This window comes from Lachnoclostridium sp. An181, assembly GCF_002160325.1.
Lineage (GTDB): Bacteria > Bacillota > Clostridia > Lachnospirales > Lachnospiraceae > An181.
Genome location: NZ_NFKJ01000013.1, coordinates 1 through 91,679 on the forward strand (window position 1 = coordinate 1; position 91,679 = coordinate 91,679).

The 91,679-nt window shown below is 43.0% G+C and carries 63 protein-coding genes, 11 tRNA genes, 2 rRNA genes and 1 other annotated feature; of the genes, 4 read left to right on the plus strand and 72 right to left on the minus strand.

Going from position 1 to position 91,679, the window contains the following annotated elements; translation table 11 throughout:
- Window positions 1–272: 272 nt before the first annotated feature.
- The 13 genes from B5F18_RS08765 to B5F18_RS08825 form a co-directional block, all read right to left on the minus strand.
- Window positions 273–1,100, minus strand: a complete 828-nt coding sequence (locus B5F18_RS08765; RefSeq protein ID WP_087157301.1) for a CvpA family protein — start codon at window positions 1,098–1,100, stop codon at window positions 273–275.
- A gap of 10 nt (window positions 1,101–1,110) precedes the next feature.
- Window positions 1,111–2,346 (minus strand): DUF5711 family protein, encoded by a 1,236-nt coding sequence (locus B5F18_RS08770; protein ID WP_087157302.1) that lies wholly within the window; start codon window positions 2,344–2,346, stop codon window positions 1,111–1,113.
- 65 nt (window positions 2,347–2,411) lie between these two features.
- On the minus strand, window positions 2,412–3,446 hold the full coding sequence (locus tag B5F18_RS08775) for a LysM peptidoglycan-binding domain-containing protein (protein ID WP_087157303.1): 1,035 nt from the start codon (window positions 3,444–3,446) through the stop codon (window positions 2,412–2,414).
- 207 nt (window positions 3,447–3,653) lie between these two features.
- Window positions 3,654–6,956 (minus strand): LamG-like jellyroll fold domain-containing protein, encoded by a 3,303-nt coding sequence (locus B5F18_RS08780; RefSeq protein ID WP_162607574.1) that lies wholly within the window; start codon window positions 6,954–6,956, stop codon window positions 3,654–3,656.
- Between the two features lie 137 nt (window positions 6,957–7,093).
- A complete protein-coding gene (locus B5F18_RS08785; protein WP_087157305.1) occupies window positions 7,094–8,329 on the minus strand; it encodes a YibE/F family protein in 1,236 nt (411 codons plus the stop codon).
- A 4-nt stretch (window positions 8,330–8,333) separates the two neighbouring features.
- Window positions 8,334–9,929 (minus strand): alkaline phosphatase, encoded by a 1,596-nt coding sequence (locus tag B5F18_RS08790; RefSeq protein WP_087157306.1) that lies wholly within the window; start codon window positions 9,927–9,929, stop codon window positions 8,334–8,336.
- Between the two features lie 196 nt (window positions 9,930–10,125).
- Window positions 10,126–10,629: a phosphohydrolase gene (locus B5F18_RS08795; RefSeq protein WP_143468400.1), complete on the minus strand. Its 504-nt coding sequence runs from the start codon at window positions 10,627–10,629 to the stop codon at window positions 10,126–10,128.
- An 18-nt stretch (window positions 10,630–10,647) separates the two neighbouring features.
- On the minus strand, window positions 10,648–11,589 hold the full coding sequence (locus B5F18_RS08800; protein WP_087157307.1) for a transketolase family protein: 942 nt from the start codon (window positions 11,587–11,589) through the stop codon (window positions 10,648–10,650).
- Window positions 11,577–12,413 (minus strand): transketolase, encoded by an 837-nt coding sequence (locus B5F18_RS08805; protein ID WP_087157308.1) that lies wholly within the window; start codon window positions 12,411–12,413, stop codon window positions 11,577–11,579. The genes B5F18_RS08800 and B5F18_RS08805 overlap by 13 nt, the downstream gene beginning before the upstream one ends.
- Before the next feature lie 194 nt (window positions 12,414–12,607).
- Window positions 12,608–13,204: a recombination mediator RecR gene (gene recR, locus B5F18_RS08810; RefSeq protein WP_087157309.1), complete on the minus strand. Its 597-nt coding sequence runs from the start codon at window positions 13,202–13,204 to the stop codon at window positions 12,608–12,610.
- A 29-nt stretch (window positions 13,205–13,233) separates the two neighbouring features.
- Entirely contained in the window at window positions 13,234–13,587 is a 354-nt protein-coding gene (locus B5F18_RS08815) for a YbaB/EbfC family nucleoid-associated protein (protein WP_087157310.1), read from the minus strand.
- Between the two features lie 11 nt (window positions 13,588–13,598).
- Window positions 13,599–15,164: a DNA polymerase III subunit gamma/tau gene (dnaX, locus tag B5F18_RS08820; protein ID WP_087157311.1), complete on the minus strand. Its 1,566-nt coding sequence runs from the start codon at window positions 15,162–15,164 to the stop codon at window positions 13,599–13,601.
- Between the two features lie 27 nt (window positions 15,165–15,191).
- Window positions 15,192–16,268, minus strand: a complete 1,077-nt coding sequence (locus tag B5F18_RS08825; protein ID WP_087157312.1) for a 6-phosphofructokinase — start codon at window positions 16,266–16,268, stop codon at window positions 15,192–15,194.
- Between the two features lie 250 nt (window positions 16,269–16,518).
- Here B5F18_RS08825 and B5F18_RS08830 point away from each other — a divergent pair, with 250 nt between their 5' ends.
- A complete protein-coding gene (locus tag B5F18_RS08830; protein ID WP_087157313.1) occupies window positions 16,519–17,382 on the plus strand; it encodes a methionyl aminopeptidase in 864 nt (287 codons plus the stop codon).
- Window positions 17,383–17,439: 57 nt separating this feature from the next.
- On the opposite strand, the gene B5F18_RS08835 is transcribed toward B5F18_RS08830, so the two are convergent.
- The 31 genes from B5F18_RS08835 to B5F18_RS08980 all read right to left on the minus strand — a co-directional run bounded on the left by B5F18_RS08835 (window position 17,440) and on the right by B5F18_RS08980 (window position 53,714).
- Entirely contained in the window at window positions 17,440–19,266 is a 1,827-nt protein-coding gene (locus B5F18_RS08835; protein WP_087157314.1) for an ABC transporter ATP-binding protein, read from the minus strand.
- Entirely contained in the window at window positions 19,256–20,983 is a 1,728-nt protein-coding gene (locus B5F18_RS08840) for an ABC transporter ATP-binding protein (RefSeq protein WP_087157315.1), read from the minus strand. The genes B5F18_RS08835 and B5F18_RS08840 overlap by 11 nt, the downstream gene beginning before the upstream one ends.
- Before the next feature lie 19 nt (window positions 20,984–21,002).
- Window positions 21,003–21,449, minus strand: a complete 447-nt coding sequence (locus B5F18_RS08845; protein WP_087157316.1) for a hypothetical protein — start codon at window positions 21,447–21,449, stop codon at window positions 21,003–21,005.
- Window positions 21,450–21,543: 94 nt separating this feature from the next.
- Entirely contained in the window at window positions 21,544–23,967 is a 2,424-nt protein-coding gene (locus tag B5F18_RS08850) for an ABC transporter permease (RefSeq protein ID WP_087157317.1), read from the minus strand.
- A complete protein-coding gene (locus B5F18_RS08855) occupies window positions 23,964–24,638 on the minus strand; it encodes an ABC transporter ATP-binding protein (protein ID WP_087157318.1) in 675 nt (224 codons plus the stop codon). The genes B5F18_RS08850 and B5F18_RS08855 overlap by 4 nt, the downstream gene beginning before the upstream one ends.
- Window positions 24,639–24,734: 96 nt before the next feature.
- Complete coding sequence (locus B5F18_RS08860) at window positions 24,735–25,997, minus strand: sensor histidine kinase (RefSeq protein WP_242955830.1); 1,263 nt, start codon at window positions 25,995–25,997, stop codon at window positions 24,735–24,737.
- Window positions 25,994–26,698 (minus strand): response regulator transcription factor, encoded by a 705-nt coding sequence (locus tag B5F18_RS08865; protein ID WP_087157320.1) that lies wholly within the window; start codon window positions 26,696–26,698, stop codon window positions 25,994–25,996. The genes B5F18_RS08860 and B5F18_RS08865 overlap by 4 nt, the downstream gene beginning before the upstream one ends.
- A gap of 130 nt (window positions 26,699–26,828) precedes the next feature.
- Window positions 26,829–26,899: transfer RNA gene (locus B5F18_RS08870), tRNA-Gly, on the minus strand.
- A 4-nt stretch (window positions 26,900–26,903) separates the two neighbouring features.
- Window positions 26,904–26,976, minus strand: a tRNA-Phe gene (locus B5F18_RS08875).
- Between the two features lie 149 nt (window positions 26,977–27,125).
- A tRNA-Leu gene (locus B5F18_RS08880) sits at window positions 27,126–27,212 on the minus strand.
- Between the two features lie 23 nt (window positions 27,213–27,235).
- Window positions 27,236–27,317 (minus strand) — tRNA-Tyr (locus tag B5F18_RS08885).
- A 161-nt stretch (window positions 27,318–27,478) separates the two neighbouring features.
- A complete protein-coding gene (locus B5F18_RS08890) occupies window positions 27,479–28,993 on the minus strand; it encodes an LCP family protein (protein WP_242955831.1) in 1,515 nt (504 codons plus the stop codon).
- A gap of 56 nt (window positions 28,994–29,049) precedes the next feature.
- Entirely contained in the window at window positions 29,050–29,244 is a 195-nt protein-coding gene (locus B5F18_RS12735; RefSeq protein ID WP_242955832.1) for a hypothetical protein, read from the minus strand.
- A 47-nt stretch (window positions 29,245–29,291) separates the two neighbouring features.
- Window positions 29,292–31,352 carry a glycoside hydrolase family 13 protein gene (locus B5F18_RS08895; RefSeq protein WP_087157322.1) on the minus strand — a complete coding sequence of 687 codons (2,061 nt, stop codon included), beginning with the start codon at window positions 31,350–31,352 and terminating at the stop codon, window positions 29,292–29,294.
- Between the two features lie 13 nt (window positions 31,353–31,365).
- The gene (gene ftsH, locus B5F18_RS08900) at window positions 31,366–33,207 is read right to left on the minus strand and encodes an ATP-dependent zinc metalloprotease FtsH (RefSeq protein ID WP_087157323.1); all 1,842 of its coding nucleotides are present in this window, start codon (window positions 33,205–33,207) and stop codon (window positions 31,366–31,368) included.
- A gap of 16 nt (window positions 33,208–33,223) precedes the next feature.
- The gene (hpt, locus tag B5F18_RS08905; RefSeq protein ID WP_087157324.1) at window positions 33,224–33,751 is read right to left on the minus strand and encodes a hypoxanthine phosphoribosyltransferase; all 528 of its coding nucleotides are present in this window, start codon (window positions 33,749–33,751) and stop codon (window positions 33,224–33,226) included.
- Entirely contained in the window at window positions 33,705–35,099 is a 1,395-nt protein-coding gene (gene tilS / locus B5F18_RS08910) for a tRNA lysidine(34) synthetase TilS (RefSeq protein WP_087157325.1), read from the minus strand. Before tilS ends, hpt begins: the two co-directional genes overlap by 47 nt.
- Window positions 35,100–35,146: 47 nt before the next feature.
- Window positions 35,147–36,553, minus strand: a complete 1,407-nt coding sequence (locus B5F18_RS08915; protein WP_087157326.1) for a SpoIIE family protein phosphatase — start codon at window positions 36,551–36,553, stop codon at window positions 35,147–35,149.
- A 95-nt stretch (window positions 36,554–36,648) separates the two neighbouring features.
- Window positions 36,649–36,975 (minus strand): septum formation initiator family protein, encoded by a 327-nt coding sequence (locus tag B5F18_RS08920; RefSeq protein WP_162607575.1) that lies wholly within the window; start codon window positions 36,973–36,975, stop codon window positions 36,649–36,651.
- A gap of 72 nt (window positions 36,976–37,047) precedes the next feature.
- Window positions 37,048–37,392, minus strand: coding sequence for a spore cortex biosynthesis protein YabQ (gene yabQ / locus B5F18_RS08925; RefSeq protein ID WP_087157360.1), 345 nt, complete (start codon window positions 37,390–37,392; stop codon window positions 37,048–37,050).
- Window positions 37,393–37,397: 5 nt separating this feature from the next.
- Window positions 37,398–37,682 carry a sporulation protein YabP gene (yabP, locus tag B5F18_RS08930; RefSeq protein ID WP_087157361.1) on the minus strand — a complete coding sequence of 95 codons (285 nt, stop codon included), beginning with the start codon at window positions 37,680–37,682 and terminating at the stop codon, window positions 37,398–37,400.
- 77 nt (window positions 37,683–37,759) lie between these two features.
- Window positions 37,760–37,999 (minus strand): RNA-binding S4 domain-containing protein, encoded by a 240-nt coding sequence (locus tag B5F18_RS08935; RefSeq protein ID WP_087157328.1) that lies wholly within the window; start codon window positions 37,997–37,999, stop codon window positions 37,760–37,762.
- 73 nt (window positions 38,000–38,072) lie between these two features.
- Window positions 38,073–38,345, minus strand: a complete 273-nt coding sequence (locus B5F18_RS08940; RefSeq protein ID WP_087157329.1) for an HU family DNA-binding protein — start codon at window positions 38,343–38,345, stop codon at window positions 38,073–38,075.
- Between the two features lie 182 nt (window positions 38,346–38,527).
- Window positions 38,528–40,261, minus strand: coding sequence for a phospho-sugar mutase (locus B5F18_RS08945; RefSeq protein WP_087157330.1), 1,734 nt, complete (start codon window positions 40,259–40,261; stop codon window positions 38,528–38,530).
- A 46-nt stretch (window positions 40,262–40,307) separates the two neighbouring features.
- Window positions 40,308–41,285, minus strand: a complete 978-nt coding sequence (locus B5F18_RS08950) for a phosphotransferase (protein WP_087157331.1) — start codon at window positions 41,283–41,285, stop codon at window positions 40,308–40,310.
- Between the two features lie 82 nt (window positions 41,286–41,367).
- Window positions 41,368–42,717, minus strand: a complete 1,350-nt coding sequence (locus B5F18_RS08955) for a CCA tRNA nucleotidyltransferase (RefSeq protein ID WP_087157332.1) — start codon at window positions 42,715–42,717, stop codon at window positions 41,368–41,370.
- 109 nt (window positions 42,718–42,826) lie between these two features.
- Window positions 42,827–45,388, minus strand: a complete 2,562-nt coding sequence (locus B5F18_RS08960; RefSeq protein WP_087157333.1) for a sensor histidine kinase — start codon at window positions 45,386–45,388, stop codon at window positions 42,827–42,829.
- A gap of 14 nt (window positions 45,389–45,402) precedes the next feature.
- Entirely contained in the window at window positions 45,403–46,098 is a 696-nt protein-coding gene (locus B5F18_RS08965) for a response regulator transcription factor (protein WP_087157334.1), read from the minus strand.
- 336 nt (window positions 46,099–46,434) lie between these two features.
- Window positions 46,435–47,004: a DUF3793 family protein gene (locus B5F18_RS08970; RefSeq protein ID WP_162607576.1), complete on the minus strand. Its 570-nt coding sequence runs from the start codon at window positions 47,002–47,004 to the stop codon at window positions 46,435–46,437.
- A gap of 411 nt (window positions 47,005–47,415) precedes the next feature.
- Window positions 47,416–47,958 carry a hypothetical protein gene (locus B5F18_RS08975; protein WP_087157336.1) on the minus strand — a complete coding sequence of 181 codons (543 nt, stop codon included), beginning with the start codon at window positions 47,956–47,958 and terminating at the stop codon, window positions 47,416–47,418.
- 194 nt (window positions 47,959–48,152) lie between these two features.
- A complete protein-coding gene (locus B5F18_RS08980; RefSeq protein ID WP_087157337.1) occupies window positions 48,153–53,714 on the minus strand; it encodes an alpha-N-acetylglucosaminidase TIM-barrel domain-containing protein in 5,562 nt (1,853 codons plus the stop codon).
- Window positions 53,715–53,909: 195 nt separating this feature from the next.
- Between B5F18_RS08980 and B5F18_RS08985 the strand changes: the two genes are divergently transcribed.
- Both B5F18_RS08985 and B5F18_RS08990 read left to right on the plus strand, forming a co-directional pair.
- Window positions 53,910–54,587, plus strand: coding sequence for an AraC family ligand binding domain-containing protein (locus tag B5F18_RS08985; protein ID WP_087157338.1), 678 nt, complete (start codon window positions 53,910–53,912; stop codon window positions 54,585–54,587).
- 5 nt (window positions 54,588–54,592) lie between these two features.
- Complete coding sequence (locus B5F18_RS08990) at window positions 54,593–54,802, plus strand: helix-turn-helix domain-containing protein (protein WP_242955834.1); 210 nt, start codon at window positions 54,593–54,595, stop codon at window positions 54,800–54,802.
- Here the strand turns inward: B5F18_RS08990 and B5F18_RS08995 are convergent.
- From B5F18_RS08995 to B5F18_RS09025, 7 genes are all read right to left on the minus strand, one after another.
- Entirely contained in the window at window positions 54,776–55,711 is a 936-nt protein-coding gene (locus B5F18_RS08995; RefSeq protein ID WP_087157340.1) for an alpha/beta fold hydrolase, read from the minus strand. The genes B5F18_RS08990 and B5F18_RS08995 overlap by 27 nt on opposite strands.
- A gap of 80 nt (window positions 55,712–55,791) precedes the next feature.
- On the minus strand, window positions 55,792–57,162 hold the full coding sequence (locus B5F18_RS09000) for a citrate/2-methylcitrate synthase (RefSeq protein WP_087157341.1): 1,371 nt from the start codon (window positions 57,160–57,162) through the stop codon (window positions 55,792–55,794).
- 191 nt (window positions 57,163–57,353) lie between these two features.
- Window positions 57,354–58,229 carry a 16S rRNA (adenine(1518)-N(6)/adenine(1519)-N(6))-dimethyltransferase RsmA gene (rsmA, locus tag B5F18_RS09005; RefSeq protein ID WP_087157342.1) on the minus strand — a complete coding sequence of 292 codons (876 nt, stop codon included), beginning with the start codon at window positions 58,227–58,229 and terminating at the stop codon, window positions 57,354–57,356.
- Entirely contained in the window at window positions 58,229–59,020 is a 792-nt protein-coding gene (locus B5F18_RS09010) for a TatD family hydrolase (protein ID WP_087157343.1), read from the minus strand. The genes rsmA and B5F18_RS09010 overlap by 1 nt, the downstream gene beginning before the upstream one ends.
- A 39-nt stretch (window positions 59,021–59,059) precedes the next feature.
- A complete protein-coding gene (gene metG / locus B5F18_RS09015; protein WP_330394147.1) occupies window positions 59,060–60,967 on the minus strand; it encodes a methionine--tRNA ligase in 1,908 nt (635 codons plus the stop codon).
- A gap of 56 nt (window positions 60,968–61,023) precedes the next feature.
- Window positions 61,024–61,262: a binding site (T-box leader), on the minus strand.
- Window positions 61,263–61,358: 96 nt separating this feature from the next.
- A complete protein-coding gene (locus B5F18_RS09020) occupies window positions 61,359–62,411 on the minus strand; it encodes an endonuclease/exonuclease/phosphatase family protein (protein WP_087157345.1) in 1,053 nt (350 codons plus the stop codon).
- A gap of 67 nt (window positions 62,412–62,478) precedes the next feature.
- Entirely contained in the window at window positions 62,479–67,272 is a 4,794-nt protein-coding gene (locus B5F18_RS09025; protein ID WP_087157346.1) for a beta-N-acetylglucosaminidase domain-containing protein, read from the minus strand.
- Window positions 67,273–67,454: 182 nt separating this feature from the next.
- Here B5F18_RS09025 and B5F18_RS09030 point away from each other — a divergent pair, with 182 nt between their 5' ends.
- The gene (locus B5F18_RS09030) at window positions 67,455–69,215 is read left to right on the plus strand and encodes a DUF885 domain-containing protein (protein WP_087157347.1); all 1,761 of its coding nucleotides are present in this window, start codon (window positions 67,455–67,457) and stop codon (window positions 69,213–69,215) included.
- Window positions 69,216–69,274: 59 nt separating this feature from the next.
- On the opposite strand, the gene B5F18_RS09035 is transcribed toward B5F18_RS09030, so the two are convergent.
- The 21 genes from B5F18_RS09035 to rrf all read right to left on the minus strand — a co-directional run.
- The gene (locus B5F18_RS09035) at window positions 69,275–69,805 is read right to left on the minus strand and encodes a spore maturation protein (RefSeq protein ID WP_087157348.1); all 531 of its coding nucleotides are present in this window, start codon (window positions 69,803–69,805) and stop codon (window positions 69,275–69,277) included.
- Between the two features lie 66 nt (window positions 69,806–69,871).
- Window positions 69,872–71,074: an FprA family A-type flavoprotein gene (locus tag B5F18_RS09040; protein WP_087157349.1), complete on the minus strand. Its 1,203-nt coding sequence runs from the start codon at window positions 71,072–71,074 to the stop codon at window positions 69,872–69,874.
- Window positions 71,075–71,239: 165 nt separating this feature from the next.
- A complete protein-coding gene (locus B5F18_RS09045) occupies window positions 71,240–77,245 on the minus strand; it encodes an NPCBM/NEW2 domain-containing protein (RefSeq protein ID WP_087157350.1) in 6,006 nt (2,001 codons plus the stop codon).
- A 205-nt stretch (window positions 77,246–77,450) separates the two neighbouring features.
- Window positions 77,451–78,032, minus strand: a complete 582-nt coding sequence (locus tag B5F18_RS09050; RefSeq protein WP_087157351.1) for a nucleoside recognition protein — start codon at window positions 78,030–78,032, stop codon at window positions 77,451–77,453.
- A 63-nt stretch (window positions 78,033–78,095) separates the two neighbouring features.
- Complete coding sequence (locus B5F18_RS09055) at window positions 78,096–80,411, minus strand: leucine-rich repeat domain-containing protein (RefSeq protein ID WP_087157352.1); 2,316 nt, start codon at window positions 80,409–80,411, stop codon at window positions 78,096–78,098.
- 187 nt (window positions 80,412–80,598) lie between these two features.
- Window positions 80,599–81,711: an ABC transporter ATP-binding protein gene (locus B5F18_RS09060; protein ID WP_087157353.1), complete on the minus strand. Its 1,113-nt coding sequence runs from the start codon at window positions 81,709–81,711 to the stop codon at window positions 80,599–80,601.
- Between the two features lie 124 nt (window positions 81,712–81,835).
- Window positions 81,836–82,678, minus strand: coding sequence for a 16S rRNA (cytidine(1402)-2'-O)-methyltransferase (rsmI, locus tag B5F18_RS09065; RefSeq protein ID WP_087157354.1), 843 nt, complete (start codon window positions 82,676–82,678; stop codon window positions 81,836–81,838).
- The gene (locus B5F18_RS09070) at window positions 82,678–83,439 is read right to left on the minus strand and encodes a tRNA1(Val) (adenine(37)-N6)-methyltransferase (RefSeq protein WP_087157355.1); all 762 of its coding nucleotides are present in this window, start codon (window positions 83,437–83,439) and stop codon (window positions 82,678–82,680) included. The genes rsmI and B5F18_RS09070 overlap by 1 nt, the downstream gene beginning before the upstream one ends.
- The gene (locus B5F18_RS09075; protein ID WP_087157356.1) at window positions 83,429–84,340 is read right to left on the minus strand and encodes a PSP1 domain-containing protein; all 912 of its coding nucleotides are present in this window, start codon (window positions 84,338–84,340) and stop codon (window positions 83,429–83,431) included. Before B5F18_RS09075 ends, B5F18_RS09070 begins: the two co-directional genes overlap by 11 nt.
- Window positions 84,341–84,343: 3 nt before the next feature.
- Entirely contained in the window at window positions 84,344–85,336 is a 993-nt protein-coding gene (locus B5F18_RS09080; RefSeq protein ID WP_087157357.1) for a DNA polymerase III subunit, read from the minus strand.
- Window positions 85,337–85,411: 75 nt separating this feature from the next.
- On the minus strand, window positions 85,412–86,002 hold the full coding sequence (locus B5F18_RS09085; protein ID WP_087157362.1) for a guanylate kinase: 591 nt from the start codon (window positions 86,000–86,002) through the stop codon (window positions 85,412–85,414).
- A gap of 9 nt (window positions 86,003–86,011) precedes the next feature.
- Entirely contained in the window at window positions 86,012–87,409 is a 1,398-nt protein-coding gene (locus tag B5F18_RS09090) for an aminotransferase class I/II-fold pyridoxal phosphate-dependent enzyme (protein WP_087157358.1), read from the minus strand.
- Window positions 87,410–87,551: 142 nt separating this feature from the next.
- Window positions 87,552–87,624, minus strand: a tRNA-Lys gene (locus B5F18_RS09095).
- Window positions 87,625–87,627: 3 nt separating this feature from the next.
- Window positions 87,628–87,700 (minus strand) — tRNA-Phe (locus B5F18_RS09100).
- A gap of 26 nt (window positions 87,701–87,726) precedes the next feature.
- Window positions 87,727–87,800, minus strand: a tRNA-Met gene (locus B5F18_RS09105).
- Window positions 87,801–87,861: 61 nt separating this feature from the next.
- Window positions 87,862–87,943, minus strand: a tRNA-Tyr gene (locus tag B5F18_RS09110).
- Between the two features lie 34 nt (window positions 87,944–87,977).
- Window positions 87,978–88,050: transfer RNA gene (locus B5F18_RS09115), tRNA-Thr, on the minus strand.
- A 23-nt stretch (window positions 88,051–88,073) separates the two neighbouring features.
- Window positions 88,074–88,146: transfer RNA gene (locus B5F18_RS09120), tRNA-Val, on the minus strand.
- Between the two features lie 7 nt (window positions 88,147–88,153).
- A tRNA-Asp gene (locus tag B5F18_RS09125) sits at window positions 88,154–88,227 on the minus strand.
- A gap of 92 nt (window positions 88,228–88,319) precedes the next feature.
- Window positions 88,320–91,207: ribosomal RNA gene (locus tag B5F18_RS09130) — 23S ribosomal RNA — on the minus strand.
- 375 nt (window positions 91,208–91,582) lie between these two features.
- Window positions 91,583–91,679: ribosomal RNA gene (gene rrf / locus B5F18_RS09135) — 5S ribosomal RNA — on the minus strand; the annotation flags it as partial.

The following is a 91,679-nucleotide window of genomic DNA, read 5'->3' on the forward strand; positions in this document are numbered from 1 at the left end:
TTTATTATATCTCATTCATTTTTGTTTGTCAAGAACTTTTTTATTTATTTTTTCAAGTCCTTTCCAAACTCCTCCGCCGCTCTTTGCGACAGCCATATTAGATTATCATATATAAGCACCTTTGTCAACCAATTTTTTGATTTTATTTTGAATGCTTTTTTGATAACCAAAAAGCCCACTGCTCTCACAGTGGACTTTAATTTTATCATGCCATTTTTATTTTTGTCAAGTCTTATTCTCATCTTTATTAAACTTTTTTTCATAACACCGCATTATCTGAATTTCATCAGCATATCCATAATATAGTTGTGTTCATATAAAAACTGTAGTATGGAATTGTCTTGTATCATTGTCATGCAGTCTTTTCCCCACTGGAAATTATATCCGAGTGTGATGACAAGGAAAGCTGTCCACACGATCACCAGCCAGATGGCAATCCCCAGTGCCCCTCCGGCCACACGATTGAGGCCGTGAATCACCGGCAGATCCGAAATGATCCCTGCAATGAAGAGAATCATACGGATAATAATGGAAATTAAGATAAAAGTAATGACAAACGCAATAATATCGAGAACAACCTTTGCCAGGTACGCACTCACATAGTCTACAAAATTATCCACTCCCAGCTCTTTGTAGACTTCCTCATTATTGTTTGCCCTCAAACCATCCTTAAAAACCTCCGGCAAGTCAGCGCTCTGAATGGCCTTCACCTGTTCCTCCCGCGGGATCTCAACTGTTTTTGCGAGCTCTTTCAATTTCTCATCCGTAAGACCGTATTTTGACAAATCTATTTTCGACAAATCCACGTCTCCCGGAAGATCTGTCCCGGTGAGTTCTTTAAACTTCTGTCTGAGCATTTCATTGCCTGTCTGCTTTGCCTCAGACACAAAGATACTCTCACACTTTTCCTGTATCATATCATCTATTGGAGTGAGTGTGTGCAGCGCTTTGCTGACATACGGCGTGGCAAGCACCACAAGCACGATTGTTGCAGCCGTGGCAGCCACAGACACAATAATTTTAATAAATCCTCTGATGTACCCTACTATCACGCAGATGAGAAACAGTATCCCAACTGCTATCAATAACCAATTATTCATCTTCGCTCTCCTATTTCGTCAGCCTCATTTCCTTCAGGCCGCTCATTGTTATCGCACAGTACTTGTTCATACCCTCGGATGGAAATATGTTCACAATATCCTCTTCCAGTTCGCCTTCAAAACGGTGTACCCCCTTTGCAGTAAAAATGCTGCACTTCTTTCCATCGTAGAGGATAACTTCATCTCCTTCTATCTTCATATTCCCGTACTCGCTGTCCAGCTCCTTCAAAAAAAGCTCTTTTCCATTTGCTGTGTAGACCCCCAGCACGTCACTGCCGCTTTTGCCCTTGAAAATAATTCCGATATAATCTTTATTGTAAAATAGACTTTTTACTTCTTTGTCAAACTTGACCGTTTCATTTACCTTTGGCCGCCTGGTCCCCTGACAGAGGATCATCTGTTTTGAGCCTACCATCACAGACTCGTCGCCTCCCATAAAAAATACGGATGGAATCACCTCGTCTTTGTATGTAAACTCCTCTGATTTATAATCACCCTCCCCTTTTGGATCACCTCCGAAATCATAGTACACGACTTTTGATGTCAGAACATTTTCCTCCACCAGCAGATAAGAGACCGCAAGAATATAACCGTCCCTTGAAATCGCAATATCCACCGGGTATCCGGCTGTCCGGAATGATGATCTGTTTTCCACCAAAATATTTCCGGCCGCATCATAACAGACAACCTCCGCCGTGCTCTCCTCTTTCAGAAGAACGCTCACGATCCCCTGTCCGGAGACAACCACTTTCTGAATAGGCTTTGTTGTCTGTATCTTTCCTTTGAGCCCCTTTTTGTCAAATACCAGGATCTCATTTCCTCCAATATCTGCAACCGCTGCGGACTCTTCGCTTACTTTTGCCTCTGGATCGTGCAGCTGACACGCATGACTCCACTTTTCCTTTCCGCGCGTATCCATAAGACTTACTTTGTCGAGCCCATATCTTAAAATTCCATCTGCAAAAGTAATATACTTATCCTGCGCGAACTCACTGCCATCCGCCGTGTAGACAACATCCATATCAGTATATTTGTGAAATGTGATAAACAGGTAGACTCCTGTTATCAAAAACATAATGGCTGCAAATGCAATCAACATGTGTTTTTGAAATTGCTTTTTCCTGAATCCATCCCGCCTTCTCACTGTTTCCCTCGCTTTTGCTCTCTTTGGAACTCTTCGCTCAAGCATTGCCACCTCTTCTTCTTTCACAACCCTTAAGTTTGGATTTCTCTTTTGTTTTGCCATTTCATGTCCACCTTTGATTCTTTTTATCTATACTCCGTGTTTCTTAAGTATAGCACAGTTTTTCTTTAAGGTAGTAATAATTTTTGTCCGATATAGATTAAGTCATCATCGGAAAGTCCGTTCATTTTGCAGATTGCTTCCACATGACTGGAATCTCCATATATTTTTCTGCTTATCTTTGCAAGCGTGTCACCTTTTTGCACAATATAAAAGTCATCCTCGTCCACTCCATTTGAAGGATCTGTTTGTTCTGTTCCTTTGTTTTTTTCTTTTTCAGTCTCTGTCTCATTTTTTTCGCCTGTATCTACATTTTTCTTTTGCTCTTTTGCGCTGCTCCCGACATTTTCGGAGAGAACCTCCAGTGAACTTTGCACGGACTTCATTCGGTCATAATTATTGATCATGGTTACGCCGATCACAAGAACAACCAGTACAAGAAATGCACTTGCCATGTACATAAATCGGTTCGATTTTTTCTGTTCCTGGAACTGTGTCTTTTCCTGGACTATGTCACGAAAACTCTTCGCAGCCTTATCTTCAATAACTTCACTGGGTGTCATCCCTATGCGGTCCCTTCTTGCAACCATATAGTTCTGCATGTCCGGATTCTTTTCATAAAAAATGTAATATCCCCCAAGCTGCATAAGATCATGGTATTTATATGTATAGATCTGCTCTTCCTGTTCCCCTTGTTTTCGTATAATAAAAAGAGTGCTGCCCTGCGGAAAATATGTCTCCTGAAGGTTCAGGATGCTCTCATCCATTTTCACGGACAATTCTCCCGGGAATAAAAACCAGCCTATCAGTTTCCCCTGTGGAAAAAACTCTCCGCATTCTTCCTTTGTCTTATCAAAACTTTCTCTGGTGAATCCTATATTTCCATCTTTTGTATCCAGCTCATTTATCTTTACGGCACCTGTTATGTACACATATTCCTGTTCTTCATCCTGAACACTCTCTCCGATCAGGACCGCGCCCATTGGTTCCACGGAACCATTGCACTGATTCAAGAATGTATCCACATAATCCTCCATATAAACCTTCGGACTGTCGCTGACATTTCCGATTTGCCTTACATTTTTTGGCAGCTGTCTTTTCATTCCATTCACCTCATCTTACATATTTTTTTCAAGGATAACACATCCTCTTTGCCGAATTTATCAGTTACTGTCAGCGTGTCCGAAAAGTTTTCGACAGCACCTCCCTCCCTTATTGAAAATCATACAGTATCATTCAAAGAAAACTCGGATTATGACAGAAAAAAGGCGTTGACCCCAAACGGAATCAACGCACTCTTTTCATTAAATTTATCCTCTTTTTCTTCTGAATGCCGCAAATGCCGCAAGTGCTATGGCAGCCCCTGCTGCAAAGGGGAGTGCTGTTGTCTCATCTCCTGTTTTTACGGATTTCTGTGTGTTGGATGTTGTATTGTTTGCAGATGTTGAAGTTATTGTCGCTTTTTCTTCATTTCCTGCTGCCGGCTGTGCCCCTGCGTTTGCTACTGTCTCCCCTTTTACCGGTGTCAGTTTTGCAATCGCGCCTTCCAGCTCTGCCATGGATGCATCCACTGTTTCTTGTGTTGCATTTTCATCTGCAAGCACTTCCCTGGCAGATGCCAAAGCAGTGCGCATTACTGCAAAGCTTTCCGCCTCATAATCATGCTCTGCAAATCCTTCTGCCTGTGCTACAAGATTTTCCAGGGCATTTTTGTCTGGTTTAAGCTGCATATCTGCCATTGCTGTCATAAGGTTTTTCCATGCTGCAGTTACTTCTTCCTGCATTGCGTCCCCATCGTCAAGTACCTTTCTTGCTTCATCTAAAGCTTTGGTAAACTCCTCTTTTCCTTCATCAAGATATGCATCTATATTTTCTTCCATTGTCTTGGCAAGCACAATTACTTTTTCAAGGTCTGCCTTATCTGCTTTTTTGAAGGACAGATACTGCATGGATTTGATCAGTTCTTTCCATGCGTCGTCAATCATAGTCTGTGTAACTGTTGTATCACCATTTTGGACTTTTGTATAAATATCATTTGCATTTTTGTATGCTTCTTCAAATCTTGCTTTTACGGAGTCGATCACATCTTCTGTTTCAACGTCTTTTGCAAGTTCCAGTGCGTATTCCAAAACTGCTGTGGAAAGTTCTCTGTGAACCGGCTGATTTTCTACTTTCTCCACACATTCCTTCAATTCGAGATATGCCTGCAGCATATTGTCAACAGTTGACTGTTTTGCATTTTCTACTGCATCTTTTAAGTTTTGTGTTAAAACTTCATCGTAAATCTGCTCGTCTTCATTGTCTTCTATTTTCTGTAACAGATACTCCGCATAGAAAATAGCCTCCTGTACAAGCGCACTGGAATCTCCCGTCACATTGTAGTATGTCTGGATGTCTTCTTCACTTAAAGGACGGTTCCACATTTCCAGCTCATCCATATCAAAGCCAATGTTTCCGTATGCTCCTCCGCCGTCTACACCAAGCAGCATATTTAAATTACTTGTCATATCCCCTATTTCTGCAATAGATGTTTCTTTGTACAGCACACCGTCCATATATGTTCTTGCAACCTGATTGGTCCGGTCGATCGTAAATGTCATCATATGCCAGCTGCCCTTGTACTGAGGTACTTGTCCTGTCGCGTAAACACCATTTGCGTCATCTCCAAGTGTAAACTCGATTTTTTCTGTGTTTGAACCTTCCGGGGCAATATTGATTCCTTTTCTGTACCAGTTTGTCCAGTTTTTATTGCTGAGAATAGAACCATATCCATTACAGGAATTTACTTTTGTCCAGAAATTGATCGTCAAGTCTTTGTCCACGCCCAGATTCCACTCTTCACGATTTCCAAGGTCCACATAATCGTTTCCGCTGCCTCCGATCGTCACAGCTTTTCCAAAATCTGAACGGTAACTTTCTGTATAATCCACATTTCCATGTGCAGCCGCATCTTTCTGTCCGATTTCATCTGTGAGACTGCCTTCAAAATTCATCTCAAAGAATTTTCCGTTTTCAATATCATCCGGCAGCACGGTTCCACCGTCTATTTCCGGAAAACTTAATTCTCCCGCGGTCCGGAAAGTTCCTGTCAGCGGTTTTTCACTTCTATTCCCAAAATCATCCACAGCATAAATTTCTACTGAATAAATCCGCCCTGGTTCAAGCCCTTCAAATTCAAACAGCATGGTGTTTGGTCTGTAGTAATATCTTGACAGAGAACGGAAAGTTCCGTTCACTGATTTTTGGGCAGGTTCTCCTTTGACCGGAATCTGTTTTACTTTCATGGCAGCGAATTGATTTGTAAAAGAATCTTTGACACTTACTTCATAATGATTGACCAGCTGATCATCCTGCGCATGATCGAATCCAAACGTCAGACCTGTTTCTGTTACATTGGATGTGTGGATTTGCGCAGTCTCTTCAAACCATGGCGCAATTTTACTTCTCTGGTCATCTGTATAACGGAATCCTTCTTTCCCATTTGTTGTATCTATGATCCAAGGCATTCCGATCCATCTTTCATTCGATACATCAAATCGGCGGATAACTGTTGTTCCATCCTCCAAAACAGAGATAAAGTTACATGTTTTCTCCGGTATCTCTAAGTTTCCGGTATCCAGATATCCCCCTTCTATAAAATCTCCCGGCACGTCTTTGTAGATATAATTCATGGAGCCATTCTCAACGACCGTAAAGTTTTTCTGATAAATTGCAGATTCTTCTTCTACCGGAAAATGTGTATGTGCTGAAAACAGCATTGCCTGTGGATAATCGGCAAGGATATTTTGCACATCCATTCCCATCGTGTCGTATACTCCGGCCCACTGACCTCCAAGCGTTGTTCCCTGATATCCGCTGTGAGCCTGCACAAAAATCGGCTTTGTCGGATCATAATCACTGGCTGATGTAATCTCCTCCAGCGTTTTTTTCAGGAAATCCTGATAACCGCTCTGCTGTCCGCCGTATCCAAATGTACTTTCACCATTATAATCCAAAGTAATAAAATCATATCCATTTACTTTGGTGTGCAGATTTCCCACGTAGTTTGTCTCACTGTTTCCATAAAACCACTGTCCATCCTCTCTATGGTTTATATCAAACACATCTCCCATGACATCGGCAAAATCATGATTTCCACTGGCCAACATGACAACCGGTTCATAATCCCCGAAATTTTCCGTAAATACCTGATCCACTGCCGCATACCAGCCTTTTGCATAATCCTTTTCACTGCCAGGATCATTTCCTCCCACAACATCTCCATTATCCATGATCGCATCTATTTGAAAATTCTTCTCATCCGCCCATTTTCGGATTCTCTGATACAGATAATTTTGCGCCTCATAACTTACTTTTTGTGTGTCAGAAATATCTTCCGGTTTTCCTCCAAATTCAGTATCTGACATTGTTAAAAATTCAATCTTTGTTTCTGCATCATTATACGCATTATTAGCCGCATCGATTTTTTTCTGTGTGATTCCTTCACTTGTCTGTTTCGTTTCCTTTGCCTGCACCTTCATGGATGAAACCGCCGGAACTGAGTTTAGCAGGACTCCTCCTGCCACTGCAAGCACTGCGATCCTTTCGCATTTCTTTTTCCAAGATGTTTTCATGTCTTCACGCCTCCTCATACTTCATTTTCTTTTCATCATCTTGCACTTCAAATATAGGCGAAACAGTTTATAGGCAAATCAAGACCTTGAAAAACCTGTGTAAATTTTTTTCTCTTTTGTAAATAAAAATGTTTTCTCTATTCCATTGGATTTTTTGCCGGAATGCCGGAAATCTCCTCTGTTTTTTTGTTCTTTCTCCAAAACTCTGTTTTTAACAGACGCAAAAGTTTGATCGAATGTTCTTTTTTGGTCAGCAAAATTCCTGCCGTCAAGGCAGTAAACGGCGCTACAGTTACAAGGCCGAAACTTCCCACAACCGTATCCAACACTTCTGATGCAACATATTTATAGTTCAAAATATGGTCGATCGGCGTTCCTTGCGCCATAAATACCATGAGCAGCGTCACATATCCTCCGGAATACGCAAGCAAAAGTGTGGTAGTCATTGTCCCCATGGCTGCACGGCCAACATTCATACCGGATCTGGCTGCTTCCTTCCACGAAATATCAGGCTTTTTTTCCACAACTTCATGGATGGCTGAAGTAATATCCACTGACAGATCCATCATTGCCCCGGATGCTCCGATAAATATACTGCTCATAAAAATAGCAGTCAGGTTCAAGTCCTGGAACCCACTGTACAAAAGAGACTCTGAATCCGGCATGACAGCTCCATGAATTTTAAACATGTCGGTAAATACAATACCCAAAATGCAGGTTGCCATAATCCCGAGCAAAGAGCCAAGGGAGGCGGTTACTGTCCTCCTGTCAAATCCATACACGAAGAAGATGATCATCACTGTCAAAAACGTAGTGATGAGAATTCCCACCCAGACAGGGGAATACCCTTTCAGATACGTTGGCACAAGAACTTTCCATATAGTCAATACTGTTATGGCAAAAGAAAAGATTGCCTGAAATCCATTTTTTCCGGCCACGATCACCAAAAATACCGCAAAAACAGCGAGCAACAGAATCTCCTTGTCAAGTCTGAAATGGTCCGACATGACCGCAGAAGTGATCTCCTGATCATCATTATAACTGATCGTAACAAACGCTTTATCGTTCACCTTGTAAATTTTATCTTTTTCCAGAGAACCGCTCAAAAAATTTACACCGGTTATTTCTTTTCCTTTAAACATTCCGTTTTGAATGCGCATTTTGCATGATTGTTCTCCCGACTGGATCAGTCCGGAAGTTTTTACTGTTGAATTATCAACTTCCGTTACCAGGCCAACCGCACGTTCCGTTCCCTGATAAATCAAGGCATCCTCATAGCCTGTTGGTATGGCTATGAGGATTAAAATTACAACGAGACCGATCACAATATTTAGGAGCAAAGAATTTTTCTTTGTGAAAAAAATCTGTTTCATAATTCTATTTTACTCCTGTCAGTGCAGCTAATTTTTTGTAGATATCTGTGTTGTCATAGTATCCGTCAAACTCGTCTTGTCCAATTCCTTTTGCAAACACTTCAACCGGGAGACCTGTATGCGCATAAGAGCCGAAATTGATACCGCTTTTATTGTTCAGGATATGTGTGATGGTAACTGTAAGCGGTTCATAACTTCCGTATTTCACATATTCATCCTGCCCGAATTCTTCCTCTTCTCCGGTTCTTGACATGGTTGTATCGTACGCTTCTTTTAATTTATCGTACTCATACTGAGTCATCACAAGACTGCCGTCATTTTGAGATTCCGGATGCTGGTTTGCATTGTCTTTTTGCTGTAACTGTGTTTCATTTGTCACCGGCGCCCGAAGACCGAACAGCTCTGTAACGTCTTTCATGACTGTATCAAAATCTGTCTTGTTTTCTTTGTAGCCCGCTACATAATCCGAGTCAAATTTGGCATAGGAAATTTTCTGATTATTAAAGTTTGTAAGGAAGGTATCATAATCTGTTCCTGCATATCCGATTGTCAGACCACCGGTTTCATGGTCTCCTGTCACAAGGATCAATGTTTCGTCCGGGTGTTCTTCATAAAATTCTACAACCTCGGACACCGCCTCATCCAATGCAATCGTATCTGTGATCGTAGATGCGGCATCATTTGCATGGCAGGCCCAGTCAATCTTTCCACCCTCTACCATCATAAAAAATCCGTTTTCATTGTCGAGCATTTCAATTCCTTTGTCCACATAATCAGCCAGCGCCCATTCTCCTTCTTTTAAGTCCATATCGTAAGACATTGCATCATCATCAGCCAAATGTTCGTCGATCACAATTGTCTTGCCGTCTTTTTCTGTAAGGGCCTCTGCCTCTTTCTGGGTTTTCACTACTTTATATCCGGCCTCCTCGGCACATTTATATAAGTCTTTTTGTTTTTCATCTGCACCTGTTGGTTCCAAAAGCGCACCACCTGCAAAATAATCAAATCCGCTTTCGATCATTTCCTGTCCAATCTCATAGTAATTACTTCTGGACTCCTGGTGTGCATAAAATGCAGCCGGTGTAGCATGGTTGATATTGACAGTGGAAATCACGCCGACTTTATAATCCTTTTGTTTTTTTAACTTTTCCGCGATCGTTTCATATTCTTTACTGAAATCTTCGCTGACATTGATGCTGCCGCTCCATGTTTTTTCTCCGGTTGCGATTGAAGTTGCTGTCGATGCGGAATCCGGCGCAAAGGATGTGCTGTCATATGTCTGTGCGGATCCGGAAACAGGGAATTTCATCATCTCCAGATTTGTCTGGCTCTCCAAAATTTCTTTTTCTTCTCCGTCCACAGTCAATTTCTGCCCATTCTCTTCCAATGCATTTGCACTTTTAAAATAATTAGTCAACTGTATCTGCGGATAGCTCATTCCATCCCCAATAAATAAAAATACATATTTTGGAATTTTGCCGTTTGTCCCACTTTCTGCGGATGCCGTTTTGTTTCCTGTTGTTGTTCCTGTACATCCTGTAAGCATACCTGAAATTAAGAGTGCTGACATCATCATCAGACATACCATTTTTTTCTTCATATTGTTCCTCCTGATACTTTATCCATACTATTGTCAGGATTATATTACTAAACTCATGGACATTGTATCTATCCAGAAACTGTAAAACATATATCAATTGTATGTAAAATCAGCCCCCTCTCACCTTCTCTTCGAAAAAGAAAAATCGGAGATACCAAATTTGATATCTCCGAAATAAACACGGTTTTCTTACCATCTATCTTCGTTTACTCGTCTCACAGGCCCCACAAAATTTATCTGTTAATACAGTGATCCATCCTTCCTTTGTTTTTGGAAAACGAAAGAAATTCAGCGGCCACATGTGAGTCAATATAATGTCTTTTTCGACACGATTTAATTTCCAAAACTTACTCGCGTTTTTATATGCAGTTTTTGGATGCGTCAATCCATGAAAATGGTCTCCTGTTTTCTTTGCATGCGTATGCCAGTCATACAGGAATAAATCGTGCAGCATCCCCGCCCTGGCAGCCGAGACAGCGTCCAGATGCATAAATCTACACAGCTTATAATTATAATAGGCCACATTCATGCAGTGTTGATAACAATTTGTATTTCCGTGATGCGCGTACAGTTTCATTCTAAGCACAACCGGATGTCTGGCCAGGTCTTCTATGCACTTCCAGAAATCTTGGTGCCATTGTACCTCTCGAAATTGCTGTTCTTTTTTTATTCTGCTTTCTATATTTCGAAATCCAAACATCCGTTTCCTTCACTTCTCTTATTCTACAAATGTTTTTACTTTCTTATAAATGCTCTTTGCATCCAATCCGTATTTTGCGATCAATTCCAAAGCCGGACCTGATTCTCCAAACACGTCATTGATTCCAATCTTCATGACTTTGCATGGCATTTTCTCGCACAGTACATCGCAGACAGCGCTTCCAAGTCCTCCGATCACGGAATGTTCCTCAATCGTCACCACTTTTTTGCACTGTTCTGCGGCTGATACAACAAGTTCTTCGTCAAGCGGTTTGATCGTGTGGATATTAATAACCTTTGCCTGGATTCCGTCTTTCTCCAGCATCTTGGCAGCCTCCAAAGTTTCATAGACTTCCAGACCCGTAGCAATAAGCGCAACATCGTTTCCTTCTCTTAATACTATTCCTTTTCCGATCTCAAAATGATAATTTGACTCATCATTTACAACCGGAACCGCAAGTCTTCCGAAACGCAAGTATACTGGTCCTACATATTCAAACGCTGCTTTCACTGCAGCTCTTGCTTCAACATCGTCCGCAGGATTGATGACAACCATACCAGGTAGCATCCGCATAAGCGCAATATCCTCATTACACTGATGTGTCGCTCCGTCTTCACCAACAGAAATTCCCGCATGTGTTGCGCCGATCTTGACGTTCAATTTTGGATATGCAACAGAGTTGCGAATCTGCTCGAATGCCCTTCCAGCCGCGAACATAGCAAAAGAACTCGCAAACGGAACTTTTCCCGTAGCAGCAAGGCCCGCAGCTACACCGATCATATTTGCCTCCGCAATCCCACAGTCAATGTGACGCTCCGGGAAAACTTTCTGGAACATTGCTGTTTTTGTGGCACCTGCCAAATCTGCATCAAGGACTACCAGTTCCTCGTGCTCTTTTCCAAGCTCAATCAATGCATTGCCAAAGCTTTCTCTGGTTGCAATTCTCTTTACTTCTGACATAATGCCTCTCCTTTCTTCTCCAATTCTTCCATTGCGGTTTTGTATTCTTCTGCATTCGGCGCTACTCCGTGCCAGGACGCCTTATTTTCCATAAAGGAGACATCTTTTCCTTTTATTGTCTTTGCAATGATCACAGTAGGCATTCCCTTTACTTCTTTTGCTTCTTTGAAAGCTTTATCGATTTCATCGTAGTTATGTCCGTCGATATTGATGACATGGCAGTTGAATGCCTCAAACTTTTTGTCAATTGGATATGGAGAGTTTACTTCCGCCACATCGCCGTCAATCTGAAGTCCATTGTTGTCCACGATCATCACAAGATTGTCAAGTTTTCTGTGTCCTGCAAGCATGGCAGCTTCCCATACCTGGCCTTCCTGAAGCTCACCGTCTCCAAGCAGTGTATATACACGGTAATCTTTGCCTGACAGTTTTGCGGAAATCGCCATACCAACTGCCGCGGACACGCCTTGTCCGAGAGACCCGCTTGACATGTCAACTCCCGGAGTCTGTTTCATATCCGGATGTCCCTGAAGATAAGACCCTACATGGCGCAGTGTCCTTAAATCCTCCACTGGGAAAAATCCCCGAAGAGCCAGCGCTGCATAATATCCGGGTGCTCCATGTCCTTTTGACAGGACAAAACGATCGCGATCCTCCATACGCGGATTTTCAGGGTCTATGTTCATCTCCTCAAAGAATAAATACGTATATAAATCCGCAGCAGACAACGATCCTCCTGGATGACCGGATTTCGCATGAAAGACTGCCGTCACAGCACCTTTTCGTACTTCATTTGCAGTTTTCATCAGTTGTAATTTGTTCATGAAAATGCCTCCTGTGCTTTACTTCTACTTTCGTTCACCTTGTTTGCTTTCCTATTCTACCATATTCTTATATCTTCTTAGCAAATTTTTTATCTCTTCTATCATTTTTTCTGTTTTGGCGCAAGAAACCAGGCCGCCCATCCATAGTTTTGGGCATATTCTACATTTATCGACCTTTAGGACCTCCTGTTTTCCTAAATTTGCGTCCTGCCTTCCAACGCCCGCAAAAGCGTAACCTCGTCAATGTACTCCAGATCCCCTCCAACCGGTACGCCACTTGCGATTCTGCTGACTTTGATCCCTGTAGGCTTGATCAACTTGCTGATATACATTGCAGTCGTCTCTCCTTCCAGACTTGAGTTTGTCGCAATAATAACCTCCTCGACATCTCCTCTAAGACGCTCCATCAGCTCTTTTAATTTAATATCAGAAGGACCGATTCCAAGCATCGGAGAAATCGCACCTTGAAGCACATGGTACACTCCATTGTACTTTCCTGTCTTTTCATATGCCGCCAGATCCCTGGAAGTTTCCACCACCATGATGGTCCCATGGTCCCTCTCGGAGGACGCGCAAACCGGACAAAGCTCATCATCTGTCAAAGTATAGCATTCCTTACAATAGCGCACATTATTCCTTGCATCCAACATGGCTTTTGCAAGTTCCTCCACCTGCTCTTTCGGCATGTTTATCATATGAAAAGCCAGCCTCCCGGCTGACTTTGGTCCAATGCCCGGAAGTCTTGATAATTCTTCGATCAGTTTCCCTATCTGACTTCCATAATATTCCATATCTATATCTGCTCCTGTTTTATAAAGCTTTAAAATAATCCCGGCATTCCACCGCCAAAGCCGCCTGTCAATTTTGACATTGCGGACGCTGATTCTTCATCTACTTTTCTGAGCGCCTCATTGACTGCTGCCACGATCAGATCTTCCAGCATTTCGATGTCATCCGGATCCACAACTTCCTCATCCAGTTTCACTTTCATGACTTCCTTCACTCCGGAAACAGTCACCTCAACAGCTCCGCCGCCTGCAGTTGCCGTGAATTCCTTTGTCTCCATCTCTTTTGCCTGTTCTTCCATCTGGCGCTGCATTTTCTGCGCCTGTTTCATCAAATTCGCCATGTTGCCCGGCATTCCGCCTCCCGGGAATCCTCCACGTTTTGCCATGGTAAACCTCCTTATTCTTCTACAATAATCTCTGTTCTTACGATCTGTTCCAAATCCACATAGTCTTCTTCAAATCTTCGCCCATCTTCCATCTGACGCACTTCGATTTCAACTTCTCTGCCCGTTTTCTCTGCGATAAGACGCTTTATCTCTCCCGTATGCTCTGGTTTTCCCACGACCGCTGCCCCAAGTGCATCGGGCATGACAATCAATAACTGTCCTTGGTTGCCCACGCTCAGCTTTGCCATCTTTAAGTAATTTTTCAGCATCGGGGATGCATCTTGTATAAGCCTTCGGAAATCTTTGACCACTGCTGTGACATCTTCAGGCACTGCTTTTGGCAATTCCTTTTTTTTGCGCGGTTCCTCTTCTTCTAGTTTTTGATACGGCACCGCTGCAGTCTCTTGCGCCGGCATAAACGCTCCTTGTTCTATCTTTTTTTCAAGGGCACGAATCCGTTCTGTCAAAGACTCGGTATCTGTCTCCATCTGCGGTCTGCAAAGTTTGATAAACGCGACCTCCAAAAGCACTCTTTTTTGCGTCGCATATTTTAACTGTCCGGAGAGCTCCGAAAAAATGCGGATATAACGCATCAATGTATCTGTCTCCACCAATTTGGCCTCTTCTTTTAAGACTTTTAAATTTTCTTCGGATACATCGAGCACGTCCTCCATATTATCAGAACTTTTTGCTAATAGCAAGTTCCTTAAATACCACGTAAAATCTGAAGTCACCAAAGATAGCTCCCTGCCCTGCATTACCAGTTCCTCCACACATCTTAGGACTCCGCTCACATCATAAGCCGCCAGTTTTCTCAAAAGGTTCCCAAACACTTCAGTATCCACTGTTCCGAGCACTTCCAGGACATGTTCATATGTGAGTTTCTGGCCAAGATAAAAGGCAATACACTGGTCCAGAAGACTAAGAGCATCCCTCATGGAACCGTCGCCTGCCTTTGCTACATATCGCACAGCCCTGTCCTCAGCCTCCACATGCTCTTTTTGAAGCAGCTCGCTCAAACGGTTCGCGATCACGTCGATCCCGATCCGCTTAAAATCATACCTTTGACATCTGGAGAGAATGGTCACTGGTATTTTATGCGACTCTGTGGTCGCCAGAATAAAAATCACATATTCCGGCGGCTCCTCCAAAGTCTTTAAGAGTGCGTTGAATGCTCCTATGGAAAGCATATGCACCTCGTCGATGATATACACCTTATATTTCCCTGCTGTGGGACGGTAATCCACTTCTTCCCTGATCTCACGGATGTTGTCCACACCATTGTTGGATGCCGCGTCAATTTCAATTACGTTCATGGATGCCCCGTTTGCGATCGAACGGCACATGGCACATTCCCCGCAAGGGCTTCCATCCACAGGGTGTTCACAGTTGACCGCTTTGGCAAAAATTTTGGCCACCGTTGTCTTTCCTGTCCCCCTTGTGCCACAGAATAAATATGCATGTCCGATCCTATTTGCCTTGATCTGGTTTTTCAATGTTGTGACAATATGGTCCTGTCCCTTCACATCACTGAATTCGTCTGGCCTGAATTTTCTGTATAAGGCAGTATATGACATCGTTTCCACTCCTTTATTGTATTGTCTCTATTCATCTCCAAAACTGATTCCTGTCCATCTTGCCTCCTGGATGATGCTGGATGCAGGATCTACACATTTCAGCTTTCCCGCAACCTCTCCAAGCGGCACTTTCGTGATCTCCCCGCTTTTGATCGCAACCATATATCCGTACTCTTTATTCCAGATTAACTGCGCTGCCGCTGCTCCGAGCCTTGTCGCAAGCACACGGTCATACGGGCAAGGAGAGCCGCCCCTTTGCGTATGCCCAGGGACCGTAATGCGCACTTCCTGCCCGCAGCGCGCCTGTATCTGCTCTGCAATTTCATATGCAATGGACGGATATTTTCTTTTTTCCAGTTTCTTTTTGTACTCCTTCTTTGTCAGCGCTGCGTCTTCTTTTGAGATAGCACCTTCTGCGACCGCAAGAATGGTGAATTTCTTTCCGGAAACTTTTCTTCTTGTAATTGCCTGTACGACTTTATCGAGGTCATATGGAATTTCCGGCAGCAAAATAATATCTGCTCCTCCTGCGATACCTGCATGGAGCGTTACCCATCCAACCTTATGGCCCATGACTTCCACAATAAATACACGGCTGTGGGAAGTAGCTGTTGTATGGATACAGTCTATGGTCGTCGTGGCAACATCCACAGCACTCTGGAATCCAAATGTCATGTCTGTTCCCCACAAGTCATTGTCAATGGTTTTTGGCAAAGTCACGACATTTAATCCTTCTTCCCTTAAAAGGTTTGCCGTCTTGTGTGTGCCATTTCCTCCAAGAACCACAAGGCAGTCTAAATTTAATTTGTGATACGTGTGTTTCATTGCCTCCACCTTGTCAATGCCATTGGAGTCCGGCACACGCATCAGTTTGAACGGCTGCCTGGATGTCCCAAGAATGGTCCCTCCAATTGTAAGGATTCCGGAAAAATCTTTCGCTGTAAGCATATCAAACTCCGAATAGATGAGGCCCTTGTACCCATCCTTGAATCCATAAATTTCTATGTCATTCGTCTTTGAGTATAATCCCTTCACTACACCTCTCATCGCCGCATTCAGCGCCTGACAGTCACCGCCGCTTGTCAGCATACCAATACGTAACATCTTTTACACATCCTTTCCATTGCTTTTCATAATTTTTATTATATCCCATTTTATCCTTCTCAACAAGAAAAAGAGCCGCCAATTTTGGCGTGCTCTTTTTCTCCTGCGCAGATTATTTTCCTACTTTTTGATAAAATTCATCTGAAAATTTTTCTCTTCCTCCACGCCTTTCCAACAGAAAAATTCGTGTTATAATAAATAAGGGGCAACACTGCCCGCAATTTTATAAATAATCGAGGTAACATCGCATATGGAAAGAAATGATTTATGCTGGTGTGGCAGCGGCAAAAAGTATAAAAAATGCCACATGCAGATAGACGACAAATTATTATTGCTGGCCGCAAAAGGAGAAATTGTACCTGACAGATCCATGCTCAAGACTCCCGCCCAAATAGAAGAGATCAAAAAAAGTGCTGAACTGAACACCGCTGTTTTGGATTATGTGGCGGCCAACATCAAGGCTGGCATGAGCACAGCCCAAATCGACAATCTTGTATACACTTACACAACCGAACACGGAGGGATTCCGGCTCCTCTTGGATACGAGGGATTTCCAAAAAGTGTCTGCACTTCTATCAACAATGAAGTGTGCCACGGAATTCCGGATGAAAACATTATTCTTCAGGAAGGAGATATCATCAATGTAGATGTTTCCACCATTTTAAACGGATATTTTTCCGATGCCTCCAGAATGTTCTGCATCGGCCAAGTATCGGAACGTGCCAAAAAACTGGTGCAGGTAACAAAAGAATGCGTGGAGCTCGGATTAAAAGAGGCTAAACCTTGGAACCATCTTGGGGATATTGCATATGCCATCAATTCCCATGCCCAGGCAAACGGCTACTCTGTTGTGGAGGATATCGGGGGCCATGGAATCGGACTTGAATTTCACGAAGATCCGTTTGTAAGCTATGTGACTCCAAAGGGAAGCGAGATGGTCCTGGTGCCTGGCATGATGTTCACCATTGAGCCAATGATCAACGAAGGATCCCCTGACTTTTTCGTGGATGAGGACAATGGCTGGACTGTATACACCGAAGACAACGGTCTGTCCGCTCAGATTGAATACATGGTTCTGATCACTGAGAACGGGGCAGAAGTGCTGACAAAATAAAATACCGGATATTGCAAAAGGCCTGAAAACAAGTTTTCTTGTTTCCAGGTCTTTTCATCAATCACCCGCAAATTGACTGTTGTAAAGATTTGCATACACGCTGCCTCTCCTTATCAGCTCCTCGTGGGTTCCCTTTTCCACAATGTCTCCATTCTGCATCACCAGGATCAAATCTGCATCCATAATGGTGGACAGTCTGTGGGCAATAACAAAGCTGGTTCTGTCTTTCATCAGTACTTTCATTGCCTTTCCTATTTCAAGCTCTGTCCTCGTATCCACACTGGAGGTTGCCTCATCCAGTATAAGTACAGAAGGGTTGGCAAGCAATGCCCTGGCAATCGTCAAAAGCTGTCTTTGTCCGGCAGAAATTGTCTCTATGTCATTTCCAAGAATCGTATCATACCCTTTTGGCAATGTGCGCACAAAAAAATCGACTCTGGCCGCTTTTGCGGCTGCAATGATCTCTTCCCTTGATGCATCTTGTTTTCCATAGGCAATATTTTCGGCAATGGTTCCTCCAAACAGCCATGCATCCTGAAGCACCATCCCAAAATTCTCACGGAGATTCTTTCTGCTCAAGTTTCTTGTATTTTTCCCATCCAGAAAAATCTGTCCCGCATCCACTTCGTAAAATCTCATAAGAAGATTTACAAGCGTAGTCTTTCCTGCACCTGTACTTCCCACGATCGCCACCTTTTCTCCGGGCTTTACCACAAAACTGATGTCGTGCATAAGAGTGCGCTCTTTCGTATAGCCAAACCGCACGTTCCGAAATTCCACGTATCCTTTTGCATCCTTTACCTTTTCTGACATTTTCCTGTCAGGCTCAAGCTCTTGCTCATCCAAAAATTCATAGATCCTCTCCACTGATGCCAACGCTGACTGCATTGCATTCACCATATACGAAGCTTCAGTCAATGGTTCGGCTGACTGGTTTACATACTGAAAAAATGCCTGAAACGCTCCCACTGACAGTACACCGTCTATCAAAAATTTTCCTGCTGCCAGCGCAATGCACACCTGTCCCAGTCGATTCACCATCCGTATAGCCGGATTGATAGCATTTATCATAAAATCTGCTTTCCGGGCAGTTTCCGCAAGTTCTTCTGTCGCAAGACGCATCCTTTTGGCGCTGCTCTCTTCCTGGCCAAATGCTTTGATGATGGTTCTCCCGGTGTAATATTCTTCCACCAGTGCATTTACATTTCCCATACATTGTTGACGTTTAGCAGCCAGATGCAGTGTCTGTCCGGAAAAAAGTTTTGTCACAAACATGGATAGCGCGATAAACACAAGGAATATCAATGTCAGACCAGCATGAAAATAAAACATCATAATAAGGGATCCGATAATAAGCCCTGTGGATGTAAATAGCTTTAGCAGCCCTGTCTGCAGAGCCTCTGCCATTTTATCCAAATCGTTTGTACAGTAACTTAAAATTGTCCCTGTCTTATGCCTGTCAAAATAGGATAAAGGCAGACGGTTTAATTTTTCACTGATATCTGTACGCAGCCTTAAACTTAACCGCTCTGCAAAGCTTGCCATCATAAATGCCTGTACTGTGGAAAACAGCCATACTCCAAGATACATCAAAAAAAGAAGAAAAATTTCCTGTCCGCCTTGTTCCCACGTCACCCGGAACGCAACTCCAAGTCCATTTGCCGCCTTGATATTTTCCCAGAGCCGGTTCACTATCCCCGCGCTGTAAAATGGTGCTGCCACAGAAAGTATCGTATAACATACAACGGAACCCAGAACAATGTAAAGTCTCGTGTGCTGCTCTTTTACGGACTTCCACATTCTTTTGAAAGTCTGCATTGCGCGATGTGGTTTTTCTACACCATACCCGTCATCAAACACCAGATTTTCATCTCTATTGTCCATCTGTCTTTCCCCCCTTCATCTGTGATTCTGCAATTTCTCTGTAAATACTGCATTGCTCCATCAGCTCCTTGTGCGTTCCAAGCCCTGCGATTTTTCCATCTTCCAGCACAATGATCTGATGTGCATTGACGATCGTATTCACACGCTGTGCAATGATCAGTACAGCTGCATCCTGGATTTCTTTTGAAAGCGCCTTTCTAAGCGCTGCATCCGTCTGAAAATCTAAAGCGGAAAAACTGTCATCAAAAATATAAAGATCCGCTTTTCTGATAAGCGCTCTTGCAATGGCGAGCCTTTGCCTTTGTCCCCCGGAGAAATTGGTCCCTCCCTGTGCAACAAACGTATTCAGCCCCTGGGGAAGAGAAAAAACAAAATCTGCCTGCGCTGTCTTTAAGGCCTTTTCCATCTCCGTTTCCGTTGCCTGTTCATTCCCAAATCTTAAATTGTCTGCAATCGTACCGGAAAAAAGCCATGCCTTTTGCGGCACATAGGCAATTTCTTTTCTAAGATCTTTTTGCTGTATCTTCCGGATATCTATGCCTCCAAATACAATCGCTCCCTTTTGTATATCGTGGAATCTTAAAAGCAATTTTGCTATCGTGGATTTTCCACTCCCTGTACTGCCGATGATAGCTGTTGTCTCACCCTTTTTACAGGAAAAACTAATGTTGCCAAGCGTCGCCTCGTCTGCATCCTCAAAACGAAAATCCACATTTTGAAATGCACATACAGTGTCTTTTACTTCTTCCATTTTCCCACTTCCATCATAGATTTCAGGAGAATGAGACAAAACCGCATCAATTCTCTCAAGGCAAATTTTTGCTCTTGGAAGAAGAATGATCACCATCTGCGCCATAATGACATAAAAAAGGATTAAAATCGCGTATTCTGTCAGTGCAGTGATATCTCCGATTTTCATAAATCCCTGTCCGATCCGGTTGCCGCCAATCCATAGAATTGCAACAATGCACAAGTTCATGACCAATATGGCAAGACTTTCCAGCCCCGCAAAAAGACGATTGGCCTTAATGGAAGACAAAGCATAATCCTCAAATGATCTTCTCATCCTCTTCTCTTCATATTGTTCTTTATTAAATGCACGAAGAACTCTGACTCCTGTTATATTTTCCCGGAGCACCACATTGATCCTGTCCAGAAACTTTTGTAAAGATCCAAAAATCACCGCAGCTTTTCTTGTGATAAAAACTGCACATACGATAACCAATAAAGTGATCCCTACGAGCAGTGTTCCCATAGCCTTGTCAATAGAGAACGCCATGACCACTCCCATCACGCACATGATCGGAACCGGAAGAACCATCTGAATACTCCACACAAACGCCTGCTGGACAATATTTACATCATTTTGTGTCCTTGCGATCATAGAACCTGTACCAAACTTTTCAAAATCATGATCCGAGAACCCCAATGTTTTTTCATACAGCGCATTGCGCATATCTCTTCCGATCTTTGCAGACAATACCGCACACAGATAACTGCCAAATACAGTCCCGGCACCGGAAAGCACTGTCACAAGAAACATCAATGCTCCTTTCTCTGCGATCACACTAATAGACCTGTTTCCAACTCCTTCGTTGATCATCCCTGCCGTGAGTGTGGGGATAAAAAGCGCTCCCACCACATCCAGGAGCATTACCGCAAGTGTAACGACACACCACAGCTTATATGGTTTTAAAAATCTTAAAATCATCTTCATGGCACACGTTTTCTTCCTTTCATCTAAACTGCTCTTCATATACTTCTTTCAGACACGTTCCAAAATATGCCACCACTTCAATAAACTTGTCGGAATATTTTTTAAGTGTCATCTCCATGGCTTTTTCTTCGGCCCGGTAAAGAATGTCCAGACGTTTCTGTATGTATTCTTTTCCCTTTTCAGTCAAATGCATTTCCAGTTCTCTTCGCTTTCCCGGTATGGGCCGCATCATAATATACCCCTCCTTCTGCCACTGCTTTGTGATGGTATTCAGCGTTGTCTTTGGTATCATCCATTGCTCATGTATCTGTTTTTGTGTATGCGGTTTTTCATCATCCATGGCATACATCAGACACAGCTCCGACTCCTTCATATCCAGTTCTTTCGCATACGCATAGTAACCTTCGTCCACATTATTGATCGCAACCGCCAGTTCACGAACCTTTGTTTTCATATCATCTTTCATTTTCTTCCTCCTGTTTTTATATTCACTTATACAAAAAATCCGAAATCGTATTTCTATTATAATACGATTTCGGATTTTTGCAACTATTTTTCTTTTACTCCTGATAGCGGATCCGTTCTACAAGAGATTCTTTTTTCACATTTCTGCTCAAAATATAGGACAGCATAAGCTGCATGACCGCCAAAATCAGGATCATTCCAATGATTTCGGCAAAAGGAATATGATAGACATCCAGCCCAAAATAGCCATGTTCTTTTCCATAAAGGAACAGAGCATATCCAATTGGCATGCCAACCAAAAGCGACGTCAGGATACTTCCCACAGTGAACAGTAACCCTTCATTTCTGAGCATCCCATTCAACTGCCTGTTCGTCATGCCAAGTGCCTGCAGAACCCCAAGCTCCCGTTTCCTTGTAATAATACTGATAATGATCGTGTTTGCCATATTCATAAACGCGATCAGCCCTACAAGGAACAAAAATGCATAGGAAAGTGTCTCAAACATCCCGAGAGTACTCTTTGACGTTTCAAGCGCTCCTTTGTAAGTGCTGATTTCATAGTGATTTTTTCCTTCCAGGAGCTTTCCTATCTCTGTCTCCACTCTCTGACAGTCTCCATCCTTGCAGTCCACCCAGATGGTACCGATACTTTTTTTGTCAAAACCAAGTTTTTTGTATGTATCCTCTGTGATTACCCAGTCCGCATCTACACTTCCAAATGCACCCATGATTTTTCCACTGTATTCGACCGTTTTATCCTGACTGCCAAGCTCAAACTGCACGGTCTCGTTCAGCTTATATCCTTCCTCCTCCATAAAATAACTCCAGCCATGGATCAGGGCGTTTTCCCTTGACGCTTTGTCATAGTCCACCTCGCCTTTCAAAGAGCCTTGCCTCACTTCCCTGTCAAACTGCTCTTGGTCCATCACACAGATAGAGTGGAGGACATTGTCCTTATCATATGCGTACAGATAATTTTGTGTTTTTACCTCCATCACTCCGTCTATCTTCCCGATTTCATCCGCCAGCACCTCATCCAGTGGATTATTTTTCAAAACAGAATCCAGATTATTCTCCGGGTAAGCCGCATCATCTTTTTCATAACGTAAATCAATCTGGAACTGTCCGTACTGCACATATTTTCTTGCATCATACTTTACGCTCACATTGCCTGTAAAATTTGCGGCAACCACAAACAGCACACAGGACAGCCCCATTGTAATGATCGTTGTCACTGTTCTTTTTCTGTTCATCGCAAGATTTGCCGTCATCATCGCATGAACAGACATTCGCCTTTTTCCCTTTCTGAAACCCTGAGACTTTTTGGCATTTTCCTGAAAACGGATCGCCTCTACCGGAGAAATCTTTGCCACCAGTCTCATTGGTTTTTTCAGCGCTGCCCACACAGTCAAAAATGCAGCCAGCGCACAGAGTAAGAGTAGCGGAATAGAACAAACTGAAAACTTCACGCTCGTATCAGCCATCAAAGATGCACTGTTTTCTTTCAGCCAGTAATCCAGAAAAATTTTTGTGATTCCAGTTCCAACAACAAGGCCGGCAGGAATTGTCGGCAGTGCAAGAATCATCCCTTCCCTGAACACCAGTTTTCTCATCTGCTTTCTTGTCGCTCCAAGCGCCTTGATCTTTCCGTATTCCTGAATTTTCTGTGCGATTCCTACCTGAAAAATATTGTAGATGACAAGGAGTGAAAACAAAAGTACAATGAACGCGACCACCACGCATGTGACGATCATCTCCATTCCCGGATCAAGCACCCACATGGCAAAATAACTATTGATCACTGTCTGTTCCGGATTGATCCCGCATGTTTTTGCCAGGTCTTTTGCCACTGGCTCCAGTGTTGTGGAATTGACTGACACAGCATCCGAGAGGCTGAAATATGCATTGTACGATCTGTCCTTTTCACTGTAACAGGAATTGTAGAATCCCTCTGAGATATATCCTGTATATCCCTGATTTTCCATCTCCTCTCCTGCTGTCTTTACAATCCCACTGATAACCAGTGTTTTTTCTACATACGCTTCCTGATTGTTTCTTCTAAAATTCAAAGAAATCAGATCTCCAGGTTTTGCATCCGGATAACCAAGCTTTTCAAACAGCGCCTTTTCTCCTGCAATTTCATCCTCCGCTTTTGGAAAATGTCCTTCTGACAGCCTTCCTTGCATATTCGTCATTGTAAGCGCAGTATCACCCATCCAGGCAAGACTTATATTTGTGTTATTTTCCACTTCCCCGGCAGATGCTGCCCTTCCAATCTCCTCTATCTCACCTCTTTGTTCCAGTTTTTGGATCTGTTCTTCTGTCACACCCACATAACTTCCATAGTAGTTTCCGTACAGATCTATGGCATTATCCCGCTGGTATTTGATATTTCCGTAGCCAAAGGACGCAATCGCCGCAAGGAGTGTTGTTGTGAGCAGGATTGCTGTCATGAGCAAAATACTTCTCGTCTTATTCTTTTTATTATTGTTGAGCGCAAGTCGTGTGATCATTTTCATTTCATCTCTTCCACCTTTCCATCTTCAATGATAAGAATCCGGTCAGCAATCTGCGCAATTTCATCATCATGTGTGATCATCACCAGTGTCTGCCCGTATTTTTCCACCGACATTTTCAAAAGCCCCATGACCTCATCACTTGTTCTGGAATCCAGATTTCCTGTCGGTTCATCTGCAAAAAGAATGTCCGGTTTTGATGCCAGCGCCCTTGCAATGGCCACTCTTTGCTGCTGTCCGCCGGAAAGAGTGTTTGGCAGGTTGTGCAGTTTCTTCTCCAGTCCCAAAGTTTTCACGATATCCATGACAAAAGATTCATCTGTCTTTTTCCCGTCCAGTCCAACAGGGAGAACGATATTTTCCCAGACATTGATGGAGGAGACCAGATTAAAGGACTGAAAAATAAACCCAATCTTTCTTCTCCTGAAAATGGCAAGTGCGTCCTCCTTATAGGAAAAAATATCCTTGCCCCGGATAAACACCTTACCGCTTGTAGGGTTGTCGAGTCCGCCAAGCATGTGCAGCAGCGTACTTTTTCCGGAACCTGATTTTCCCACGATCGCCACAAATTCGCCTTTCTTTATCTCAAGATTTGCATGCTGTACAGCACGCACCTCATTTTCGCCGTTTCCATAATATTTACACAGGTTTTCTGTTCTCAATATTTGATCCATATTTCTAACTTCCTTTCTCTCTCTTCCACATGTTGTTCTAACATACAGCATACTCTGCTTTTCTTACAATGACCTTTCAAAAGAAAAAAGAAAGCCTTACAGTTCTGTAAGACTTTCTGCCTGTTCATATGGGAGCTGTATGACAAACATACTGCCCCTGCCTTTTTTTATCTGTCCGGCTCCCACTGTTATGGTACCGTGGTGTCCACTTATAATCTTCCTCGTCAGATACAGGCCGATTCCCTGACCTTCTTCTTTCTGAACCTCTGTTCTTTCTCCTCTGTAAAATCTTTGAAAAATTTTATGATACTCCTTTGCCGGAATTCCAATTCCCTCGTCTTGAATTTCCAGTCTCAGAAAAGAAGTCCATTTTTTTACCCGGATGGAGATGGTTGTCCCCTTTGGACTGTACTTCACTGCATTTTCCAATACATTGATTAACGCCTCGCACAGCCATTTCCTGTCATGCCAGATCACAAGCTCTTCAATTCCTTCATCCCCATCCAGTTCAATTTCCATGTCTTTTGCCTCTGCCTTTTCAAGGATCCGGTTCACCGCCTCCAAAACAGTGTCAAAAATTCTGGCTTTCTTAAGCCGGATCTCTATCAGCCCCATCTCAAGTTTTGAAACATTCACAAGCGTTTTGATCAGCTGCTCAAGTCCCTCAAGCTGGCTGGCAAGCCGCATTTCGAATTCTCGTTTTTCTTCTTTTGTCAATGTTTCTTTTTGTAGTATTACAAAACAAGAATTCAATGCTGCCACCGGTGTTTTCAGCTGATGGGAGATATCAGTCACCAAAGCTTTTATCTCTTCTTTTTCTTGCCTGGCCTGTGTTGTCACAAGATCCAGATACTCGCAGAGGGAATCCAGCTGATCCAATACCAGTCTGCTGTATCCTTCCTCTTCCAGATAATCATCGTAGTAATCGGGCTTGTAATTGCCTCCACGGATTTCTTCCAGATACCGCACAAGTTTCAGCCATTCTTCTTCCTGCTCTTTTTTCGATTTTCTTCTTTCATACAGCAAAACAGCCGCATATGCCGCATACAGCATTAGACCGCCTGCCCCGGTGACTGCGCTTTTCAAACAAAACTGTCTGCCATACTCGCTTGACTCCATGCTGTTATATCCATACTCTTGCAGAACCTTTTGTGTCTCGCGGTCTGAAATCTTTTTTGTTCCTTTTATCGTAAAAAGAATGTCTTCCGTCTTCCCTTCTGTCCTGATCACTTCCGCCATGATCGCCATCTTATCACAGTACTCTCTATAGTGGGACCATATGGATCCCAGCGTGACTGCCAGTATTACCACTGCCCCCACAATCAACTGGACTAGAAGTCTTTTTTGTTTCTTTTTCATCCTCTGACTTCCTGCCCTTTCACGCATTCTTGATCCCATACATACCCAAGGCCTCTGACATTGCGGATATACTGTGGTTTTCCAATCTCCGGCTCAATTTTTTCTCTCAGCCTTCTGATATTGACAGCCACGGTATTCTCATCCACAAACTCTCCGTCCGCGTCAAAAAGCTGTTCCAGAATCTGTCTTTTTGAGAGAATTTGTTTGGGATGTTCCAAAAACAACCTGAGCATTTTCCATTCTGTCTTAGTAAAAGTACTTTCTCTGCCCTGTCCTTTTGCTTTCATCTCCCGAAGGTGAAACTGCCAGATCCCGGATTTGACCACATCTGAAACCGCCTGTTTATTGCGGTTAAAGTATGCATTTACCTTCAGGACAAACACGGAAAGACTGAATGGTTTTGTGATATAGTCGTCCGCCCCTGCCTCGTACCCTGCAATCTGGTCAAACTCTCCATCCAGAGCAGTAAGACAGATTATATGTACACTGCTTTTCTCCCTTACCTGCTTTATGAAATCAAGACTGTTTCCATCCGGCAAATTGATATCGCAGATCATCAGATCTATCTCTTTTTCGCGGACAAATTTCCTGGCTTCTTTTATGGTCCCTGCACTGTAGACCGTGTATCCCTCTTTTTCCAGTATAAACTCTATCCCTCTGTTTACACTTTCCTCGTCTTCCAACAATAATATTGATGCCATATGTTATCCCCACCTTTATAGTTATCAGTATAAAATATTTTAAGGAAGAAAGCACTCTAAACTTTGACAAATACAAAAAGAGTTTTGCTCCATAATAAACATTACTTCGCAAAACTCTTTTTTAATTTCAAGCGGGTGATGGGAATCGAACCCACGTATCTAGCTTGGAAGGCTAGTGTTCTACCATTGAACTACACCCGCACAATGCCCAAAGCCGGAATCGAACCAGCGACACGAGGATTTTCAGTCCTCTGCTCTACCAACTGAGCTATCTGGGCGAAAATCAAAGTCTTTGTCCGGTCTCATCCGCTGCACAAGACTCTTACTATTTTACACGCAAGACTCTCATTTGTCAACACTTTTTTGAAAAAATAAAAAGCGTCTCAAGCCATCATTTTTAAGATTTGAAACACCCTGACCCAATCAATGCCGGCGACCGGAATCGAACCGGTACGGGAGGATAAGTCCCGCAGGATTTTAAGTCCTGTGCGTCTGCCAGTTCCGCCACGCCGGCAAAGCCTTTCCGCATAGCGGAAATGGATGGAGGTGGATTCGAACCACCGAAAGCGTTGCTAACAGATTTACAGTCTGCCCCCTTTGGCCACTCGGGAATCCATCCATATCTTGACATTTTCAATGTCCTGACAAGTTGTTATTATACAGTACATGCCCTAAAAAATCAAGCACATTTTATAATTACCCAAGTTTCTCTATGCCCTTTTTAAGTAAAAATGCGGAAAACAGACAGCTCTGATACTCTCTGAGTTCCGCATAAGCTTTTTATTCTGATGTGGTTGTATATTCTTCCAATACTTGGCCTTTTTCGACTTTGTTGATCATCTCTTTGATACTGTCCACACTGTTCTCATCAGGCAGGCAGACATAAACTGATTCGCCTGGCATGGAATAACAATCTGAAGTTCTGTACTGTGTTCCTTCAGCTGCAACGGATGTAATATACCACTTCGCATTTGTTTTCAGCTGATTTCTGATCAGTCTTGTAAGCTGGTCTGTAGACATATTCGTATCCACACTCTTTGCCACACTATCCATAATGCTTCCGGCTTTTACAAGCATATTCGGGGTGACCAATTTTTTGATCATTCCGGTCAATACGGCTTGTTGATTTTTTCCTCTCTGATTGTCTCCGTCTGCAAGATTATGTCTTTCTCTGCAGAATGCAAGCGCTTCTTTACCGTTGAAATGATTCATACCCTTCTTTACGGAAACAACCGCACCTGCATCTGTTCCGGTCTCAAACTCATACTCAGACACCACATCCACTCCTCCGAGGGTGTCGATGATCTCAATCATAGAAGTAAAATTTATCCTTGCATAAAACGGAATATCCACTCCGTACAGTTCAGACAAGGTCGCCATGGAACGGTCCACTCCGTACAGGCCGGCATGCGTCAGCTTATCCTCCTGTCCTCTTGAGATGCCCGGTATCGGGATATAGTAGTCTCTTGGCGTGGTCACAAGAAGTATCTGATGTGACTGCGGATTTACCGTGGCGATAATGTTGACGTCACTTCTGCTCGTCTCGCTCACATCTCCGTACGTGTCAATTCCACTGATATAGACAGTAAAAGGCTCCTTTTCAACCGATACATCCAGCGACAGATTTTCCATCTCTGTCTTAATTTCATACTCATAGATGACTTTTATACTGTCTTTGTAAGCTGAAAATGATTCCTCAAGTAATTCTGTGTAACCTTCATTGTAGATAATGGCTTTTACTTTTCCATCATGCAGCGCTTTTGCCTGCTCACTGATATTATCATAAGTCTGTGTCGCCACCTCTTTGCCAATCTCTTTGTTGATCTTATCCACAGCCTTCTGCACTTTCATACCATCCATCTGATACTGAACACCAAAAGTATAGTCCTTGGCATCCTTCAGATCATTTGCACTGTCATCCTTGAGCACAGCCACAACCATACGGTCCAATTTATAATTTGCATTTGTGATCTTTCCGACAATATCGTATGTTTTATATACCCAGAAAGAACCAACCAAAAGAATAATACTTACAATAACGCTGAATATCTTTCCTGCCAGTCCTTTTTTGCTTGCTTTGAGCTGACTGAACAAAGTAAGCAGCGCAAGCAATACCAGTATACCTCCTACAGCCAAAAGCTGCAGTGTCGGCACAATATTTAACCAGACTAAAAGCGACATAAAAAGCCCTGATGCCATCAGCTGAAGTACAAACAGGATGAGTCCTGTATTCTTACTTGGCCTGTTAGCCCGGTTCTCCATACGTTTCTGGTGCTTTTTCCGTCTTTCTTCCATCCTTTTTAATTGTTCTTCCTGACGCTTTTTTTCTTTCTGCGCTTTTCTTTCAGCAATTATATCTGCGTCCCGAGATTTCTGTCTGGAAGTTTTTCTATTTTCGTTTCTGTTTCTTTTCTGTTCCTGTCTCTTTTCAAGCTGCCCTGCTTCGAGTTGATTTCTCCTGAAATTCTCCTCCTGGCGCCTTCCGGCATTTCTTCTTCCATTCTCTCTTTCGGCCATATTTCTCTTTTGTTCCTTTCTTCAATCAATCCATATGTACCGCCGCCATTATAACATCGTTTGATATTGAAGACAACTAAAAATTCCCGGCCTGCTCTTTTTCCTCCAAAATCAACGCTGAATGGGGACCCATTATTACTACTATTTCTCCATTCTCAATAATATATTCCTCATATTCTGTAGTATAACCTTTTTCATAGGAATACAAAAGTCTTTTCATTCTTCCCGACATCGCCGTCTCTGCCATCCAAACCGGAACGACCACTTCCCGGCGCTCTTTTGAATTATTTATGACAACAATTATTTTTTCATCTTCCATAAATCGTCCGTAGGAAAGCAGATGCTCTCCCCACGTCAGCATTTTTACAGAACCTGTTTTTAAAACCGGATGTTCTTTGTGAATACGGATGATATCTTTGTGGAACTTAAGCAGTTCCTGATTCTCGCGTCCCCAGGGATAAGTTCTTCTGTCATCCGGGTCTGTGTATCCGCAAAGCCCGGCCTCATCCCCGTAATATACAGTAGGTGCGCCCGGCCATGTCATCTGTATGACCACAGCTTCCCTCATCACACATTCCATCACGCCTTTTTCTGCATCCTCTGAGTTTTTGTATGTAATTCTGCCAGGCTCTCTGTTGGTCCTTGTCAGAAAACGGGAATGGTCGTGATTAGACAGCTCATTCATAGCTGTCTGAAGAGACGGACACATCATGTTTGCCATATGATGTCTCATAGCTCCTATGAAATAGTCCGCATTTCCGTACAAATCTCCTCTGTACTCATCACTGTGTTTCTCCATTCCTGTCAGAAACCATGTGACAGGCTCCATAAAGGCATCGTAGTTCATGACTGTATCCCACTCATCACCCTGCAGCCAGTCGCTTGGGTCTCCGTAATGCTCCGCCAAAATAAGAGCCTCAGGGTTTGCCTCTTTTACTGCTTTTCTGAACTTCTTCCAGAATTTGTGATTGTATTCATTGCCCTGGCCTAAATCAGCGGCCACGTCTAGACGCCATCCATCCGCATTGTACGGAGGGCTGACCCATTTACGCCCGATATTTAAAATATACTCTTCAAGCTCCCTGGATCCTTCATAGTTGAGTTTTGGCAGTGTATGATGTCCCCACCATCCTTCGTAATTGTCATTTTGCGGCCAGCACTCGCCCTCCTGATTGTAAAAATGAAAGTAATCGCGATAAGGGCTTTTTCTGTCCAGGTAAGCTCCCGGCGCATATCCGTCCGCTTGTTCATAGATGCGCTCAGCATCCATCCACTTGTTAAAGGAACCACAGTGATTGAAGACCCCGTCAATGATCACCCTTATATTTCTTTTATGCGCTTCCTCCACCAAGCGGATAAAGAGCCGGTTGCTTGCCTCCAGGTTTCTCTTGTCTGTGGTGCGGACCCGATACTTTTCCGCATTTCTGTTGCTCATCGCATTTTCAGGAAGCACTCCATCATGATCTACCACGATCTTTCCAATATGCGGATCAATATAATCATAATCCTGCGTGTCGTATTTGTGGTTGGATGGGGAGACAAACAGAGGATTAAAATAGATGACTTCTATTCCCAGATCCTCCAGGTAATCCAGTTTTTGGATCACGCCCTCCAGATCCCCACCATAAAATTCTCTGACATCCATAACCTCTGGATATTTATTCCAATCCGTCACTCTGACACATTTTTGATTGATATAAATGTATTCATTTGTCTCCACATCATTGGTTTTGTCGCCGTTGAAGAAACGGTCCACATAAATCTGATACATGACCGCCCCTTTTGCCCAGTCCGGCGTGCGGAATCCCGGCACTACATTGAACTCATAAGTCCCGACTCTCTCCTGTGTCACTCCGCCACGGTGAAAATAGCAGACATCATCTCCTTTTTTCACCTGAAAGTAATAGCTCAATCCGCCCACTCCGATCCTGACCGAAGTTCTGTAAAAGTCAAACGTATCCCCTTTTGTGTTCTTTTCCTTTTTCATCTGGATATTTCCAAAACCCGTCAGCAACCGCACTTCATCTGCATCATCTTTAGCCGTCCGAAAGCGGAGTGTAACCACATCCCCGACTTCCGGCTCATTGGGAAAAATATAGTTTTCTGTTCCGTCACTGAATAATGCCTGTAAGTTCATATTATCATCCTTCTTATGCTTCCACTTGTTCTGTTTGCTCAAACAAGGCCTCAAATTCTTCCCTTGTGATCTTTTCTTTTTTCAATAAAAGGTCCGCACACTTGTAGAGCACACCTTCATTCTCTTTGATGATCGCTTTTGCTTTTGCGTAGCATCCATCAATAATGCGTTTCACTTCTTCGTCGATCTGACCTGCCACATTTTCGCCATATGCTCTGGATGTGTGGGCCAAATCTCTTCCGATAAATACTTCATCGCTGTCGTTGTCATAGTTGATAAGTCCAAGTTTTTCAGACATACCAAATTTTGTCACCATTGCCCTTGCCTTTGCAGTTGCGTCTTTAATATCCTGGGATGCTCCTGTTGTAATATCGTCAAATACTTCTTCCTCAGCTACGCGTCCCCCAAGGGCTACTGTGATATCCTGAAGCATCTTTCCTCTTGTATTGAAAATGTCATCTCTTTCAGGCAACGGCATGGTATAGCCCGCAGCCCCAACTCCTGTCGGAATGATGGAGACACTGTACACCGGACCTACGTCCGGCAGTACATGGAATAAAATTGCATGCCCTGCTTCGTGGAACGCGGTGATCTTTTTCTCTTTGTCCGAAATTACACGGCTCTTCTTCTCTGCGCCGATCCCGACTTTTACAAAAGCATGCCTGATATCCTCCTGTCTGATATAGACATTTCCGGATTTTGCCGCCAGAATGGCAGCCTCGTTGAGAAGATTCTCAAGGTCTGCTCCTGTAAATCCCGCTGTTGTCTGCGCAACCTGTTTTAAATCCACATCATCCCCCAAAGGTTTCCCTTTTGCGTGAACATTTAAAATTTCTTGTCTTCCTCTGACATCAGGCCTTCCCACAGCCACTTTCCTGTCAAATCTTCCAGGCCTTAAAATCGCCGGGTCAAGAATATCCACACGGTTTGTGGCCGCCATCACAATGATTCCTTCGTTTACGCCAAAGCCGTCCATTTCCACGAGGAGCTGGTTCAAAGTCTGCTCCCTCTCGTCATGGCCGCCGCCCATTCCAGTGCCGCGCCTTCTGGCCACTGCATCGATCTCATCGATAAAGATGATACACGGAGCATGTTTTTTTGCATCTTCAAACAGATCACGCACCCTGGACGCACCAACGCCGACAAACATTTCCACGAAATCCGAACCTGAAATGGAGAAAAACGGAACGCCCGCCTCCCCTGCAACAGCTTTTGCCAAAAGTGTCTTTCCTGTTCCCGGAGGCCCTACAAGCAGCACACCTTTTGGAATTCTTGCACCCACCTGAATGTATTTTTTCGGGGATTTTAAAAAATCGACGACTTCCTCAAGCTCCTCCTTTTCCTCAATCAACCCTGCAACCTGTGAAAATGTCACCTTTTTGTCCATATCCGTGCTCATCTTTGCACGGCTTTTCCCAAAGCTCATAGCCTTTGCATTTGTTCCGGCCCCCTGCCTGTTCATGAACATAAACAGGATGAATACAAGTGCCACAGTCAAAAGCATTGGCAGCAACGTGGTTGTCAGCCAACTGTCCTGCGGAACCGGCATTACTTCGTATACAATATCCTTTTCGTTGAGAACTTCTTCCACCTGTTTTACATCTGATACAGTCACAATTTTTATCTCACTTGTATCTTTGAGCTGTATCTCTACAGTTCCCGTAGGAATTGCTTTATTTTGCCTTACTATTGCGGCAGAGACATTGCCGTCCTCCACCTGCTGTTTGAATTCCTTGTAGGAGATTTGCCGCTCCCTGTTTTGAGCCTGGTTTGTCATCCAAAATACTCCTACGATCATCAGCAGCAAGAGGAAAAAGGTCACGCCGCCTACCCTGCTGTTTCTTTTTTTATTCAATTTTCCATTTCCTCCTTTATTCCGCGCCTTCTACCACACCGATATACGGAAGGTTTCTGTATTTCTGCGCATAATCCAGGCCATATCCCACGACAAATTCATCCGGAATATTAAACCCAACATAGTCTACTTTCACGTCCCTTACACGGCGCTCCGGCTTATCCAGCAGAGTACAAAGCCTCATGCTTTTCGGCCCTCTCTTTTTCAGGATTTCCAAGAGATAGAACAATGTGCGCCCCGAATCAATGATATCCTCCACGACAAGTACGTCTTTTCCCTCAAGCGTTTCATCCAGATCCTTTGCAATCTTTACCACACCGCTTGACGAAGTGCCGTCTCCGTAGCTGCTCACGCTCATAAAATCCATGGATACCGGCACTGAGATCCTCTTTGCCAATTCACACATAAAAAATACGCCGCCCTTTAAAACACAGATCAGATGCACCTGTTTTCCCGCATAATCCTCACTGATCTTTTTGCCAAGTGTCTCAATTCTCTCATTTACCTCTTCTTCCGGTATCAATACTTTGACTGTCTCTGCCATCTTCTTCTCCTCCATCTATTTGTATTTCCAAAACTGTCTTCGTATGTCTGCCAATTTGGTATGTGCTGCTCGTACGATATCCCACAACCCAGAGAATGCAGTTTCCGTTTGCTGCCAGAAGGATCTTCCCTCTCTCCTGACTTGGAATCTTCTCATTGATAAAGTAAGATTTCAGTTTCTGTCTTCTGCCTTTTTTATCAATGATAAGATAGTCTCCGGGCCTGCGGGTGCGTATCTCCACATTACCTTTTATTATATCATAGTCAAACCATTTCGTGTACTTTTTTTGCGGCGGCTCCATGTCCTCTTTTCTTTCAAAAATTCGAAAAGCTGCCCTGTATGGGCCTTTTTCCGCCATTTCTTCCAGATCTTGCGTATATCTCTCAACAACCACACCCTCATATATTCTTCTTGCCTGCATCCCGTAAGGCAGCGAAATCTTACGCCCTGTCTGCAGGAAAAAAAGATTCTCCACACCAGAAACATGTACCTGGCCAATATCCTTTTCTTTTTTTGCACACCTTGCAAGTGCTCTGTGAATGACCATGGTCCGCAGTATTTTGGGCACATTTCCCCACAGAGAGGACAAAAGCAAAATCCTTCCTTGATCCTCATCCACATGTTCTTTGTACACCGAGACTGTTTGGTCCTCCATGTAGTCGGATACGAGCCTTATCTGCTCCATTGTCTGGTTCATATGAAGAACCGCCTGAGTATTTACCTCAGAGGCAAGAAACGGAAGGACGTTGTGCCTCACACGATTTCTCGTATAAATGTCTTCAAAATTGGTAACATCTGTACAGTACAAAATACCCTGCTCTTTAAGATACCTTTCTATTTCCTTTCTCGACACGCAAAGAAGCGGCCTGATCCAAATTTCCCTTACAGGGTACATTCCTCCAAGCCCTCTAAGGCCTGTCCCTCTCGCCAGATGCAAAATCATCGTTTCTGCATTGTCTTCCATGTGGTGGGCAAGTGCGATCTTTGCTCCTCCTACTTTCCCGGCTGCATCCATGAAACATTCTCTGCGCACTTCCCGCCCTGCCTCCTCTGTAGATTGTTTCCTTTTTTTTGCAATGCATTCGATATCCTTGCGATAAATCATGCAGCAAATTCCATTTTTTCTGCACACTTCCTCCACATATCTTTCATCCTCAAGCGCCTCCGTCCCCCGCAGACAATGATTCACATGCACTACTGTGATCTCAAGAGCATACTCTTCCTTTAATTCCATGAGCATGAAAAGAAGGCATATGGAATCTGCACCTCCCGATACGCCTACAACTACTTTGTCCCCTTTTTCCAGCATATGATACTCTTGCACATATGCCCTCACTTTTTCTTTCATAACGAACATTATCCTTTGTTTTATGTTTATGATTAAACTCAAATATATCAGATTTTCCATATTCCTACAACAAGAACCGTCATATCATCCAGCGGAGCCTCGCCTGTGAACTCCAGCACCTGCTCAAGAATATATTTTGCAATTTCTTTGGGATTTAAAAATGCGCATCCTTTGACGATCATATCCATCAGCACATCCTGTTCCTGATATGGGAACGCATCCAGTACCCCATCCGTTATCATGATCACAAAATCTCCGTGCTCCAGCTGTCTTACAGTGCATGCAGGCTCCAGTTTTCTGACCACTCCAAGCGGAAGACTTTCCGACACGATCTTTTCCACCTTTTCCCCGCGTTTTATATATGTAGTGGATGCTCCTACTTTCATGGATTCATAGGTTCCGTTATACAGGTCAAACACCGACATATCCAGAGTGGAAAAACAAATATCCTCCCTTCCCATCACAAGCGCTGTATTCATCATCTCCACAGCTGTCTCCTTGGGAAATCCGGCATCCAGAAGTTCTTCCAGCATCTCCACCACCATGGCACTCTCCTTGCTGGCTTTTTCCCCGCTGCCCATACCGTCTGAGAGTACTGCTCCTTCTTTTCCTCCGGGCAGTTTCATCATCAAAAAACTGTCTCCGGATACCTTTTCACATCCCTTTCCAATTTTGGCCACGCCCTGCAGTGTGTAATAGCATGGTCCTTCCACGCAGATGACAGTGGCATAATCATATCCTACGACAGGACGCTGTGCATTACCGGCCACCATATTCCTGCCAACGCATTTTGAGAGAACACGCAGCATTTCTTTTGTCGTGATACAAAGATTTTTGGCGGACTTTAAGGTCAGATGAATTTCATATCTTCCGTCTTCTGTCACAAAAAACACCGTACTCAAAATACGAAGTCCGATTTTGCGAAACTGGTTCTTGATCTTCTTTTCCAGATGCTCATCCTCAAAAATGCTTGCCTCCAGTTCTCTGGCAGCATCCATTACCATCTTGGCGAATGTATCAAGCTGTCTTGCACACCCTTCCCGTTCCTCCGCAATCCGGTGATTCCAAACAAGCACCTGCTTTGCATCCTGAAAACGCTCTAATGTTTCTCGCAAAAATCTCGGCGCCTGAACACAGTGCTTTTGCAGTCTGCGCTTAGTCTCCATATTCAGCTCAACGCCGTACTCCTCCACAGCAGACATGATCTCATACACCATCTGATGCATGTACACATCTTTGTTTTCACTGCACGTTTCCTTGTACTCACATTGGCTGCACACATTTTCCTTCACCGCCGAGTATATCTCTTCCATCTCACCCTGTCCAAAACTTTTGTCTGTCGCCTCCAGACTTAAAAACCTATCCGTAAGATGCTCCAATGATTTTGCGAATTTGTCCATCCTCACGACATACGGATTGTATATTACGGTATACCCTTCTTTCACTTCTGCCATTATACCCATTCCTTTTCTATAATAAATGTTCGTTGTTTTACAATGTAATCGAAAAAATAGCTTTAGGTCATACCTAAAGCTATCTTTCGTAAACTCTATTTCTCTGGCTCAAAAATAATCTCATCTTTTCCTGCCAGTCCTAATTTTTCTTTTGCAATCTCTTTGACATATTCATCCGTTCCAACGTGCTCTTTTATCTCTTCAATCTCCTGTGCACGTTCTTTTTCCTGTTCTAACTCCTTTTGGATTTTTGTCTCCTGCACTTTGTACTCGGCATTTTTTCTGGAAAGTTTCATGCCGTTTACTCCAACGACTACAACGAGTAGGAACATCGCTCCTCCGACAAGCAGGATGCTCGCCTTATGCCGTCTGATGTCTCTCCGTCTCTCATGCACTCTTTTTTTCTTGTTGATTTTATTCATTTTCTCCATCACCTGCTTATCGTTTTTCATGATGCGGTTGTTTTTGTCTCCTGTCTTTTTATATTAGCTGTTTTAATCCGATTTATCAACCACTTTCCTATGCTTTTTTCGGAAATCACGGTACAATTTCTGACCTGTTTTTTCTATTTTCCCAACCAGAAATGCACTCAAAATCATACTGCCTACAACTCCTAGTACAAAGAACCAACGTATACTACCACTGCTTGTATGGTACATTTCGACAAAAAGATACACCGCTGTAAAGATCCAGAAAAGTACGTCCTCCGCAGCAACTGCTGCCCTGGAATGTTTTTTTATTCTTCGAAAAACTCTGAGCGCTGTGTATATCACATACACGATAGCCCCCGCTTTGCATGCCTGGAGAAAAATCCACGCCTCCACACTGATCCCCAGCATTGGCATCACCGAAACAGTTTTGTGAGAAGATTCTCACCTTGCTTTTTTGCTGAGTGGATTTCCGAATAAGCCACACTGTCAATCGTACCCGATAAATCTACCTCTCCCTTTTCCAGGCTCAATCTGTTTACGTGCAGCCCGTTTCCCTTTACCATGAGCATCCCCTGCTCTGTCTCAAGCAGGACTTCATTCAGGTCAAAAGAAAGCACGTCCAGCACCCCTGTCACAAGACTTGTCTTTCTATTGTTCACCACAAGTTTATGATTTTTAGGAACTACTCTTTCTTCCATCTTTTCTACACACCTTTCCATTTTGGCATCTTCTTTTCCAATTGTATGAAAGGTTGTATTATTTTATGACTCTTCTCCTACAGGTAGCGGAACAGCTCTTTTGCCTGGTCTTTTTTTGTCGTATCCTGAATATCCAATACCTCAGCCTTTACTGTCTTTGTTCCAAACTGGATCTCGATCACATCTCCCGGTTTTACCTTTACAGATGCCTTTGCCTGCTTTCCGTTCACAAGAACACGGCCGGCATCACAGGCTTCATTTGCCACAGTCCTTCTCTTGATCAGCCTTGAAACCTTCAAAAATTTGTCTAACCTCATGTTCTTTCCTTTCTGTTTCCACGAATATAAAAAGTGGAGACGCTTATACTGCATCTCCACGGATATGATTTTCTTAGTTTACAGCATCCTTTAATGCTTTTCCAGCTTTGAATTTCGGAGCTTTGCAAGCTTCAATCTTCATCGCTTTTCCTGTCTGTGGATTTCTTCCCTCTCTTGCTGCTCTTTCGCTCACTTCAAATGTTCCAAATCCAACTAACTGTACTTTTTCACCTTTTTTCAATTCAGCTGTCACAACATCAACAAATGCTTTTAAAGCCTTTTCAGAATCCTTTTTAGATATTTCGGCCTGCTCTGCAACTGCTGCAATTAATTCTGTTTTATTCATGAATCAAATCCTCCTCTTGAATGCCGCAGACATTTTGTCTACCTATTTCCCCGCACAGTACAGGCATTTCTGCCTTTTGTTTCAGGGGTTTCGCCGTCTACAATAAGTTATAACCGTTTCCCTATGCTTTGTCAAGGAAATTCCCCCGAAAACATGCTGAAAATCCCTTGTTTTTGGGCGTTTTATAACATTTTTTCAATCATAGCGAGGACTTCTTTTCCAAGAGCTGCGGATTTCTCGTCTGCATCTTCCAGCGAAGTGCCTTTTACACCATAATAAAACTTGACTTTTGGCTCAGTTCCGGATGGTCTTACGCACAGCCATGCATCATCTGACATCTCGTAATAGAGGACATTGGATGTTGGAAGTCCAGTATTTCCCTGTTCTCCTGTCTTCAAATCCTTGACAGTGTCCTCCTGGTAGTCTCTTACCTTAAGCACTTCGTATCCTGCAAAGGATACCGGAGGATTTTTGCGCAGTGTAGCCAGGATTTCCTGAATCTTTGCAAGTCCCTCAATCCCTTTGAGCGTGATGGACTGAATATCGTCTTTGTAATAACCGTATTTCTCATACATGTCGATCATGGCATCCCAAAGCGTTTTTCCCTGTGTCTTATAGTAAGCAGCTGCCTCACACAGAGCCATTGTGGCAACAATCGCATCTTTATCTCTGGCATGGGTGCCGATAAGACAGCCATAGCTTTCCTCAAATCCAAACAAATAATTGCCTTTCTTTGTTGTCTCAAATTTAAGAATCTGCTGTCCGATATACTTAAAGCCTGTGAGCACTTCAATGAGACCCACGCCATAGTGTTTTGCGATCGCGTCCGCCATATTGGAGGTGACGATCGTCTTGATAAGGTAGCCATCTTCTGGCAGGCCTGACATCTTCTGTCTTTCGCCGATTTCGTAATCAGCAAGCAGGCAGCCTGACATATTTCCAGTAAGCACTTTGTACTCCCCTGATTTTGCATCTTTCACATATACACCCAGACGGTCTGCATCCGGGTCTGTGGCAAGGATCAAATCCGCGTCCACTTCTTTTGCAAGCTTTAAGCCAAGCTCAAACGCTTCCTCGGACTCCGGATTCGGATAACTTACTGTCGGGAACTCCCCATCCGGCATCTCCTGCTCTTTTACAACATACACATTCTCAAATCCAATCTCTTTTAGCACACGTCTTGCAGGAATATTTCCTGTTCCGTGCAAAGGAGAGTACACAATCTTGAGCTCTTTTCCCACAGCGTCAATAGCATCCTGATGGATCACCTGTTTTTTCAGCTCCGCGATATAGGCATCATCCACTTCCTTCCCGATGACTTCATACAGTCCCTGTGCTTTTGCCTCTTCCTCAGACATGGTTTTGCACACGCTGTAATCAGTGATCGCCTTTACCTCATCCATGATCCCTTTGTCATGAGGAGGGGTGATCTGCGCACCGTCCTCCCAGTAAACTTTATATCCGTTGTACTCAGGAGGATTGTGGCTTGCCGTAATATTGATTCCGGCAATGCAGGAAAGATTGCGCACTGCAAAAGAAAGCTCCGGTGTTGGGCGCAGTGTCTCAAAAATAAACGCTTTGATTCCGTTTGCTGCAAGACACAAAGCCGCTTCATTTGCAAACTCCGGAGACATCCTGCGGGAATCATATGCAATTGCCACACGTTTCTTATCGTTTCCGCTTTTTACGATATAATTTGCAAGTCCCTGTGTAGCTTTCCTCACAGTATAAATATTCATCCGGTTTGTGCCTGCTCCAATAATTCCGCGAAGACCTGCAGTGCCAAACTCCAAATCTTTATAAAATCTTTCTTCGATTTCTTTTTTGTCCGATTCAATTGCCTGCAATTCTGCTTTGGTATCTTTATCAAAGTAAGGATTATCCAGCCATTCCTGATAATTTTCTAAAAAACCCATTGTTTTTTACCTCCTCATTTCTTTTGTTACATTATACATCACCCTATCACAAATGAAAAGAAAATATCTGCCTTAAAAATGAGGATTTCTCTTTTGTCTGGCAGATTTCCGTCTCCAGTTTTTCCAGACTTTTTACCGGGATCCATGCCTTGTTGGAGCTGTAATATGTGTCCGCGATCTTCCAGAATTTTTCAGGATAAGACAGACGTATGGCAAGATACTCCATCTCCTTTTTTGTGAGAGGCCGCACGGACTGGTACGCCTGTATCATCCTGTCTCCAAGACGCTTATCCCACCTTGTCTTTTCCATGGTCTTTCTCAGAAAATAATAGAAATCCGCAGCCTGCACTCCGATGTGAAATCTCTCAAAATTTGTCACTTTAATTTGACCCTCGGCTATTAGAAGATTGTGGTAATTATAATCCCCATGTGCAGCCCACCTATTTTGGATACTCTCCGTTCTAAGTTCCTCATATTCAGACTGCGCAAGCCTTTCCAGTGTTTTTTCCGCCAACGCATACATCTCCTCAAAACATCCAAGGAACGCTGTTTCAAATGTGCCCTTCTGCACCCGGCCTCTGATAAAGGAACGCACTTTCTTTAGCTCCCTGTTGTGCCGTTTATATTCATCGAGAAGATTTTCTTCCAAAAACGGGGACTCCTGTGAAAGGCGCATAACCTGGTGCAGCTTTGCCAAAAATCTGCACGCCTCCAAAAGTTCATATTCTCTTCGGATGTCACATTCCCTGGCAGCAAACCAGTGTTTCACAATATAACGCGTGCCGTCATCCATTTCCGTCAAAAGTCCGCCTTCTCTATTTTTCAATATCGCATCCGTCTCGATCTCCCCGCTTATCTGCTCCTGCAGCGCGTTCATCGACTGCAGTCTTCTCTCGGACAGCATCCATTCTCTGACCAGGAAAATCCCTTCCCTGGCTTCACACAAAACAGCACCCCTCACTTTCCGGGTGCTGCCTACATCTATAGGATAACGCTCTAAAACATCCTGTTCCAACTCTCTCATACTTGCCCCCTGTAGTTCATAACATATTCTCTCTAATGTATGACCTACAGCCCCCAAGTATGTCTTGTTTGGGCATCCTCTTTTACTGATTTTCCAGTTTGATGTATTCTCTTGCCTTTTGAAGAAGGATATCCTTTTTGTTTCGTTCCGGCTCGTCTATCACCTCATCCAAAAGCCGCTCTAAAATCTTTCCAAGGCGAGGCCCTGGGCTGATCCCGACCGAGATCAGATCCTTCCCCCTCACGGCCAGCTCTTTGATAGAGACACATTCCTGATTTTCCAGAGAACGGCGGTAATACATTTCCACAGCTTTGATATTCTCCTCTTTTTCTTTTCTTCGGTAACTGCTCTGCCCTTTGATGTCTGCCTTGCGGATTTCCAGATAATAAGGGAACATCTCTTTTCCTATGAGATTCATAGCCCGACGCACTTTCTTGGCGGTGATCTCATCCTGGTAGAGATAATCGTGATATCTGACGAGCAAACATACCTTGCGCAGTGTGTCATTGTCAAATTTCAGCCTCTTTAAAATCTTTTTGGCCATGACCTCCCCCATTTCCCCGTGCCCTTTGAAATGGGCAATACCCTTCTCGTCCACAGTCTTTGCATCCGGTTTTCCAACATCATGCAAAAGCGCTGTCAGTCTAAGATACTTATCTGCACGTACATTTCTAAGTACCCTCAGTGTGTGCTCTCCTACATTGGCGTCATGATATGGTGTCTCCTGAGAGGTCTGCATCATGCGGTCAAACTCCCATAAAATTATTTTTGTGATTCCAAGCTTATAGAGCTCTTTCACTTTCTCCGGGTGCGAGGATACTAGCAGTTTTACAAGCTCTGTCTGAATCCTCTCCGCACTGATATTTTGCAATGTTTTTGCGAAAACCTGAATGGCTGCCCTTGTATTTTCCTCGATGGCAAATCCAAGCTGGGCCGAAAAACGGACTGCTCTCAAAATCCGAAGCGCATCCTCCGAAAACCTCTCTTTTGGCTCTCCCACACAGCGGATAAGCTTATTTTTTAAATCCTCCACACCACCGAAAATATCGACAAGGCCTTCTTCCTCGTTGTAAGCCATTGCATTGATCGTAAAATCTCTCCTCTTTAAATCCTCCTCAAGACTTCTCGTGAACAATACTTCCTTTGGATGGCGGCTGTCTTCATACTCTCCGTCAATCCGGTATGTTGTCACCTCAAATCCTTCCCTGTCGATCAGCACTGTGATTGTACCGTGCTCAATGCCCGTGTCCACTGTTTTATCGAACAATGCTTTTGTCTCATCCGGAGTTGCGGATGTTGTGATATCCCAGTCTTCGGGCGTTCTTCCAAGTATGGTATCCCGTACACAGCCTCCCACTGCATACGCTTCGTATCCATGGTTCTTCAGCGTGCTTATGATTCTCCCCACTTTTTCCGGTATTTCCATTTTCATCTCTCTTCGCTCCTTTTTCTGTTTTTTCATTATAATAAAAACCCATATAAAAGTAAACACAACAAAGGTGTGCTGCAATCTCTCGATATTGGCACACCTTTCTATGAATTTATTTGGAATATACCCGGTCAAACGTAACTGTTGCCTTAAACAGATCTCCGTCCAGATACAAATCCAGTTTTCCTCTTTGTCTCTCCACAAGGCTCTTGGCAATAGAAAGTCCAAGTCCGCTGCCTTCTGTACTTCTGGATACATCCCCTCTTATAAATCTTTCTGTCAGCTCATCCGCAGAGATGTTGAGCGGCTGTTCAGAAATATTCTTCAATGAGAATTCCACCTTCAGATTGTCCGCTTTGATATCCGCATAGATTCTGGTCCCTTCCATTGCGTATTTTGCGGCATTGTTGAACAGATTCTCCAAAACTCTCCACATTCTCCTTCCGTCCGCATAAATGTACACCGGCTCCTCAGGAAGATTTAAAATTACTTTTAAGTTTCGGTTTTCAAACTTTTCACTGAACTCGCCGTTTGTCTGCAAAACCATCTCCACCAGATTGATATTCATGAATTCCAGCTTGATGTTGCCTGAACTTATCTTGGATGCCTCCACCACATCTTCAGTCAATGTTTTCAGGCGCTGTGATTTTTTCTCCAGAATGTCCAGATAATTTTGTATCTTTGGATTCTCAAAATGCTCCCTCTTTAAAAGATCCACATAATTGATAATGGACGTCAATGGTGTCTTGATATCGTGAGACACATTTGTGATCAAATCTGTTTTCAATCTTTCATTTTTGATACTGGCCTCAACAGCAGTATTCAATCCCTCTCCGATATGGTTAAGTTTCTCTGCCATCGCAAGATGGTCTTTGTGAAGTCCCTGCGTTGGAACCTGGTACTCCAGATTGCCGTCCGCAATAGAAAAAATACCATCCTTCAGTCGCTGCCTTGCAATTGCTGTGCGCACCATATATACAAAAGCAGCCGCATCTGCAATCAGGCACAGGAACGCGATAGCGTTGGACCCGGATATTGCCAGATAGTGCAGAAAAATGAACCCAAGCATTCCTACCACTGTCCGAAATGTACATTTTCTGTTATCCCAAAACTCTTTTATTGCATTTTTTAAAATATAAAGCAGACTGTTCTTCCAAAATGTTTTAGACTTCAGTCTTCTCACAATGGACAAGTAGCCTATCGTTCCCACAAGACATGTGGCAAATGCTCCGAATCCCATATAGACAATACTGCTCACCGGCACCTGTTCGATCATGCCAGTGTAATATATTCCGTTCTCATACACGATTTCCGTCTGATTGTACATGGCAAAGTAGCCGTTGAATCCAATTCCCACAAACCATATGGCGAAAAACCACATCACAACAATGATAGCCACTGCAATCTCCGTTTTCCATTTGTCAAACCAACTAAGTTTAATCCCATCATAGCCGTTCACATGGCCCGCTGTTGCTGTAAGCCAGATAAAAATAATAATGAACAAGACCAGACATCCCCAGATCACCGGAGCAATGTGACTTAAATTCGGCATGACTTTCTCATATAACACCGCTTTTTCGCGAAATGTATCCTGTATTGGATACTTTGTGTCCATGCCTGCAACAAAAGTATAATTGTCATAGTGATTTCCAAGAAGATGATTCCATTTTGCAGCATTTGTGCTCTCCATGGTAGTTGAAAATTCTTTCAGTTTTGGTTCCGCCACAACATATTCTTCGTTTTGCTGTTTCAGTTTCTCAACATTTGCAGTTCCCGCATCATAGTCCGTAAACTCAGGAAGATTGCTGTATGCTTTCTTCGCATCATGGTCAAGCAGCAGGTAAGAAAAATTGGTGTTCCCTTCGTCCAGCCCGCTCTTGGCCGCCTCATAAGAATAAATATCATCCTGCAGCGCGTTAAGTGTTTCAGAAATCCTGCTGTATACATCCGACATTTTCCCGTTCAGCTCTGCATTGGAATTGACGATACTGAGAAGATTATCTGCTCCGTTTGGCTTGCAGGACGTTATTTCCCGGATACCGTTTGTAAGTGCCCAGCAGTCCGAATACAAAACATTGGCATTGGAATCCGTGATCGGATAGGAAAGATCATATGATCCGGTTCTGTATCCCTCTTTTAAATCGTAAAGGACAGATTGCTTGTCGATTCCGTATTCTTCATCAAGGTTTAAAAAATTCAACTGGCCGCTTTCAATCTGTCTTGCAAATTCGTCATAATAATAATAAAAATAAGACCCATCTGTTTTCTGACACACCACAATATTTCTGTCAAGATTTCCTTGGGTATATTCCTTAGCCCACTTCAGCAGATCTGCCAGACGGTATGTCACTGCTCCAGGCTGCAAAGATGAACTGTCACCGGAATTATAATTTAAAATATCGATCAGCTTATTCTCATCATATTTTCCATCAGTCTCAAATTTTTCTTCTTTATCCAGAAATGTCACAGCGCTCAACGTGGCATAAAACATATCTTTTTCAAAGCTTACTGTCTCCTCATACTGTTTCGGCACAGCTTTTGCTGGGTTTAAATACTTCACCCCTGCATACGTACCTATCCACATCACACTGATGACAATGAGCACAGCCAAAATAAGCTCTAAAACCACCAGTATGCCCTTGCACACCATGGAATGATACCACTTATTCTTCATTCAAAACTTCCTTTCTAAAGTTTTTCTATCTTGTATCCGACTCCCCAGACAACTTTTAAATATCTTGGCTCCTTCGGATTGATCTCTATTTTTTCACGAATATGCCGAATATGTACTGCCACTGTATTGTCAGCTCCAATTGCATCTTCGTTCCAAATACTCTCATAAATCTGGTCAATAGAGAAAACTTTTCCTTGATTTTTCACCAACAACAGCAAAATGTTGTATTCAATCGGCGTCAGTTTCACCGGCTCTCCATCCACTGTCACCTCTTTTAAATCGTCATTGATCTTCAAGCCTCCCACTTCGTAGACTTTCTCCGACTCTTTCTCCACAGAACTTCCAAGCTGATTATATCTTCTAAGCTGAGACTTTGCCCTGGCCACAAGTTCCAGCGGATTAAATGGTTTTGTGAGATAGTCGTCTGCCCCGATATTCAGGCCCAGGATTTTATCCGCATCCTCGGACTTTGCAGAGAGAATAATGATCGGAAGTCTGTATTCTTCCCTGATCTTCAATGTAGCGCGGATTCCGTCCAGCCTTGGCATCATAATATCTATTATCAACAAATCCACCTGGTTTTCCTTCAGGCTTTTGATTGCCTCTTCTCCGTCGTAAGCTTTCAGCACATGATATCCTTCCTGGGTCAGATAAATATCAATTGCCTCCACGATTTCTTTGTCATCATCACATACTAATATATTATACATTTTCATCACCTCCCTTACAGTATACAAGAATAACAGATATTTTTTAAGGTCCGTTCACAGAATTTATTAAGAAAGGTTTAAGATTGATTTCAGACACAGCGAAGGCCCACCGGCAAAAAGCCGGCGGGCCTCGTTGTTTGTATAGTTATCTAAAGGAATGAGAGTAAAGTGACACCTGGAGGTTTCTCCCCCAGGTGCTTACTTTATGAGGGGGGAGATAGTGATTTGTTTATCAACTATCTGACTCTTAGTATACGCAACAAATGTGTCCAAAGTATGTTGATTCTATAAAAGAAAACGAAATTTTATTAAGTAGTTCTTAAGAGAAACCGAATTTCAGATAAAGGTGTAATCTGAAATTTCAAACAGTCTCTTTCCCCTTTGGATTTCTGAAACAAAAAATGCCTTTGCTTTTTCGTATCTGGAAAACAATTCTACAGCCTCTTCCACGTTCCCGTATACTTTCCAGTATCCGCTGTAAAGGTAATTTTGTCCTTCATTTTCAATAAATCCCATGACATCGCAAAGCGGGTATCCCAAAAAGATACCAATCTCATGAGGAAATTCCAATTTATTTTGCTTGTATAAGGTAAATCTTTTTTGAAGTCTTGCAAGCAATGGCTGTAATCGAAAATCTGTATATCCGCATCTTTTCATAAAGTCGAGTACATCCTCATTTTCAAATAAAGAAACCATCAAGTCCGGCTGATAAATCAGCCAGAGGTTTTTTCCCGCTCCAAGATACAGTACACGGCACGCTGCCGCTGTTCCTTTCAGAGACGTAAAGACCTCTTTTGTATGTCTGCTCTTTAAGATCAAAATATTAGCCGGTTTCAGCCTGGCAAGTACAGGCGCACACTGGTGTGCAATCTGAACTTCTATCGGTGTGGCAAAAAATGGATTCATCCTGATCATACTCCTTTCTTATCTTAGTTAGAAAAAACTAACCATCTATCAAAAAAAATATCTTCCTCACAAGTTAGAATTAACTAACCACATGTTACCATGAAACTTATTCACGGTCAATCCATTTTATTCTAAACGTGGTAGGGGGAATATTTCTGAAATGGAAAAAAGAGCCGTTTCCGAACCGGCTCTTTTTGAGGAAAGTTATGAAAAAGAAAATTTATAAAATTAGTAGTTGTAAGTTTTCCTTACGAGTATTACTATACCCGGAAAATATGAGGATTATGTGATAAAAAAATAAAAGGATTGTGAACACTTTTGCTTTTCTGTTCATAATTTGGCAATACGTTTACCTGACAAAAGCAGAGTGGCCCTTTATCATATTATATAGGACTACTCTGCTTTTTATACTTACAGGATAAAAAATATTGCGATCAAAACAGCAATCAAAATGACCAGAATGGAAATTATTATCATAAACAACGGCAGTTTTGATGTAGAGACTTCCACGTCATCGTCCTCATCCCTCTGCGAAAGCATATGTTCATAATTGTCGCGCATTTCCTGCTCTCTTTTCTCCCGAACCTGTTTTGGCGGGATGTTGGAATAACGGCTTTCTGACTCCTCCCCGGACGGCTGTTCCTGTCTCTTTTGAGGCTGATTTCTTCTTGCCTGCTCCCTTCTCTGTGCATCCCTTGGCTGCTTTTCACGATTCTCCGCTGCCTGCCCGTTTGATATATTGTCTTTTTCTGCCTCCGCTTTTTTCTCTTCCTGGGCTGCTTTTTCTTTTTCCGCCTTGGCTGCCTGTCTTTTTGCTCTCTGCTTGTCCAGGTTCCATTTCTTTTTGCAGTCTCTGCAGATTGCAAATTCGTTGAAAATTGCCTCGCCCTCTGACGTCTCCCCTACTTTTTCATTTCTTATCAACAGTTCTTTTCCGCATTTAGGACAGTTCATCTTTATACTCCTCTCTGTACTGTGAAAGTTTTCCAGCAGTCTATTTCTATACTATTTAGAATATACTGAAAATCAGAAAAATTCAATATGATTTCTCGTTTGGATACCGAAAGCATAAAAGCCTTTCCTAAAAATACAGCACAACGAAAAATAACGGAGCTGCCAAAGGCAGCCCCGCCAATTTCAATTCCTATTTACATTTTCTTTCTTTTGAAAACTACTGCTGCCCCTGCCAAAACTGCAAGCATTGCCGCCATTGCTCCTGCTGCGTTTGTTGTATCTCCGGTCTTCGCAGATTTCTCTGATGATGCCTTTTTGCTCTCAACTTTTGATGTATCTTCTGCTGCCGTATCTTTACTCTCTGTTCCCGATGCATTTGCTGTCACATTGGACGTAGTTTCATCTGCCGTCTTGTCTTCCTCATCTCCTGCTGCGGATGCTACTTTGTCCATTGCTGCCGCAAGAGTATCCACTGCTGTCTTTACTTCTTCCTCTGTCGCTTGTTCATTTACATATACGGCCTTTGCATCTGCAAGCGCTGTGCGGAACATTGCTGCATCTGCCTCTTTTGCGTCTGCAAGGCTTACTGTCTCTGCTGACGCAATCAGCGCCTCAAGTGCGGCTTTGCTTGGTTTCAGTCTTAAATCACTCATTGCTTTTAAGAGAGCTTTCCATGCACTGTCTACTTCTTCCTGCATTGCATCCCCGTCTGCGTTGACTGCCTCTGCCACGCTCAGGGCTTCGTTAAATGCATCCTGTCCTTCTTCCAGATACTTGCTTAAATCCAAGCTGTCTGCCAACTCAATGACTTTTACAAGGTCTTCTTTATCCCCTTGTTTGAAGGAGAGATATTGCATCACGCTTATCAAGTCTTTCCATGTCTGGTCAACCATCTCCTGTGTCAGAGTGTTATCACCTTTAGCAGCCCTTGTAAGGATATCCTCTGCCTGAGACTTCAAAGCCTCGAATCTTTCCACTACAGATTTGATCACTCCTCCTGTATCTGCTTTGTTTGCAAGACCAAGTGCATATTCCAGTACTGCTGTGGAAATGTTTGATTGTTCATCGCTGTCTTTTTCTACATAAAGGTAATTGCTCTCGTATCTTATTGTGCCTTCCTGATCAACTGCATCCACCTTTACATAACCAGGAGCGTTCTGTGCCGGCAATTCCAAGTACAGGCCATCTTCTGCGGTCAGAATTTCCCTCTCCTGCATGTTCTCATCATAGAAGACTACCCTATATAATTCGATATTTTCATCTTTTATCTCATTCCAGTTAAGAAGATTGCCATTCTGTTCTAATTTTAACTCGGATTGTACCAAAACACCATTGTCCATGTCATTTTTTATTTGCTCTTCTGTCAATGCGCAGTTATAGATAACAATTTCATCCAAAGAACCATTTAATCCCATCAAGGAATCGTACTTGTTTTGCCCTGTCTTGTACTCTGCTCCTGCTTTCAATGTGTATCCAATTTCCGTCGTATCCGGATCAATATTGGAGGCGATTGTTCCTGATGCTACATTTTTTCCGTCCACAAATAATTTGACTTTTCTTTCATCTCTTGTCAATGCAACATGGTGCCACTTTCCTGCATCCAGCACTGCATCTTTTGTACTTACAGTGACCTTATGGTTCGTCTTGTACAATTGGAAATTCAACGTACCATTGTTCGTATACAGCCACCATACACCTCCGTTTACATTTCCGGAGTGGCCATGCGTCAAAAGAGTCTGACTCGTGCCAGGGGTGATCTTGTCCAAATTAACCCACAAACTTACAGAAAATTGATTTTGAAGTACACTTTCTTGTCTTCCAAAGTCCACATACTCGTCCGCAGCTCCAAAATGGAGGGCTTTCCCGCGAATTCCTTCTGTCTCCTGAGGCGTTCCTACAAGTTTTCCTTTTATACCGCCAAGAATATCTTCTGTCTCCCCTGCCTGTGCACTGTCCAGAGACTGGTACATCATAATATTCCCTTTATCTCTTACACAAAGAACAATATTATGGCATGTGTTTTCGGATTTTGCTTTGTCTTTGACATGATTTACAGTTAGTTCATATGCAAAAATTTCCTGTCCTTCCTTTTCTCCTTCCACAGTAAGCTCCACAGTTCTGCTGTCTTCTCCTAACATCGCTTTTGTTGTATGAAGTCCATAATTCCAAAGATAATTATCTGCATTTTGAGCAGTCTCCTTTGACACAGCCTCGTCAAAGACCACCTTTACAGATCCTTCTCCTGAAAATTGAGCTGACAGGATTTTCGGAGCCTGCATGTCTTTTCCCGTCGTGGCCTTGATTTCTGCCGGATCACTTTCGTATCCTGCACTGTTGACTGCTTTTACGGAAAATGTATATTCTGTTTCCTCTTCTAATCCGCTTATTGTATAGAATGTATCTTCCGTTTGCCCTATCTTCTCACCATTCTGATAGATCTCATAATAAGTGATAAGTCCGCCTTTTGGCTCTTCCCAGCTTAACGTGATATCAGAACTTCCTTCTGTCTGTTCTGCCTCCAGATTTTGTATCTTCTCCGGTTGTTCATATCCTAAAACTCCAAGTCCTTCCTTTACCAGTTCATAAGTGTCTCCCGTCGGTTCTGTTGCATATTGTTTTCCTTCAAATTCTCCCTTTCCTTTTCCAAAGTCGATCCAGAGGGCATCATACCATTTGTCAAAATTCACTTCCCCGTTTGACGTTTTCACTTCCGGATATGGCTGGGCCTCGCCTTTTAAGTCCGCAAGGTTATTTGCAAAGAACATTTCCCACTGCCTGTAATATACATCTTTTAAATATCCATTCCATGTCTTATTTGCATAATTTAAGAACATGCCTTTAGCACCGCTGACTCTTGGACCCCATGTCGTATTGATCTGTTTTGCATCCATCTCCATCAGCCTTTTGCCCTCTTCGCTTGTGGCAATATTCTTTGCCTGTTCTATCCAAGGGCCAAGCATGAAGTTTTTATTGGTACCAGTGATCTCATCCAGAATGAGGATGGCATCCAGCCATTGTCCTGTAAGTTTTTCATACAGGTCCACATTACCTTCCTCAAAAGCTTCTTTTATCTTTGGCAGGGCCTCTCTTGTGTATGCTGTAAACACCTGGGTTGTGACCAAAATTAAATCATATTGATATGTGTCTGTATTCCTGAGGGCAGGTGACACCTGTAAAAGCTCTTCCAACGCCTCCCTCATTTTTACTGCATCGAATCCTAAACTTCCAGGTCCTGTCGGGCTTGCCATCGTACCTGTATGGGACGGTGACATTGCAAACAGAATATCTCCTGTAGGATTATTGCCTGTTTTATTGTAAACGGTATCTCCCAAAATTTCCCATGCTTTTCTTGCATGTTCATCCGGTTTTCCATTCACAAGTCCGTACCTTCTGTCCGCATAATTCAAAAACCATTCTTCCCCGTCTATCGGCCCGTCCTGCCATGCCAATTCTCCTAAAGATTCCAATACAATTGGCTCATGATGTCCGCCTTCCGGGGCAACTCCTACTCCATCCATTTTTGAACCAGGTTTTGCTTTTCTCTCCCAATACTCCTGGGATAAATCTTTGACTCTAGAACCCATCGTAGTTCTGGACCCCATAGAATTCAGATGGCTGAATCCATACTCTGCCCCATTCCATCTTTCTTCACGGTCAAACTCACTTGTGGTTTTGATATCATGGATAAATACCTTGCTTGTATCTGTTCCTTTTAAAATGTCTGTATTCGGTCCGGTCCAATGCATAATGTGCCATGTGGCATCCGGATGCACTTTCAGCATTTCTGCCTGTACACACCTTCCTACGTCTTCTCCTTTCACGCCTCCCATGGTTCCGCCTTCATTGAACAGATCGATCTTCCAGTTTTTGCATTCTCCAAACAACTCCTCCTGGATACGGTAGTATGTGGATGCAAGTTTCGGATAAAACTCGCTGGTTGACTTCAGCCATCCTGGCCTTGGCATCGATGCCCAGGCTCCCTGAGACACAACATCTTCTTTTGGAAGTCCTTCTATTTCATCTGCCGCATAGGCAAGATATCCTGAACAACCTGGCATGATCGGTTCCATTCCAAGCTCTCTAAGTCTTTGGCAAACTTTCTGTCCGATTTCAAGCCGTGTCTGCATGATGTCCGGTGTCATGGAGGTCATGATATTCGGCGAGTTGATCTTATCGTCTGCCTTAAATCTCCAGGAACCTCCTAAAAACAAACTTGGTACAAAACTGACTCTTGGCATCTCTTCCAACATGTCAGACACTCCAAGCTCTTCAAATGTCTTGTAAAATACATTTTCCTGACCAACATACACAAGTACCTCATTGAATCCATTTAATGCAAGAAGATCAATTTCTCTCTCCCAGTCTTCAAAGCTCCAGAAGTTTCCATCATACTGCTCCGTCATGTCATTGCCAGCAAAACGTCTTTGGGCATTTGTAGACTGATACACCGGCTCCTTTGGCATCGGCAGATTATCAGGGAGATTTACCTGGTCTTCCTTCCAGCTGATATTACAGTTTGCCACATATTTCAGCCAGTGATTGAATCCTGTCAGGATAGAAGCATTCGTTGTAGCAGCAATGACAAGTTTCCCGTCCTGTTCATAATACTCATAATAGTCATAGTCGCAGGATTTCTTATCGATCGCGCGAAGTTCAATTTGGGAAAGCTTATCCTGATTTTTCTCTCCTACAAGTCGCTTTATGGAGTCCATAGCCGCTGTAGTATCAAATGCGTGCTGTTCTGCAGGATTTCTCACAATCAGACCATCGATCCCTTTCTGAAGCGCTGCCACATTTTCTTCGATTTCTTCTCCGGTCATCCCCTTCTGGACTTTATATTCCACATCTTTTATGATTTGAGAGAGCGCATAATATGTATTTGCATAATAATGATTATCCTCATTTGTAATTGCCTTTGCTTCACCTAGCTTTACTACCACCTTTTTCATATCTCCGATATCCTGAAGATCAGCGATAGCATCCTCTATCCGCTCTTTTGCAATATCAATTTCATCCTGAAGATAATATTCTCTTTGCAGCAATTCTTCTGCTTCAGCAATGACTTTTATAAGACTATCAAAACTTTCTTGTGTATAATCATCTTTGTTAAGTTTCTTTGCTTCCTCTAAAACTGTTTTTAATTCATCTGTCCGTCCGTTTTCTATATTTCCATCCAATACTCTCAACTCTGCAATCGTGACATTTTTTGGATTTTTTGGTTCCTGGGACACTTCGACTGCCTGAAGCTTTATATGTGTAACATTTTCCACTGGTTCAAAAATTGCATACTTCCATTCCTTTCGCTCGTTCCAAACTCCTTCCGTCTTTTTTTCATAAGTTTTGCCACCGTCTGTACTTACATAAACTTCGTATGTCGTAATAACACCGTTTAAGTCTCCACCCAGGAATTTATTTCCTCTTGGCAGTTGTGCAAGTCCGGACACGGTTCTTGCTTCTCCAAGGTCCAGTGTGATCCATGCATCTTTCATCTCAACCTTGTCCCACTGACCTTCCCATAAAGTATCCGGTTTCTTGTCAAGCACCCTGTCTCCACCATAATTTCCGCTCTGCTTTGTACCTACACTCGCCTTCATTCCTGCAACATCATAAGTATTGTCCGGTTCCTGAAAAGGATTATAGGGTTCATCTACCCCTTCTGTTCCAAGAGCCATGACCGTTCCCTGGCAGACAGATGTACATAAAATGCATCCTGACAAAATGAGTCCTGCCATTTTTTGCAGTTTTTTTCTTTTCATACAGATTCCTCCATTTCATTTTAATCTTTGTATTTTGTCCGGAAAAATACATATTTTTGGTTGTTTTTCATTACTTTGTTGTCTAAACCTTTCTTTTATTATACAATATGTATATATCCCTGGCTTGTCAAAAACCGTCCTGTTTTTATCGGTTTTTGTAAAAAACAGAACTTATTTATAGAGGAGTATTTTACCATGAAAATTTCCAGCACATCAAAAAAAGAACTCTTAACCGAGTTCTTAACTTCTGAGATCGTACAGATTGCCAATATTCAATATCGGGACAATGACTATTTTTTCGCCAAACATATGCATCCAAACATGGAAATCTACCGTATTTTGGAAGGATGCTGCTATATGGATATTGGAAATCAGAAAATATTTTGTGAAACCAATGACTTTATCCTTGTTCTTCCCAATATCGTACACTCCTTTTATCTGCCCCCGGACGCTGCCTGTGCTTTTGAGCACATCCATTTCTCTCCGTATGTTCTTGGAGAGATCGATATGGAGGAAATTTTGGGCTGCAGTCTGGACTTGCTGACTGCCCTCACTTTTTGCTATCAGTCTTTCTGTCATTTTCCTGCAGATGCTTTCATAAAGGATGCTGTTTTTTCTATTATCTTTGAGATGGAACGTCCAAGCATCTTTTCTGTGCCGCACATGAACCTTCAATTGCTCGATCTGCTTCTGCATGTAGTTTCTCTTTCAGATAAAGATTTTTCTTCCTACACACAGAAATATTCCACGCAGAATATGTATGTGCTTTTTGCCCTGCACTATATTGAACAAAACTACGCAAAAAAATCAAGATCGAGGACATCGCGGAAAAGCTTCATATTACCTGCCGATATCTTAGCAAACTGTTTTTGAAACATATGAATATGACTCTGCTCGCCTACACCAATGTATTCCGCATGAACCAGGCAATTAAACTTATGGCTGATCCATCCCTCACTCTAACAGAGATTGCTGCTCTTGTGGGCATGAACGATTCCCAGCACTTTTCAAAACTGTTTAAAAGTACGATCGGAAGTTGTCCAAACGACTACCGCAGAACCTTAACTGTGGAGCATCTGCAGCTTTAGCCATTCGTAAATATCCCACATGACCCGCCCCCTGTCCGTCTCATTTAAAAGTTCATGTCTGTCTTTTTCATACAAATGCATTCGCACTTGTTTCAGTCCTATTCTTTTATACTCTTTGTACACTTTTATCACTCCCTTCCCAAATCCTCCTACCGGATCGTCTTTTCCAGACACAAGGAAGATTGGCAGGTCTTTTGGTATAAGATCATTTCGCTTTGTTTTGGTAAGTTCTAACATCCCGGAAAACATATGATAGTACGCATTGACTGTGAATGTAAAATTACACCAGGGATGTGCCAAATATGCGTCTACCCTGCTGTTATCTTTTGACAGCCAGTCCATTTTGGTCCTTGCAGGTGCAAACTTTCGGTTAAACCCTCCAAAAGCAAGCCTGTCTACCCATACACTTCTGTAGTGGTCCCCTTTGACTTTTGAAAAGACCCTGCACAGAGCCATACCGGCGCGCAAAACAATGGCAGGCTGATGTCCGCTGCCCATAAGGATAACCCCTGCAAGTCCTTCCCCTTTTGTCTGGATATACTGGCGCACCAGAAAGGACCCCATGCTGTGCCCCATCAAAATATAAGGAACAGTCGGATATTTCTTTTTTGTACAGACTCTCAATGTGTGGATATCTCTCTGCAAAACTTCATTGCCTTTTGTCTCGTGAAAAAATCCATATTCCTCCTCTCCCCTCACAGATGCTCCGTGCCCCAAATGGTCATGCCCAACCACATAATATCCTTTTTGGACCAGAAATCTTGCAAATTCATCATACCGGTCAATGTACTCTACCATGCCATGACAAATTTGAAGGACAGCCTTAGGTTCTTCCTCTGGAATCCACTCTATTGCATGAATGTCGGTTCTTCCATCGCCCGATTTGAAATAAAATTCATTCTTTTTCATTTTTTCATTTCTCCTGTCCATCATTTTAAATATAGTAAAAAGATGGCGGAAACTGAATTTCACACCACCTTTTTTCTTTTTTATCTTTCTTCCATCTTTACATATTCTCTGTGCTCAGCCAGCGGTTTATACGCCGGACGGATGATCTTATCCACATTGATAAGTTCTTCCAGCCTGTGGGCACTCCATCCAACTATACGTGCGGCTGCAAATATCGGAGTATAAAGCTGCTTTGGAATTCCAAGCATGCTGTATACAAGTCCGCTGTAGAAGTCCACGTTGGCATTGACACCTTTGTACATCCTTCTTCTCTCTGCAATGACTTCAGGCGCAAGCTGCTCTACCATCTCGTAGAGTGCATACTCTTTTTCTCTTCCTTTTTCCTGGGCAAGCTGTTTTACAAATGCTTTAAAAATATCTGCTCTAGGATCAGAAATGGAATAAACCGCATGTCCCATTCCATAGATCAGCCCCTTCTTGTCAAATGCTTTTTTATCAAGAAGATCTTCCAGATACCTTCTCACTTCATCTTTATCTTCCCAGTCTTTGACCTGTTTTTCCATATCTTCAAACATACCTGTCACCTTAATGTTGGCTCCCCCGTGTTTTGGACCTTTTAAGGACGCCATCGCAGCCACCATAGTAGAATATGTATCCGTTCCGGAAGAGGTCACGACATGAGTAGTAAAGGTAGAGTTATTTCCTCCGCCGTGGTCCATATGCAGAACCAGTGCCATATCAAGAATTTTTGCTTCCAATTCACTATACTGTCTGTCTTCCCTTAACATCATCAGGATATTTTCAGCTGTGGACAGCTCAGGATATGGCCTATAGATGTACAGATCATCTCCTCCGTGATAATTGTAGGCATGATAACCGTAAACCATCATCATTGGGAATTGACTGATCAAATTCAGACATTGTCTAAGAACATTCGGGATACTGGTATCATCCGGATTTCTGTCATAGGAATACATGCTGAGCATAGAGCGGGATAAACTGTTCATCATATCACTGCTCGGTGCCTTCATGATCACATCCCTTACAAAGTTAGGCGGCAGCATTCTCCTCTCAACGAGTGTATCGTGGAACTCTGCCAGCTGTTTCTCATTTGGAAGATCTCCGAATAGAATCAGATATGCAATCTCTTCAAACCCAAAATGGTTTGCCTCAAGAAATCCTCTCACCAGATCTTTGATATTATAACCTCTGTAATAGAGATTTCCTTCACATGGCACTTCTTCGCCGTTCACAATCTTCTTTGCACAGACATCAGAAATATTGGTCAGTCCTGCAAGAACACCTTTTCCGTTTAAATCCCTTAAACCTCTTTTTACCTCATATTTTGTGTACAGCTCACGCTCAATGGCATTATTTTTTTCACATAAGGCGGCAAACTCCTGTATCTTCGGAGTGTTTTCCAATAGGTTCATCGTTACATTTTCTGCCATAATGTGCCTCCTCTCTCCCTGACATTCTGGTCAGAGTCTCTTTTTCTAAATTATCTCCAATGAAAGTATTATACTAAAAATTTGTGTGTTTTACAATTATCACTCTCTAAACATTTGTTACGTTTTATTAAATATTTATAAAAAAGGAACCCGTATTTTCGACATTTTATCTAAATAAGGTTCCTTTTCATCTATTCTTTATGTCTTTTTAAATAATTGGCAAGCGTTGCAAATTCTTCCAATGACAGCATCTCACCCCTCACATTGACACCTTTTCCCAGTGTTTCCACTGCATTTTGTATTTCTTCTTTTGAAAAATCCAATTCCGCACTATTTTTCAATCCATTGACCAGCGTTTTTCTTCTCTGATTAAATGATGCCCGGATCAGGCGGAACATCAAAGATTCATCCTCCACCAACACTGCAGGTTCTTTGCGTTTTGTAAGCCTTATGACCGCAGAGCTCACTGCCGGTCTTGGCATAAAACAGTTTGGCGGAACATTTGCCACAATATACGGAATGGCATAATACTGTACAGCCAGAGAAAGTGCCCCATAATCTTTTGTCCCTGGCCCAACCTGCATTCTGTCAGCCACCTCTTTCTGGATCATCACAGTTATGCTCTCCAGAGGAACATGTTTTTCAAAAAGTCCCATGATGATCGGAGTTGTGATGTAATACGGAAGGTTGGCCACGACTTTGATCGGACGCCCTTCATTCTCTTCCAGCGCCAGTTTTGCAAGATCCAGTTTCAGCACATCTTCATTGATGATCCTTACATTTTTGTATTCTCCAAGTGTATCTTCTAAAATCGGGATCAGTGACCTGTCAATCTCCACAGCAATGACCTTTTTTGCTGCACATGCCAGGTATTGTGTCATTGTCCCGATTCCGGGACCGATTTCCAAAACCACATCTTCCTCTGTGATCTGGGCGGAAGAGATGATTTTTTCCAGCACATGTGTATCGATCAGAAAGTTTTGTCCGTACTTTTTCTGGAAAGAAAACTGATACTTTTGTAAAATCTCTATCGTATTCTTTGGATTGCCCAATGTCGGCTCTTTCATCATATCTTCTCCTTTAAGTTTTCCTTTGCATTGATTCCAAATAACTTTCTGGCATTCTCTCTAGTGACGTCCACGACTGTCCGAACATCCACGTCTTTTAGCCTTGCAATTTCTTGTGCCACCTGGTGAAGATAAATGGAACAGTTGCGTTTTCCCCTGTACGGCTCCGGAGCAAGATACGGGCAGTCTGTCTCAAGAAGGAGTCTCTCAAGAGGAGTCTCTTTGACTACCTGTTTTAATTTTTTTCCATTTTTAAATGTCACAACACCGCCCACGCCAATATAAAATCCCATTTTTACATATTCCCTGGCAAACTCCGGAGAGTAGGAGAAACAGTGGATAACACCGCTAAGCCCTTGTGCGTGCTCTTTCATGACGTGGAGCGTATCATCCGCAGCGTCCCTGCTGTGAATGCACACAGGCAAATTGTGCTTTCTGGCCAATTCAAGCTGCCGGATAAACCACTTCTTCTGCACTTCCCTTGGCTGAATGTCCCAATGGTAATCCAGACCTATCTCTCCTACTGCCACAACTTTCCCGTTGTCCAAAAGCTGTTCTACCCAGGCAAAAGTTTCTTCGTTTAATTCTCCGGTCTCATCCGGATGCACCCCAACAGCAGCAAAAATAAACGGGTATTGTTCTGTCAACTCCACACTCCGCTTACAGCCTTCTAAACTGGCCCCAACATTGATGATCGTTCCAACTCCCTCTTTTTTCATATGCGAGAGCAGCTGTTCTCTGTCCGCGTCAAACTGCTCGTCATCATAATGTGCATGACTGTCAAAAATCACGTCATTTCCTCCTGATATAAAAACTATAGTTTCTCAAATTTAGCAGATCTTTGCTCCTGCCGGCATATCTTTTTCCGGGACCATAAGACTTAAGTTTCCGCTTTCATCTTCTGCACAAAGGATCATTCCTTCGGACATCATTCCCGCAAGCTTCGCAGGTTTTAAGTTTGTCACTACCATTACTTTTTTTCCTACCATGTCCTTGGCGCTGTAATTTGCCTTGATGCCGGACAAAATCTGTCTTACCTGGCTTCCGATCTTTACTTGTGAGCAGAGAAGTTTTTTTGACTTCTTTACCTCCTCGCAGGCAATGATCTCTCCTACCTGAAACTGCAGTTTTGCAAAATCATCGTAAGTGATCTCCGGTTTTGCCTCAAGATCGATCACATTTTCATTCTCCTCTTTTTCTTCCTCCTGCACAGCCGGATGAAGTTTTTCCACCTTTTCCATCACTTCATTTAAGTCCAGTCTTGCAAACAGGATTTCCGGTTTTTCTGTCACATGTCCATCCCCCAGCTGTGAGAGAATCTTTTCGGATGTCTCTGGCATAAAGGAGGAGAGGAGTTTTGCTCCCTCTTGAATACTCATGATCAGATTGTACAAAACTGTTTCCAGTCTGTCTTTCTTTTCCTCATCTTTTGCAAGCACCCATGGTGTTGTCTCATCAATGTATTTGTTGCAGCGTTTAAATAAATTAAAGATTTCTGTGATCGCATCTGCCACGCGCAGCTCATCCATCTTTTCTTCTACCAATTTTGGTGTCTTTTCTGTCACAGCCTTTAAATCTTCGTCTACTTCCTCAGCCACATGTTTGTCTGTGACCACTCCGCCAAAGTATTTGTTTGTCATTGACACGGTACGGTTCACAAGGTTTCCAAGTGTGTTGGCAAGATCAGAATTCATGCGCTCCACCATAAGCTCCCAGGAGATCACACCGTCATTTTCAAATGGCATTTCGTGGAGAACAAAATAGCGAACCGCGTCCACTCCGAAAAAGTCTACCAGCTCATCCGCATAGAGAACATTTCCCTTTGATTTGCTCATTTTTCCATCGCCCTGCAAAAGCCACGGATGTCCGAAAATCTGTTTTGGCAAAGGCAGGTCCAAAGCCATAAGGAAGATCGGCCAGTAAATTGTATGGAAACGAATAATGTCCTTTCCGATCAGGTGCAGATCCGCAGGCCAGTTTTTGTTGAACAGCTCTTCGCTTTCCCCGTCACAGTGGTATCCGATTCCTGTGATATAGTTTGTGAGCGCATCGAGCCATACATAAACGACATGTTTTGGATCAAAATCTACCGGGATTCCCCATTTAAAAGAAGTTCTGGACACACACAGATCTTGAAGCCCCGGGAGGAGGAAATTGTTCATCATCTCATTTTTTCTGGACACCGGCTGAATAAATTCCGGATGTGTGTTGATGTGTTCGATCAGTCTGTCCGCATATTTACTCATCTTGAAGAAATATGCCTCCTCTTTTGCAGGCTGCACCTCACGGCCGCAGTCCGGACATTTTCCATCCACAAGCTGGGACTCTGTGAAGAAAGATTCACAAGGAGTACAGTACATTCCTTCATAATATCCCTTGTAAATATCACCTTTTTCGTACAGTTTTTTGAAAATCTTCTGTACTTCTTTTTCATGGTACTCATCCGTGGTGCGGATAAATTTATCATAGGAAGTATTCATCAAATCCCAGATATTTTTGATGGTTCCTGCCACATCATCCACAAATTGTTTTGGTGTTACCCCTGCCTCTTCTGCCTTGAGCTCGATCTTTTGTCCATGCTCGTCCGTTCCTGTCTGAAAGAACACGTCATATCCCTGACTTCTTTTGTATCTTGCGATCGCATCCGCAAGCACGATCTCATATGTGTTCCCAATATGCGGTTTGCCTGATGTGTAGGCAATCGCTGTTGTCATATAAAATTTCTTTTTGTTCTCCAAAGTTCTCTCTCCTTTATTCATTCTGGCAGTGAAAAAAAATCCGCCTTCTATATTTCATAGAAGACGGAATGTTCCGTGTTACCACTTCTCTTCACATCTGCCTCACAGCAGATGCCTCATAAGGTCTTTGACCTGTACGCTGTAATGGGCGCTCCCATCAGAACCTAAAGACATTTTCTCTCAGTCCCGCCGCTCCAAAGCCATCTTCCACATTTTCCGAGCTCGTCCCTTCTCAGCACACAAGACTTCTCTGTAAAACCGAAAAAACATGTACTCTCTTTTTCACTGCATTTTTTAATCTACAATTTGTCTAAAATCGTAACACAGCAGTAGATGGATGTCAAGATAGGACGATTTTCTTGGCCATCCATTTTCCTGATGGAAAATAAAACTACAAAAACCGCACTTTCAATTTCACCGGCTGATGATCCGTATACTCAAAGTTGGTATCTACGACTTCCACAAGCTCCACTTCCAGATTATCCGACACGATAAATCCATCCAGGACATAAACCTGGGAAGTCTCATAATCCCCTGTGTAAGGCTGGTTCAAAAGCCTGCATGTTGGATAGGAATCATCCACTGCAAAAGAAAAATGTTCCGGGATGTCTTTCATCCCAATGGTTCCCGGAGTCCAGTCCTCTTTATTTTTCACCGGATATTTTTCAATCCCCTCAAACGTCTGGTTAAAATCTCCGCCAGCGATCACATAATTGCCTTTCTCATATTCTGTTTTTAACTTCTCGGCCAGCATTTTACTCTGGGCAATTTTACCCTCTCCGCTGTCATATGCCTCCAAATGAAAATTGATGAGCACAAGTTCCTTGTCTGTCCCTTCAAGAGGAATCCTCATCTCCAGCATACATCTTTTTAAATTGCATGTTTTCACTGGCCAGGAAAAAGATTCCGGAAGAGAAATCCGTTTTGCACTGTCCACTTTTATATCCGTCATGGTCGTGATACCGCTTTGCACTTTTCCAATTGGAGGAAGAGGATAGGGTACAAAGTCACATTTAAAATTGTACGCCATCACAGATGGCATTTGTAATGTTTCCTCCAGATACCCCTGTTCATCTATGTGAAAGGAGCGCTTAGAATCTTTATCCACTTCCTGGAAAAAATACACGTCTGCAGAATGTTCTTTTAATATATCTGTGATGCCTTTTAAGTTTTCCTCCACTTCTTCTTTTTCTTTTGGCTGTACCTTTGTTCCTCCATCCATAAAGAAATCTTCTGTCTTGTTCAGACCTGCATAACCAATGTTGTATGTTAAAACAGTCAGCGGTTCATGAATACCAATCTTTCTTCCGTTCCTTGGCACTTCAAGTATTTCCTCCTGCTTTGGTCTGTATTCCCGCACTGTAAAATAAATCAGAACAGCCGCAGCCAAAAGTATAAAAACCAGAACGATCATGCCTATGATTTTCCATACTTTCTTTTTCATTCTTTTCTCCTCTCTTTTATATTTTCTCCCCTTATTATACACAAAAAGAACGGAATACAAATGCGTTTTATCTTTGTTTTCTCTTTACAGCAATAACTGCCGCTGCTGCAAGCGCCATAAGTCCTGCCATTGCCGCTGCTGCCTGGCTGTCTCCTGTTTTTGCAGATTTTATCTTATCTTTGCCGCTGTTGAAAACGGCATTTTCTTTATCAGCTGTATGAACTACAGCAGATGTATCTGCATTTACCACAGTTCTACCACTGTTTTCAGACGGCTGTTTCTTTTCACCCGATGTCAGCCTTGCAATTGCCCCTTCCAGTTCTGCCACGGATGTATCTACCATCTCCTGCGTTGCATTTTCATCTGCGATCACTTCTTTTGCCTCTGCAAGCGCTGTTCGCATTGCTGCAAAGTCTTTTTCTTCATAATCAACCGCACGGAAGGTTTCTGCCAGGGATATCAATTCTTCCAAAGCACTCTTGTCCGGAATCTTCTGCAGTTTTGACGCTGCCAAAAGCAATTCCTTCCACGCACTGTCCACTTCATCCTGCATTGCATCTTGATCTTCAAGTACTGCTTTTGCCTCTGCGAGCGCCTTTGTGAATTCTTGCTTTCCATTCTCCAGATATTCTTCCAGTTTCAGGCTTTCTGTAAACAAAATCACTTTTTTCAGGTCTGTCTTGTCGCCTTGCTTAAAAGACAGGTACTGCATTGCCTCGATAAGTGCCTTCCAGCTTTCATCAATGTCAGCCTGTGTAACGGATGTATCGCCTGCCTTTACGGCATCGAGAACTTCTTTTGCGTGGTTCAGAGCTTTCTCGAATCTTTTTCTCACAGAATCCACCACTTTATCTGTATCTGCAGTTTTTGCAAGCTCAATGGCATATTCCAGCACCGCTGTGGAAACGCCGGAAGGCTCTGTCTGTTCGTCCCCGACGATCACATCAAACTGTGCCTGAAGTCCTTTTGTATTGACCAGATTATATGTATATGGCAGCTCGCTGACCACGCTTGTCCTTCCTTCCACAGAAGTATCCACACTTTCCGGTTCCCATACAGGAATTACCTGTACATCTGCCGCGCTTTCGTCATTTTCTGCCTGAATGGATGCCTTCACAAGCTTTGGCATTTCCACGGTTCCATTTACATCAATTTTCTGATCTTCAAATTCTTCGACAGACACATACTCCATCGACGCATGTCTTCTTACTCCGTTTACTTCCACTTCCCGAAGACCGATCGCATTTCCCGCCGCATTTGCATTGATGCTGTGGAAAAGGAGACGTACATATCTTGCCTGTACCGGCACATCCAAAGTTACCGAATCTGTCGGATAAGTCGGTCCATTGTCTTCCTTAGTAATCGTATCCAGGGTGATCCATTTTGTCTTATCATTGGAAATTTGAATTTCATAATTGGTCGGGTACACCTTATTGTAATACTTCATGTTGATCTGAGAGATCAGATTTGTGTATCCTCCAAGATCCACGATGATCCACTGTGGGCTCACTGCCCCATTTCCCTTCAAGTATCCGCTGTCCCATTTTGTATTTAGATCTCCATCCACTGCGGATTCTGGTTTTACGTTTGGAGTCTCAATTCCGGACACCTCTACCGGCTGTTTCAGAGCAAGGTTGACCGTATCTTTTGAATCTTCCACATTGCTGTCAAGGTAAATATTTTCCACGGCCTCCCCTACATCGCCGGATGTATCTTCACCGTATTTTACGAGGATCTCATTGATCTGTACGTTACTGTCCTGCTCAAAATCCAGATGAATGGCATAGATATCTCCATCCCATCCGCCAAAGGTCTGTGTCGCATTCGTAAGTTGTCCAAGATTCTCTACTGTACCATCTGCCTTTTCAATGCTGACATTGGCGTTAGAGGAACTCCCCTGCATAATGGTAAATTGTTCTACATTCACATTGTCTGTAATCTGGTAATCCAGGTAGGCTCCGTCTTTTGCAGCCGCCACCTGGAATACGCTGGATAAGTCTTTGTCATTGACAGCTTTCACATCCCCGTTTGTATTGGTTGTGATCGGATTTGCATTTGCAGTCTCCGTCTCTTGTTCGTCTTTGTTTACATAAATTTCATGAATCTTCAAATACCAGCCAATCGGCGCTGTGACTTCCAGACGTACATATCTTCCTTCTTTTCCCCCTGCGTCACAAGCGTAGTCTCTGTAAGGAGGCCTGATCACCCCATTGTCCGCAAATGTGCTGATTTCCGTAAACTCTTTATTGTCTTTTGAGATGGATACTTTTGCATTGTAAATCCGCGGATTTCCGTCTGCTGTCACAAATGTGACGTCATTGATCTCCTTCACTTTTCCAAGGTCAATGGTCAGGTAATCTCCTGTTTTCTGCGCACGGTTTGTCCATGCATAGGTCGTCTCATCCCCGTCAAACATCATATCCCATGTCCCTGCCTGAAGTTCTCCCATGTTAGTGCTCTCAAGAGACATTTTCTGTTCCAGATTTTCAATCACTACTGCAAGCTTGTGAAGTCTGATTTCCTTATCTTTATCGGAATCATTTCTAAGGCGAACATACCTGGCCAGAACAGATTCACTAAGCTCTCCTGCCTTGGCTTTTGTCCATTTATCTCCTCTTAACGAATATTCCAGCGTAAGTCCTTCAACGCCCTCTCCTTGCAAAAGGAAAGAAGAAATCTTTGCAATATCCTTTTTCTTCATACCAATATATTGTCCTGGCTCTAAAGTTACTTTTCCGATACCCCGCACTCCGTACTCTTTATCTTCAATGGTAAGAGGGTACTGTGCATATTCATCCATATTCGTGTAAATTCTGTCTGCCGGGATTTCCTCATTTCCTTCTGCCAAAATTTCATCAATGGCTGCTTTGACATCTTCCATACATGCCTCCACAAAAGGCACAAGTCTTTTACTTCCGGATTTTACATTCGGCCTGCTGGCCCCATCCGGAAACTGGTATACCCGGTTGTTGTATTGATTCATTTCCGCGGATGCAGATGCAAATTTTTCCCATACGATTCCTGTGTCAGGGTTCTCTTTTAAAAGCTCCACCTCAGCTCTTAATAGCTCTTCCCCGGCCTTTGCCACATTGGAAAGCGCCTCAAGCCATCCCTCACCGCCTTTGGTGTTGCCAGGATTTGAAAGCTCCTGAACAAGTGCGCTGTTATTGCAGTTTTCCATAAAGTCCGCAACTGCTGTCTGCATATGTGCAAACTCTGCAATAAGCGCCCCAAGCTCTTTATCATCTACGGTCAAGGTATTATCCGTAATCTTTTTCTCAACACTTTCCAGCTCTTCTTTTATGTACAATGATTCCTCAAACCCCTGAGGCACTCTTCCGGAACCAGGGCAGTTTGACACATTCCTTGCAATAGTCAGATATGCATCATAAACTTCCGGCTGCAGATATTTAAAACACTGCTCCCATACTTCTTCTGTGTGGGAAGAATAATCGTTCACGTTCCAGAAATAAGATGCAAGCTGGAATAATGCCACCTTGTCTGCCTCAGCAAAGAAAATCGGGTTGGAAACTGCACCTGCGAGTCCTGTAATGTTATCGCGAATGTAATGTGAACTGCTGCCAAGAAAAATTCCCGATTTCGCATGCTCATTGCAAGGATAATTCACCCAGAACACCGGGCTGTGCCCTGTATTGTTGATCACAAAATCAATGGCACTTTGCTCAAATGGAGAATTCACATCAAGCCCTGTCCAAAAAATCAAAACATCGTCATCAAAGCCTTTCATGGCATCCAGCTCTGCCTTGTTTGCCCACGCATTGTTGTACCCTTTCGGACAATAGATAATCGGCTTGCATCCTTTTGGCTGAATATATTCTTTGTTCAGATCATTGACCAGTTTGACGACCATTTCATTGGAACCGGCTCCAAAGTCGTCATTTAAAATACAAAATCTTCTCACACCGATGTCATAAAGCTGGTCAAATTTTGCTTTTAATTTTTCTTTTCTGGCCTCATATTCTGCATTTGGCTCCGTGATGCCGTTCAGCATGGCAGTCAAATGTACGGACCACGAAAATTCACATTTTGTCTGATTTTGAATTTCGATCAATTCTTTGAACTGATCGATCGTATCCTTTGGATAAAGCTCACTCCACTTACCTGTGTGGTACGGATCTGTCTTGGACGCATACACATAGAGATTCATCTTCACATCCTTTGTAAACTTCATCAGACTTTTTCTCTGCTCATGATTCCAGCCTCCGTAAAATCCTTCGATAAAACCTCTTGCATCAATAGAAGAATAGTCCTGAATTTCCACCGGTAAAAATTTCTCACCGGCAAAAGAAGAAAACATCATCTTCAGTGTGGCCACTCCGTAAAATACTCCGTCTGTGTCAGCTCCCAGGATCACAATATCTCCATCTTTTGCATACAGCGCATAGGCATCATTGTTTTCAAACAGTGAACCATCAAGATTCTGGTTTTCAAACCATTGATCTGCTTCATCCTGGCTGCCCCTGATGCCGAGAATAATGTCATTTCCTTCTCCTGTTTCATCAGAATATGTCTCCTCTCTTCCGTATTCATTCAAAACTTCTGCCAGATAATCCTTTGACGCTGCATCAACACCTTCCCCGGCAACCACATTGACTGTATCTGCTATGGTAAATGTATCTCCCTGCGGATATGTGATCTTCTGCGGTACCGGATAAATCTGGTACTTATCCGTGATGCTCGCCGGATCATTTTCCTGCCAGTCAGATTCCCATGGAGACTTTACATTTTGGGGTTCCGCCGAATCTCTGGCACTGACTGGAATATTTGGGAACATGGTAACAATCATGGATGCTGCGAGAACAGCGCTTGCCATTTCCTTCCAAATTCTTTTCTTTTTCATTTTTTCCTCCTTGTCGTTGAATCCTGGTCCTCATTGTGTCAATAATAACTTCTAAATACATCTTACCAATAATTCATATTTTTTACACCCTATTTTTGTACGGATTATCCATTTTTAGGACTTTCATTTTTTCCCGTCTTTTTACATATTGTTTATAAAATGTATTCATATGGAGGATTTCCATGAAAAAATCATCCTTTTATTCTTTCTTTCAACGCAAGAAAATCCCTGCTTTGGCTGTTTTTCTTCTTGGAATCTTTTTGCTGTTTGCTATTTTATTCTGCTTTCTCCCTTCTTCAAACAAAAAATTTGAACATTTCACATCCGAGCTGTTTAAGCAGGAAACAGTCTCCTCTACGCTAAATCTGCACTACACACTGGAAAATCCGGAAAAGTTCGGCATCCCCAATGCACCAGTTACATTTGGGAGTTTTTCCACAGACTCCACTGCCTACCGGGCAGCCCTGGAGAATTACCTTTCTTTTCTGGAAACGGTTGAGCCTGACAGACTTTCCAGAGAAAACCAGATTACATACGATATCCTGAACTCCTATTTTCATACTGCACTTGACGGTGCTGACTTTCTCTTATATGAAGAACCTTTAGGACCTGTGACCGGACTTCAATCACAGCTTCCGGTACTGCTGTCTGAATATCAGTTTCACAGTAAAGAAGACGTAGAGACCTATCTTAAACTTTTGACAAAACTTCCGGAATATTACCAGTCACTGTCTGATTTTGAGAAAACAAAATCCGAACAGGGTCTTTTTATGTCCCCCGATACAGCATCTGCAGTCATTGAAGAATGCCTCTCTTTTGTTTCCATGGGTGAGGAGAATTACCTTTTTTCTACATTTGAAGAAAGAATAAATGAACTGGAGGACTTAAGTCAAAAAGAAAAAGAAAACTATATTGAACAAAACAGCCAATGTGTAAAAACTTGTGTATTTCCATCCTACGATTCCCTTTCCAAGACTCTGGAAACTTTGAAGAATACCGGAGTAAATAAACAGGGTGTGTGCGGCTATCCGGACGGGAAATCTTATTATGAATACGTCCTAAAACGCGACACAGGTACCTCCCGCTCTGTGGAGGAACTAAAATTTTTAACTCAGAAACAGATGGTGGATGACTTGAACTCTATGAAAACAGCGCTTACTGACAACAATACAGACATTCAAAATACAAATACTTCGTCCTCCTACACCCCCCTTGCTAATACAGAACCGCTGAATATTTTGAATGACCTGAAAACCAAATCCACCTCCTCATTTCCAGACGGGCCTTCTGTTGATATCGAGGTAAAATACGTGCCAAAAACAATGGAAGAATATCTAAGCCCAGCCTTCTACATGGTCCCGGCCATTGACAGCAGCAGCAAAAACACAATCTACATCAACCGCGGGCAGACAATTGAAGGTCTTGAGCTCTACACAACACTTGCACACGAAGGATATCCTGGACATCTGTATCAGACTACATATTTTGTCTCCACAAATCCTGCTCCCATCCGCTCTCTCTTTAGCTGCGGCGGATATACTGAAGGCTGGGCCACATACACAGAGATGATCTCCTACTACTATGCCCCGATTTCCAAACAGGAAGCAACACTGATGCAGAAAAACAAATCGCTCACCTTGGGGCTTTACGCACTGGCAGATATTGGCATCCACTACGAAGGATGGGATCTTGGTAAAACAAACGCATTTTTCGGAAGTTTTGGCATTGCGGATGCAGCGACTGTCCAGGAAATCTATGACCTGATCGTCAGTGATCCTGGAAATTATCTGAAATATTATATCGGATATCTGGAATTTCTGGAGCTGAAAAAAGACTTCATATCATCCAGGCAGGATACATTTACCAATCTGGATTTTCACAGACAGATTCTTGATATCGGCCCTGCACCTTTTGCAATCCTGCGAAAATATATGGATCTCTGACACAAAAATGGGGAATTGAAAGTTTTGTCCTTTCAGATTCCCCGTTTTTTATTCTTTATCTACATACACATCCACGTTCCCAAGACCACGCTCGCTGCAAGTCCTGCAAACGTGGCGACAAGAGCGCCGGAAAGGGTATATCTTGTCTTCGTGACCTTTGCTGTCATAAAATATACACTCATTGTATAAAAAATAGTCTCCGTACACGCCATTGATATAGATGCAATCGTGCCTATGTACGAATCTGTTCCCGCGTCTTTGTAGATATCCAAAAGAAGTCCTGTTGCCGCAGATGACGAGAACATTTTGACAATGGTAAGGGGGACAAGCTCCCCTGGAAATCCAACATACCCGCTCACCTTTCCCAAAAGCCCTGCAAGCATGTCAAGAAATCCGGATGCGCGCAGAATCCCTACTGCCACCATAAGGCCCACAAGCGTAGGCATGATCTTTAAAACCGTTCCAAAGCCACTCTTTGCGCCTTTGATAAACTGGTCGTACACAGGATTTCCCTGCAAAAGACCGTACATGACAATCCCGAAGATGACAAACGGAATGATAAAATCGCTCAAAAACAAAAAAAGTTTCATGTCTCCTCCCATTTACATTCTTTTCGTAAATTATATGAGACATGAAACTTTATCTATTCCTCTTCCTTATGCAAGAGACTGTGCGATGGCCTTTGCAAGATTTTGTATTTCTTCATGCTGCTCTGCCTTCATCGCAGACTTCAGTGTCACCTGCTGCTCCATCATCGTATTCTTTTTCAGACCGGAGAGGATCTCCATCATCTGCTTTGCAGCTGTAGGTGCCCATGTGCCGTTCTGGATCAGTGCGATCGTCCTGTTCTGCAGATTGTGCGCCACAAATTCATGGAGAAGTGTCTCCATCTTCGGGAATATTCCGTTATTATATGTCACGGATGCAAATACCACATGACTGTACCTGAAAGCATCTGAGATAATATAAGACGGATCTGTGGCAGAAACATCGTATACTGCAATATTTTTCACTCCATTTTTGCTAAGCTCAGCTGCCAGAACATCTGCCGCCTGCTCTGTATGTCCGTAGATGGACGCATATGCGATCATCACAGAGTTTTCTTCCGGTGTATAAGTGCTCCATTTCTGGTATTTATCCAAAATCATATTTAAATCTTTTCTCCAGATCAAGCCGTGGAGAGGACAGATCATACGGATATCCAGACCTGCTGCTTTTTTAAGGACCGCCTGTACCTGCATGCCGTATTTACCTACAATGTTTGTATAGTATCTTCTTGTCTCATCCATCCAGTCGCTTTCATAATTCACTTCATCTGCAAACAAATTGCCGTCAATAGCCCCGAACGCTCCAAAAGCATCTGCAGAAAAGAGAATTCCTTTTGTGCTCTCATACGCGATCATGACTTCCGGCCAATGCACCATCGGTGCCATCACAAAGTGGAATGTATGGGTTCCGCTTTCAAATGTATCTCCTTCTTTTACAAGAACTGCCCTTTTGTCAATGTCAAAATCAAAAAACTGTTTGATCATTGTCACGGTCTTTGCGTTGCACACAATCTTCACTTCCGGGTGGTGTACAATCACTTCCTGCATTGTAGCGCAGTGGTCCGGCTCCATATGTGTCACAATGAGATAATCAAGTTTCCGATCTCCCAAGACTGCGTCTACGTTTTCCAAAAACTGTTCGCTTGCATTTCTGTCAACAGTATCCAAAAGTACAGTCTTTTCATCCAGCAGAAGATAAGAGTTGTAAGATACTCCCTTTGGAACCGGATAAATGTTCTCAAACAGAGCAATTCTTCTGTCGTCAGCTCCGACCCAGTAAAGATTTTCTGTAATTTCTCTTGCACAATTCATCGTCTGTCCCTCTCCTTTATTTGACTCTATTTATTTAATCTACTGATTTTATGTTTACAGATTATCTTACCATAATCTTTCTTTTTTGTCCCTAGCAGATACGCAAAAAAAAGTACAACTTATTCTCTGTTTTCGAGAATAAGCTGTACATTTTATCTAATTTATTTATTTTGCCTTTCTTTTTCTGATTGCCAGAGCAGTCAGCGCTGCTCCTGTCATCAAAATCAGCCATACCCAAGCCTGTGTTGCATCGCTTGTCTTTGCAGATTTTACTGTCTGCACTCCTGTATCTTTTTGTGTTTCATTTTTATCAGCTGATGTGACCTCTTCACTTCCTTTGGCATTTGCAACGGTATGTTCATCCACACTGGATGCAGGCGTAAGTTTCTCCATGGCATCTTTCAATGCACCCTCCGCTGCTTTTACATCTTCGGATTTTGCCTGCTCATCTTCGTAAACTGCTTTTGCATCCGCAAACACAGACCTGAATGCTGCTAAGCTTTCTTCCTCGTAATCGGATTGCAAAAGTTCTGCTGCCTCTTTTAACAGCTCTTGCAGCATACTCTTATCCGGTTTCAGCTGCAGTCCTGACATTGCACTCAAAAGAGTTCTCCAGGATGTATCCACCTCTGTCTGCATTGCATTCCCATCTTTGTACACTACTTTTGCATCTGCAAGCGCCTGATTGAAACCATCCTTTCCATCATTCAGATAGTTGTCAAGATTTGCTGCCATCTCTTCTGCCAATTCTATCACTTTTCCAAGGTCTGTCTTGTCTCCCTGCTTAAAGGACAGATACTGCATGGCAAGGATCAGTTCCTGCCAGGCATTGTCGATTATTTCCTGCGTTACATCTGCATTGCCGGTCTTGGCTTTCTCTAAAACTTCTTTTGCATTTGCAAGAGCTGCATTGTACTTTTCTGCCACAGATGTGATCACACCATCTGTATTTATATCTTTTGCCAGTTCAAGTGCATACTCTAACACTGCAGTAGATAATTCTACAGGTTCCTGTGGACGCTGTGCCAAAGGTTTTATGAATTTTGCATCTGCCCAGTCTGCGTGGTCGTTGTAATTATTAGCGCCTTGATCTGCAATCAGCTCAATCGTACTTGCGCCTTTTACATCTACTTCCACCTTCATCATAGAGTCTGCCACTGTCATTTCTTTTTGGGAATTGAATTTTTCCACGCCATCCACGAGTACGCGGAATGTTACAGAACTTGGCACATTGCCCTGGCTTACCTGGTAATAGTCGATTCCAACATAAGCCTCAAATATTTCATACCCCTGTCCCTCGATATTGTAGATGATATTTGACTGTGCATGCGCACCGAGACCTTTTGCGAATTCTACCCGTTCGCCGTCCTCATTCACGAGCGCGATCGCTCCTCCGCTTGGACTTCGGTCAATTTCAAGGTTTCCATATCCTACCTCTGTCTTTGTGGCAAGATCCATTCTGTCAGATGCGTATTCCAGACCTTCTGCTGATATAACAATGTTGTAAACTTTCTTTGTCTTTCCATCCGGTGCTGTGACTTCTGCCTGGACCTTGTTTTCTCCTTCGTAGATTGTAAAGTCAGCCTCTGCTTTTCCAACACCCTCTGCTTTTTGTGTATCTGTAAAGAGCACTACTTTTGCATCATCCATCAGTGCTTTGGCCTGTACATGAAGTGTTCCTTTGTTCATATTAATGTCATAATCCAGTACATCCGGTTTTAATGCGTCAAACGCAGGTGTCATCGTCTCATCTGTTTCAAGACTCAACAGATCCGCATTGTCTTCACTTTTAACCACAATATTCAATGTGTAGAAGGAAGTTATCCACATATTTTCCGACTTATTCGCAACAATGATACGATTTAACCCTTCTCCCAACTCATACTTGGCTGTAAGTCCTTCTGTGCGGACATTGTCTTTTGTGATGCTCGTTGTCTGTTCCTGCGCTCCCTGTACTGCCTCAATCGAAACTTCTGCATCCTCTTTTTCAACATAGACTGTATATTCTTTTTTCTCCGGTTCAAATCCATCTACACTCCGTCCGTTTACTTTTAAATCAGCAAGTGTAGATTCGTTATATCCATCTCTGAATAGATACAGACGTATTGACTTCTGAGTGATATTGTCAACTCCTGTCAATGTAATATCAAATGCATTGATCCCTGCAGTCAAATCTATATTTGCCAGGAATACCCCATCCTCCTGCGACTCATTTTTTACTTCCTTTTGGAAGAAAGACCGCGTAGCTGTGATTCTTGATACGCTATCATTTGTCTTTATTTCAATCTTTGCATCATCTGTGGTCAATGTTTTGAAATAACTTCCTGTTTCTTCTTTGATCGGTGCATCCAGGTTCACATTTTCCTCATTTACACGCAGTCCCTGCACTTCAATAGTTCCTTCCTCCTGCGTGCGGATCTTGATCTTGTAACTTGTGCTGCCTCTTTCAACTATCAATGTTTCCGGCAGTTTTATGATTGTTTCACATGCATCGGATAATTCTGCCAGAATATTTCCATCTTCATCTTTCAGGATTGTATCCACCTTTGCATTCTCCATGTCGTAGGATACGCGAATTTTATTTGCAGCTCCTTTTGGCATTATAAACACTGCGTCTTGTTTTTCAAATCCTTGTACCTTATTTCCATTGATATAGAGATTTTTCAGTTCTTCGTCCTCGCTTGTGTTTACTGCAACCTCTTCTTTTGAGGAGACCATCGTTCTGGACGGTTTTCCATATATATCCATGGCTGTCACTGCAACCTGAAGTACACCTGTTTCCTTCGGTGTGTATGTGCTGTTTGAAGTATAGATTACATCCTTTGTCCCGTCCTCCTTTTCAAGAGTCCACTGATAAACCATGCTGGATATCCCGTCTCCATCAGCCGCCTCTGCCTGAGCAGCCGCCTTTTCATTCACTCCGTTTACAGTAAGTTCAAGCTGTTCCACAACCGGTCTGTCATTGTCAAATTCTGCAAAAATCTGCTTTGCAGATGCACTTCCCATATCTTCACTTGTGGTCTCGCTTGCCTTTGCAATCTTTACATTTCCAAACATTGTTTCAAAATCTCTTCCGCTGTTTTTCCATGCGCAAAGTGCAAGATAAAGATCTCCGTCCGTAATTGCATGGATGTTGTTCTGCGTATTGGCCATCTGCCAGGTTCCGTTTGCATCTTTGTATCTTACTGTCGCTGTATCATCTTGAATTTCAATCTCAAAGGTTGTATTCGTCAACTGGTTGTCCTTTGCATTTCCGTTTCTCTCAGAAGCTGATGCGTTTTCTTCATAGACAGCAGTCACTCCGGACATGTGACCCTTTTTGCCGACAGAATAGTAATTATTTCCGTCTTTGTAAAGGATAATTCCTGCGTTGTTGTATCCTTCGCCTGTAACAGGAAGTCCTTTTACATCCACCTGTATCCTTAAGTCTTCCTTGTATTCTTTTGGAATAGCAAATTTTACAAGGTTATTGACATTTGTGCTGCCCCCGTAAAGCTCGCTTCCTGTCTGGGCAATAATTCCGATCTCGTCTTTTGTGCCGTACAGATTTTCCGGATACATGTTGTCAATCGTTACATTATCGTTGTACAGATGGTTGGTATTTCCATAGCTTTTTTCAAAGCTGTTGATCATCAAAATACCTGCACTCTTTCCGTCTTTTGCGGCCCTCACAAGGACAACGCCCTCTTTTAGGGCTGTATAGGAATCTCCGTCCACAACTCCCAGGTTACTTGGCTGTCCGCTTACCGGATCAAGAACTTCCAAAATCGCACCTTCTGTGTACGTAATGGATGTACTTTGGCCCTCCTCTGCAAATTCTGTCGTATCCGCACTGATCACAACCTCGCTTGCCTGTTTTTCGCCTACTGTGATCTTCGCTTCATCACTCTTTACAATGGTTCCATTCCACTCCACATATGAGAGCAGTGTCACTTCTCCTTCTTTTACACCTACTAACTCCTGCTGTTCATTTACATATGCAACAGACGGATCCGATGTCACATATTTTACCTTTGATGCACTGGTGATCAAATTGCCTCCTGTCTGATTTAAAGTCAATTCATTGTCTGCTATCTCCACATCTTCCTCTGACATTCTGTCTCCGCTTGTCGTCACATTTAAGTTTAGTCCGTCATCATAAGTGTTCCCCGAAATTTCTACGTTTTTACAGTTGGTAAATTTGAAGATATCCTTTGTAAGCGTCGTCTCATGGACCTCTGTGGAAACTTTCTGCTTTTCTCCGACTGCAATAGTATTTTGTGCATTCAGTTTTAAAGAAAGTCCTGCATCATCGCGAAGGATCTTATTGTTTACAATTTTAAGTCCATCCACACCATTTGCAGTCACTACATTGTCGTTTGCCATATGAAATTCATTTCCCTCAATGGTAATGTTCCTGTGCACAGGGATATCCCCTTTTGACGGAGGCGCATCCTGCACACCTGTGAGGACAACCGGATCCACAAAAATACCGGACACATTTCCCCACTCGTTTTGTCCGGTCGGCCGGATATAGAACTTGTTGTTGCGGATCGTCATGTCCCGGATCGGCCCGGATTCATACCAATAATTTGCGTCATTTGACAAGTAAATGTTTGCCATTGCCATGTTGTCAAATGTGTTATTTTCAATAATGACCGGTTTTCTCACCGTACAAAGAATTCCTCGCGTCGGAATGCTCTTCATATGATTTCCGCTGATATGTACTTCCGGCGTGTATGTCACATTTTCTGCCACATACAGTCCCTCCTTTTGTGAAGAATTATTTCTTGTAACCTTTATACGCAGATCATTTAACGTCTCTTCGCTGAATTCTTCCTTAAACGTCACGATTTCTGTGCGCATGTCCAGTTTCTCACCATTATATTCTTCCCCCGGAGCGATTGAGGATTTTACAATGTATGGTTCATCTTCACTCTCACCTGCCGGCGGCTCCAGATATGTCCTGGAGTAAAACAAAACCTCGTCTCCTTCATGGAACTGCCTGAATCCTCCCTGCTGTCCATGAATGTATTGCACTTTCAAGGTACGGTTGTCAATGACTTCCTCCACTCTCATATAACTTCCGTGGATATTGATCGGATCGTCATGGGACATGGAAAAATTACAGTCCGTCACTTTAAAGTAACCGCCGCATCCTGCTACATGGAGCTGGTCTGCATTGCTTGTCGTATATTTTCCAGTACCGTATCTTGGGAGAAAATCCACGCCTTTAAACTCTACATTTTTACACATCTGTGTCAGCCATCCAAAACCACTCAGATAGTGCACATCAATGTTGTCCACCAAAACATTTTCACTTTCCCAGAAAAACGCTCCTGCTGTCTTTCTCGTGGCAGAATCGCTCAGAAGGAAAATGTTGCCCACTTCCTGGTCTTTTGGTCTTTGTCCATCATACGTGAATCTCAAAACATTTTCACCTGTTTTTTGTATGGATGATACATTTGTAAATGGATTGGAAGCCGCCTTGTCACTCGCCCTTGCAACAGTCTGATCATATCCTTTGTATATAACAAGATAAGCGCAGAAATCCGCACTCTGTTTCTCCCAATAAGGTTTTCCTGTAACCGGGCTTGTCTCTCCTTGCCATGTTATATTTTTTCCGTCTTCACTGATCACATAATCATAATTGGCAGGAATATAAAAATCCGCATATTCCTTTCCATTTTCATCTACACCATTTCCAACCACGCTGATATCCACAGTATCCGGGTCCTGATAATCCAGCACAAAATCATGGAATGTCACATTTTCACTTTCTACTGCAGCAAGCGCCATCATATCGCCATGCATGATGAGCGACGAACCATTTCCCTCAAAGGTCACATTGTCCACATTCTCAAGAAGAATTGCAATTGACTTTTCCGGGTAGGACAAACTGCTTGTGTTTGACGTATGATACACCCTCTTTGCCGCATAATCTTTCCAGAAATGGTATTCTCCTTTTGGGAAATTGACAGTTACACTTCCCTGTGTCTCCTTTGCTTTTTCCAATGCCTTTTTCACAGCATCCGTACTGTCATTTTTTCCGCTGGGATCTGCTCCAAACTTTGTTACATCAATGACAGTACTACTTTTTTCCTTTGCCTGTGCATGCCCCATTCCGGTGATGCCGACCCCGGAAATCACCATACACACTGCCAGCACGACTGCGAATAGTTTTTTCATCATAAACTCCTTTCCTTTTCTCTCTCTTTATACTGTTTGGTTCATCAAAAAGATATCACTTTTCTTCAACTAAAAAAATACATTTTTCTACTTTATTGTTATAATTTTTTATTATAACATTTTTTTAATTTTAATTATAAATTTTTTCCAAAATTTCAAAATATAATTATAAACATTTCAATTTTTAAATTATAAAAGGCAAAGAGTTTCACACTCTTTGCCTTCTGTCCTTCCATTTACAAAACAAAATCCCGGCTCCCGTACTCACACAGGTCGCCACAATCCCGGCTCCTACTATTCCGGCCGGGTTCACACTGCCATACTGACTCCTGTAAGCGATTACATTCATCGGTATCAGCTGCAAAGAAGAAATGTTCAAAATCAAAAAATTACACATATCATTGCTGGCCACTTTACTGTTACCGTTGAGCTCTCCCAACTGCTCCATGGCTTTTAATCCCGCAGGTGTCGCAGCCCATCCAAGCCCCAGCACATTCGCGATAATATTGGTGCAAATATACCCTTCCGCCGCATGCCCTTTTGGCACACCGGGAAAGAAAAACCGGATAAATGGCCGAAGTTTCCTGCTTAGCCCCTCTATCATCCCTGCTCCTTTGGCAATTTCCATCAGGCCCACCCACAAAGCCATGACGCCCATCATCGTGATGCAAAGTGTGATAGCCTCCTTGGATGAATCCACTGCTGCATTGGTGATTTCCGGCATTTTTCCTTGAAAAGCACCGTACAGAATACCCACTGCGATCATACCTGCCCAGAGTTTATTTAACATACATTTATAACTCCTGTTTTTGATATATATATGTTTTCCTCTGATTTTTCATTCAACCATCAATCATTTATAAAACTTTTTAAATCCCATTACAGCAGCCAGAATTCCTACACCATATAACAGAATGGACAGCTCATCTGCTGTTTTAGGTGCCTTCTTTTCTGGTTTTTCATTTTTTTCTGTCTCTTCCTTATCCTGACCCGGCAAATTTTCTACCTTATCCACTACTGTTATCTCATGTTTTATTGGAGACAGATATAAAACATCCGAATATCTGGTTCCATCCATCTCCATATCTACACGAATACCGGATATATTGATCTGCTGCACACCTGGTTTTAATGCACGGATTCTTTCATCTTTTACAGAAATTATTTCATTTTCCTGGACATATGCATGAAAGGTTTTGCAAGTCTGGCCATTCCAAGTTACTTCCGGTTCTTTCTCTTCACCCGTATACATTTTATCCGGCTGAACGGTGACATTGTCTTCTATGCCACTGTTCTGTACTGTATAGATCAGTTCTGTGCCAATTTCAAATTCTAATGGAGCCACTCTCTCCAACTGCTGAAACAGGACTCTCACCTTATATTTTTCCTGCAGTCCCTCTTTTGGCACTGTGATGGTAAAGGCATAGTCGGAAAGTTCCTGCTCATCTGAAATTAAAGTTCTGTTTCCATCCATATCCGTGACTTCCACCCAGGATATCTTTCTGTAATGATCCGGGATATCTAATTGAAATGGCTCGGATGTAAAAGTACCGTTTTCATTTTGTTTGGAAATATCAAACACAAAACAATTTTTCCACGAAACACTGTCAGTCGGCGAAACATAGACATTCTGTATGTTAAAAGTCCTGTCAGCTACATACTCTTCCTCATCTCCCTGTACCTTAAATGTGATCGTAGGCTGCAATATAAAGTTTCCATTGAGAGCCTGTTCCTTGTCTATTGCAATTTTAAATCGGAATGTATTTCCCATAATCTGCAGATCAACTGCCCGGAAAATATTCTGAGGAATGGAGCTGTCCCACAGACAATTTCCTTTAAATTCTACTTTTACATCTTCAAGTTGTACCTTTTCATTTCCATTTCTATTGATGCGGCCAACAATATAATCCTCAGATATATATTCTTCTCCTCTTGTGTCAATATGCAATACTTTTTTATTTTCTATAGAAACATCCATTCCATACTCTGCTTTTTGCGTATAATGAACCGGCACATAAACACTCAAATCTGTACCATAAAAAGCAATTTCCAATTCCCCGGTAAATTCTCTGTTTACCCCCACCTTATTTTCTGCAAATTGGAGCACAGCCTCATTTTGTTTAACATCATAAGAAAGTTCTACTCCTTCCGGCTCTGTCCCGCTGAAATTTACCTGAATCAACGATTCCATTTCAAAGATAGACATGATAGTTTCAAAATGCTTTTCTACCCCTCCCATCCCTTTTATTTCCGGTAATGGGATTCTGTATTCTCTCCCTTTGGAAGGTATTTGAATATCATTTGTTCCCTCAATATTCACACTTTGATTTGTGGTTCCAACCATGATCGCTGTTTCCTGCTGTTCCTCAAAGCCTGGCATGCCTCCCGGCCACATTTCCTGATATTCCTGTGTCAGAAGATTTTCCAGTACAGAAAAATCTGTTATATGGTTTGCGCGAACTAGAATTGTTTTCAGATTTCCACTCTCTGCAACTGGTCTCAAAAATGAGATATCTTCCACGCCATTGCTTTCTATGCTAAGATACTCCAAATTTGTCAGTTTTCCAAGTGGAGAATGGTCAAAGCGTTCTCCTCTACGATTCGCAAAATGCATGTCCAAAAATTTTAAATTTTTCAGATTTCCCAAAGGTTCGATTCCGGAAATAAAATTATTATAAATATTGAGTCTCTCCAACTGCGTCATATTTCTCAATGGCTCTAATGAAAAAATATTATTTCGGTCCAGATCAATGCTGGTCAATTTTTTTAAATTCTTCAAGGGAGACAAGTCAGTAATACGATTTTCACTCAAATCCAAAGTTTGCAGATTAACCGCATACTGCAGCCCTTCCAATGATTCAATCCCCCTGTTATGTTCCTTCAAATCTTCTGCAGGACTCTCTATATATGGCATAGAATCACTGTTCAATTTTGTCAGCCTTTCCATATCTGCTTTTGTAATTTTATCGCCTTCCTGTTTTCCCAATGTGTCACAAATCAACTGATTTAAATGGGCATCCGGTATATTCACCTCAGTTTCTTTTTCCGTCATCTCTGCCGCCTCAACTGTCCGCATACTATTTCCGATTTCCGAAATTTTAAACCCTGAAATGCACATACTTACAGTACAAGCGATAGATAACATTTTTACAATACTTTTCTTTTTCATTCTCTCACTCCTCACTTAATTATTGCCAATATTATATCTTTAGTTAAATACGTTAGACAAATTGAAAATAAATATAATTTTGCTCTTTTATTTCTTTTTTCTATAAAAAACACCGCATAGCTTTTATTGCTATGCGGTATCTTTTACATGGCCGAATGACAGGAGTGTACGGCCATATTTATTTTAATTAGTTTGTAATGACTTTTTCTGTCTCTTTGTCAAATACGTGAATCTTCTCTGCGTCAAATGCAAATTTCACTTTATCGCCTGTTCTTGCGGTTGTTCTTGGATCAACTCTTGCTGTCATGCTTGCACCTTCATAATCAAAGTACAGATAAACTTCAGCACCGAGCATCTCATATACACGGATTGTAGCTTCGATGACTGTTTTCGGTGAAGAAGAAATATACATAGGCTCATCATGTACATCTTCCGGACGAATTCCAAGTACAACGGTCTTTCCATTGTATCCGCCGTCGATCAGTTTCTTTGCTTTTGCCGGAGGAAGTTCAATCTTTGTAGGACCAAGATTTAAAAGAGCATCCTCTCCATGTACCTCAACAACAGCATCCAGGAAGTTCATCTGCGGTGATCCGATGAAACCAGCAACAAACAGGTTGTAAGGTGTATCGTACAATACTTGAGGTGTATCTACCTGCTGCACGATTCCGCCATTCATAACTACGATTCTTGTACCAAGCGTCATAGCCTCTGTCTGGTCATGTGTTACATAAATGATCGTTGTACCAAGTCTCTGATGCAGTTTGGAGATCTCAATACGCATCTGTCCTCTTAACTTAGCATCAAGGTTTGATAAAGGCTCATCCATGAGGAATACCTTTGGATTACGCACAATGGCACGTCCCATAGCAACACGCTGTCTTTGTCCACCCGACAAAGCTTTTGGTTTACGGTCGAGCAATGCTTCCAGATCAAGAATCTTCGCTGCTTCTCTTACCATTTTATCAATCTCTTCTTTTGGAACTTTTCTCAGTTTCAGGCCAAAAGCCATATTATCATAAACTGTCATATGTGGATACAGCGCATAGTTCTGGAATACCATGGCGATATCTCTGTCTTTAGGTTCAATATCGTTCACCACTTTGTCCCCGATTTTTAACTCTCCGGACGTGATATCCTCCAATCCTGCGATCATACGCAGTGTTGTTGATTTTCCGCATCCTGAAGGTCCTACAAAAATGATAAATTCTTTATCTGCAATTTCAAGATTGAAATCTTTTACGGCTTCAAATCCATTTGGATACACTTTGTTAATGTGTTTCAATGATAAACTTGCCATTGGGCTGTTCCTCCTTAATTTCTAACTTGATTTCGATAGTAACAGTATAAAAAAAAGTCCCAGAAACTTCTAGGACTGAACTGCACAAACTTTTGTTTCAATTTTATACAACATGACGAACCCCTTATTTTTCCAGCAGGGCCTGATAGATTTCCCGTTTTCCCACACCTCTGTCTTTTGCAACCTGTTTCATCGCCTCTTTTTTCGACATTCCCTTGGAAAGATAAAGTTCCATATGCTCATGTAACGGCATTTCTCCCCAGGCTTTCTGTTCCTCTCTTTTTAATTCTTTTTGATCTCTTCCCTCTATCACAATCACACATTCACCTTGAGGTTTTTGTTCCTCATAATGGAAAATGGCATCGTCGAGGCTTGCCAGGAATACAGTCTCATGCCTTTTCGTAAGCTCCCTCACAACTGCTGCTTTTCTGTTTCCGAGCACATCCTTTAACTCTTTTAATGTCTTCAAAAGTCTGTGCGGAGCTTCATAAAATACCATTGTCCTCGTCTCATCCTGTATTTCCTTAAAAATATACTGTTTTTCCTTTTTATCAGACGGTAGAAATGCCTCAAACGCAAATCTCCTTGTCGGAAGTCCCGAAATTGTGAGAGCAGTAATACAAGCTGCTGCCCCTGGCACTGCGGTCACCGTGATTCCTTCTTCATGGCACATTCTCACCATCTCTTCTCCCGGATCAGAAATTCCAGGAGTTCCTGCATCTGTGATAAGCGCAATATCTTCTCCTTTTTTCAGTCTTTCTATCAGCTTTGTCCCTTTTTCAATTTTATTGTATTCATGATAGCTTGTCATAGGAGTACAAATGTCAAAATGATTCAATAATTTAATGCTGTTTCTTGTATCCTCAGCAGCGATCAAATCTACTTCTTTTAAGACCCTGACACAACGAAATGTCATATCTTCCAGGTTTCCGATCGGTGTTGCACAAAGGTACAGTGTTCCGGCCATTACTTTGCCTCCTTTCCTTCCACATTCAGATTGTAAAGGCGCAAAACCTCATCTGTATAGGAGCCGTCTTCATTATAAACAATGAGAGGGGGCTCCACTGTCATCCTTGAATTTCCATCCTTTGCCCCTTCAATGAGAACCATATTCGGTTCCTTTTTAAGAAACGGATGGACAAGCCTCATCCTCTTTGGCTCCAGTCGGTACGCTGTCATCTTGCTGAGAATCTCCGCAAGACGAAATGGTCTGTGTACCATATAAAATCTGCCTTTTTGAGGAAGTATCCTTGCGCTTTCCCGCAAAATATCATCCAGGCTGCACAGCACTTCATGTCTTGCAATCGTCTTTGCATCTGTCTCATTTTGAATGCCATGCATGCCGATCATATATGGTGGATTTACAGTGATGACAGAAAAAGAAGCATTCCCAAAGATTCGGGATGCCTCTTTGATGTCGCCTGTTACAATATCAATTTTTGAATCCAGTCCATTATGCACAACACTTCTTCTTGCCATGTCTGCACTTTCTTCCTGTATCTCCAGCCCGGTAAAGTGATCTCCCTTTGTCTTTGCCTCAAGAAGAATCGGGAGAATGCCTGTCCCTGTCCCAAGGTCCAGGGCTCTCTCCCCTTTTTTGATTTTTACAAAACTGGATAAAAGAGAACTGTCCATTCCAAAACAAAAACGTCCGGGATGCTGAATGATCTCATATCCTTTTATCTGTAAATCGTCCAGTCTCTCACCTGGTTTCAATTTAATTGTCATTTAATTTTGACCCCTTTTCTCCTTTTTCCAGGGCAGCCAGCTCTTTCATCTCCTCCCTGGAAAGTTTTACATCGTTCTTTCTTCTTCTTGGACGAAATTTCAAATCTGAAACTTTATATTCCCTGATTTCCTTCTCATCGTTTTCCAAAGTAACAACTACTTTCACAAGTTGACGCAAAACACTTACACTGTGTACTTCACCCGAAAGTCCTTCCACTGTCTTTACAGTATCCCCGATAGCCGGCAGCCTGCTGTTGAGCTCCTCATATGTCTCTTCCTCGTTCGTCAGACAACACATCAGCCTTCCGCATACACCCGAAATTTTGGTAGGATTCAGGGAAAGATTCTGTTCCTTCGCCATTTTAATAGAAACCGGGGCAAATTCAGACAGATACGTATGGCAGCAAAGAGGTCTTCCGCAGATTCCAATGCCTCCTCTGATCTTCGTCTCATCCCTCACTCCAATCTGTCTAAGCTCAATCCTTGTCCTGAACACAGAAGCCAAATCTTTTACAAGTTCACGAAAATCGATCCTTCCATCCGCTGTAAAATAGAAAAGAACCTTATTGTTGTCAAATGTATACTCTGCATCGATCAGTTTCATCTCCAGTCCGTGTTTCCGTATCTTGTCCAGGCAAATCTGAAATGCTTCCTTTTCTTTTTCCCTGTTTCTCTCTTCTATTCTCTTGTCCTCTTCAGTGGCAATCCTGATAACTGGTTTCAAAGGCTGTGTGATCTTCTCATCCTCAATCTCTTTGACACCGGAAACGACATTGCCAAATTCAATGCCCCTTGCAGTCTCCACAATAACCTGACTTCCAGGTTTTATATCCATATTGCCAGGTGAAAAGAAATAGATCTTTCCTGCTGTGCGGAATCTTACACCTATTACCTTTATCATCCTCTAATTCTCCTTTATCGTCAGCAACAAAAGCTCCATCACAAGCTCAAAGTTTACATTTGCCTTCAGCCTTGCTTTTGCCTTCTCCAGAGCGTCCAGAATTTCTTCAATTCCCTCATAGGAACTTTTATTTGCCTGATTTTTAATATACTTTAACTGGTCCTTAAAAATTACCCCATTGACGTCCTTGGTTGCCTTGTACAATAGGACATCCCTGTACCATACCATGATCAAATCCAGACAGTCCGTAATCTGAATCTTATAACTTTCAAGCCTTTTGATCGCCTGCATAAGCTCTGTCAGATCCATATCATTGATATACTTAAGTATTTGTATGGTCTCTTCCTTAATCTCATTAAAATGCTCGGATGTAGCAAGCATAATTGCCCGCCCCATATTGCCCTGTGCAAAGGAGGTGCAGATATCTGCCTGATAATCCGGCAGCTCCATCTGCTCCATCAAATATTTCTTAATGAGTTTATCTTTGATATTTTTCAGCTTTAGAATCACACACCGGGAACGAATCGTTGCAAGAAGGCTGTCCGCATTTTCCGCCAAAAGAAAGATCACAGCGTACTCCGGCGGCTCCTCAATTGTTTTTAAAAGAGCATTCTGTGCCTGTATGGAAAGAAGATCCGCATCCGGGATAATATATATTTTATATTTTGCATTGTACGGTTTGATGATAATATCATTGTTGATCATTGTTCTGACATCGTCCACACTGATCGTATTCGGTTTTTCATGACCCACTTTTATCACATCCGGACAATTGTCGTTTTCTATCTGTCTGCACGTACGGCATTCATAACAAGGCTGGGCCCCGCCTTTTTCACATTCCAGCGTCATGGCGAATAAATTGGCAAGCAGCTTTTTTCCCGAGCCTCTTTCACCATTCAGGATATAGGCATGTGAAACCTTATCCTGCTGGACTGCATTTTGTATATATTGAATGATGTCCTTGTGTCCAACAACACCCTGAAATCCATTATTCATATCATGACACCCCTTTCAGGTATTTTTACCTAAATTATTATATCATACCTTCCCTGTCAATCCTAGTAATTACTTCTATTTTTGAAGTTCCCCGCGAATCATATCAATAATCTCCACGGAACATTTTTCTTTATCTGTATTCTGAAACCTTCTTTTTATTCCTGCTTTTTCAATATTCTCCTCACAGAAATCCTCGGAATCAGCTAAAAATCTTCTGCACATCTCCGCATACTTTGGATTGTCCTGACTCTTCTCCCGATTCAAAGCTCTTTGCAGTCTCTCTCCATCCTCTACCTCGACATATATAGGCACAATCTTTTCTTCACCATAGTATTTCTTTACACTCTCATAAGACTCAAGTGTACCAATCATCAAATAATCATTTGTTCTCAAATTAATCTGACCATCGTCCACTGTAAAGTAACGCCATATTCCATACACTGTATTGTATGAGCGCACCTCGACGATTTTTTCCTCTCTTGCAAGTTTAGAGAGCGTCTCTTCCTTTACAAAAAAATACTCCACTCCTTCTCTCTCATCCTCTCTTTTCGGACGGGTTGTATACGGAATGATCGTACACAGATCAGGCAGTTCTCGATGAATCATTTTAAACATAGAATCTTTCCCAGAGCAGCTTTTTCCCATTACATAAAATATTTTTCCCATTTTTTTCACCTAATCTCTTTCTATCTGTATTTTTTTCTCTTCTTTTGTTCCTTCTATTATAAATCCACAGCTTTCATAAAGTTTTACACATTCTATCACATCCAAAGAAATCCTCTCTCCAGGTACAATGAGCGGAATTCCAGGGGGATAGACATAAACCATCTCGGCTGCTATCTTTCCTTCACATCTGTCCCAACAGACTGTCTCCTTTTCTTTTCTTTCCATCTCTGACATGGAAAAAATCTTTTCCGGTCTTGGTAAACTGACCATCTTTTGAGAATACGGCTGATAAATCCTTTCTTTGTCCAGTATTTCCAAAGCATCGCAAAGCCTTTTCATGCCTTGCTTTTTATCTCCCACAGATGTCATTGCCGTCACATAATGGACGGATGCCATCTCCATCTGTAAATGAAACCTGTCCAAAAGCTGCATCAACAGCTTACTTCCTGATATATCTGTATTTTTAGTTGAAATTAAAATCTTAGAAGGCTCCAGCCCATCTGGCTCCATCAAATGAAGATTTTGAAGTTTCCGAAGTCTTTCCCTTGTCTCATTTAACATTTCTGCATAAGATTCAAATACTTCTGCAGCATCCTTTTTCAGCCACCGGATACATGCATCCAAACCTGACATCAATATGTACGAAGGACTGCTTGACTGCAGCATAGATAAATATCTCCTTACTTTGTCTCTTTCAACAAGACATCCATTGATGTGTAAAAGACCGGACTGAGTCAGAGCGGGAAGCGTTTTATGCAGACTGTGGATGACAATATCTGCTCCATATACATTTGCATTCTTTGGAAACACGGGATGAAATCCAAAATGTGCTCCATGTGCTTCATCTACGATCAATGGAATTCCTCTTTTGTGCACACTCTCTGCAATCTTTCGTATATTGGATACAACTCCATCATAAGTGGGAGATACGATCACCACAGCTTTTATATCCGGATAAATGGAAAGCTGCCTTTCCACCTCGTCTTCACTGACTCTCCCGCTGATGGATTCCTCCTCTATATATTCCGGATACAAATATTTTGCATCAAGCTCATTCATGTAAACTGCATTGTACACAGATTTATGACAATTTCTTGCCATAAGAATCCTGTCACCTTTTTTTGTACATCCAAAAATCGCTGCCAGAATTCCAACTGTACTGCCATTTATCAAAAAATGAGATTCTTCTGCTCCGTATACATCCTGTGCTATCATCTGGGCATCTTTCAAAACTCCTCTTGCGTGATGGAGGTCATCAAATCCTTCTATCTCCGTGATGTCCAGCCTGTACGGCAGTAACCCGGTATTCAGTCCTAAAATCTTATCGTTTCTTTTATGCCCGGGCATATGAAATCCGTAATAATCAGACTTTGCATATGCTCTTAGCATTTCATAAAGTGTTTCCATCCACTTCTCCATTCTGTTCATATGATTTTACATTGATAACCATTGTACAGTCTTCAACAATCTTTTGTCAAATGTGCAGCCATAAAAATGATCTTTTTCCTAAAAACAAAAAACGTATCTGTTTTCAGATACGTTTCAAACATGAAGCATCGGGGATTCGAACCCCGGACAACTTGATTAAAAGTCAAGTGCTCTACCGACTGAGCTAATGCTCCATATGCCCAAAGCCGGAATCGAACCAGCGACACGAGGATTTTCAGTCCTCTGCTCTACCAACTGAGCTATCTGGGCTTACTCTATTAAATTTTTAATAGAAATTGCGGGAGCAGGATTTGAACCTACGACCTTCGGGTTATGAGCCCGACGAGCTACCAGACTGCTCCATCCCGCGCTATTTAATTAATTGTAATGCTTTCATTCCGAATTGTCAAGAACCCGTACCAAAAAGCAAATGGATGGAGGTGGATTCGAACCACCGAAAGCGTTGCTAACAGATTTACAGTCTGCCCCCTTTGGCCACTCGGGAATCCATCCAAATAAATCATTTCAGTATTTATTATGAAATGTAAGCCGATGATCGGACTCGAACCGATAACCTGCTGATTACAAATCAGCTGCTCTGCCAATTGAGCCACATCGGCATATTCTGTTTTTAGAAAATAAATGGGACCAATAGGGCTCGAACCTATGACCCTCTGCTTGTAAGGCAGATGCTCTCCCAGCTGAGCTATGATCCCATATAAGCGACCCGGATGGGACTCGAACCCACGACCTCCGCCGTGACAGGGCGGCGCTCTAACCAACTGAGCCACCGGGCCTCGCTTTAAAATAAAGGTTCATGCACCTTCAAAACCACATACAAGGGATAGTTCCTTTCTCTCCATCCATTTCCCACTTCTTCCAGCTCTCCTTGGTTATGCCCTCGACCGATTAGTAACAGTCAGCTCCATACATTACTGTACTTCCACCTCTGTCCTATCTACCTCGTCGTCTTCAAGGGGTCTTACAACTTTACGTTGGGATATCTCATCTTGAGGGGGGCTTCACGCTTAGATGCCTTCAGCGTTTATCCCTTCCCGGCTTGGCTACTCTGCCATGCTCTTGGTAGAACAACAGATACACCAGCGGCCAGTCCACCCCGGTCCTCTCGTACTAAGGGCAGCTCCTCTCAAATATCCTACGCCCACGCCGGATAGGGACCGAACTGTCTCACGACGTTCTGAACCCAGCTCGCGTACCGCTTTAATGGGCGAACAGCCCAACCCTTGGGACCTACTCCAGCCCCAGGATGCGATGAGCCGACATCGAGGTGCCAAACCACTCCGTCGATGTGAACTCTTGGGAGTGATAAGCCTGTTATCCCCAGGGTAGCTTTTATCCGTTGAGCGATGGCATTCCCACTTAATACCACCGGATCACTAAGCCCTACTTTCGTACCTGCTCCACCCGTCGGTGTCGCAGTCAAGCTCCCTTCTGCCTTTGCACTCTTCGAATGGTTTCCGACCATTCTGAGGGAACCTTTGGGCGCCTCCGATACCCTTTCGGAGGCGACCGCCCCAGTCAAACTCCCCACCTGACATTGTCCCCCAGCCGGGTCACGGCTGCTGGTTAGAAATCCAATACCGCAAGGGTGGTATCCCAACAGCGGCTCCATAAAGACTGGCGTCCTTACTTCTTAGCCTCCCACCTATCCTGTACATGCAATACCGAATCCCAGTATCAAGCTGGAGTAAAGCTCCATGGGGTCTTTCCGTCCTGGCGCAGGTAACCAGCATCTTCACTGGTATTTCAATTTCACCGGGTGCATTGTTGAGACAGTGCCCAAATCATTACGCCTTTCGTGCGGGTCGGAACTTACCCGACAAGGAATTTCGCTACCTTAGGACCGTTATAGTTACGGCCGCCGTTTACTGGGGCTTAAGTTCAGACCTTCGCTTGCGCTAAGCCCTCCCCTTAACCTTCCAGCACCGGGCAGGCGTCAGCCCATATACTTCACCTTTCGGTTTTGCATAGACCTGTGTTTTTGCTAAACAGTTGCTTGGGCCAATTCTCTGCGGCCATCTTACTGGCACTCCTTCTCCCGAAGTTACGGAGTCATTTTGCCGAGTTCCTTAACAATGCTTCTCCCGTCGGCCTTAGGATTCTCTCCTCATCCACCTGTGTCGGTTTACGGTACGGGTACAGGATAAACAATAGCGGCTTTTCTTGACGCATGGCTCACATACTTCGCTACTTCTGGTTTCGCTCCGCATCACGTCTTCAGATTGCCAGGCGGTTTTTCCTACCTGACTCCTACCTCGCTTGCCCCGGTCTCTCCATTCCCGGGTCATGCTCTCCACACGTGTCCCCACAGTTCTGTTATCCTGCAGTACAGGAATCTCAACCTGTTGTCCATCGACTACGTCTTTCGACCTCGCCTTAGGTCCCGACTTACCCAGAGCAGATCAGCTTTACTCTGGAAACCTTGGATATTCGGCCGGAAGGATTCTCACCTTCCTCTCGCTACTCATTCCGGCATTCTCTCTTCTCAACAGTCCATCGTTCCTTTCAGTACGACTTCGCCCCGTTGAGAATGCTCCTCTACCGATGTATCTCATACATCCCTGAGCTTCGGTGGTGTGTTTCAGCCCCGGACATTTTCGGCGCAGGACCTCTCGACTAGTGAGCTATTACGCACTCTTTGAATGTATGGCTGCTTCTAAGCCAACATCCTAGTTGTCTTCGAAATCCCACATCCTTTTCCACTTAACACACACTTTGGGACCTTAGCTGCAGGTCTGGGCTCTTTCCCTTTTGACTACCCAACTTATCTCGTGTAGTCTGACTCCCATGAATCATCTTACTGGCATTCGGAGTTTGATATTCTTCGGTAAGCTTTGACGCCCCCTAGGAAATTCAGTGCTCTACCTCCAAAAGACTCTCATGAGGCTAGCCCTAAAGCTATTTCGAGGAGAACCAGCTATCTCCGGGTTCGATTGGAATTTCTCCCCTATCCACACCTCATCCCCACCCTTTTCAACGGATGTGGGTTCGGTCCTCCATTGCCTTTTACGGCAACTTCAACCTGGACATGGATAGATCACCCGGTTTCGGGTCTGCTCCGTCTGACTTCCCGCCCTATTAAGACTTGGTTTCCCTTCGGCTCCAGACTTTTCGTCCTTAACCTCGCCAGACGACGCAACTCGCCGGACCGTTCTACAAAAAGTACGCGGTTGTGCTTTCAACGCACTTCCACAGCTTGTAAACACAGGGTTTCAGGTTCTCTTTCACTCCCCTCCCGGGGTCCTTTTCACCTTTCCTTCACAGTACTATGCGCTATCGGTCACTAAGGAGTATTTAGCCTTACGGGGTGGTCCCCGCTCCTTCCTACAAGGTTCCACGTGTCTCGTAGTACTCTGGATCCCGCTCGCTCCCTTCCGTTTTCAAGTACGGGGCTTTCACCCTCTCTGGCTGGCTTTCCCAAAACCATTCCTCTAACTTCCAGGTCACTTCTCGCGGTCCTAACCCCGGAGTGCACGCACTCCGGTTTGGGCTCTTCCGCTTTCGCTCGCCGCTACTGACGGAATCGATGTTTCTTTCTCTTCCTCCGGCTACTTAGATGTTTCAGTTCACCGGGTTCCCCTCCATGCACTATGGATTCATGCATGGATACGTAAGGTCTGCTTACGTAGGTTTCCCCATTCGGACATCCACGGCTCGATGGATATTTGCTCCTCCCCGTGGCTTTTCGCAGCTTATCACGTCCTTCTTCGGCTCTTAGTGCCAAGGCATCCACCCTGCGCTCTTTCTAGCATAACCAACTCGATCCCCTCTGCGGGTACAGAAGGCATCTTCACATGTATAGCGTTACATGTGTTGGCTGTTCTCAGTGTTTCTTTGGTCTCTCGCCTCTCGGCGATCCACCTCGGATGTCTTGATATTTTTCTCTATCTCTTATATGCGGTTTTCAAGGTGCATTCTGACTGATGTTATCAGTCATCAGAACTTTGAAGGCCTCTTCAAACCTCTGATCACTGGTAAGACCAGCGTCTTATCGTTAACAGCACTTCCCTGCTGATGGGGTTAGCAAAAACCCTTCTGTCCAAAGTCTCTCTCAGGTGCCTTCCTTTTCGGTCTTCCCCTTTTCTCTGGTACTGGCTTTTACCGGTATCTATATGAATCTTTCTTTTTTTACTCTGGCGGCCACCTACTCTCCCACACCGTCTCCAGTGCAGTACCATCGGCCGCTTAAGGCTTAACCTTCGTGTTCGGGATGGGTACGGGTGTTTCC

Bases quoted from the DNA above. Each gene is read 5' to 3' on its own strand.
- B5F18_RS09050 (WP_087157351.1), bottom strand. From the start codon at position 78,032: ATGTTAAATAAACTCTGGGCAGGTATGATCGCAGTGGGTATTCTGTAC.
- rsmI (WP_087157354.1), bottom strand. From the start codon at position 82,678: ATGGCCGGAACACTGTACCTTTGTGCAACACCGATCGGAAACCTGGAA.
- B5F18_RS08975 (WP_087157336.1), bottom strand. From the start codon at position 47,958: ATGAACTGTCCTAAATGCGGAAAAGAACTGTTGATAAGAAATGAAAAA.
- B5F18_RS09045 (WP_087157350.1), bottom strand. From the start codon at position 77,245: ATGATGAAAAAACTATTCGCAGTCGTGCTGGCAGTGTGTATGGTGATT.
- B5F18_RS08965 (WP_087157334.1), bottom strand. From the start codon at position 46,098: ATGTATAATATATTAGTATGTGATGATGACAAAGAAATCGTGGAGGCA.
- B5F18_RS08960 (WP_087157333.1), bottom strand. From the start codon at position 45,388: ATGAAGAATAAGTGGTATCATTCCATGGTGTGCAAGGGCATACTGGTG.
- B5F18_RS08795 (WP_143468400.1), bottom strand. From the start codon at position 10,629: ATGTTTGGATTTCGAAATATAGAAAGCAGAATAAAAAAAGAACAGCAA.
- B5F18_RS08945 (WP_087157330.1), bottom strand. From the start codon at position 40,261: ATGGGTTTTTTAGAAAATTATCAGGAATGGCTGGATAATCCTTACTTT.
- B5F18_RS08890 (WP_242955831.1), bottom strand. From the start codon at position 28,993: ATGGAAGAAAGACGGAAAAAGCACCAGAAACGTATGGAGAACCGGGCT.
- B5F18_RS08815 (WP_087157310.1), bottom strand. From the start codon at position 13,587: ATGGCAAAACGTGGAGGATTCCCGGGAGGCGGAATGCCGGGCAACATG.
- B5F18_RS08915 (WP_087157326.1), bottom strand. From the start codon at position 36,553: ATGGCAGAAGTGAAAGAAGGGTATACCGTAATATACAATCCGTATGTC.
- B5F18_RS08830 (WP_087157313.1), top strand. From the start codon at position 16,519: ATGGAAAGAAATGATTTATGCTGGTGTGGCAGCGGCAAAAAGTATAAA.
- B5F18_RS08985 (WP_087157338.1), top strand. From the start codon at position 53,910: ATGAAAATTTCCAGCACATCAAAAAAAGAACTCTTAACCGAGTTCTTA.
- B5F18_RS08865 (WP_087157320.1), bottom strand. From the start codon at position 26,698: ATGGCATCAATATTATTGTTGGAAGACGAGGAAAGTGTAAACAGAGGG.
- B5F18_RS08805 (WP_087157308.1), bottom strand. From the start codon at position 12,413: ATGAACAAATTACAACTGATGAAAACTGCAAATGAAGTACGAAAAGGT.
- B5F18_RS08980 (WP_087157337.1), bottom strand. From the start codon at position 53,714: ATGAAAAGAAAAAAACTGCAAAAAATGGCAGGACTCATTTTGTCAGGA.
- B5F18_RS09070 (WP_087157355.1), bottom strand. From the start codon at position 83,439: ATGACAATTAAATTGAAACCAGGTGAGAGACTGGACGATTTACAGATA.
- recR (WP_087157309.1), bottom strand. From the start codon at position 13,204: ATGGAATATTATGGAAGTCAGATAGGGAAACTGATCGAAGAATTATCA.
- B5F18_RS09035 (WP_087157348.1), bottom strand. From the start codon at position 69,805: ATGAAACTTTTTTTGTTTTTGAGCGATTTTATCATTCCGTTTGTCATC.
- B5F18_RS09090 (WP_087157358.1), bottom strand. From the start codon at position 87,409: ATGGAAACACTTTATGAAATGCTAAGAGCATATGCAAAGTCTGATTAT.
- B5F18_RS09020 (WP_087157345.1), bottom strand. From the start codon at position 62,411: ATGAAAAAGAAAGTATGGAAAATCATAGGCATGATCGTTCTGGTTTTT.
- B5F18_RS08935 (WP_087157328.1), bottom strand. From the start codon at position 37,999: ATGAGGTTAGACAAATTTTTGAAGGTTTCAAGGCTGATCAAGAGAAGG.
- yabP (WP_087157361.1), bottom strand. From the start codon at position 37,682: ATGGAAGAAAGAGTAGTTCCTAAAAATCATAAACTTGTGGTGAACAAT.
- B5F18_RS08895 (WP_087157322.1), bottom strand. From the start codon at position 31,352: ATGAACTTACAGGCATTATTCAGTGACGGAACAGAAAACTATATTTTT.
- B5F18_RS08995 (WP_087157340.1), bottom strand. From the start codon at position 55,711: ATGAAAAAGAATGAATTTTATTTCAAATCGGGCGATGGAAGAACCGAC.
- B5F18_RS08780 (WP_162607574.1), bottom strand. From the start codon at position 6,956: ATGAAAACATCTTGGAAAAAGAAATGCGAAAGGATCGCAGTGCTTGCA.
- B5F18_RS08785 (WP_087157305.1), bottom strand. From the start codon at position 8,329: ATGAAACAGATTTTTTTCACAAAGAAAAATTCTTTGCTCCTAAATATT.
- B5F18_RS08940 (WP_087157329.1), bottom strand. From the start codon at position 38,345: ATGAATAAAACAGAATTAATTGCAGCAGTTGCAGAGCAGGCCGAAATA.
- hpt (WP_087157324.1), bottom strand. From the start codon at position 33,751: ATGGCAGAGACAGTCAAAGTATTGATACCGGAAGAAGAGGTAAATGAG.
- B5F18_RS08920 (WP_162607575.1), bottom strand. From the start codon at position 36,975: ATGAATAAAATCAACAAGAAAAAAAGAGTGCATGAGAGACGGAGAGAC.
- B5F18_RS09025 (WP_087157346.1), bottom strand. From the start codon at position 67,272: ATGAAAAAGAAAAGAATTTGGAAGGAAATGGCAAGCGCTGTTCTCGCA.
- B5F18_RS09080 (WP_087157357.1), bottom strand. From the start codon at position 85,336: ATGAATAATGGATTTCAGGGTGTTGTTGGACACAAGGACATCATTCAA.
- B5F18_RS08860 (WP_242955830.1), bottom strand. From the start codon at position 25,997: ATGAAAAAGAAACAAAAAAGACTTCTAGTCCAGTTGATTGTGGGGGCA.
- B5F18_RS09075 (WP_087157356.1), bottom strand. From the start codon at position 84,340: ATGATAAAGGTAATAGGTGTAAGATTCCGCACAGCAGGAAAGATCTAT.
- yabQ (WP_087157360.1), bottom strand. From the start codon at position 37,392: ATGCTGGGGATCAGTGTGGAGGCGTGGATTTTTCTCCAGGCATGCAAA.
- B5F18_RS08855 (WP_087157318.1), bottom strand. From the start codon at position 24,638: ATGGATCAAATATTGAGAACAGAAAACCTGTGTAAATATTATGGAAAC.
- B5F18_RS09085 (WP_087157362.1), bottom strand. From the start codon at position 86,002: ATGGGAAAAATATTTTATGTAATGGGAAAAAGCTGCTCTGGGAAAGAT.
- B5F18_RS08850 (WP_087157317.1), bottom strand. From the start codon at position 23,967: ATGAAAATGATCACACGACTTGCGCTCAACAATAATAAAAAGAATAAG.
- B5F18_RS08845 (WP_087157316.1), bottom strand. From the start codon at position 21,449: ATGAAAGATGATATGAAAACAAAGGTTCGTGAACTGGCGGTTGCGATC.
- B5F18_RS08835 (WP_087157314.1), bottom strand. From the start codon at position 19,266: ATGGACAATAGAGATGAAAATCTGGTGTTTGATGACGGGTATGGTGTA.
- dnaX (WP_087157311.1), bottom strand. From the start codon at position 15,164: ATGTCATATACTGCCTTATACAGAAAATTCAGGCCAGACGAATTCAGT.
- rsmA (WP_087157342.1), bottom strand. From the start codon at position 58,229: ATGAAAGAGCCGACATTGGGCAATCCAAAGAATACGATAGAGATTTTA.
- B5F18_RS08970 (WP_162607576.1), bottom strand. From the start codon at position 47,004: ATGAATCCATTTTTTGCCACACCGATAGAAGTTCAGATTGCACACCAG.
- B5F18_RS08825 (WP_087157312.1), bottom strand. From the start codon at position 16,268: ATGTTACGTATTGGTATGCTGACAAGCGGCGGTGACTGTCAGGCGCTG.
- B5F18_RS08950 (WP_087157331.1), bottom strand. From the start codon at position 41,285: ATGAGAGAGTTGGAACAGGATGTTTTAGAGCGTTATCCTATAGATGTA.
- B5F18_RS09040 (WP_087157349.1), bottom strand. From the start codon at position 71,074: ATGAATTGTGCAAGAGAAATTACAGAAAATCTTTACTGGGTCGGAGCT.
- B5F18_RS08765 (WP_087157301.1), bottom strand. From the start codon at position 1,100: ATGAATAATTGGTTATTGATAGCAGTTGGGATACTGTTTCTCATCTGC.
- B5F18_RS09000 (WP_087157341.1), bottom strand. From the start codon at position 57,162: ATGGCAGAAAATGTAACGATGAACCTATTGGAAAACACTCCGAAGATA.
- B5F18_RS08770 (WP_087157302.1), bottom strand. From the start codon at position 2,346: ATGGCAAAACAAAAGAGAAATCCAAACTTAAGGGTTGTGAAAGAAGAA.
- B5F18_RS09060 (WP_087157353.1), bottom strand. From the start codon at position 81,711: ATGGCAAGTTTATCATTGAAACACATTAACAAAGTGTATCCAAATGGA.
- B5F18_RS08775 (WP_087157303.1), bottom strand. From the start codon at position 3,446: ATGAAAAGACAGCTGCCAAAAAATGTAAGGCAAATCGGAAATGTCAGC.
- tilS (WP_087157325.1), bottom strand. From the start codon at position 35,099: ATGAAAGAAAAAGTGAGGGCATATGTGCAAGAGTATCATATGCTGGAA.
- B5F18_RS08990 (WP_242955834.1), top strand. From the start codon at position 54,593: ATGAATATGACTCTGCTCGCCTACACCAATGTATTCCGCATGAACCAG.
- B5F18_RS08800 (WP_087157307.1), bottom strand. From the start codon at position 11,589: ATGTCAGAAGTAAAGAGAATTGCAACCAGAGAAAGCTTTGGCAATGCA.
- B5F18_RS08955 (WP_087157332.1), bottom strand. From the start codon at position 42,717: ATGAAAATGGAAATACCGGAAAAAGTGGGGAGAATCATAAGCACGCTG.
- B5F18_RS09030 (WP_087157347.1), top strand. From the start codon at position 67,455: ATGAAAAAATCATCCTTTTATTCTTTCTTTCAACGCAAGAAAATCCCT.
- B5F18_RS09055 (WP_087157352.1), bottom strand. From the start codon at position 80,411: ATGAAAAAGAAAAGTATTGTAAAAATGTTATCTATCGCTTGTACTGTA.
- B5F18_RS08790 (WP_087157306.1), bottom strand. From the start codon at position 9,929: ATGAAGAAAAAAATGGTATGTCTGATGATGATGTCAGCACTCTTAATT.
- B5F18_RS08840 (WP_087157315.1), bottom strand. From the start codon at position 20,983: ATGAAGATGATTTTAAGATTTTTAAAACCATATAAGCTGTGGTGTGTC.